Origin of the sequence: Paenibacillus tyrphae, from assembly GCF_027925525.1 — a bacterium.
Taxonomy (GTDB): domain Bacteria; phylum Bacillota; class Bacilli; order Paenibacillales; family NBRC-103111; genus Paenibacillus_G; species Paenibacillus_G tyrfis_B.
Genome location: NZ_BSDJ01000033.1, coordinates 1 through 96187, shown reverse-complemented (window position 1 = coordinate 96187; position 96187 = coordinate 1). Strand labels below are relative to the sequence as shown.

Annotated in this window: 98 protein-coding genes and 1 pseudogene; 60 read left to right on the top strand and 39 right to left on the bottom strand. The window is 51.8% G+C overall.

What is annotated here, in order from left to right; all coding sequences use genetic code 11:
* Positions 1–428: 428 nt before the first annotated feature.
* Entirely contained in the window at positions 429–905 is a 477-nt protein-coding gene (locus QMG93_RS28840) for a MarR family transcriptional regulator (protein WP_281942729.1), read from the bottom strand.
* Between the two features lie 287 nt (positions 906–1192).
* On the opposite strand from QMG93_RS28840, the gene QMG93_RS28835 reads away from it, so the two are divergent.
* Together QMG93_RS28835 and QMG93_RS28830 are read left to right on the top strand one after the other, a co-directional pair.
* Positions 1193–1594 (top strand): RidA family protein, encoded by a 402-nt coding sequence (locus tag QMG93_RS28835; protein ID WP_281942728.1) that lies wholly within the window; start codon positions 1193–1195, stop codon positions 1592–1594.
* A gap of 24 nt (positions 1595–1618) precedes the next feature.
* Complete coding sequence (locus QMG93_RS28830; RefSeq protein WP_281942727.1) at positions 1619–3115, top strand: monooxygenase; 1497 nt, start codon at positions 1619–1621, stop codon at positions 3113–3115.
* 134 nt (positions 3116–3249) lie between these two features.
* Here the strand turns inward: QMG93_RS28830 and QMG93_RS28825 are convergent, their stop codons facing one another.
* From QMG93_RS28825 to QMG93_RS28795, 7 genes are all read right to left on the bottom strand, one after another.
* Entirely contained in the window at positions 3250–3990 is a 741-nt protein-coding gene (locus QMG93_RS28825) for a stalk domain-containing protein (RefSeq protein ID WP_281942726.1), read from the bottom strand.
* A 190-nt stretch (positions 3991–4180) separates the two neighbouring features.
* Positions 4181–4633, bottom strand: a complete 453-nt coding sequence (locus QMG93_RS28820) for a hypothetical protein (protein WP_281942725.1) — start codon at positions 4631–4633, stop codon at positions 4181–4183.
* A 12-nt stretch (positions 4634–4645) separates the two neighbouring features.
* Positions 4646–5344 carry an ABC transporter ATP-binding protein gene (locus QMG93_RS28815; protein ID WP_108535059.1) on the bottom strand — a complete coding sequence of 233 codons (699 nt, stop codon included), beginning with the start codon at positions 5342–5344 and terminating at the stop codon, positions 4646–4648.
* Positions 5345–6637: an ABC transporter permease gene (locus QMG93_RS28810; RefSeq protein WP_281942724.1), complete on the bottom strand. Its 1293-nt coding sequence runs from the start codon at positions 6635–6637 to the stop codon at positions 5345–5347.
* Positions 6638–6641: 4 nt separating this feature from the next.
* On the bottom strand, positions 6642–7766 hold the full coding sequence (locus QMG93_RS28805; protein ID WP_281942723.1) for an ABC transporter permease: 1125 nt from the start codon (positions 7764–7766) through the stop codon (positions 6642–6644).
* A gap of 159 nt (positions 7767–7925) precedes the next feature.
* A complete protein-coding gene (locus QMG93_RS28800; protein ID WP_281942722.1) occupies positions 7926–8330 on the bottom strand; it encodes a hypothetical protein in 405 nt (134 codons plus the stop codon).
* A gap of 779 nt (positions 8331–9109) precedes the next feature.
* Positions 9110–9301 carry a hypothetical protein gene (locus QMG93_RS28795; RefSeq protein WP_281942721.1) on the bottom strand — a complete coding sequence of 64 codons (192 nt, stop codon included), beginning with the start codon at positions 9299–9301 and terminating at the stop codon, positions 9110–9112.
* Between the two features lie 1213 nt (positions 9302–10514).
* Here QMG93_RS28795 and QMG93_RS28790 point away from each other — a divergent pair.
* The 3 genes from QMG93_RS28790 to QMG93_RS28780 are packed head-to-tail and all read left to right on the top strand — an operon-like array spanning position 10515 to position 13286.
* Positions 10515–11711 (top strand): sensor histidine kinase, encoded by a 1197-nt coding sequence (locus QMG93_RS28790; RefSeq protein WP_281942719.1) that lies wholly within the window; start codon positions 10515–10517, stop codon positions 11709–11711.
* Positions 11708–12334 (top strand): response regulator transcription factor, encoded by a 627-nt coding sequence (locus QMG93_RS28785; RefSeq protein ID WP_063184311.1) that lies wholly within the window; start codon positions 11708–11710, stop codon positions 12332–12334. Before QMG93_RS28790 ends, QMG93_RS28785 begins: the two co-directional genes overlap by 4 nt.
* 34 nt (positions 12335–12368) lie before the next feature.
* Positions 12369–13286: a polyprenyl synthetase family protein gene (locus QMG93_RS28780; protein WP_281942717.1), complete on the top strand. Its 918-nt coding sequence runs from the start codon at positions 12369–12371 to the stop codon at positions 13284–13286.
* 175 nt (positions 13287–13461) lie between these two features.
* Here the strand turns inward: QMG93_RS28780 and QMG93_RS28775 are convergent, their stop codons facing one another.
* Entirely contained in the window at positions 13462–13917 is a 456-nt protein-coding gene (locus QMG93_RS28775) for a general stress protein (RefSeq protein WP_281942714.1), read from the bottom strand.
* A gap of 256 nt (positions 13918–14173) precedes the next feature.
* Between QMG93_RS28775 and QMG93_RS28770 the strand changes: the two genes are divergently transcribed.
* The 7 genes from QMG93_RS28770 to QMG93_RS28740 all read left to right on the top strand — a co-directional run bounded on the left by QMG93_RS28770 (position 14174) and on the right by QMG93_RS28740 (position 23755).
* A complete protein-coding gene (locus QMG93_RS28770) occupies positions 14174–15331 on the top strand; it encodes a PP2C family protein-serine/threonine phosphatase (RefSeq protein WP_281942712.1) in 1158 nt (385 codons plus the stop codon).
* Between the two features lie 64 nt (positions 15332–15395).
* Positions 15396–19046 (top strand): response regulator, encoded by a 3651-nt coding sequence (locus QMG93_RS28765; RefSeq protein WP_281942710.1) that lies wholly within the window; start codon positions 15396–15398, stop codon positions 19044–19046.
* Positions 19043–19963, top strand: a complete 921-nt coding sequence (locus QMG93_RS28760; protein WP_281942708.1) for a CheR family methyltransferase — start codon at positions 19043–19045, stop codon at positions 19961–19963. Before QMG93_RS28765 ends, QMG93_RS28760 begins: the two co-directional genes overlap by 4 nt.
* 12 nt (positions 19964–19975) lie before the next feature.
* Positions 19976–21172, top strand: coding sequence for an ATP-binding protein (locus QMG93_RS28755; RefSeq protein WP_281942706.1), 1197 nt, complete (start codon positions 19976–19978; stop codon positions 21170–21172).
* Positions 21173–21550: 378 nt separating this feature from the next.
* Positions 21551–22729, top strand: a complete 1179-nt coding sequence (locus QMG93_RS28750) for a glucose-1-phosphate adenylyltransferase (RefSeq protein WP_413789354.1) — start codon at positions 21551–21553, stop codon at positions 22727–22729.
* Positions 22730–22769: 40 nt separating this feature from the next.
* Positions 22770–23111 (top strand): general stress protein, encoded by a 342-nt coding sequence (locus QMG93_RS28745; RefSeq protein WP_108535050.1) that lies wholly within the window; start codon positions 22770–22772, stop codon positions 23109–23111.
* A 56-nt stretch (positions 23112–23167) separates the two neighbouring features.
* Positions 23168–23755 (top strand): hypothetical protein, encoded by a 588-nt coding sequence (locus QMG93_RS28740; protein WP_281942702.1) that lies wholly within the window; start codon positions 23168–23170, stop codon positions 23753–23755.
* Positions 23756–23889: 134 nt separating this feature from the next.
* Here QMG93_RS28740 and QMG93_RS28735 read toward each other — a convergent pair whose 3' ends face one another.
* Positions 23890–24051, bottom strand: a complete 162-nt coding sequence (locus tag QMG93_RS28735; RefSeq protein WP_216791449.1) for a hypothetical protein — start codon at positions 24049–24051, stop codon at positions 23890–23892.
* A 167-nt stretch (positions 24052–24218) separates the two neighbouring features.
* On the opposite strand from QMG93_RS28735, the gene QMG93_RS28730 reads away from it, so the two are divergent.
* Together QMG93_RS28730 and QMG93_RS28725 are read left to right on the top strand one after the other, a co-directional pair.
* Positions 24219–24554: an STAS domain-containing protein gene (locus tag QMG93_RS28730; RefSeq protein ID WP_281942698.1), complete on the top strand. Its 336-nt coding sequence runs from the start codon at positions 24219–24221 to the stop codon at positions 24552–24554.
* Positions 24551–25021, top strand: a complete 471-nt coding sequence (locus QMG93_RS28725) for an ATP-binding protein (protein ID WP_281942696.1) — start codon at positions 24551–24553, stop codon at positions 25019–25021. The genes QMG93_RS28730 and QMG93_RS28725 overlap by 4 nt, the downstream gene beginning before the upstream one ends.
* A 332-nt stretch (positions 25022–25353) precedes the next feature.
* Here QMG93_RS28725 and QMG93_RS28720 read toward each other — a convergent pair whose 3' ends face one another.
* From QMG93_RS28720 to QMG93_RS28700, 5 genes are all read right to left on the bottom strand, one after another.
* Entirely contained in the window at positions 25354–26316 is a 963-nt protein-coding gene (locus tag QMG93_RS28720) for an ABC transporter permease (RefSeq protein ID WP_281942695.1), read from the bottom strand.
* Positions 26317–26320: 4 nt separating this feature from the next.
* A complete protein-coding gene (locus QMG93_RS28715) occupies positions 26321–27397 on the bottom strand; it encodes an ABC transporter permease (protein WP_281942693.1) in 1077 nt (358 codons plus the stop codon).
* Entirely contained in the window at positions 27390–28949 is a 1560-nt protein-coding gene (locus QMG93_RS28710) for an ABC transporter ATP-binding protein (RefSeq protein WP_281942691.1), read from the bottom strand. The genes QMG93_RS28715 and QMG93_RS28710 overlap by 8 nt, the downstream gene beginning before the upstream one ends.
* On the bottom strand, positions 28946–29998 hold the full coding sequence (locus QMG93_RS28705) for a BMP family lipoprotein (RefSeq protein ID WP_281942689.1): 1053 nt from the start codon (positions 29996–29998) through the stop codon (positions 28946–28948). The genes QMG93_RS28710 and QMG93_RS28705 overlap by 4 nt, the downstream gene beginning before the upstream one ends.
* Before the next feature lie 134 nt (positions 29999–30132).
* Positions 30133–31026 (bottom strand): LysR family transcriptional regulator, encoded by an 894-nt coding sequence (locus tag QMG93_RS28700; RefSeq protein WP_281942687.1) that lies wholly within the window; start codon positions 31024–31026, stop codon positions 30133–30135.
* A 127-nt stretch (positions 31027–31153) separates the two neighbouring features.
* Here QMG93_RS28700 and QMG93_RS28695 point away from each other — a divergent pair, with 127 nt between their 5' ends.
* The 3 genes from QMG93_RS28695 to QMG93_RS28685 are packed head-to-tail and all read left to right on the top strand — an operon-like array spanning position 31154 to position 33955.
* Positions 31154–31861 carry an ankyrin repeat domain-containing protein gene (locus tag QMG93_RS28695; protein WP_413789353.1) on the top strand — a complete coding sequence of 236 codons (708 nt, stop codon included), beginning with the start codon at positions 31154–31156 and terminating at the stop codon, positions 31859–31861.
* A 30-nt stretch (positions 31862–31891) separates the two neighbouring features.
* Positions 31892–33214 carry a purine/pyrimidine permease gene (locus QMG93_RS28690; protein ID WP_281942686.1) on the top strand — a complete coding sequence of 441 codons (1323 nt, stop codon included), beginning with the start codon at positions 31892–31894 and terminating at the stop codon, positions 33212–33214.
* A 57-nt stretch (positions 33215–33271) separates the two neighbouring features.
* A complete protein-coding gene (locus QMG93_RS28685; RefSeq protein ID WP_281942684.1) occupies positions 33272–33955 on the top strand; it encodes a class I SAM-dependent methyltransferase in 684 nt (227 codons plus the stop codon).
* A 38-nt stretch (positions 33956–33993) separates the two neighbouring features.
* Here QMG93_RS28685 and QMG93_RS28680 read toward each other — a convergent pair whose 3' ends face one another.
* Positions 33994–34494, bottom strand: a complete 501-nt coding sequence (locus QMG93_RS28680; protein ID WP_281942682.1) for a Dps family protein — start codon at positions 34492–34494, stop codon at positions 33994–33996.
* Between the two features lie 158 nt (positions 34495–34652).
* On the opposite strand from QMG93_RS28680, the gene QMG93_RS28675 reads away from it, so the two are divergent.
* From QMG93_RS28675 to QMG93_RS28660, 4 genes are all read left to right on the top strand, one after another.
* Complete coding sequence (locus tag QMG93_RS28675; RefSeq protein WP_281942680.1) at positions 34653–35132, top strand: DUF948 domain-containing protein; 480 nt, start codon at positions 34653–34655, stop codon at positions 35130–35132.
* Positions 35133–35277: 145 nt separating this feature from the next.
* Positions 35278–35631, top strand: a complete 354-nt coding sequence (locus QMG93_RS28670; RefSeq protein ID WP_281942730.1) for an STAS domain-containing protein — start codon at positions 35278–35280, stop codon at positions 35629–35631.
* A gap of 27 nt (positions 35632–35658) precedes the next feature.
* Positions 35659–36108 carry an anti-sigma B factor RsbW gene (gene rsbW, locus QMG93_RS28665; protein WP_281942677.1) on the top strand — a complete coding sequence of 150 codons (450 nt, stop codon included), beginning with the start codon at positions 35659–35661 and terminating at the stop codon, positions 36106–36108.
* Positions 36105–36893 carry a sigma-70 family RNA polymerase sigma factor gene (locus QMG93_RS28660; RefSeq protein WP_281942675.1) on the top strand — a complete coding sequence of 263 codons (789 nt, stop codon included), beginning with the start codon at positions 36105–36107 and terminating at the stop codon, positions 36891–36893. The genes rsbW and QMG93_RS28660 overlap by 4 nt, the downstream gene beginning before the upstream one ends.
* Before the next feature lie 15 nt (positions 36894–36908).
* Here the strand turns inward: QMG93_RS28660 and QMG93_RS28655 are convergent, their stop codons facing one another.
* Positions 36909–37517: a pyridoxamine 5'-phosphate oxidase family protein gene (locus QMG93_RS28655; protein WP_281942673.1), complete on the bottom strand. Its 609-nt coding sequence runs from the start codon at positions 37515–37517 to the stop codon at positions 36909–36911.
* Positions 37518–37744: 227 nt separating this feature from the next.
* On the opposite strand from QMG93_RS28655, the gene QMG93_RS28650 reads away from it, so the two are divergent.
* On the top strand, positions 37745–38062 hold the full coding sequence (locus QMG93_RS28650; protein WP_253414169.1) for a hypothetical protein: 318 nt from the start codon (positions 37745–37747) through the stop codon (positions 38060–38062).
* A 30-nt stretch (positions 38063–38092) separates the two neighbouring features.
* Here the strand turns inward: QMG93_RS28650 and QMG93_RS28645 are convergent, their stop codons facing one another.
* Complete coding sequence (locus tag QMG93_RS28645; protein ID WP_281942669.1) at positions 38093–38776, bottom strand: CPBP family intramembrane glutamic endopeptidase; 684 nt, start codon at positions 38774–38776, stop codon at positions 38093–38095.
* A 198-nt stretch (positions 38777–38974) separates the two neighbouring features.
* Between QMG93_RS28645 and QMG93_RS28640 the strand changes: the two genes are divergently transcribed.
* Both QMG93_RS28640 and QMG93_RS28635 read left to right on the top strand, forming a co-directional pair.
* Positions 38975–39589 carry a helix-turn-helix domain-containing protein gene (locus QMG93_RS28640; RefSeq protein WP_281942667.1) on the top strand — a complete coding sequence of 205 codons (615 nt, stop codon included), beginning with the start codon at positions 38975–38977 and terminating at the stop codon, positions 39587–39589.
* 1 nt (position 39590) lies between these two features.
* A complete protein-coding gene (locus QMG93_RS28635) occupies positions 39591–40121 on the top strand; it encodes a cysteine hydrolase family protein (protein ID WP_281942665.1) in 531 nt (176 codons plus the stop codon).
* A gap of 100 nt (positions 40122–40221) precedes the next feature.
* Here the strand turns inward: QMG93_RS28635 and QMG93_RS28630 are convergent, their stop codons facing one another.
* The 5 genes from QMG93_RS28630 to QMG93_RS28610 all read right to left on the bottom strand — a co-directional run bounded on the left by QMG93_RS28630 (position 40222) and on the right by QMG93_RS28610 (position 44953).
* Positions 40222–40662 carry a YtxH domain-containing protein gene (locus QMG93_RS28630; protein ID WP_281942663.1) on the bottom strand — a complete coding sequence of 147 codons (441 nt, stop codon included), beginning with the start codon at positions 40660–40662 and terminating at the stop codon, positions 40222–40224.
* A 59-nt stretch (positions 40663–40721) separates the two neighbouring features.
* Entirely contained in the window at positions 40722–40979 is a 258-nt protein-coding gene (locus QMG93_RS28625; RefSeq protein ID WP_281942661.1) for a GlsB/YeaQ/YmgE family stress response membrane protein, read from the bottom strand.
* A gap of 115 nt (positions 40980–41094) precedes the next feature.
* On the bottom strand, positions 41095–42579 hold the full coding sequence (locus QMG93_RS28620; RefSeq protein ID WP_281942659.1) for a glycoside hydrolase family 26 protein: 1485 nt from the start codon (positions 42577–42579) through the stop codon (positions 41095–41097).
* Complete coding sequence (locus QMG93_RS28615) at positions 42576–43481, bottom strand: phosphatase PAP2 family protein (RefSeq protein ID WP_281942657.1); 906 nt, start codon at positions 43479–43481, stop codon at positions 42576–42578. Before QMG93_RS28615 ends, QMG93_RS28620 begins: the two co-directional genes overlap by 4 nt.
* Before the next feature lie 20 nt (positions 43482–43501).
* Positions 43502–44953 carry an ABC transporter substrate-binding protein gene (locus QMG93_RS28610; protein WP_108535032.1) on the bottom strand — a complete coding sequence of 484 codons (1452 nt, stop codon included), beginning with the start codon at positions 44951–44953 and terminating at the stop codon, positions 43502–43504.
* A 209-nt stretch (positions 44954–45162) separates the two neighbouring features.
* Between QMG93_RS28610 and QMG93_RS28605 the strand changes: the two genes are divergently transcribed.
* The 4 genes from QMG93_RS28605 to QMG93_RS28590 all read left to right on the top strand — a co-directional run bounded on the left by QMG93_RS28605 (position 45163) and on the right by QMG93_RS28590 (position 50626).
* Positions 45163–45708, top strand: a complete 546-nt coding sequence (locus tag QMG93_RS28605) for an RNA polymerase sigma factor (RefSeq protein WP_108535031.1) — start codon at positions 45163–45165, stop codon at positions 45706–45708.
* The gene (locus tag QMG93_RS28600) at positions 45705–47291 is read left to right on the top strand and encodes an ABC transporter substrate-binding protein (protein WP_281942653.1); all 1587 of its coding nucleotides are present in this window, start codon (positions 45705–45707) and stop codon (positions 47289–47291) included. Before QMG93_RS28605 ends, QMG93_RS28600 begins: the two co-directional genes overlap by 4 nt.
* 10 nt (positions 47292–47301) lie before the next feature.
* Positions 47302–48711 (top strand): ABC transporter substrate-binding protein, encoded by a 1410-nt coding sequence (locus QMG93_RS28595; RefSeq protein WP_281942651.1) that lies wholly within the window; start codon positions 47302–47304, stop codon positions 48709–48711.
* A 160-nt stretch (positions 48712–48871) separates the two neighbouring features.
* Positions 48872–50626 (top strand): endo-1,4-beta-xylanase, encoded by a 1755-nt coding sequence (locus tag QMG93_RS28590; RefSeq protein ID WP_281942649.1) that lies wholly within the window; start codon positions 48872–48874, stop codon positions 50624–50626.
* A 345-nt stretch (positions 50627–50971) separates the two neighbouring features.
* On the opposite strand, the gene QMG93_RS28585 is transcribed toward QMG93_RS28590, so the two are convergent.
* On the bottom strand, positions 50972–52168 hold the full coding sequence (locus QMG93_RS28585) for an alpha/beta hydrolase family protein (RefSeq protein WP_281942648.1): 1197 nt from the start codon (positions 52166–52168) through the stop codon (positions 50972–50974).
* 481 nt (positions 52169–52649) lie between these two features.
* Here QMG93_RS28585 and QMG93_RS28580 point away from each other — a divergent pair, with 481 nt between their 5' ends.
* Both QMG93_RS28580 and QMG93_RS28575 read left to right on the top strand, forming a co-directional pair.
* The gene (locus QMG93_RS28580; protein WP_010494864.1) at positions 52650–53186 is read left to right on the top strand and encodes a PadR family transcriptional regulator; all 537 of its coding nucleotides are present in this window, start codon (positions 52650–52652) and stop codon (positions 53184–53186) included.
* A gap of 37 nt (positions 53187–53223) precedes the next feature.
* Complete coding sequence (locus QMG93_RS28575) at positions 53224–54078, top strand: helix-turn-helix domain-containing protein (RefSeq protein ID WP_281942647.1); 855 nt, start codon at positions 53224–53226, stop codon at positions 54076–54078.
* Positions 54079–54143: 65 nt separating this feature from the next.
* On the opposite strand, the gene QMG93_RS28570 is transcribed toward QMG93_RS28575, so the two are convergent.
* The 3 genes from QMG93_RS28570 to QMG93_RS28560 form a co-directional block, all read right to left on the bottom strand.
* Positions 54144–54824, bottom strand: coding sequence for a DUF2238 domain-containing protein (locus tag QMG93_RS28570; protein ID WP_281942645.1), 681 nt, complete (start codon positions 54822–54824; stop codon positions 54144–54146).
* Positions 54825–54960: 136 nt separating this feature from the next.
* Positions 54961–55812, bottom strand: coding sequence for a 23S ribosomal RNA methyltransferase Erm (gene erm, locus QMG93_RS28565; RefSeq protein WP_281942643.1), 852 nt, complete (start codon positions 55810–55812; stop codon positions 54961–54963).
* Positions 55813–56076: 264 nt separating this feature from the next.
* On the bottom strand, positions 56077–56973 hold the full coding sequence (locus QMG93_RS28560; protein WP_281942641.1) for an AraC family transcriptional regulator: 897 nt from the start codon (positions 56971–56973) through the stop codon (positions 56077–56079).
* A gap of 117 nt (positions 56974–57090) precedes the next feature.
* Here QMG93_RS28560 and QMG93_RS28555 point away from each other — a divergent pair, with 117 nt between their 5' ends.
* The 3 genes from QMG93_RS28555 to QMG93_RS28545 all read left to right on the top strand — a co-directional run bounded on the left by QMG93_RS28555 (position 57091) and on the right by QMG93_RS28545 (position 61562).
* Positions 57091–59592 carry a glycoside hydrolase family 2 protein gene (locus QMG93_RS28555; RefSeq protein ID WP_281942639.1) on the top strand — a complete coding sequence of 834 codons (2502 nt, stop codon included), beginning with the start codon at positions 57091–57093 and terminating at the stop codon, positions 59590–59592.
* A gap of 22 nt (positions 59593–59614) precedes the next feature.
* Positions 59615–60766: a glycoside hydrolase family 88 protein gene (locus tag QMG93_RS28550; RefSeq protein ID WP_281942637.1), complete on the top strand. Its 1152-nt coding sequence runs from the start codon at positions 59615–59617 to the stop codon at positions 60764–60766.
* Positions 60767–60896: 130 nt separating this feature from the next.
* Positions 60897–61562 carry a DNA-binding response regulator gene (locus QMG93_RS28545; protein WP_281942634.1) on the top strand — a complete coding sequence of 222 codons (666 nt, stop codon included), beginning with the start codon at positions 60897–60899 and terminating at the stop codon, positions 61560–61562.
* A 771-nt stretch (positions 61563–62333) separates the two neighbouring features.
* Here QMG93_RS28545 and QMG93_RS28540 read toward each other — a convergent pair.
* Positions 62334–63275: a helix-turn-helix domain-containing protein gene (locus QMG93_RS28540; RefSeq protein ID WP_281942633.1), complete on the bottom strand. Its 942-nt coding sequence runs from the start codon at positions 63273–63275 to the stop codon at positions 62334–62336.
* Positions 63276–63499: 224 nt separating this feature from the next.
* Here QMG93_RS28540 and QMG93_RS28535 point away from each other — a divergent pair, with 224 nt between their 5' ends.
* The 12 genes and pseudogenes from QMG93_RS28535 to QMG93_RS28480 all read left to right on the top strand — a co-directional run bounded on the left by QMG93_RS28535 (position 63500) and on the right by QMG93_RS28480 (position 76739).
* Positions 63500–64237 carry a ThuA domain-containing protein gene (locus QMG93_RS28535; RefSeq protein WP_281942631.1) on the top strand — a complete coding sequence of 246 codons (738 nt, stop codon included), beginning with the start codon at positions 63500–63502 and terminating at the stop codon, positions 64235–64237.
* Positions 64238–64801: 564 nt separating this feature from the next.
* Positions 64802–65671 (top strand): AraC family transcriptional regulator, encoded by an 870-nt coding sequence (locus QMG93_RS28530; RefSeq protein WP_010494853.1) that lies wholly within the window; start codon positions 64802–64804, stop codon positions 65669–65671.
* A 229-nt stretch (positions 65672–65900) separates the two neighbouring features.
* Positions 65901–67202, top strand: a pseudogene (locus tag QMG93_RS28525) (ABC transporter substrate-binding protein).
* 49 nt (positions 67203–67251) lie between these two features.
* Positions 67252–68169, top strand: coding sequence for a carbohydrate ABC transporter permease (locus QMG93_RS28520; protein WP_281942628.1), 918 nt, complete (start codon positions 67252–67254; stop codon positions 68167–68169).
* Positions 68169–68984 carry a carbohydrate ABC transporter permease gene (locus QMG93_RS28515; RefSeq protein ID WP_281942626.1) on the top strand — a complete coding sequence of 272 codons (816 nt, stop codon included), beginning with the start codon at positions 68169–68171 and terminating at the stop codon, positions 68982–68984. Before QMG93_RS28520 ends, QMG93_RS28515 begins: the two co-directional genes overlap by 1 nt.
* 8 nt (positions 68985–68992) lie before the next feature.
* Complete coding sequence (locus QMG93_RS28510; protein ID WP_281942624.1) at positions 68993–71641, top strand: hypothetical protein; 2649 nt, start codon at positions 68993–68995, stop codon at positions 71639–71641.
* Positions 71632–72708: a glycoside hydrolase family 105 protein gene (locus tag QMG93_RS28505; RefSeq protein WP_108535013.1), complete on the top strand. Its 1077-nt coding sequence runs from the start codon at positions 71632–71634 to the stop codon at positions 72706–72708. The genes QMG93_RS28510 and QMG93_RS28505 overlap by 10 nt, the downstream gene beginning before the upstream one ends.
* Before the next feature lie 136 nt (positions 72709–72844).
* Positions 72845–73321 carry a PH domain-containing protein gene (locus tag QMG93_RS28500; protein ID WP_281942620.1) on the top strand — a complete coding sequence of 159 codons (477 nt, stop codon included), beginning with the start codon at positions 72845–72847 and terminating at the stop codon, positions 73319–73321.
* A complete protein-coding gene (locus tag QMG93_RS28495) occupies positions 73308–74774 on the top strand; it encodes a PH domain-containing protein (RefSeq protein ID WP_281942617.1) in 1467 nt (488 codons plus the stop codon). Before QMG93_RS28500 ends, QMG93_RS28495 begins: the two co-directional genes overlap by 14 nt.
* A gap of 94 nt (positions 74775–74868) precedes the next feature.
* Positions 74869–75309, top strand: a complete 441-nt coding sequence (locus QMG93_RS28490) for an N-acetyltransferase (protein WP_281942615.1) — start codon at positions 74869–74871, stop codon at positions 75307–75309.
* A gap of 198 nt (positions 75310–75507) precedes the next feature.
* Complete coding sequence (gap, locus tag QMG93_RS28485) at positions 75508–76554, top strand: type I glyceraldehyde-3-phosphate dehydrogenase (protein ID WP_281942613.1); 1047 nt, start codon at positions 75508–75510, stop codon at positions 76552–76554.
* The gene (locus tag QMG93_RS28480; RefSeq protein WP_281942611.1) at positions 76533–76739 is read left to right on the top strand and encodes a GapA-binding peptide SR1P; all 207 of its coding nucleotides are present in this window, start codon (positions 76533–76535) and stop codon (positions 76737–76739) included. Before gap ends, QMG93_RS28480 begins: the two co-directional genes overlap by 22 nt.
* Positions 76740–76882: 143 nt before the next feature.
* On the opposite strand, the gene namA is transcribed toward QMG93_RS28480, so the two are convergent.
* Positions 76883–77890: an NADPH dehydrogenase NamA gene (gene namA, locus QMG93_RS28475; RefSeq protein ID WP_281942610.1), complete on the bottom strand. Its 1008-nt coding sequence runs from the start codon at positions 77888–77890 to the stop codon at positions 76883–76885.
* A gap of 267 nt (positions 77891–78157) precedes the next feature.
* Positions 78158–78688 carry a hypothetical protein gene (locus tag QMG93_RS28470; RefSeq protein ID WP_281942608.1) on the bottom strand — a complete coding sequence of 177 codons (531 nt, stop codon included), beginning with the start codon at positions 78686–78688 and terminating at the stop codon, positions 78158–78160.
* A gap of 303 nt (positions 78689–78991) precedes the next feature.
* Between QMG93_RS28470 and QMG93_RS28465 the strand changes: the two genes are divergently transcribed.
* From QMG93_RS28465 to QMG93_RS28405, 13 genes are all read left to right on the top strand, one after another.
* Positions 78992–79282 carry a YerC/YecD family TrpR-related protein gene (locus tag QMG93_RS28465; protein ID WP_010494821.1) on the top strand — a complete coding sequence of 97 codons (291 nt, stop codon included), beginning with the start codon at positions 78992–78994 and terminating at the stop codon, positions 79280–79282.
* Between the two features lie 91 nt (positions 79283–79373).
* Entirely contained in the window at positions 79374–80228 is an 855-nt protein-coding gene (locus tag QMG93_RS28460) for a sirohydrochlorin chelatase (protein ID WP_281942606.1), read from the top strand.
* A 77-nt stretch (positions 80229–80305) separates the two neighbouring features.
* The gene (locus QMG93_RS28455) at positions 80306–81295 is read left to right on the top strand and encodes a diacylglycerol kinase (RefSeq protein ID WP_281942604.1); all 990 of its coding nucleotides are present in this window, start codon (positions 80306–80308) and stop codon (positions 81293–81295) included.
* Entirely contained in the window at positions 81279–82805 is a 1527-nt protein-coding gene (gene rlmD, locus QMG93_RS28450) for a 23S rRNA (uracil(1939)-C(5))-methyltransferase RlmD (RefSeq protein WP_281942602.1), read from the top strand. The genes QMG93_RS28455 and rlmD overlap by 17 nt, the downstream gene beginning before the upstream one ends.
* A gap of 469 nt (positions 82806–83274) precedes the next feature.
* Entirely contained in the window at positions 83275–83775 is a 501-nt protein-coding gene (locus QMG93_RS28445) for a YbjN domain-containing protein (RefSeq protein WP_281942601.1), read from the top strand.
* A gap of 104 nt (positions 83776–83879) precedes the next feature.
* Entirely contained in the window at positions 83880–84467 is a 588-nt protein-coding gene (locus tag QMG93_RS28440; RefSeq protein ID WP_281942599.1) for a DUF2634 domain-containing protein, read from the top strand.
* A 25-nt stretch (positions 84468–84492) separates the two neighbouring features.
* Complete coding sequence (locus QMG93_RS28435) at positions 84493–84834, top strand: low molecular weight protein tyrosine phosphatase family protein (protein ID WP_281942597.1); 342 nt, start codon at positions 84493–84495, stop codon at positions 84832–84834.
* Between the two features lie 39 nt (positions 84835–84873).
* The gene (locus QMG93_RS28430; protein ID WP_281942595.1) at positions 84874–85503 is read left to right on the top strand and encodes a hypothetical protein; all 630 of its coding nucleotides are present in this window, start codon (positions 84874–84876) and stop codon (positions 85501–85503) included.
* Positions 85504–85578: 75 nt separating this feature from the next.
* Positions 85579–86649, top strand: a complete 1071-nt coding sequence (locus QMG93_RS28425; RefSeq protein WP_281942592.1) for a DUF4238 domain-containing protein — start codon at positions 85579–85581, stop codon at positions 86647–86649.
* 58 nt (positions 86650–86707) lie between these two features.
* Entirely contained in the window at positions 86708–87427 is a 720-nt protein-coding gene (locus tag QMG93_RS28420) for a hypothetical protein (protein WP_281942590.1), read from the top strand.
* Positions 87428–87470: 43 nt separating this feature from the next.
* Positions 87471–87668 (top strand): hypothetical protein, encoded by a 198-nt coding sequence (locus QMG93_RS28415; protein WP_281942589.1) that lies wholly within the window; start codon positions 87471–87473, stop codon positions 87666–87668.
* 50 nt (positions 87669–87718) lie between these two features.
* Positions 87719–88246: a hypothetical protein gene (locus QMG93_RS28410; protein WP_281942587.1), complete on the top strand. Its 528-nt coding sequence runs from the start codon at positions 87719–87721 to the stop codon at positions 88244–88246.
* Positions 88247–88347: 101 nt separating this feature from the next.
* A complete protein-coding gene (locus QMG93_RS28405) occupies positions 88348–88533 on the top strand; it encodes a hypothetical protein (RefSeq protein ID WP_281942584.1) in 186 nt (61 codons plus the stop codon).
* A gap of 133 nt (positions 88534–88666) precedes the next feature.
* Here QMG93_RS28405 and QMG93_RS28400 read toward each other — a convergent pair whose 3' ends face one another.
* From QMG93_RS28400 to QMG93_RS28365, 8 genes are all read right to left on the bottom strand, one after another.
* A complete protein-coding gene (locus tag QMG93_RS28400; RefSeq protein WP_281942582.1) occupies positions 88667–88831 on the bottom strand; it encodes a hypothetical protein in 165 nt (54 codons plus the stop codon).
* The gene (locus tag QMG93_RS28395; RefSeq protein WP_281942580.1) at positions 88821–88955 is read right to left on the bottom strand and encodes a hypothetical protein; all 135 of its coding nucleotides are present in this window, start codon (positions 88953–88955) and stop codon (positions 88821–88823) included. Before QMG93_RS28395 ends, QMG93_RS28400 begins: the two co-directional genes overlap by 11 nt.
* A gap of 126 nt (positions 88956–89081) precedes the next feature.
* Positions 89082–89375 (bottom strand): hypothetical protein, encoded by a 294-nt coding sequence (locus tag QMG93_RS28390; protein ID WP_281942578.1) that lies wholly within the window; start codon positions 89373–89375, stop codon positions 89082–89084.
* 36 nt (positions 89376–89411) lie between these two features.
* Entirely contained in the window at positions 89412–89699 is a 288-nt protein-coding gene (locus QMG93_RS28385; RefSeq protein ID WP_281942576.1) for a helix-turn-helix domain-containing protein, read from the bottom strand.
* Between the two features lie 259 nt (positions 89700–89958).
* A complete protein-coding gene (locus QMG93_RS28380) occupies positions 89959–90423 on the bottom strand; it encodes a hypothetical protein (RefSeq protein ID WP_281942574.1) in 465 nt (154 codons plus the stop codon).
* A gap of 23 nt (positions 90424–90446) precedes the next feature.
* Positions 90447–91259: a hypothetical protein gene (locus QMG93_RS28375; protein WP_281942572.1), complete on the bottom strand. Its 813-nt coding sequence runs from the start codon at positions 91257–91259 to the stop codon at positions 90447–90449.
* A gap of 274 nt (positions 91260–91533) precedes the next feature.
* Positions 91534–91851: a nucleoside triphosphate pyrophosphohydrolase gene (locus QMG93_RS28370; RefSeq protein WP_281942570.1), complete on the bottom strand. Its 318-nt coding sequence runs from the start codon at positions 91849–91851 to the stop codon at positions 91534–91536.
* 20 nt (positions 91852–91871) lie between these two features.
* On the bottom strand, positions 91872–92999 hold the full coding sequence (locus tag QMG93_RS28365) for an HNH endonuclease (RefSeq protein ID WP_281942569.1): 1128 nt from the start codon (positions 92997–92999) through the stop codon (positions 91872–91874).
* A 201-nt stretch (positions 93000–93200) separates the two neighbouring features.
* On the opposite strand from QMG93_RS28365, the gene QMG93_RS28360 reads away from it, so the two are divergent.
* Both QMG93_RS28360 and QMG93_RS28355 read left to right on the top strand, forming a co-directional pair.
* A complete protein-coding gene (locus tag QMG93_RS28360) occupies positions 93201–93884 on the top strand; it encodes a hypothetical protein (RefSeq protein ID WP_281942567.1) in 684 nt (227 codons plus the stop codon).
* A 751-nt stretch (positions 93885–94635) separates the two neighbouring features.
* On the top strand, positions 94636–95136 hold the full coding sequence (locus tag QMG93_RS28355; protein WP_281942565.1) for a hypothetical protein: 501 nt from the start codon (positions 94636–94638) through the stop codon (positions 95134–95136).
* Between the two features lie 70 nt (positions 95137–95206).
* Here QMG93_RS28355 and QMG93_RS28350 read toward each other — a convergent pair whose 3' ends face one another.
* Positions 95207–95923, bottom strand: a complete 717-nt coding sequence (locus QMG93_RS28350) for a DUF6426 family protein (protein ID WP_251607681.1) — start codon at positions 95921–95923, stop codon at positions 95207–95209.
* Positions 95924–96187 lie beyond the last annotated feature (264 nt).

The window sequence follows — 96187 nt, the reverse complement described above, 5'->3', positions numbered from 1 at the left end:
GATGCGGACAAGGGGCGATCTTTTTTTATGGTGGGGAGGATTTTTTAATTTGGCATAGAGAGTGAAAATTCGTCATTGTATGTAGAAATATATATTTTTTTACCGTCATTTTTTTCGAAAACAAATAATGCCCCTTCGCTCTCTATTCCCGAATAGTTCCATCCTGATAGTTTGAGTCGAATGTCACCCGTTTCTTTAATTGGGGCTATTTTGGCTGCCAATGTGTTGTTTCAGGAATGCATGGCGTTGTCATGGTTGGGAAGCTTTTGGGGAATGCTTGCTGCATTAACCATTTCCACATTCGTTTTTTTGAATAGTTCTGTTGAAAAAGCAGCCACTCACTTGAACTGCACCTCCAATTGTTATTGATGTCTAACATATGTACAGTTCAACTCTGGACGGCTGCCTATTGTCTTTGTTGAGGTACGTTAGCGATAGAAGTCAACCATATCTCCAAACAGCCGTTTGATAAATTCAAGCTCGCTTTCGTTGTATCTTTCCAAAAATTCGTACATTCTTTGCTTTTCCTTCGTATGGAGCTCATCATGAGCAGCAAATAGCTTTTTGCCGACAGGCGTTAGCCGAAAGTACACTTCCTTTTTGTTATCGTTGAGTTGGGCTTTTCGCACCCAACCTGCCTTTAGTAATTTATTTGCGATCTTGGAGGTATTCCCTTTGCTTAAATTTATCCTTTCCGCGATGGAAGTGACATTGATCGGCTCCTGCTCTCCGATGCATGCAATGGTGTGCAGTTCCGTCATGTTCAATCTGAATTCCGGTTCGATATGCTTCCGGATATCCTCGAGGTATGTTGCAGTTATTCGGGTTTCATATTGCTCTTTTTGCTGAAGAAACTGAACGAAAAATTCATGAATGGCGGCTTTGTTTTTATTGGCAGTATCCATGATTATGCTGGCTCCTCGACTCATTTGTTTCATTATAGCATAGATTATTTTCTGAGAAACAAACGGGCATGCTCATATCGAGATTGACAGGATAAGGAGTGACCCAGTACAATAATATTGTTTCATATGAAACAAAAATTATATATTATTTTTGTTTTTTTCTTTATTAACAAGAATTAAAAAGAGTTCTAACGAAACAATAATTTTGATGAAGGAGGTTCTGCCGGAAACACTTATCCACTTTTCAAGAGAAGATTTATAAATATGGAAATGGAGCATGCTCGCCTATGGAAATCGTGAATCCAAAGACATTGACGGACAAGGTCACATCTGTAATTTCTCATGTCGTGGTAACTACTGCCTCTAAACTGGCCTTCATCTCAGGTCAGGTTTCTGTAGATGAAACGGGAGCATTGATCGGTTCAGGGGACTATTACGCGCAAGCGATTCAAGTGTTCACCAATCTAAAGTATGCATTGGAAGCCGCGCGAGCGGATCCATTGTACATTGCAAAAATGAATATTTTTGTGGTAAACCATAACCCGGAATTGATTTCGATTATTTTTGACGCCGGATTTCGTGTGTTTGGCCCTAACTGGCCGAAGACAGCAAGTACCTATATAGGTGTTCAAGCACTAGCTGATCCTGAATGGCTTATCGAAATAGACGCTATCGTGATCTTCCCATAATGTTTAAGAAAAGAGGTTATTTATATGAAATATGAAGTCATCCTTATCGGCGGTGGACCTGTCGGCATGATGTTGGCTGGAGAATTGGCAGTAGCCGGTGTAAAGGTCTGCGTCATTGAGCGATTAAAAGAGACAACTCCATATTCACGTGCGCTTACAGTACATCCACGAACCCTTGAAATATTAGATATGCGTGGAGTGAAATCAAAATTAATCAGTAAAGGCCGCTTACTTTCAGGAGGGCATTTTGCCGGATTAGAAACTCCTTTGGATTTCTCGGTGTTGGATTCTTCTTCCAATCACACGCTCTTTTTACCGCAGAGTGAGACGGAGAAGGTGCTGGAGGAATGGGCTCTTAGCCTTGGCGCAGAGGTCTGGAGAGAGGTTGAGGCTCTATCTGTGGATCAGGATGAGGATGGGGTCGACGTTAAGATCGCGGGACCTAATGGAGAAACAACGTTAAGATCTGCTTATGTGGTGGGTACGGACGGAGCCAGAAGTTTGGTTCGCAAACATGCAAATATATCATTTGAAGGTACAGACGCGACCTTCACGGCTATGCTGGGGGATGCCGTTCTATCTGATTTGGCTCCTATGAGTGACATATCCCGGATTACAGAAAAAGGTTTGGTCAGCATCATGCCGATCAATGATCATATGTATCGGGTCTTAATTATCGATATGGAGAGACGTAACATCCCTAAGGATGAGCCCGTTACATTTGAAGAGTTTCGTTCATCGATCATCCGTACGACCGGAAGCGACCTGGGATTGAACGATGTGAAATGGATGTCCCGTTTCGGAAATGCGACGCGGCAAGCGGGACGCTATCGGAATGGTCGATTGTTTTTGGCGGGAGATTCGGCGCACATTCATTTTCCGGCTGGTGGACAGGGAATGAACGTTGGCTTACAAGAAGCGATGAACTTAGGCTGGAAGCTTGCAGGAGCAATCAAAGGCTGGGCTCCGGACTGGCTATTGGACAGTTATCATACCGAACGTTTCCCATGGAATACGGCCTTGCTCCGGAATACCGAGGTCCAAACCCTGCTTCTGGACGTGACTCCTCCCATCACGGAACTGCGAAGGATGCTGGCTAATCTGATTCAAATACCGGAGGCTAATTATCAAATCGCCGCACAAGTTTCCGCAATTGATGTACATTATGCTCCAGACGCCGAAGCGCCTCCCCATCCATTAAACGGGAAACGTTTCAAGGATCTAAGCTTAAAGCTGAAAGACGGGCAATTGATTAACTCCTATCCGTTCCTACACAAAGGTACTTTTCTTCTGTTGCACTTCCATTTTAACGAACAGAATAGTGGTCAATGGGAAACGTATAGCAACCTTCAAGTTGTACATGCATCTTTGGCTGAGGCAGACGCGGATTGGAACGACGTCCACACGGCACTTATTCGGCCGGATGGACATATTGCCTGGGCGATTTCTCTATCAGATCCGAATCCAATGCAAACCATAAATGAAGGAATCACTCGCTGGTGCGGAAACATTACGGATTAGTAATTCGTTGATGGAATCAAGTTCTTGTCCTCAGGTTGGGATAAAACTTGATTCCTTAAATCCCCCTACGTTATGGCTATCTTAGCTTTGAAGACACGCTCTAACACATTTTCTGGATTTCGGTTGTTGTTGGTTCACTGTGGTTCGACTTGTATCGTGATTTCACTTTTCATGATTTTGTCTTTTTTATCCCCATCGATACTAAAATCCGCCGTTACCCCGATCGAATATTTTCCCGGCGACAGCAGCCAAGACCGCTCCTTCTCTAAAAATTTCTTAATTTCGGGACGTCCTTTTTTATTATAGTTATAAGATTCTATTACATTTAGAGGAAGAGTGGCTTTATACTCGTTATTTTTCTTGAGTTGATCTCTTATTAAAACGGTCTCTATATATTCATCAGAAGAAATTCCTTCCTCGTCCCGAACCGAAAAAAGGATGATAGGGTTCCCGTGGCCCACGGTTATTTCTTCCTCGCCCAAGTAAACGAGGGAACTCCACAAATGAATGATTTCATTGGATTTATAGGTTTCTTTTTCGCTGTGCAGATTTAGCATAAAGTTGTCTGCTTGCTTGGATACGCTGATTTTGGCTTTCGTCAAATTGTTGACACGATGGTCAATATAGATGTCTTTCTTGGCTTCGTCATAATGCACTCTCCCGCCCATATTTTCGGTAATGTAGCGTAGGGGAACATAAACGGAACCGTTATAGTTGAGAGTCTCAAAAGCTCCGCTCTGCTTATTGGCGAGTTGGTTATTGAAGTAGATGGACCCAGGGAATAGATGCGCTTGTATAAAATTGAAACTGCTTACTGCGGAAGCGGCTGAAATGCAGCTGCCCACGATAAACGCCAAAATCAACTTTTTCCTCAAATTTACTTCTTCTCCTAGTTTATAGGATTTCGAGAAGGCTAAACGGTTACCTGTTAGATGTTTAGGGCCATTGGTATGAAGTAAAGGTGAAAGCCAATCCGGACAGTACAAGATTGTCTGTACTGCAGGAACACTGTCAGGAAAGGCTCCATATTGTAGGAGGAATTACTGAGTGACGATTACAGACCCATCAATTACCTGCTAGCTCTTGATTGTTCCAATTTACTAAGGAGGCAGAATCACTTTGGAAAATCCCTTGATACTTACCCTCAGTTTCGGGAGTAGTAATAAGTTTTATTTTCCAAACTCCTTTCATTGGCGAGGTCTTAAAACTGTTCATATAAGTATGCTCACTGGTTACTTGATCAGAAAAAACTTTCTCTTCCTTTGGATTCCATACTTCGATAGCTAAATCACCCGAACTTAGCTCAATCAAAAACTTCGTTTGTAAATTTAAGAAAAAAGTATTGTTTACCGAAAATTCCTTTTCGATCACTTTAAATTTTTCGTTGTACTCCGCCTTACTAATTGTCCCTCCCCATTTTCTTTCTATCACATCGTCAATTAGTTTATATAACACACCACTGCCGCATAAAATCAATACAGCCACTACGGATAAAATGATAATAGATTTTTTTGTCACGATTATAATCTCCTAAGCTTCTTTTAGGGCTATCGCGGGCTCGTCAAAAGAGATGTTCCCATCTTTCATGAACAACTTTCTATTGGCATATGAGGCCACATGAGAATCATGGGTAATAACAATGATCGTTTTTCCCTCGTTATTCAGAGTGCATAGTATTTCCATAAGCTTATCTGCATTCGTTGAATCAAGAGCCCCGGTAGGCTCATCGGCGAAAATAATTTCCGCTTCTGATGCCAATGCCCTCGCAATAGCCACGCGCTGTTTTTGGCCGCCTGATAGATTCTTTACTTTTTTATGGAACAAATCCTCTATCCCCAGCTTGCTTAAATATTGCTTCGCCTTCTCCATTTTCTCATGTTTACTCATCTTGCGTTCTGCAAAAGGCAGCGTTACATTATCATAAACACTATAATTATTGAGCAATGCATAATGTTGAAAAATGAAACTCACTACGCGATTACGGATATGAATCAATTGAGAGTCTTTTAAACCGGCTGTGGATCTGTCCATTATTTTACACTCGCCACTTGTTGGCGAATCCATACATCCCATAATATTTAATAATGTCGTTTTTCCAGAACCGGATGGTCCTACAATCGCTACAAATTCCCCCTGTTCGATAGTTAGATTAATATTGTTAAGCGCTGTGAACTTATTTTTATGATTCCCGTAAACTTTTGAGACGTTAGATAGTTCAATCGCAGGCATTTAATTCTCAACTCCGCTTATTAGTTTGTAGGGAGATTCTCTGTACAGTACCCGAATAGGGTATAAAACTGATAAAAAAGTGAGCAATAAGACCAAGATTATTACTTTAGCGAATAATGCGATTCCAAAGAGATCTTTAACCGACGACATATCGGCGATGATTGACGTTGCACTATTATAATAATTCCAGAATACACCAAAGCATGCGCTTAGCAAAATGAGCAAAAATACCTCAATGATGATGGATCGAGCTATACTAATAATCGATTCTCCGAATACCCTTCTTATACCAAATTCATAAAATCGAATTCGAATAGAAGAAAGGGTGGAAGTAATAATCCCAATCGAGGTGGTAAGCAGAAAAAATACTCCGGCATAAAGGTTTAATTTAACTAATTCTATTTTGCTTTTTTTGTAGGCATCCAACTCTTCTTTTATAGAGCGTACCGTGGGTGAAGGCAGACCAAGTTGAGTCGCTGCTTGCTTTATTTTCTCCGATAATATTTTACGATCGTCTGTATCCTGGACGCTCACAAAAGTACTTTTTTGCAAGGAACTAATAACAAACGGCGAGGAGTTTTTTTGATAATCCAAGAAAGGGGTGACAATTGCTGCATTCAGATCTCTTACCCCCATTGAAATATAATCATTTTTATCGAGCCACTTGCTCTCTCTGTCCATTACGCCTACAACTCGATAATTCAGTTTTTCGCCAAACCAATAAATGGAAAACGTATCTCCGATGTCAAATATACCCTCGTAATCTTGCCCAACCAATACAGGAATCTGCTCATGGTGTTCAGCGGCAAAGTCTTGTTTAGCAAGCGACCGTCCCTTAAGTATTTTGATCTTCGAACTGCTGAATATGGACTCATCGAAATAAACCATATAAGATAGCTTTTCTTTCCCTCTCAATGGACTGTTTTTATATAAAACTTGATTCTTTGCCTCATATAAATCACTATTTTTTAGATCGGATAGAATGAAATAAGCCGTGGAAAATGAACCGTAATTGCTGACTTCATTCATGCCGCTAACTTCTTTTCTTAATTTAAGGTAGCGTTCAATAGACCATGTATTATCACTTGTTAAATCTGGAACGGAGAACGTCAAAGTTTTTTCGAGATCCAAATTGGAATATTTTTTAATGGTTTCACTTGCATAGTCAGGTATACTTAATTGAATAAAACCATTGCTTATTAAGTAAAACGAAATGACTAACTGAAGCATGATAAAGAGCGTTGCTAACTTGCGTTCCCACAATGACTTCCAGGCAATCTTTATGCTCCTCATCTGATCAAACCTTTCTCATCAACTCAACAGGTTGGATATTCCTCGAACTGATTAATGGGATAATCACGACTAACAGTGAAGTTATGAAGACGAAAGCCGCATGATTAATAATATCCGTTAACGTTATTTTATATGGGTATCCAACCCACTGTTCAATGATAGGGCTCATCCAAATCTGCACAATACAAACCAACAACGAGGAGAAGAGAAATACGACTAACATTTCGCTATAAAATGAAAAAGCAATTGTAGAATTGCTAATGCCAAATGCTTTTTTGATTGCAATTTCAACTCTTCGTTCTTTGATCCAATATACAGCGATATTGACGGCGTTGATCAAAGCCAGCACATATACAGTGATGATAAAAGTAATTTGATTCCCGAGATTACCTAAATGTGTATATGGAGAGGAACCTCTCAGGGAAGAGAAGTCTGCGTTATTGACTTTAAATATCGACACCTGATTTTTTACGGTATCGTAATCTTTTAATAAGCGTGTCTGATCTCCATATAAAACGACAGGGACACTTTTTTGGCTCAGTAACCTGGATTCCGCTCGCTCAGTCAAACTTGTAATAGGTATAACGATTTTGTGGTCGAGATAGGGCGAGTTACCTTTATCAGTTCCTATGATTCCGGTAATCTCATATTTCTCATGATCTATTTTGACGTATTGTTTCCCGTTCTCTTTAATGATATGGGGAATAAAAGCTCTTCCTACCATGCATAATTTGTCTCCGCGATCCAGGGAACTTTTCCGGATAGATTCTCCTTCTAACAAAGGAAGTTTATTGTATTCATCTGCTTTCCAATATTCAATCATAGGATTGACCATGCCTAGGTCTGTTTCTACGCTAAGTGAATTTATAAGCAGATTACTATTCACACTCATCGTGCTGAACGCTTTGATAATGGCCTTCATGTCTACTTGCTCTTCAAAGTCTAAGGAGAAGGAAATTTTATTGTTAATTTGATATTTGTCCAAGTAGCGCTCGATTTCAACTGCCTTATTGATGGAATATAAAGTAGTTGTAATTAAACCGATGGATAAGCTAAGGCTAAGCACCAATATGAAGAAAGTAAACGGGTATGCTTTAATCTGGTTAAGGACGCGATTCAGTGTGTTCACATTTCCTCCCGAAATTATCCCAAATAATATTTATACGCAATTAACTGTGATAAACAACTGAATTCCTAAGTCGCTGTAATACACAAAATATAGCACCACAATGGTTAACTATGAAAAGTTTACCATTGTGGTGCATATTTCACCCTTCTTACGACCTTATTACCATCTGCTCGTCAGGGATTCGATGGTTCGTACGGTCGCTGTATTATATCGATCAAGAATCTTGTGGTCACTTTGGAAAGCCCATACTCCCCCTTTTGATGCCGATACATGTGCCCAGTTACCATAGTCCGAGCCATGGATTTCATAGGCGGCACTAATATTTTCTGCAGATTTAAGTGTCACCCCAACGACAAGATACTGCCAAGTTTGATTATTTTGCCAATCGGTTCTTGCATTAGCCTTATCATTTTCAAAAACGGAGAAATCTGTAACTAAACTTCCAGTTGCCTTTGCATCTTGATAGGCAAGGTTTATAGCATCGTTAGCAGCATAGGCTGCGGAAGCGATGGTAAGAGTCGCTAGAATTGATAACAGCGGGATCGATTTTTTAAGAGTAAACATGAGAATATCCTCCTCAAATGATTATAATGATATGTAGAACTAAGATGAGTGCTTGATCCTTAAAGTTCTAGGGTTTGGATTTCGGCAAAGTGAAAGTTAACAGCAATAAATTTTACCTTTTGGTTACACTTTGGTTTTATGATGCCCTCCTTTCACATACTGCATTGTACGAGTTAATTAAAGTAAAATTTTTGTAATATATGGGAAATTAACTCGGTATCCATTATCCTAGCGAATAACAGAATAGATTGTCAACTATTTTTTGGAAAATGAAGAACTGTGCAAAGTAGTACCTCGGTATCTTATGGTTTAGTTAGGAACAGATTATTTGAACGAAGGAGTTGTCGTGGGTTCGATTTAAGAAACGATAGTATGGCGAAGGGAATTAAGAAGGACTTGTCTACAAGAACTGACTGAATTATTCGGGGATGTGAAGCACATTAAGCCAAACTCCTCTTCCATTCATTGTTCCCCGTGGAAGAAGGACTCAAGTAGAACATCAGCCCGCGGTAAAAGAAAGTTTGCAAACCCTGCGGTCACAAGGCACAAGCTTTACATGTGCTGGCAAATTGATGCTAATCCACCGGATGGCTTGTAGGAGCAATCCGGCACTTACGTTGCTAGCGCGAGCTATGATGTAACAAACCACATTCGTTTCTGTGCAAAAATTGTTGTATCACATCACATCGAAATAATGCACAAAATCTAAAAAGAGATTGTATACTAGGAAAGACCTAATATACAATCTCTTATTGTTTTGGTAAAATAATACTACGGGTTTATTCCCAGCCGGAAAGAGGTTGTTTTTGTTCCTTTCTCTTAGTCAGGCCAAAAGTATTATTAACGGCATGAACTTCAGGGTCGGATAAAAAGTGGTTGGCAAGGGAATCGTTTACATTTTTGCCTAAATCGACATTTTTCAACATTTGAACGACAGAATGCAACTGAGACGTAACCCGAATAGTTAGCATATAGGACATCCCCTTCGTATGTGGTGGTCTGTTAGCATCAGTATATCAAGAATTTTTTATAATAGTAAGCATATGGGGAGTGTTTATGAATAAAAAAATTATTATTTTTTCGATTTTTTTGTCAATATTTGTCGGATTGCAAGCTTGGTGTTCTTATATTACATTTAAATATCCTTATATTGGGATTTACCTCAAGGTAAATCAACAGAACGAGTGGGCGATTAACTTTTTGGATAAAGAAGGTGCCGGTGTAAACCTTGATCTAAAGGCCGGAGATGTCATAAAGCAAGTGGACGGTAAACTGCCCGAAGAGAATCAGATGATTTATAAATGGAAAGTAATAGAGCAAGCGCGGGAAATGATCGTATCAAGAGATGGAATTGAACAGAAAATTTTAATAAATACCAGAAGCATGCTATCCTACGATATTTTTCCTTTAGTAGGGGAATGCTTGAGTCTTTTTATGGCAGCTTTGCTGTTTACTAAAATGCGTTCTTCTTCGTCGGCAAAATTATTGGCGGTTGTGTTTCTAACTTTCGTAATTATCTACATGAGTCAAGGGGCTTCAATTAGGGGAGATGTTGTTGGCAAACTTTTAATTACCAGTTTTATGATGGTATTGCCCCTTGTTTTTTTTCATTTTCTAGTTGTTTTTTTTAAAGAAAAGGGAAATATACAGTTACCTTCTAAGATTTTGAAATATTTTTATGCGGTTGCTTTACTAGGGTTTGTGATAAGATTATTTCAGTTCTATCCTCCAGCAGCATATACAATCTATAGCTATAATGGAAATATTACTTTATGGTTTTTTATTATGGGATTTATATTGAACATCAGTGTCCTTACTTTCTTATACTTTAAAGTTGGAAGACAGAAGTCATATCTTTCAAGCATTATAACCATTGTTTGGTTTTCACTATTTATTTCGTTTATTCCGATTATTTGTATTTCGTTCCTGCCTCGATTAATTGAAGGTTCAGCAAAAGTTGATCCTGCTTACACAAGCTGGTTTATTTTATTTTTTCCGATTTCGTTTGCCTACTTGATTGCCTCGAACCAGCTATATGATATAGGTCTGGTGCTTCGTCGTTTTGCCTTTGCTGTGATGCTTGCCATCATACCGTCTGCCCTTTTTACAGGAAGCTACGCTTTCTTGTTTCAAGATTTAGTAGATGCAAGAGAAATTGTATTTATCTTTGCAGGCTCTATCATCATGCTATCTTCTGTCATGTACTCGGCCGAATACTTCACAACGAGACTGGAACGGTTCCTTTTCCCTAGAAAGTACGTCCTCCAGACGGCGCTCAAGAAAATTTCCAAGAGTCTCGGAGCCATCTCCAGCTTCCGCGATTTGAAAGAAATCGTCCTCGTGGACATTGTCAAGACGCTCCAGGTAAGGGGCGGTGCGATCGTGTTCCAGTACGAGAACGATACCGAGATCATCGACGAAGGCGAGATCGATACGACGGAGATCAAGGAGATGATCCGCTCATCGACTTGGCTTCACCATCCGATATACACCTGTATCGAGATTAACCGTCATGAAGAATACGCCAGCTACCTCGTCATCACGAGCAACAAAGCGAACACCTTGCTGGGCAAGGAAGAGGTTCAATGGCTTCACTTGATTACTTCCTACCTGGAGGTCAGTCTGGAGAATGTCCACTTGATCCGCAAGCTGACGGCGAAGATGCAGCTGCTGGCGGCGCAGTTGCCCGACGAGCAGTCGGCGCAGGACATTCAATGGTTCCGCAAAATCATGTTCGAGCTGCAAGAGGAAGAACGGCTCCGGATTGCCGCCGATCTTCACGATACGACGATGCAGGATTTGTTTTTCCTTAAACGGCGATTCGTGGCACTGCTGGACAAGTACGCGATGAACAAGGAAGACAAGGAGCACTTGAACAACATTATCAATTTCGTAGAAATGATCAACAACAGCCTGCGGCAAAGCTGCTTCGAATTGAATCCGTTCCTGCTGAAGGAGATCGGGCTGATCGAAACCGTGCGGACGTATCTGGACAAGGAAGCGTACCATACGCCGTTCGAGATCGAGTTCAAGGAAGAGGGTGCTTCCTCTATCGAATCGAAGGATTTGACGACGAAAAGGCATATTTTCCGCATTATCCAGGAGCTGCTTAACAATGCGAAGAAGCATTCGCAGGCTACGAAAGTATCTTTTGCCATGACAGTGAAGGATCACAGGTTTTGCCTGACTTATGAAGACGATGGCGTCGGGTTTGACAGCACGCAAGTACCTCGCATGGAGATTGGAGCATCTGGGATGGGAGTGGAGCAAATGAGAGGTCGTATCTTGCATTTGAACGGAAAGCTGGAGTGCGATTCGCGGCGAGGCGCCGGTGTGAAGTTCGTGATTACGATTCCGGTCCGGGAGGTGATGTCCGTATGAACGAAACGGTCAAAGCTCTCGTAATCGATGATCATCCTCTCGTTGCCCACGCGACGAAGGAGTTATTGGAGGACACGGACTGCATTGAAGTCGTCGGCATTGCCAAAAGCGCCGAGGAAGGCATGGAGCAGATCAAGAAGCACCAGCCGGGGCTTGTTTTTCTGGATTACCAGCTTCCCGATCTGTCGGGGACCGATGTTGCAGCGCAGATCAAGAAGGAATATCCGCACATTCATATTGTGATTTTTACCGGTCACGACTTGACGGGGGCGATGAATCGGCTCATCGAGCTGAAAGTTAGCGGCGTGCTTTCGAAGGAATCCAGCATCAGAACGATCAAGAACATGGTGAACTGCATTCTGGACAACCATACGATGCTGCCGCTGTCGCTGTATCACCAGATTCAATTGAGCGGCTCGCCTTCGTATGAAGATTTGAACGATGAAGAAGTGATGATGATGGGCATGGTCGTCAAAGGGGCTACGCACGATCAGATTGCCGATCACATCCATATGAGCAAACGTACCGTCGATAATTACCTGCGCCGAATCTACGACAAGCTGGGCGCGAAGTCGAGAATGGAAGCGATGGAGAAATTTATTAAGAGCAGGCATTATACATAGTCACTTTACATGGACAATCAGGGGGACGGGCGGATTGGATCGGGAGACAGTAGAGCATATGTACCGGATGGTAGACGATCATGTGGGCGCGGAGGATCTCAATGCTTTGCTCAAAGCATTCATCGAGGAGAAGGCGCAGGAACAAGGGTCGTGGTCGAGTATTACACGCTGCACCCATGACATGCTGGGAGGAGCTTCGCCGCATATCGACCGGTTGGCCGCGGCGACGGAATTGATTCTTCTCTGCTTCGATATCGTCGACGACCTGCAGGATCAGGATCACGAGAGCAAGCCATGGATGCAGTGTCCGCCGGCGGTGGCGTTAAACGCGGTGCTCGTCTTCCTGACGGGATTCATCGGGGAGCTGGGCCAATGCGGAGTAAACGGGCGTTCGCTTTATGAGATCAGCAAGATGCTGTCCCGATCGGTCAGCGGACAGCATAAGGACGTCACGAATCAGGTGGTATCCGAGGTTGACGATTATCTCACAATGATTCAGGAGAAATCGGGGTCCCTGTTCCGGTTCGCTTGTCTGATGGGGTACTGTCTGACGGATTGCAGCGAAGAGACGATGGAGCGGATCGACGATCTGGCGGATTGCGTCGGGATGATTCACCAAATCCAGAACGATCTGAAGGACATCGCCCAATTCGATGTGAAGAGCGATTTGCTGCTTCGCAAGCGGACGCTGCCTGTGCTGTATCTGCTTAATGTAGATAGCGAAGCGTTTCGCCCGGTGAAGGAATATTATGAAGGAAAAATCACCGCAGACGCTCTTGTACAGGATAAAGAGCAGTATATGCGGCTGATCGTGGATTCCGGCTGCATCGAATATACCAAGATCGTGCAGTCCGTATGCGTTCAAAAAGCAGAGGAGCTATGGATCGATCTCCAGGTCCCGTCCCCGTGGAAGGAAAAGTTCCGGGAGCTCACGTATGCCGCTTTTGCCTAGCGGCCGGTCCTTTCACCCAGCCCCAAAAAAGATAAAGAAGCACCTTGAGACCCGCAAAAGGATCGAGGTGCTTTTTGGTTTGGGCGGAAACGTTCAGTGCCCGTCGGCCCCGGTCAGAAACGGCTTGCCTCAAGCGGGGGGAGCTTCAGGCCTTCCGTGACAGCCAACAAGAGCTCTACACGATGCCGCCCGGGCCGCCCGGACCCGACATGTATATGCCGCCTATCGGAGGAATCGCCACGTCCTCGGGGTGCTCGCGGCGGCGGACCAGGTCTTCGTCCGTCCGCTCGAAGGTGCGGGTATCGTCCTCGTACCAGACGAGCACCATAATGCGCCCCTTGTCCAGTTCCCTCTCGTACCGCTCCGCCTCCAGTGCGGAGATGCCGAGCGATTCCATCTTCGCCCGGAGCTGATCGCCGCGGGAGCGGAACAGGTTGGCGAAGGCAGTCGCCATCCCTTCCTCCATCACGCCGATCGTATTCGTATCGGTCAAGCGGCTGAGCCCTTCGGTCCGGTCATCGTCATGCGCCAGCACATAAATTTCATTTAGGGAATGGCCTTCCTCACGAAAGCCCCGAATGGCGCGGATGGCGTACTCTTCACCTTCTACCAGCTTCACTTTTGTCCTCATGAGTCGTCCCTCCTCGAATCGGTTCAGATCATGCGTCCGGACTTCCGGGCATGTCTGCCATGGAGTTGGCCAGCCGTCCGGATCGGTCCGGCTTATGCTTCATTAACCCGGATTTTCTGGACCGAAACAATTCTCGGGCTGATTCAAACGTTCCGTTTTCGGTTAATTAAGCTTAAAAAAAAGCTATAATGGTAAGAACGGACCTTTGCCATTGAGGGCAAAGGATGTACACGGACAAGGGAGAGACGAATAAGGTATGAACATTGCCATCGTGGACGACAACCCGGTCAATCTCATTGTGATCGAAAAAATATTGAAAAGCGCAGGATACGACTCGTTCTGGAAAGCCTCTTCGGCGGTGGAAATGATGCAGCGGCTCACCGAGTATGCGGACGGAGGCAAGGTGCCGGTCGACTTGATCCTGATGGATATGATGATGCCGGAGATGGACGGGATCGAAGCGTGCCGTCGCATTCAGCAGGATGAGCGCCTCAAGGATATCCCGGTGATTATCGTGACGGCGCTTGGTGATTCCAACAAGCTGGCGGAGGCGATGGAGGCCGGGGCGATGGATTACGTGATGAAGCCGGTGAACAAAATCGAGCTGATCGCGCGGATTCGTTCGGCGCTGCGCCTCAAATACGAGAAGGATTGGCACAAGGAGAACGATGCCCGTATCCGCGAGGAGCTGGAGCTGGCCAGACAAGTGCAGGGCAGCGTGCTCAGCCCGCCCCTGAAGAAGGACCGGCTGGAAATCAGCGCCGCGTATTACCCGTCGTTCGAGCTGGCGGGTGATTTTTACGCATGGTACCGGATTGACGAGGACCGGCACGGCGTCATCATCCTGGACATTATGGGTCACGGGATTTCATCTTCGCTGGTGTGCATGTTCATTTCCTCGGTCATGCAGGACACGATCACGCGCTTCGTCTCGCCGGAGTTCGTCGTGACGGAGCTGAACCGGTACATGAACCAGCTCAATCATAAAAATCCGTCGGTCAGCTATTATTTTACGGCGATTTATTTGCTGATCGATACCCAGACGAAGACGATCGAATATGTGAATGCGGGCCATCCGCCCGGGTTTCTTTTTGAAGAGGGAAAAGCGCCGGTGGCGCTCAATCAGGGAAGCTGCGCCGTCGGCTTCTTCGATCAGATGGAGATTACGAAGAGCATCTTCACCTATGAGCAGCCGATCCGGATCGCCTTGTATACGGATGGGCTATTGGAGGCGCTGCCGCTGCCGGACGCTTACCCGGAGGACGCGGCGGAGTCGGATCTGCTGGCGCTGCGTCTGCAAAGCTGCATTCATCAGGCGCCCAGCCCCGAATGCCTGGTCGAGACCCTGCTGCCGCAGGATGTAAGGGAGGCGCAAAGCGACGATATTTGCATGGTGCTGATCACCGCTACGTAGATGGCGGCCATGAATAAAGATAATACGAAGAGAGGGAGAAAGGGACGGGAGAGGGAATGAACTGATGAAGATGAAGACGAAGCTGTTTATGGGATTCGGCATCCTGCTGGTGCTGATTTTTGCTTTGGCGGGCGTCGGCCTGAACCGGCTGACAGGCACGGATTCCAGTATTAAGGAAATTTATGAGAACCGGTATCAGAAAGTACGAATCAGTACGCAGGTGCGAAATGACGCGGCGGAGCTTGCCAAGGGCATCGTGAATTTGCTCTTGATCGACTCGGCCGACAGCGATAAGAAGAATGCCGAAGTCGTCAAGACGGTCAGCAGCAAGGTCATGCAAGGCCTTCAGCAGATTGACAACTTTTCCAAGGAAGGGAAGGAACGGGAGCTGGCCGACGAAGTTCTGCTGCACGGCAAACGCTTCTTGGACTTTAAGGACCAAGTCGTCCGTCTGAACCAAAGCGGCAAACAAGCGGAGGCCAACGCGCTTCGCACGAACGTGGGGATTGAGCTGCAGGATAATTTTACGAGCAGCATGGGCAATTTGACGAATTTCCACAATGAAGCGATGGATGCGGCTATCACGCAGGCGCTGAGTGACAACCAACAGACGTTGACGTATACCGGGCTGCTGACGCTGGTCGGCTTGCTGCTGAGCGTGGCGATTGTGCTGTGGATCGTGCTCGGGTTTAGCCGGGGGCTGAACATTCTCTCGGCGATGCTTACGAATTTTGCGAACGGGAAATGGGGGGAAGCGGCTTACCGGGTGCCCATTACGTCCAATGACGAATTCGGCCAGCTTGCGGGTGTGTTCAATCGGCTGGCGGACGATCTGGAGCAAGCAACGGCAAGCGAGCGGGCGCTGCATAGAATGAATGAAGACATGCTGTGGCTGCAAACGCAGATCGCGCATATGTATGCGATGCTGGAGGATTCGCGGAAGGTCGAGGAGATGGCGCAAACGTTCATCGGCGAGTTGGCCCGGACCGTCGGCGCGCAGAACGGGGCGCTCTATGTGCTGAAGCAGACGCCGAACGGCAACAAGCTGTTGCTTGCCGGCACATACGCCCGTTCGGAAAGCACGGCCGCTGCCGAGCTTCCGCTCGGAGAAGGGCTCGTCGGACAGTGCGCGAAGGACGGCAAGCCGATCACGGTCGAAGGCGTCGTCGGAGAATACGGCGGAATCCGTTCCGCCTTCGGCGAGCTGGAGCCGCTGACGCTAACGGTTCAGCCGGTCGAGTACGACGACGAAGTGATCGCGGTGTTCGAGCTGGTGTCGCTGAAGACGTTCTCGGAGCTGGAGCAGAAGCTAATCGAGCAGACGAGCGAGAACTTGGGCGTGACGCTGAACGCCTTAATGGGACGACTGAGGATCGAGGAGTTGCTGCGGATTCATCAGGCGCTGACCGACGAATTGCAGACCCAGTCGGAGGAGCTGCTGTCCCAGCAGGATGAGCTCAAGGCTTCCAATGAGAAGCTTGAGGAGCAGACGCGGGCGCTGCGGGCGTCGGAGGAGCAACTGCAGCGGCAGCAGGAGGAGCTGGAGCAGAGCAATGATGCCCTGGTCCGCAAGACCGCGGAGCTGGAAGAGCAAGTCCGGGAGACGGAGGAGATCAATCGTCAGATCGAGCTGGCCAAGGAGAAGCTGGAGAAGCAGACGCTTGAGCTGGCGTTGGCTTCTAGGTACAAATCGGAATTTCTGGCGAACATGTCGCACGAGCTGCGGACGCCGCTCAACAGCTTGCTGATCCTTTCCCAACTGCTGAAAGAGAACAAGGAGCGCAACTTGACGGGCAAGCAGGTGGAGTACGCCGAGACGATCTACTCGTCCGGCTGCGACTTGCTTAAGCTGATCGACGATGTGCTCGATTTGGCCAAGGTCGAATCCGGCCGGATGGAGCTGCATGAGGAGACGGTCTGCTTGCTGGAGACGGCCGAATCGATGAGAAAAGCGTTCAGACCGATTGCCCGGTCCAAAGGGCTGTCCTTCGAGGTGGATTTCGGCGGCGAGACGCCGGGACAGATTCAAACGGACAGCGGACGGCTGAAGCAAATTTTGAAAAATTTGCTGTCCAACGCCTTCAAGTTCACGCATTCCGGGAGCGTGCGCCTCGCCATTCGGCAGCTCGCGGAACCTCGGCCGATGGTTGCCTTCGAGGTCGAGGATACGGGCATCGGGATTTCTCCCGATAAGCAGCAGTTAATCTTCGAAGCGTTCCAGCAGGCGGACGGAACGACGAGTCGCAAGTACGGCGGGACGGGACTCGGCCTCTCGATCAGCAGGCAACTGGCTTCGCTGCTCGGCGGAACGATCGAGCTGGAGAGCGAGGAGGGCCGCGGCAGCCGGTTTACGCTGTACTTGCCACACGACGCGCGGCTGGCGTCCGGCGCGGCCGAAGCGGCGTCAGCCGCTATGCCGCCCTCGGCGGAGGCCCCGGATAGGTGGCCGCTGCCTTCGCCGCTGTCGCTCGCACAAGCGGCCGAAAGCGGCGCAATGCCGGTGACTGCCTTCGCGGACGACCGCGACAGCATTGCGGAAGGCGACCGGGTGCTGCTGATTATCGAGGACGATGCGCATTTTGCCGCAATCCTGCTGGACATGGCGCGGAGCCGGGGCTTCAAGGCGGTCGTCGCGCTGCAGGGGGATAAGGGACTTCAGCTCGCCAAGACCCTTCAGCCCGATGCGATTCTGCTCGATATCCAACTGCCGGTCATGGACGGCTGGTCCGTGCTCGTGCAGCTCAAGAACGACGCTTCCACCCGCCATATTCCGGTACATGTCATTTCCGTCGTAGACGAGGTGCATCAGGGGCTGTCGATGGGAGCGATCGCCTGGCTGCGCAAGCCATCCGGCAAAGAGCATTTGGAGCAGGCGTTTACACATATTTTATCGTTCCTGAACCGTGACCTGCGCAATCTGCTCATTGTAGAGCCGGACGAAGAGCAGCGCGAGAGCTTGGTGAACCTGATCGCTCATGACGACGTCCGTATTACGGCCGTCGCGGGTGGTGAGGAGGCGCTTGAGGTGCTGGCGGCGCAGCCGTTCGACTGCATGGTGCTCGATTACGGAATGACGGAGCCGTCCGTCTACGAGCTGCTCGACCGGATCAAAGCGGATGAGGGGCTGCGGCGGCTGCCGATTGTGATTTATACCGGCAAGACGCTCGATAAGAAAGAGCAGCTGCGTTTGAAGAAATATGCGGAATCGATCATCATCAAGGATGTGAAGTCGCCGGAGCGGCTGCTTGACGAGACGTCGCTGTTCCTGCACCGGGTCGAGGAGAACCTGCCGGAAGAGAAGCAGCAGGTGCTGCAGAAGCTGCACAGCATCGAAACGGTATTCAAGGGCAAAAAGGTGCTGCTCGTCGACGATGACATCCGCAACGTGTTCGCGCTATCTAATCTGCTCGAAGGCCTCGGCATGCAGGTGGCGTTCGCCGAGACCGGCAGGCAGGCGCTCGATTCGCTCGAACGGGAGCCGGACTTCGATCTCGTGCTGATGGACATCATGATGCCGGAGATGGACGGCTACGAGGCGATGCGCGTCATCCGCGGCGATGAGCGATTCGACCGGCTGCCGATTATCGCCCTGACGGCCAAGGCGATGAAGGACGACCGCGAGAAATGCATTCAAGCCGGAGCCTCCGATTATATTACCAAGCCGGTGCATACCGAGCAGCTTCTCTCGCTTATGCGGGTATGGTTATACAAATGAGCGGCGGATTGTACGATCAAAAGTCCGGGGACTTGAGGGTGCTGCGCAAGCTCGGCTCCGTCTATTCGGAGGCGGACGGAGGCCGGGGCACCCGGGAAGAAGAGGAACGGGAGCGCATCGAGATCGCTTTGCTGCTGGAGGGGCTGTACCGGCTGTACGGCTTCGACTTCCGCAATTACGCGTATCCGTCCGTCCGCCGGCGCATCTGGCACCGTGTCTACGCGGAGAAGCTGATCACCGTATCCGGCCTGCAGGAGCGGGTGCTGCACGATCGGAGCTGCGCGGAGCGTCTGGTGGACGATCTGGTCATTCACGTGACCGAGATGTACCGGGACCCGAGCTTGTTCGCGGCGTTCCGGGAGCGGGTCGTGCCGCTGCTGCGGGAGCTGCCTTCCTTCCGCATCTGGCATGCGGGCTGTTCGACGGGGGAGGAGGTATACTCCACCGCCATTTTGCTATACGAGGAAGGGCTGTACGACCGGGCGCGCATCTATGCGACCGACCTTAACGAAGAGGTGCTGCATGTGGCGGAGCGTGCCGCTTACCCGCTCAAGAAAATGCAGGAATACACCAAAAATTACATGCTGTCCGGAGGCAAGGATGCGTTCTCGGGGTATTACGGCGCATCCGGGAATGTGGCCGTGTTTCATCCTTTTTTGCGGGAGCGGATCGTTTTTGCACAGCATAACCTGGTGACGGACCGGTCGTTTAACGAGTTTCACGTCATCTTTTGCCGCAATGTCATGATTTATTTCGACTCGATCTTGCAAAATCATGCGCACGATCTGTTCTACGAAAGCTTGTGCCCGCAGGGGATTCTCGTCTTGGGGCATAAGGAGTCGATTACGTTTACGAAGCATGCGGGGCATTACGAGACGCTGGATCCGCAGGAGAAAATATTTCGCAAGATTGAATGAGGTGAGGTTTGTATGGATGTGCCGATCCGCATCTTGCTGGTGGACGATCAACCGGAGAACCTGCTTGCGCTTGAGGCGGTGCTGGAGGACCAGAACTATATTCTGGAGAAGGCGACCTCCGGGGAGGAGGCGCTGCGCTGTCTGCTCAGGCACGAATTCGCCGTCATCGTACTCGATGTGCACATGCCGGGGATGGACGGGTTCGAGACGGCCCAGTGGATCAAATCGCGCGAAAAAACGCGGGCGGTGCCGATCATCTTCATCACCGCGGCTCCGGACGAGCAGGATCAGGCGTTCACGGCATATTCCGTCGGCGCAATCGACTATATTGTGAAGCCGTTCGTGCCGCGCACGCTGAAGTCGAAGATCGAAGGCTTCGTCAGCATCTATTTGGCGCAAAAAAAACTGCAGCAGCAAACCGAGCTCCTGAACGAGCGTACCCGGGAACTGCAGCGGGCGAAGGAAGCGGCCGAGCAGGCGGCCATGGCCAAAGCGAATTTTTTGGCGATGATGAGCCACGAAATCCGGACCCCGCTGAACGGGGTCATCGCCATGGCCGATCTGCTTGTGGAGACGGACCTGAACGCCGAACAGCGCGAGTACGTCGATACGATTCGTCGCAGCGGCGCCGCGCTGCTCTATGTCATCAACGATATTTTGGACCTGTCCAAGATCGAGTCCGGCAAGATGGAGATCAAAGAGGAGCCGCTGAACCTGAGGACGAGTCTGATCGAAACGTACGAGGTGTTTCACGCCGAAAGCCGCAGCAAGTCGCTGGAGCTTACGTACGATGTCGATCCGGCGATCCCCGAGTGCATCATCGGCGACGAATCGCGGCTGCGGCAGGTGCTGATCAACCTGGTCGGCAATGCCGTCAAATTCACCGAGCAGGGCGGCGTGCACGTCTCGGTCGCGGTGCTAACCCACTCGGAAGAGCAGCTGGAGCTGGAGTTCCGTGTCTCCGATACGGGCATCGGCATCCCGGAGGAGAAGCGCGGCATGCTGTTCCAGCCGTTTACGCAGGTGGACTCGTCCTTAACCCGCAAATACGGCGGGACGGGGCTGGGGCTGGCGATCTGCAAAAATCTCGTGCAGCTCATGGGCGGCCACATCGCGCTTGCGCCGGGAAGCCGCCGGGGGGCGGAGTTCGTTTTCACCATCCGGGTTAAGGGCTGCGTCGAATACGAATGCATAAGCGTCGTCAAATAAAGGGGAATAAGGGGGAAGTTTGCTTACCCTAATCCCCCAATCCTCCAATCCTCAAAATCCGTCTGCAAAACCGCGGACATTTCCTTCGCCGATTTTCCGCTCCGCCTTCCGGTACCGATCGGACATCATCTCCTGCAATTTACATTTTCCGTCAACTTCCCCTCTCCTTGCTCTTCGTGACACCGTCGCAAAATTTATAAATTTGTTAAAAAATTATAAAACTAAAGATCAAACGATCCATTCGACTCACCTTGAAAACCGATGGCTCCTGCTATGAAAGCTGCCAGTTTATGTTTCATAGACCGGGTGCCCGGTTAATCATAGGTATCGGACGAAAGCGACGAAACACTAGACCAACAGAGAGGTGCAGGTGAAATGATGAATTCCCAAGCATGTGTAGCTTTGCTGCTTGCCGGCGGGGAAGGCCGTCGGTTGGGCGTGTTGACCGCATCCAAAGCGAAACCGGCGGTTCATTTCGGCGGTGCTTACCGGATCATCGATTTTGGCTTGAGCAATTGCAAAAATTCGGGGATTCGCTCGGTTGGTGTCGTGACTCAATATCAAGCGGCGTCCCTGCATGAACATATCGGCAGCGGGGCGGTCTGGTCGAACGCCGCGGACGGCGTAACCTTGCTGCCGCCGCAGGACAGCGAATATACGGGCACGGCGGATGCGGTGTACAAGAATCAAGCGTTCATCCAGAGGCACGAACCGGAGCACGTGTTGATCTTGTCCGGCGATCATATATATCGGATGGATTATCGGCGGATGCTGAAGCAGCACGAGGATAGCGGGGCCGATGCGACAATTGCGGTCACGCCGGTTGCATGGGAGGAAGCCCCCCGCTTCGGCATTATGCGGACGGACAGCCGAGGACGGATCGTTGAATTTGCGGAAAAGCCGGCCCAGCCGAAAAGCAATCTCGCGTCAATGGGCATCTATATATTCAAATGGTCTTATTTGAAACGGATGCTGGATAGCGACGCGCGCGATCCGCAGTCCTCCCGGGACTTCGGCAAAGACGTCATACCGGCCATGCTGCGCTCCGGAGGCAAGCTGTACGCATACTCGTACGAAGGATATTGGCGCGATGTCGGAACCGTAGAGAGCTTGTGGGAAGCGCATATGGATCTGATCGGCGAGCAGCCCCGATTCCGCTGCAGCGAAGCCGCATGGCCGATGCATACGCCCGCTTGCGTAGCCGGACATTCTTACGTCGATCCCTCGGCCCGCGTCACGTATTCGCTGATCGCCGGCAACAGCCATATTTTCGGACAAGTGGAACGCTCGGTCATCTCGCACGACGTGTACGTCGGGCGGGGCAGCGTGCTCCGCAACTGCATCGTGATGCCGAATGCGCATATTGGACGGGGCGTCTTCGCCCGCAACGCGATCATCGGAGAAGGAGCGGTCCTGATGGACGGGGCCACTGTCGGAAGCTTGTCCAAGTCGTCGATCGCCGTCGTCGGCGACGCGGAAATGGTCATGAAACCAAGCGGCAAGAAGCCGAAAGTGTACATGCCGATCGGGCAGTTTCAACTGGAGCACGTCCGGTAAGAAGCTTTGATGATACTACCGACTGGAGGAGGCGTTTCCGATGTTTCATTCGATCGTAGTAGCCAAGGGCGAGCAGGAAGTGAAGCAGGCGGTCCGCGATTTTCAATCGGCCGGCCGCGGCGTGGATCAGATTCAGATTTTGGCTCATGAGAATGTGCGTACGGAGGAGATGTTTAAGCCCAAGTACACAAGCCGGATCGGGTTCGTGGGAGAAGCGATGGCGCATACGGTTGCGCCGCTGTACAAGTGCGAGGGTATGGCGCTGCGGGAGAAGCTGCTGTCTCTCGGGTTGTCCATGTCGGCGGTCGAATTCTACGAGAAGGAGATGGCGAGCGGACGCATTGTCATTGCCGTCGATGAGAATGTCATTTTAAATCACTAAACATAAACGTCTGAACTCGATCCGTTGCCTGACACAACACGGGAGAGGTGATTCCAATGAAACGGTTAAGCAAATGGTGGTTGATCGGCGCGGCTGCAATCGGACTGACCGGAGCCTCATGGAGCTCCGCCGAAGATTCGCCTGCGGCATTGGACAAGCTTTCTTATCCGTCAGCGCTGGCGGCAACGGAACAGACGCACACCGTAAATACCGCCGTCTACGAAGAAGCCGGAACTGGAGCCGAGATTGGAGGACCTGTCAAATGGCCGCTGGAACGGGTCAACGGAGTCTCGGTTACGGACGATCTGAAAACGCTTTACGAAATGAAAGGCAAGCCGAATGCCGAGGAAACCGATCCTTTGTTCAAGGACGAGCGCATCTTCGTATACGACGATTGCCGGATTGGCCTTTACGATCAGTTCGTCCAATACGTCATGGTTCCCGTCCAGACGGGTACGATCGAGATCGACGGCAAGAAGCTGGCGATGAATGCGGATACGCTGCGGCAAACGCTCGGCCCGCCGGATTGGGTCGGCGAGGACGGGATTGTCTACAAGCGGGGCCAGCGGGCGCTCAAGCTGTTCTTGGACGAGCACACCGGGAAGCTGCTGTCCGTTCATTATTTCCATACGGCAACCGATTGACAACGGAAAATCGCATGCGGGAGAGAGGTCAGGCTTCGGTCTGGCCTTTATTTTGTTGTCAAGCCCGGAGGGGCCGCCGATAACGCAAAAAAGCGCACGCGGCGGGGCCGGTGCGCGTATCGTAACGGGGCACATTAGAACATGGGCAGGATGTAACGGACCAGGAAATAGAGAAAGCCGAAAAAGATGACGACGTAAGCCGCGTATTTGATGAAGGTGGAAGCGACCATGCCGGAATCCATCCGTTTTTCGACGCTTTTCTTCTCGATGTCCACGCTTTTCATAGGATCATCCATCTTCAATCACTCCTTGTCTGAGCTGAAGTTATCGGGCGCCTCGTTAGTGATGATTACCCCGGCTGCTTTTCAGTGAATCAGCAGCTTTCGCTGCGGAGTACCGTGAAAAACTTCCTAAAATCTGCTATTCTACAAATAATCATGGATTCAGAGGGAGGTAAAAGCGGATGGACAGAGACGCGCAGAAGTTCCATGTCAAAGTGCTGAATACGCCGGAAGCGAACGTGTTGTTCTTATCCGGCGAGCTTGATTTGAGCACGGCCGAGCAATTCCGTTCCGTCGTGGAGCCGCTGGCGGGTCAGCGGACGGTGCCGCTCAAGCTGAACTTGCGGGAGTTGACTTACATTGACAGCACGGGAATCGGGATTTTCGTCTCTGTGCTTAAGAAACGGCAGCCGGAGGATGCGTCGTTTGCCGTACAAGAAGTGCCGGCCAAAATCAGGCGGCTGTTCGACATGACCGGGTTGTCCCGTTATCTGACGATTGAAGGGGGCGGACTATGAAGGGGCAAACGGAGGCCGGAACGAAAACCGTCGTTTTGTGTGTGCCGCTCCAGGCGGACGATCTGGATACAGTCCGTTTGACGCTGTATGGCGTGGCCGTCCGGGTAGGGTTGTCGTACGAAGCGATCGAGGACTTGAAGGTAGCGGTGACCGAAGCGTGCAATTACGCGATCCTGCAAGCCGGCGATAAAGAACCGCTGCCGATACTGTGCCTGACGTTCACGCTGGAGGAGACGGAGCTCAAGATCCGGATCGGAACGGATTCGCCGGATATTACGTTCGGGGAAGCGCTGCGTCCCGTGAAGCTGCCCCAGGAGGGGGCGAAGGCCTTGGAGCGTCTTGAGGACTCGCCAATCGGCCTGTATTTGCTGCAGGCGTTGGTGGATGAGCTTCGCGTGGAGCCCGGAGGCGAAAGCGAAGGTGCGCCGGAAGCTATGGTCCTGATCAAACGGCTTGCGGCCGGGTGACTGCATGGAATGCAGTCAGGCTGTGGAAAAGAGGATTTTGACCTAAATTGAGAAGCATACAGAGGTGGGGTAACCACTGGAGAAGCGATAGCGGCCGCCTTTGTCCTCGGGAAATGTCCGCTACTAAGCGGCTTCCAATCAAATTTCCCGAGGACAACAAGCGGTCGGAAGTGGATACCCCACCCCTTCGTAACCTCTGTAATCTCCTTTGGCACTTTCTCAACAAGCTTCCTGCATGGAATGTTACCTTAATCGAAAAGCCGCATCCCGGCTGTGCTAATCGCAGCAAACGATCGCAGCACGGGGGAAGCGGCTTTTTTCGCGTGGCTCGGTTAACGCTTGCCCGGGTCGTACGGCTCGCCGAGCGACGCGGGAGGATAAGCGCGGCCGACGGCGCCCGCCAGCACCAGAATCGTAAGAATGTAGGGGAGCATGTAGATAAACTCCATCGGAATCGCTTGGGAGACCGGGAGCAGCTGCACAAAGTTTCGGATCGCTTGCGCGAAGCCGAAGAAGATCGCCGCTCCCAAGGCGCCGTACGGATGCCATTTGCCGAAAATCATCGCTGCCAGCGCAATGAAGCCCTGCCCCGAAATCGTGTTGTGCGAGAAGTTGCTCGTCGTCGTGAGGGTGATCGTCGCGCCGCCGAGCCCGCCCAGCGCGCCGCTCAGCAGCACCCCAATATATCGCATGCGGGTAACGTTCACACCGAGCGTGTCTGCGGCTCCCGGATGCTCGCCGACCGCGCGGAGGCGCAGGCCGAACGGGGTTTTGAACAGCACGTACCAGCCGAGAGCGACGGCGACCAGTGCCAAATACGTCGTCGGGTAAGCGGTGAATACGCCGTAGCCCAGCAGCGGGACGGACGCCAGTCCGGGGATGGCGACATTGTGAAACACCGCGTTCAGCGTTTCCGTTTGTCCGGAGCCTGCGAACAAAATTTTGACGAGATAGACCGTAAATCCGGCGGCCAGAAAGTTAATGACGACACCGCTGACGACTTGATCGGCTTTGAAGGTGATCGAGGCGACCGCGTGAATGAGCGAGACGAGCATGCTGACCAGGATGGCCGCCAAGAGGCCGATCCAGGGCGCGGCGTCCGCGAAGCCCGCCTGCTCGGCGTACCAGGCCGCGACTGCGGAGGCGAACGCGCCGGAGATCATCAGCCCCTCCAGGCCGATGTTGACGACGCCGGAGCGCTCGGAGAAGATGCCGCCCATAGCCGTAAAAATAAGCGCGGTCGAGAAGACGAGCGTCGTATGGATCAACTCACCGAGAATGCGAAGCGCATCCATCCGTTTAGGCCACCTCCCTCGGCTTGCGCCCGGCCCGCAGCGGCTTCAGAAGCCAGCGGATGATCCCGTGCGAGGCGACGAAGAAGATGACGGTGCCGATGATCACGCGAATGATTTCCGGCGGCACGTCCGCGCCGAAGCTCATCCCGGCCGAGCCGTACGTCAGCGTGCCGAACAAGACGGCGGCGAGCACGACGCCGAGCGGATGGTTGCCGCCGAGCAGCGCGACGGCGATGCCGTCGAAGCCGTAGCCGGGCGATGCGGCGCTGATCACTTGATAGTGGAAGACGCCGAGCACCTCAAACACTCCGGCAAGCCCGGCGAAGACCCCGCCGATAAACATCGCCCGCACAATGCCCGCGTTCACGTTCATCCCGGCGTACTCCGCCGCAGACGGGCTGTGTCCGACTGCGCGAAGCTCGTAGCCTTGGCGTGTCTTCCACAGGAGGACATAGAACGCGACGGCGGCGAGCAGCGCAATCGGAATGCCGAGATGCAGCCGGGCGTTGCCGAACATCGCGCTGAGCGCGTTCAGACTGATCGAGGCGGTGTCGTGAATCAGGTACGAGCGCTGCTGGCCGGGCTGAAGCAAATAGCGGCTGATAATGTAATTGCCGAGGTATAGCGCAATCCAGTTCAGCATGATCGTCGTAATCACCTCATTGACGCCGCGCCGCGCTTTCAGGTACCCGGCGATGCCTCCCCACAATCCCCCGAGCACAGCCCCTGTTACGATGGCAAGCGGCGCATGAAGCCAGAACGGCAGGGTCAGCTTGACGCCGATCCAAGTGGCGCCAGTCATGCCCATAATAAACTGCCCTTCGCCGCCAATATTAAACAGCCCCGTCCGGAACGCGAAGGCGACCGACAGCCCGGTCAGCAGGAGCGGGGTAATCTCGCGGACGGTCTCCCCGATGCTGTACGGATCGCCGACGACCTTCTCGATCAGCGACGCGTAGGCGGCGAGCGGATTGTACCCGCCGGCCAGCATGATCAGGGCGCCGACCAGCAATCCGAGCACGATGGCGACCAGCGGAACGAGCGCCGAATCCTTGGTCATGACACGAATGGCTTTAGCCATGCTTTTCACCTCCGGAGGTTGAAGGAGCCGCCGCTTCCGTTGCGCGTCCGGAGCCGGACATCATCAGCCCGAGCTCGCGGTCGGACGTGTGAGACGGGTCGGTTTCTCCGACGATGCGGCCTTCATAGATGACGGCGATGCGGTCGGACAGCTTCAGAATCTCGTCCAGCTCCAGCGAGAGGAGCAATACGGCTTTGCCTTTGTCCCGCTGCTCCAGCAGCCGCTTATGGATGAATTCGATCGCCCCGACATCGAGCCCGCGCGTCGGCTGCGCCGCGATCAGCAGATCCGGGTTCAGATCGATCTCGCGCGCGATGATCGCCTTCTGCTGGTTGCCGCCCGACAGCGCCCGCGCCGGAGTGCGGAGGCCTGGCGTCCGCACGTCGAATTCGGCGATCAGCCGCTGCGCCTGCCGGTCGATCGCGGCATAGTCTAGAAAGCCCCCGCGGTTGTAGGCGGAGGTATAATAAGTCTTGAGCACCATGTTCTCGCTCATCGAGAAATCCAGCACGAGCCCGCGCTTATGCCGGTCCTCGGGAATGTGCCCCAGCCCCGCCTCCGCGATGTCGCGGGGCGAGCGGTTCGCAATCTCCCGGCCGCCGAGCGCGATGCGGCCACCGTCAATCCCGCGCAGCCCGGTCAGCCCTTCGATCAGCTCGCTCTGGCCGTTGCCGTCGACGCCGGCGATGCCGAGAATTTCCCCGGCGCGTACCTCGAAGGTGACGCCGCTGAGCACGGACAGGCCGCCGGGCCCCCGGGCGGTCACGTTCTCTACGCCCAGGACCGGCGCACCGATGGCGGCAGGCTTCTTATCGAGCCGGAACGAGACTTCCCGGCCGACCATTTTGGCCGCAAGCTCGTCCGGGTTCGTGTCCTTGACGGCGAGCGTATCGATGACCTTGCCGCGGCGGATGACGGTGACACGGTCCGCGATCGCCATGATTTCCTTCAGCTTGTGCGTAATCAGAATGATCGACTTGCCCTCGGCCACGAGCTTGCGCATGATGTCCATCAGCTCGCGAATTTCCTGCGGCGTCAGCACGGCGGTCGGCTCATCGAAAATGAGGATGTCCGCCCCCCGGTACAGCGTCTTCAAGATTTCGACGCGCTGCTGCATGCCGACGGAGATGTCTCTTACCCGCGCACGCGGATTGACGCGCAGTCCGTATCGGGCGGACAGCTCGGACACTTGGCGCGCCGCTTTCCCGTAATCGACCTGAAGTCCCCGCCTTGTCTCCTGCCCGAGAATAATATTTTCCGTCACAGTGAATGGCTCCACGAGCTTGAAATGCTGGTGCACCATGCCGAGACCGAGCTGAATGGCCGTTTTCGGATTGACGATCGCCGCCGGCTCGCCGTTGATGAGGATTTCGCCTTCGTCCGGCTGATACAGTCCGAACAAAATGTTCATCAGCGTCGATTTGCCTGCGCCGTTCTCGCCGAGCAGGGCGAGAATCTCGCCTTGACGGAGTGTCAAGCTGATACCGTCGTTGGCAACGATGCCTGGAAACCGCTTGGTGATGCCGCGCATTTCCACTTTCACGCCGCTCATTTTTCGGGAACCTTGATTTCGCCTTTAATGATTTTTTGCTTGTATTCCTCGACCTTCTTGAGCACGTCCTCCGGCACGTTCTTCTTCGACGTGTCCGGCAGGCCGACGCCTTCGTCCTTGAGGCCGAGCACGATCGTTTTGCCGCCCTCGTATTTGCCGGCGATCAGATCGTTCGAGATGCGGTAGACCGCCTGATCGACGCGTTTGACCATCGAGGTCAACGTCACGTCGTCGCCGAACAGCTTCGACTGGTCCTGATCGACGCCGATGACCCATACTTTCTTGCCCGCCTTCAGCCGATCCTTGGCTTCGTTGAACACGCCGCTTCCCGTGGCGCCCGCCGCGTGAAAAATAATATCCGCGCCGTCGTTATAGAGCGTGGAAGCGGCGGCTTTGCCGAGATCGGGCTTGTCGAACGCCCCGGTATAGTTAATCGTCAGCTTGGCGTTCGGATTGACCGCGGCCACGCCGGCCTTGAAGCCGGCTTCGAAGCGCTTGATCACCGGAATGTCCATCCCGCCGATAAAGCCGATTTTGCTCGTCTTGGTCATCAGGCCCGCGACGACACCGACCAGATAGGAGCCCTCGTTCTCGGCAAACGTCACGGATTCCACGTTCGGCGCGTCCACGACGTTATCGATAATCGCCATTTTGGCGTTCGGATTTTGCGTCGCTACCGTCTTCATCGCATCGCCGATGATGAAGCCGATGCCCCACGTCAGGTTGAAGTTGCCTTTGACCATTTGGGTCAGATTCGGGATATATTCCGAATCGCTCTTGCTCTGCAAATATTTCACCTGAGCCCCGGTATCTTTCGCAAGCCGCTGCAGCCCTTCCCAAGCGCTCTGGTTAAAAGAGTTGTCGTTGACGCCGCCAAGGTCCGTGACCATGCCGATATTGAACTTCGCACCCGCCTTCGTGTCGCCGCCTGCTGCCGGAGCACCGCCGGCTCCCGCGTTGTTAGGTGGCGCAGGCTTCTGGCCGCACCCGCCCAGCGCCAGCCCGGCCGCCAGCACGCCGGCCATGCCGAGGGATATCCATCGCTTCATTGTGTATCCGTCCTTCCGTAATGGAATGCCAAAGTAGCTTAGCTTGGGGTATAGTATTCTCCAAGCTTTGCTTCCTTATGACATTGCTGGAAAACGGAAGGGTGGTCGGCACTAGGAGTTTATAGAGTTACTCGCTAGTCCTTGCCGGAAAAAGGAGCTTCGCCCGTCAGCTCGATGAAGTTCTGTGCCGCCTTGGACAAGTAATGGTCCTTGAGCCAAATCAGCACGGATGACGAGGCGATATGCGTTCCCGCCAGCTCGCACACCTGCACGTCGAAGCCGCGGTGCAGCCGGAGCACCGATTCGGGCACCAGCGTGGCGGCGAAGTCCGAGGAGACCAGCTCCAGCAGCATTGCGATGTCGGAGCATTCGGACAAGACGTTCGGCTTCACCCCGTGCCGGGCGAACTCCTCCACGATCATCTGATACACGCCCAGTCCTTCCGTGCTGGGGAGGATCAACGGCTCCTGCCCGATCTGCTCGAACGAAACCGCCTTCCCGTCCAAGGGGCTGCGACGCCGGGAGGTGACGTAATAGAACCGTTCTTCCCGCAAATGCCGGATCGAGAAATCGCCGAGGTCCAGCGGAAAGCGGACAATCGCCAGCTCGATCGCCCGTTCCTTGACCAGCTTGCAGAGCTGGGCCGATTCGTTCTGCTGAATTTTGTACGTAATTGCCGGAAACTTCTCGCGAAACCTCCGAAGCAGTTCCGGCAGCCTTCCGTCGGATAGCGTATTGACCCCGATGCTGAGCTTGCCGGTCAGTCCGTTTCCGGCTTCTTTGACTTCAATCTGCGATTCCTCGAACAGCTTCGTAATGTGCAAAGCGTGCTTGTACAGCATACGCCCCGCTTCTGTGAGCTCAAGCTGCCGTCCTTGCCGCTCCAATAGCGTTACGCCAAGCTCCCGCTCCATCAGATGAAGCTGCTGGCTGAGCGGAGGTTGGGCCATATGAAGCCTTTTGGCCGCCGCCGTAATTTGCCGTTCCTCCGCAATCGCAATGAAATAGCGCAACTGTCTGATATCCATCCGGAACCACCTGCCTAACTATATGATGATCATATGAAAAATCAATAATATTAATATTTTTCGTATAGTTAAAGCTCATGTTAGCATAAGGAAGCAGAGAACCAAAATAGGAGGCAGAAGTGGACCGATGCGATGGATATGCTTGGTAATCCACGTCATGCTGCTGACCGGCTGCCAGGAGTCTGCGAAAGCGCCTGCAACCGGAATTGTTCAAGTCCAACCTAAAGGAGATGTGAGGCAGATGAATGAAGCACTGATCGCCGCCGCGGAGCGGGGAGATACGAATGAACTCCGGAGGCTGCTCAAGGCAGGAGCCGATAAAAACGCGAAGGACCCGCAGGGCCGCACGCCGATGATGGCGGCGACTTACGCGAACAAGCCGGAGGCGGTGAAGCTGCTGATCGAAGCGGGAGCGGACGTCAATGAACGCGACAACCGGCTGAACAATCCGTTCCTGTATGCCGGCGCCGAAGGCTTGCTGGACATTTTGAAGCTGACCATCGAGGCGGGGGCCGACCCGAAGCTGACGAACCGGTATGGCGGTACTGCGCTCATTCCCGCCGCCGAACGCGCGCACCTGGACGTGATTCAGGAGTTGTTGACGCGGACCAAAGTCGATGTCAATCACATTAACAACCTGGGCTGGACGGCGTTGATGGAAGCGGTCGTGCTTGGCAGCGGAGGTGAAAAGCATCAGCAAGCCGTCCGGCTTCTCGTGGAGCATGGAGCGGATGTGAACATCCCAGATAAGGACGGCGTGACGGCGCTCGCGCATGCGAAGCAGCGCGGGTTCGGCGAGATCGAACAAATTTTACGGAAAGCGGGGGCGCGCTAGCCCCTTTCTTTACATCTGGGAGGAAACATCATGAGAAAGCTTGCCCTTGGCGGCAGCTTGAGCACCTTGCAGTGGCTTATGTTTTTGCTTGCGAATTCGATTGCTTTGCCGGTCGTCATTGGCGGTATGTTTCATTTACCCCCGGAGGAAATTTCCTCGTTGATGCAGCGGACCTTTCTGGTCGTCGGCCTCAGCTCGTTTCTGCAGGGCTGGATCGGCCATCGGTACCCGATTGCCGACGGCCCTGCGGGCTCATGGGTCAGCGTCTTCGTCATCATGGCGGACGTGGCCGTCAAGCAGGGCGAGAGCCCGCAGGACATGCTGCCGCTGCTCGAGGGAGGCATTGCCATCGCCGCTCTGCTGCTGGTCGTTCTGGGTTTGACCGGCTGGGTCCAGAAGCTGCTGTTTTTGTTCACCCCGCTTGTCACGGGAACGTTCTTGTTCCTTCTGGCTTTGCAGCTTAGCGGCGTCTTCGTGAAGGGTATGCTCGGACTGCAAGGGGCGGTCGTCCGCCCGGACCCGACAACGGCGCTGGTGTCCATCGCGATCTTCGGCCTAGTGGTCCTGCTGTCCGTCAAGGGCCGGGGCTGGGTGAAGCAGTATGCCGTGATGATCGGCATCGTCTCCGGCTGGGCCGGTTACGGCCTGCTCGGCCTTAGCGCCGGATCGCCGGTCGCTGCTGCTCCGCCGGTTCAACTGCCGGAGCTCTTCGCTTGGGGAACGCCGCAGTGGGACGCGGGGATCGCGCTCACCGCAGCGCTGTTCACGTTTATCCTGCTGTCCAACACGATCGCCGCCGTAACGGCGGTTCGCGATGCGATGCCGGAGCCCGCCCGGGACCCGAAGCGGACGCTGAACCGCGGCGCCTTCGCAGGAGGCTTGTCCCACGGCATCGCCGCGCTCTTCTCGACGATTGCCGTCGTTCCGCTGCCGGTTACGGCGGGCTTTATCCGCATCACGGAGCAGACGCGGCTGCGTCCGTTTCTTGCCGCGGCGCTGCTGTTCGCAGGGATTTCTTTCGTCCCCGCCGCGGTGCGGGCCGTCGCTATGCTTCCCGGGCCGGTAGCGAGCGCCGCGCTGCTTGCTTCCTTCGTGCAAATGATCGTCATCGCCATGCAGTCGATCTCGAAGGAATCGCTGGACCTGCGTCGGCTGACAATTTTCGGCATCACGCTGGTATGCAGCGTCGGATTGATGTTCTTGCCTGCGGAGGCTTTTCAGGGGCTGCCGCCGATGCTGGCGTACGTGTTCGGCAACGCGCTGCTGTTCGGAACGATGCTGGTGACGCTGCTTGAGCAGCTATGGAAGCCCTCGAAGGCGGGAGCCCAAGTCCCTCAGCTTCCACCGCAATAGTCTATAAAATCGCTTTGCACGTATATATGGTAAAAAGCTCAAAAGGAGCCGTTTTCCATGCCAACAAGCGATTTTCGGGAGATGCCGCAGGAGGAGCGGCTGCGCCATGTGCAGAGCATTCTGGCCCGGTACCATGCCGCGCGGGAGAGAAGCCCGTATCTGGAAGCCTACAAAGAGGCGGAAGCCGGTTATTGGTATCCGTTATTGTCCGTGATGGATGCGGCATTAAGAAGCGGGAACAAGAAGGTGTTGGACATCGGCACCGCCTATGGAACGCTGCTTCTGTACAGCGTCCTGTGGGGAAACGAAGGGTTCGGCATCGATATGACTGACGCCTATTGGTCCAAGGAGCTGGAAGCGGAGTATCCGATCTCTTGGTCGAAAACGAACATCGAAGCCGAAGCGGTGCCTTGGCCGCATTCGTTTGACGTCGTCATTTTCACGGAAGTGCTGGAGCATATGAATTACAATCCGGTCCCGGTCTTCCACAAAATCCATCAATGTCTGGCTCCCGGAGGCCTGCTGCTGATCTCGACCCCGTGGTCGAGACATTATACGCCGAACCATCGCTGGCCGGACGTGTTCGACTTGCCCTATTACCAGGAAGGCGGCGCGTTTGTCGATGCCGAATGCAAATACTATACGATTGACGAACTGGTGGCGCTGAGTCTGCATACCGGGTTCGCGATCCAATTTCTCCAGCTCTACCAAGGGCATTTGCTGGCCGGGCTTGTAAAATAAGCAAGGACGGAGGTCGTGCGCCTCCGTCCTTGTCGTCTTTATTCGTTCAAATAGGCGTTCAGCATCCAGACGTGCTTCTCCAGGCGCGTCTTCAACTCCAGCAGCATATCGTGGGTGCCCTCGTCGCCTTCCTGCTCCGCAAGCTCCATCGCTTCGCCCGTTTCTTCGATCACCATCGAGAAGTCGTCGCGCAGGCACTGCACCATGTCGCTTGCCGAGGTGAACGGCTCGTGCTCCTTGATCGTGGCCGCCGCGGCAATCTCCTTCGTCGTCGATACCGGCTGACCTCCGACCGACAGCAGCCGCTCCGCAAGCTGGTCCATCGTCAGGGACGCTTCCTCGTACAGCTCTTCGAACTTCACATGCAGCGCATAGAAATTCGGGCCTTTCACATACCAATGATGCTGGTGAATTTTGATATGAAGCACGGCCCAGTTGGCGACCTGCCTACCCAGGAGCGCGTGCAATCCGCTTTTTTTCGTATCCTTCGCGTTCCTGGTCGTTTTCGTTTCCTTTTCCTTCTCCATTACGTTAGCCATGTTGGTTACCTCCGCTTCGTCATGTATTGTCCTGCCTGTGCCTTCTTACCCCGGTGAAGCGGCAGATGAAACATGGTTTCAAGCAGGACCGCGCCGGGTAAAAACATTTCAAGCCGGGCACGAACCGCATTCACGAAAGGGTGGAGGAGATGAACGATATGATTATTGAAATCAGTGTGGCCGTCATTGCGTTGGCCTTCGCGGCGTTGGTCGTCTTTTTGATCATGACTCTGCGTTCCTTGTCAACCGTGCTGATGCAGATCAACGAGACGATCCGGGAGCTGCAGCAGCAGGTGAACGGAATCAGCAAAGAAGCGACGGAGGTGCTGCGGCATACGAACGAAGTGACCGTCGATGTCCGCAACAAGCTGCACTCGATCGATTCGGTCGTCTACTCCGTCAAAAATATCGGCGATGCGGTACAGGAAATCACCTCCTCAATCAAGCAAGCCTCGGCTTCGGTAGCGGGGAGCATTCGCACCAAGGCAGTGAAGGAACGGTCGGCAGCCGGAGGCGGGCCCGGCAAGAATAAGGTCGCGACGGTCATGCAGGCGGTGCCCGTGGCGATCGAGCTATGGCAGGCGTTCCGCAGCCGCAAGCCACAGGCAGGGCAGCGGCCTTATCCGCAGCAGACCTGAACCGAAGCCGGGTAACAGCAAGCAGGAAATTCCGCCCGCCTGTTTCAAACGTTCAGCCCCAGGGTAAATAACATACAAATTCGTAGAATGCAGCACGGCTCTTGGAGCAGACAAGCTGCGAACGGGGAGGAACTACGCGGGTATGATGAATAAAGAACAATCATTTCATGTCGACACGCAACGAACCGAACACGCCAATACCGTTTATTTGCACGGTGAGCTCGATTTGTCCAAAGTCGCGGATTTGCGCTGCGCGCTGGATACGTTCATCGCGGATACGAACCGCAAGCTCGTGCTGAACCTGAACGGCCTGCAATATATTGACAGCACCGGTATCGGTGTGATTGTATCGGTATTAAAAGCCCGAGATGTACTGAAAGCGCCGTTCGAAGTGCAGGAGATTCCGCCGAAAATCAAGCGGCTGTTCGATCTGACGGGCATCACCCCGTTTTTGCAGCCGAACGAGGCCGCCGGGAAGTCCCAAGCACGCGTCCATTAACGGATAGGAAAGGAAAGAAGAGACCGTATGAAACCCGAATCCCATGTTGTTAGTCTCACTGTGCCTGCGGAAGCGGAATTTATCGACTTGGTCCGCTTGACGCTTTACGGCATCAGTTCCAAGCTCGGTTTCTCTTACGAGGAAATCGAAGATATGAAAGTGGCCGTCGCCGAAGCGTGCAATAATGCGGTGGTTCATGCTTATGAACCGGGCAGCCCGGGCCTGATGGAGGTCCGCTTCGAGCGAATCGAGGACGGGCTCCGCATTGTGGTCAAGGACCAGGGACCAAGCTTCGATTATGCGGAGAAGGCACGGCGGGCCGGATCGCTGCATGATAAATCGCTGAACGACATCCATGTAGGAGGCCTCGGCATTTATTTGATGCAGGCGCTCATGGACGATGTCGAGGTCAAGACGGGCATCGGCACGGAGGTCATCCTGACCAAGCGGGTATGCAGGAGCGAGGAAATGGTATGAAACTTAATTCGGAGCGATTTGCCAATGCGAGTGCCGAGGAGCTCATCGTAAGGTATCAAGAAACCGGCTGCAACGATACGGCTACGGTTCTGCTGCAGCAGTACGAGCCTATGGTCAAGATGGCGGCCGGCAAAATGTCACGCAATCGCCCCGATCTGTTCGAAGACCTGTACCAAGTGGGGCAAATGTCGGTATTGAAGCTGCTGAAGCAGTTCGATCTGTCGATGGGCGTGCAGTTTGAAGCCTATATGATGAAAAGCGTCATCGGCCATATGAAAAATTATTTGCGCGACAAATCCTGGTATGTCCAGGTTCCGAGGCGAATCAAGGAAAAAGGCAATCAGATTCAGCAGGTTGTGGACATGCTCACGGTGAAGCTGGAGCGCTCGCCCAATATCGATGAAATCGCCGCGGAGATGGAACTGTCGGTCGAGGAAACGATCGAAATTCTCGCCGGACGCGATTATTATCACTACGTCTCGCTGGATACTCCATTATCCACGGAAGATAACGGATCCACGATCGGCGATGTGATCGGCAGCCCGAGCGACGCATATGTGCGGGTCGAGAACCGCCTCGCCTTGCAAGAGGCGCTCGTCCATCTGAAGCCGGAGGAGCAGCAGGTGCTGCATCTCGCCTATGTGGAGGGCCAGTCGCAGCGGACGATTGCGAATCAGCTCGGCGTTTCGCAGATGAGCGTGTCGCGCATTCAGAAGCGGGCCCTCGACAAGCTGAAAAATTATTTTACCGAGCCGGGAGCCGGCGATATCGGTTTAGGTTCGTAGACTCGCCCTTTGCAGCTAAGGGCGAGTTTTTTCGTTGGCGCCCCGTTCGTCCTCGAAGGGAGCGTTTTCGGCGATCCGCCGGCCGAGCGGCGTCGGAATGCCGTCCATACTTTCGGCGTTTTTGCTGCGCCAGTAATCGTTCAGCTCGTCGTCGCGTTTCGTCGCGGCCCACCGCTGCAGCGTATCGCGTTCTCTGTCGTACGAGTAAAAGGGAACGCTGAACCCGCAGGAGGTTTTCACGGCATGAACGTCGACGCCGATAATTTGCCGCGCTCCGGGAAGCAGCTCGAAGCGGGGCGCCCACGTCTCCCAGTCGGCGGTCCCGGGCAGGATGACGCGGCCCTTTCCGTACAGCCTCAAGATGAGAGGGGGCCCTTCGAACGCAACGAACATCAGCGTAATCCGGCCGTTTTCCTCCAAGTGCGCGCTCGTTTCATTCCCGCTGCCGGTCAAGTCCAAATAACCTACTTCGGTCGGCGAGACGATTCGAAATACATCGTACCCTTTGGGCGAGAGGTTCACATGACCTTCCGCCTGCAGCGGGGCGGACCCGACGAAGAAGAGGCGCTGCTTGCGAATAAATGCTTCATGCTCGGGAAGCAGGGCCGGAAACAGTTTTCCCATAGGCGAGATCTCCTTTTTTTCTTTTGTGTAACAGTATGCGCCCTTGGAGCTTGTTTGGGAAATACGTATTGCATATTCCGTTTATAGGGATTGCCTATCGTTGTGCTGGCAGGCGTATCAGACAGACAGGCAGCAACTGCTTGCGAACGGCCGTTTCAGGCGGACGGGCTGCGGGTAATAAAGCTTAAGCAACACTTCATATTCCCAAGATCAAGGCGGTGAAGATCATGAAGGTCAAACACACCATCAAATGTCATGGAAGCGAAGTGCTGGTTCGCGAGGAAGGTGGAAAGTACCATTTGTCCATTCAGGCTGCAGCTAATCCGTTGGGATTCGGAAACGTTTTGGAAACGTTTTCAGATAAAGAGGAAGCGATCAGGGCGGCAGAGCAATTTTGCAAAATGCTGTCGACGGCCAAAGAGCACGGCTATTACTTGGACAACGGGCATTTTGTGAAGCCGGAGCGGGAGCGTATCCCGGTTGCCTTCTGTTTAAAGGAGCATCTCACGGAAGACTTGTGGATCGAGCATCTGAACCGGGGCTGACGGCCCCGGTTTTGCTTTGTCCGCACAAGGCTAGCTCAGATAAAGAAAATAAATGCACATGATGCCTGCATCTGCGAAGCTGTGGCTCAGAACGGAGCCGGTCAGCGAGGCATGGCGGAGACGCATCCAGCCCCAAAAGAGACCGGCGGCGAAGATGGGAAGCACCAGCGCGATATTCCAAGGACGTTCGAAGATCAGCACGATCGACAGCACATGGTACAGACTGTAGAACAAGGAGGTTAGAAAGACGGCCACAGCAGGGCGTATTTTGCCGTCCGTCAGCTTCCGCAGCACATATCCTCTCCAGTACGTTTCCTCCAGCAGCGGGTTTAACACCAGCAGCACCAACACGAGCCATATCGTATGTTCCCCGGAAAAATGCCACTCCTGCAGCAGCCCTTTTAGCCGCGGAATATCCAGAAATAACGGATGAAACTGGACGGCAGCGGCAACGATCGCCCCGAAAAACGCCGCGCCCGAGCCGATGCCCAGGAGGATATCGGTCTTTTGCCATTGCTGCTTCCGACCGCTCTCAATCCTGGGCTCGGCGAGATCCGCTGTTTGGCGGTGGAGAACGTAGCTTCCTAAAGGAACCAGCAGCAGCCAGCCGTAGAACAAAGCGAACGTAAGCGGGACGCTGTGCAGACCCTGCAGCCCGGCCGCAATCATGACCGTCGGGCCAAGGAATAAAATGGCAAGCTTGAATCGGTCCATATCTGTTATTTGTCACCCTTCTGTTCCTGTCTTCCGTTCATCATAAACGGCAACGCTTGGTCATGACGAGTACTAACTTAAGCTAGTACTCCTAAACGATGTCCCGTAGGATTTCGCTTTTCACTGCCGCACTCTACGGAGCGTTTATTGAGAAGGGCAGAATTAGCCGATATTCTAGAGTTATAGGGGGTGGACAATGTGGACTGCAATAAAGTGGGAGGACTCATTTTGCGTCTTCGTAAAGAGAAAGACATGACGCAGAAGGACTTGGCTGATCTTATGAATATCAGCGATAAGACGATTTCAAAATGGGAACGCGGATTAGGGTGTCCCGATGTATCCTTGCTTGGCGAGCTATCCAAAATATTGGGAGTAAATATGGAAAAGCTTTTATCGGGGGAATTAAATCCGAATGAACAGGACAGAGGAAACATGAATCAAATCAAATTTTACGCATGTCCAAGCTGTGGCAATGTCATGACAAGTACGGGGGCCACAAGCATTTCATGCTGCGGCAGACTATTGAAGGAATTGCTTCCAATGCCGGCGGAGAACGATGAACACAAAATCGCCGTTGAGGAGATTGAAGATGATTACTATATTACCATTCAACATGAAATGAGCAGAGATCATCATATCTCCTTTGTCGCTTATATCTCTTATGACAGGCTGCTGTTCATGAAATTGTACCCGGAACAAAACGCAGAATTACGTTTCCCCCAAATGCACGGCGGAACGCTGTATACGTACTGCACCCGCCACGGATTATGGAAACATGAGAAATTGAAAAAGGGAACAAGGAGGGTTACCTGAAGTGAAAAAAGCACTGCTTATTATCGACATGCAGGTTATGCCTTTTGTATGGAAAGATTACGGCGGAAAAGCGATTTATCAAGAAGAACAACTGCTTGAAAATACAAAGCGCTTGATCGATAAAGCCAGGCAGGAAAATTCGCCCGTTTTCTATATCATGTATACCGAGCCGGAAGGTTCTTTAAGATCCGAGAATCAACCGCTATGGCAAGTACATCCACAGATCGCTCCCGCCGCACAAGATCATGTCATCATTAAACATCATGCGGACTCGTTTTTGGAGTCCGAGCTCCATGCGCAGCTGCGGGATCATGGTATCGACACGTTAGTGATGTGTGGCGTTCAAACCGAGTATTGCGTCGATACAACGGTGAAAAGCGCTTATTCGCGAGGCTATCAAGTAGAATTGGCAAAAGATTGCCATAGTACCTACGATTCCGATGAATTGACGGCAGAACAAATTATAAACCATCATCATCGTATCCTTACTCAATTTGCCGCCATGGTTCACTCAAGCGTTGTCCGGTTTTAAAATCCGGCCAGGCGCAAAAAACGAACAAACTGTCCCTTCTTCATACAAGAGACAGTTTGGTTCGCAGCAGTTTTTGAGCCCGCTTATTTAGGCAATACCGCTATTGCTTCGATGCCGTTGCACCTACCGCGCGGTCGGCCTGATCGATTGCCTTGTGGGAAGTGCTCTTCGCGTTATCGAGGGCACGGTGGCCGGCGGATTGCGCTTTCTCCACCTTATCTTGGGTCACGTCGGCCGCACGGTCAATCACTTGATGGGACGCTTCCGCGACGCGGTCCGTCATGTCGTGCGCTTTGTCTGCCAATTGGCTGCCTTGCTCCCGCACCGCTTCGACGGTTTCGGAAGCTTTCTCCTTGCAGGCGGCCATCAACTCCTGGCCTTTGCTCTGCAAGGTTTGCATGGCGTCCATCAGGTCGCTGCGCAGCTCGCGTCCGGATTTCGGCGCCAGCAAGAGGGCGATCAGCGCCCCGGCGGCGCCTCCGATCAACGTTCCGAGCAGCAGATTGCTTTTGCTTTCATTGGCTGTATTTGCCGTAGTCATGCTTCATCGCTCCTTTGCATTCGTATTGGGAATCCGCTAGAGACGGTGCGACTTGAAGCTTATGCTGTACGGTTGAGGCCTTTGGCTACGAGACCGAGCAGGAAGACGAACAACGCTGCGCCGATAATCGCAGGTACGACGGCGAAGCCGCCGATGACGGGTCCCCAGGAACCGAGCAGCAGATAGCCGAGCCAAGCGCCGACGAACCCGGCGATCATGGAACCAATGATGCCTCCCGGCATCGCTCCCGGCGCAAGGGCGGACCCGATCGCACCGATCACAACCGCCATAAGTAAGGTAATCAGCAAGCTTATCATCTTCTTCACGCTCCTTTTGGAAGGTGGACTGACGGGCTTGCCTCTTTTTACCCTTGCACGGAAGCGATGAAACAAACGGGGCAGCAAGGGATTGCCTGCTGCCTCCGCTCCGGGACTACTTATATTCCTGCAAATGCTGACGGAACCGCTCGACCAGCTCCGGCGTTTCGTCCAGCTTATATTTGCGGGCCGGCCGGTCGTCCGGATCGAAATCCGTATGGCTCCACCAGATGGCCGCTTTCAGCTTGGGATATTTTTTGATGTCCTTGAACATATGATCCACCCACTGCGCTTTATCTCCGCCGACCGAACTGGAGGCGAATTCCGTGATCATGAGCGGCTGTTCGAACCATTTGCTGTATCGGGCGTACAATGGCGCATACAGCTCGTCGAACGTGCTCCACTGCTCGCCCGGGTAATAGGTGCCGGTATTGTACGCGGTCAGCCCGACCACGTCGACGTAGTCGTCGCCCGGATAATATAGCAGCGGATGATTCCACTGGAATTCGGGCTTGGACGAGTGATTCGGGTTCCATACCCACAGGACGTTATTGACGCCCTGGCTCTGGAAGGTCCGGTAAATATATTTCCAGACCTCCGTATACAGCTCCGGGTCCTTGGAGTTGTGATAGGCGGAATAAGGCACCCAGTCTCCGTTCATCTCGTTGTTCAGCCGGAACAGCAGCGGATGGCCGAACGCCTTGATGTCCTGCGCGTATTTCGTGAAAAACTCGTCATATTTTCCGTTCAAAATGTCGTACATCACGCTGGGGTTCTGTTCGCCGAACCGCATCGTTTGCAGCGTCAATTGGACAAGGCGGTTGTCATCGTACGCGTTTTTTAAATCGTCCGCCGGAAAGCCCGTCGATAAGGACTTGTACAGGATCAACAGACCGAACTTGTAGTCCAGCTTCTGCTCCAGCGCATGAAGAAGATCCATTTTACCCGGAGCCGACCGCTCGTAAATGCCCCATTTCAGGCCGTCCGTCATAAACAGCTTGCGGTACTCTTCTGCCGTTTCCAGATTTGTTTTGAGCGGCGCCTTCTTGGTCACCGTGCCAAGCTCCGGCTTGTCCCCCTGAGGCGGAATGACCCGGAACGAATTCACGATCTTCTCGTCATTCGTGATGGGCCGGGCGGACTTGATCGCGATGGTGTAGACTTCTTTGTCGTTCTTGACAATTTCCGCGCTGGCGTAGTAGGGCTTGTCGTTCTCCACGTGCTTGAGCTTATCGCGCTCCCATTTCAGCAGATGGACGGACAGGCCGCCCACCGTCTTGGTTTCGTTCATGGTTACGCGGTGATCCTTCGTATTCTCGATAAACCGGTTGCCGTACCCGATATACGTGGCGGCGTCGGATACGGTACCGTTGAAATTATCGTAATACACGTCAATTTGGGTCGTTTCGTCACACAAGCGCGTTCGGACCCCGGGCCAGGAACGGTCGACTTTCATTTGCTTCGGATAGCTCAGCTCATACCCATAAGGCAAATCGGTATACGTCGCCATAGGCTCGGAGACCATGGATTGCGCGATAAAGACGCCGAGCAGAGCGGCGAATACGACGCCGGAAATGACGTGCGTTTTTTTGAGCTTCATCCGGCTCTTCCTTCCGCTGCCGCATAAAGCTTGTTAAACCGGGCGGGAAGGAGCTTGCATCCCCAATAGATGACGGTATCCGCAAGCTTGACGACACCGTAGGCGAACAGCATGCCTGCGATGACATCCAGCACCCAGTGGATCTGCAAATACATCGTCGAGAAGATGATGGCAGAGCAATAGGTCACCATGACGTATTTGAAAATACGGTCCCGCTCGCGCAGCGCCAGCAGCAGCATCGCGAATGAAATCGACGTATGCATGCTCGGGAAGCAGTTCATGACATTCGTCAGCAAATCATTCTCCGTGGCGAACTGGCGGCCGAGCAAATCGGGCTGTCCTTTCACCCACCACACCTCGCGCAGCAGGATCAAATGATAGAACGGCAAAATGAGCGGGAATTGCAGCAGATGGCCCGACAAGGCGTAGGACAGCATTTTTTTCACGCTGCGGGTCCAATAGCTGCGCACGATGCAGATCCAGAGCGAGAGCACGAACCCGTAGTTATAAATCCATACCATGGTTTTATCCAGCCTCGGATGGCTGATCGTCCGGGCCCATGCCGCATCATTGAACGGAATGCTATTCATCATGCTGTCCCAGTTCCAGATATGAAGGTTATTCTGAAACATCCGGTAGGCGATAGACCACCAGAGACCGTTCCCGGTGCCGTAGAAATAATAGAACACCCCGAGAAGCGGAACCCCAACCGCCAAAAATTTCATCCATTCGACGTCAACCTGGTCCTTTCGCACCCCAACCAGGCAAATCAAAAGCAGAACCCAGCACTCCAAGGTCCAGCCGCCGACGGTGCCGATGCGCCAAACCAAGTAAATCGATGCTAAAATACCGCACATCGTCCAGTCGATTCCATTTGTCCATCGTTTTGACTTCTCCGACATCGTTCGATTTCCCAACCCGGTTAGCCCTGCCCTTTCTGTTCCGTATTTTTTTGTTCCTGTTTGGCTTTGTTATAAATGTCCTGGCCTTTTTGCTGCATCGTTTTGAGGGCTTCGTCGACCGATTTTTTGCTTTCGACGACGGCTTGCACCTCCGCTTGGGCCATTTGGTCGAAGGCAGAGTAGAACGACGCCGGCACCGGCTCCGCGCCTTTCGGATAGCCGTTTCGGATCAATTTCAGCATCGTGAACGGTTCGAGGCTGCGGCCGTCCCGTTCTTTGATATAGGCCGTTCTGGAGGACAGCTCGCCCGGGCTCGAGGAGGACACCGCTTTCGCTACTTCCTCACTGTTGATATATTTGACCAATTCCCAGGCTGCCCGCTGGTTGGGCGAATCGACATGGACGGCAAAAAACTTCGAAATGGACACCGAATCCGAAGCCTCCGGGTTTCTCGGATCGACCGGAACGGTCACGATATCCCAGTTGACCGGCTTGACGTCCTTGAGCGAATCCTTGGCCCGCAGAAGCGTCTCAATATAGTACGATCCCTCGATGGCCATGGCGGCTTTACCGGTGGCGAACAAATCTTGCTTGAAGATGTCTTCCATCGTCATTCCCGGTTCGATTGGCTTGCTGTCTTTGGCATTATAGATTGCTCCTGATTTCACGGCATCTACGGCCAGGGTCAGCGCCTTTTTCCAGCCGTCGGATTGGAGGGTCACCGTTCCTTTTTCCCGGTCAAGGACGGACAAGCCCAGGGTGGACCCGATCCCCCTCATGTATTCGTATCCGACCGGCTTGCCGTCGTTAAACTGGTAGTACGAGGCCATCCCGTAGATGCGCTGCTCTCCCTGTCCGTTGGTCGGAAAACGTTTGGCAACATCGAGCACATCTTCCCACGTCATCTGGTTTTTCGGTAGCGGCACGCCGTGTTTCTCGAACAGATCCCGGTTATAAAACAGCGCTTTGCTAAAGAAGGAGGGGGCCAGCCCGTACAGCTTGCCGTCGCCCATGGACTTGATTTGTTCGATGACGGTAGGCATCATGCTCTCGACATCGAACTTGTCCTGACGAATGACATCGTCAAGCTGAAGCAGCTTGCCGTCGGAAGCCCATTGCTCGAACAATTCGGGCGTCGGAAGTAAAAGCACGTCGGGTTTTTCTTCATCAACCAATTTTTGGAATTCCTTCTTGGTGTCTTTTCCCGGATCGAAAATGTTTTGCATGGAAACCACTTGTACGTCGATGTTCGGGAATTTGGAGGAGAACAAGGTGCCATACAGCTGAGAAAAATAATTTTTGTCGAAAAAAAGCACCTTGATGCTCGCTTTCTCGTCCTTACCCAGTTCCTTTAACGTTACGGAAGGCTTGACTCCTTCGCCTCCGGCGAGCTTGTCCGAGCTGCATCCTGTCATTGTGGCGGCCAGGGACAAAGCCAGCCCCGCCGGTACCCATTTAGACCATCGTTTCATTTGCGATCCCACCCATTTCCGAAGTGTAGTGACGATGCGTTTTCGTCCCACCTTCTGTTTTTTTGTTGTCAAGCAGTAGACGGGGGATTCGCGGATTCGTTCCGTTGGACGTGAATATTTTTTTAAAGAGGCGGCGAGCTTAAAATTTTTCTTTTAGAAGGGAACCTTTCTTCCGTTGCTTCGTCCAATTCAATGTGAGGTGAACCCGGGTGGCCTTTGAATACTTAAAATCGATGTCCGGCGGCTTGGATAAAAACGCCGCTCTTTCGGACATCATGCTGACGTACGGCGAAGACGTATGGAACTATGCCTTTTTCCTGTCGAAGAACCGGACGTTGGCGGACGATGTGACGCAGGACGTGTTCGTACGGGTGTACGAGCGGTTATATACGTTTCGCGGCGAGGCCAGCCTCAAGACATGGCTGCTCGCCATTACCCGCAATCTGGTGCGCGATCATTGGCGGTCGGCGTGGATACGCCGCGTCATTCCTTTCGGCATTCTGCGTCAGGAAGGCCAGGAGCCGTCGGCGGAATCGCAAGTGATCGGCCTGCTTGCCGAGGAGGAAGTGTGGAACACGGTGCTCGGCTTGCCCCACAAGCTGCGCGAGGTGCTGCTGCTGCATGCGCACCATCAGCTGTCATACGCGGAAATCGCGAAGCTGCTGAACGTGTCCGAAGGCACGGTTAAATCTAGACTTTCCCGGGCGCGCGCCAAAGTATCGCAGCAGCTCGGCGAGGAGGGAAGAAAGGCATGACGAAACGGCTCGAACCCGAACATTGGGAGAAGCATCTGACCCGGCTGCAGCTCAGACAGGGCGGCTTTTCCAAGGAACTCATGCATAAGGTGAAGGAGCGGGTGGAGACGAAGCAGCCGCCCGTCGGAAGCAAACGCTGGCTCCGCTGGAGTCCCGCGGTGGCGTGCGTGCTTGTGCTGGCGGTCGGATGGACCCAGGCGGACCGGCTGGTCGAGGGACTATCCAAGCTGTCCAAGCCGCTGGAGAAGGCGGCCTTGGAGGCAATGGACCCGAATAAGGAGAAGACGCTGAAAGTTTCGTTTGTTCATGAAACAACGTTCATGATGCAATATGGTAAAGCGTTTACGATCCGTTACCCGAATGTCGCCGTCAAGGTAGAGAAGGGAATCGGAAACGAAACCTCTGCCGGAATCAGGACCAATCTTGAGGAGCAACTGGAAAAAGACAAACCCGACGTGCTGGCGCTGTCGCTGTCCGAATACGCGCAGCTGGCCAAGGAGGGCAAGCTGTACGCGTTGGACGACGTGATCCGGCAGGAGGGCTTCGATCTGCAAAATATACATGCCGGCGTCGTCGACAGGCTTCGTACCGAGGGCGGAGGCAAGCTGTACGGGCTCGCGCCGGAATATGACCAGCGCGCGCTCTTCTACAACAAGGAGCTGTTTGACAAATACGGGATCAGCTACCCGAAGAACGGCATGAGCTGGGAGGAGCTGCTGCAGCTCGCTTCCCGGTTTCCGGCGGCCCCGAATGCAAAGGACCGGGTCTACGGTTTGGTCACACGCGCTTATTCCGGTCCATTCGAATTGGTACAACAGGCGGGCCAGGCCAAGGGACTGGGCATCCTCGATTCTTCAGGCAAGCAGGTCACCGTCAATACGCCGGAATGGCAGAAGGCTTGGACGGCCGTGCTGGATGCGGTCCGTGGCGGATATATTTATGAGCAACCGCCGCTGGAAAAGTTGTCTACAAGAGAAGATATGTACAGGGCCAATCCGTTCATGACCGGGCAAGCGGCGATGACGCTGCAAAGTTACGGCTTCGTTAAGGATTTGAACGAGGCTTCGTCCAGATACAAGATGTCCTCTGTTCCATGGGATGTCGTGACCGAGCCGACGGACCCGTCCCGGCCGAACGAATCGTCTTCCTTCTCGGTCCGCACGATCTATGCGGTGAATGCGGCCTCCGAGAATCGGAGGGAGGCATGGGAGCTTGTCAAGTTCATCAACAGCGAGGAAATGGCCCGCAAAATGTTTACACAGAATATCGGCAGCGGTTCTTCGCCTTCGCGTTTATCAAGTCTTTCTGCGGTCAAGGGGCAAGAAAAGCTTGTCGAAGCGTTCACAAGCCTTCGTCCGCCGGCGGAGTCGCAAGTGACTCCGGGCGTGCCGGCAGAGTTTTATTCAGCCTTCGAGGAGCTTGCGACGCAGCTCTCCAAGGACGTGTTGAAAGGCAAGAAGACGGTCTCCCAGGCAGCACGGGAGCTTCAAGACAACGGACAGCAGGCGCTGATTCAGGCGAAAAACGCAGCGCAGAAGAAGCCGGTCCAAGCCAAGACGGCGGTGGACGGCAGGACACCATAGGGGGAGAGCCATGAATCGGAGCGGAACGACAAGAACTCGGAGGAACAAGCTGCTGCTCCCCCTGCTGGCGGGCACGCTGGCTTGGAGCGCGGCCGGCTGCAACGATGCGCCGGCTGCGGCCCCGCCGGAACGGACGAAGCTCAAGGTGGCTTATTTCAACCAGGAAGCGTTTGACAGTGAGTACGGCGATTATTTTACGGCCAAATTCCCTGAGCTTGAAGTGGAAGTCGTCGCAACTGATGATACGATGGCCCGCGGCAAGAATCCGCAGAAAGAAATGGACAAGCTGCTGGACGAGCAAAAACCGGATCTCATTATTACGAGGTCCGGGGAATATCAGCAGCTCGCGGCGGCGGGCGAGCTGTACGAGTTGGATTCGTTGATCAAGCGGGACAAATTCGATATCGAAAACATGCATCCGGCCGTCATCGATTATTTGCGGACCAAGGGCGGGGGCAAGCTGTACGGGCTTGCCCCTCGATTTTCGACCTCGGTGCTGTACTACAATAAAGGGCTGTTCGACGAGTACAAGGCTCCTTACCCGAAAGATGGCATGACTTGGGACGAACTGTTCGAGCTGGCAGGCAGATTCCGCGGTGCGAAGAACGGGAAGGACCCGATTTACGGGCTTCATCAACCGTTTATGAACTCAAGGTTTGGGATGATCCGGTCGGTGGGACGGAATGAGGGACTCCGTGAGACGGATGATGAGGGACGAACTGTCATGATCGATACGGAGGCTTGGCAGAAGGTATTCTCACAGATGACGGAAGCCTGGAAGAACGGCGATATGCCCATGATTGGCGGGAAAGACAACCAAGGCGGCCGGGATAAGGAGGCTGTCGATAGTACCGATTTGTTCAGTCAGGGACGGGCGGCGATGACCATAAGCGGACCGTCGCAGATCAGGCGGTTGCAGGAGAGCGGCTCCAAGATCGATTGGCAGATCGTGCAGCCGCCTTCGCTGGACGGCAGCAGCTCGTGGCAGCAGGACGTTTACCTGCATCCGATTTTTGCGATCGGCGCAGGGTCCGGGCAGGCGGACAAGGTTTGGAAGATCGTCCGCTATTTCAACAGTGCGGAAGCGGCCAAAATCGAAACGAAGACATCCATTTCGCCGCTGATGCTGACCCGCTTGGGCTTCGTCAATACGGTAGACGGCCGCAGCATGGAGCCGTTTTACCAAGTGAAGTATGACGATACGCTTGGATCGGGAATAGAAATGAAGCCGAATACCCCCGGGCGTTTTTACTGGGAATTCGATAAGAAGGCGGACGAGCAGCTTGAATGGATTATGACCGGAAAATCGACGGTGCGGCAGGCGCTGCAGCAGCTTCAAAAGGAAGGCCAGCAGGTGCTGGATGAAGCATGGCTGGCGGAGCCTCCGGAATCGGGAACGGAGGGGGGAGCAGTGAAATAGCGGTGCCTGCCGCCCGTCAGTAGCAAAGCCCAGCGACTTGTGCGCTGGGCTTTGTTTTGTGCAGATTCATCGTAAAAAAAAGACATGGGAAAACCTAGAACCTCACCTTATAATTGGGTTATTACGACCAATTCACAATAGGGGAAGGGGTTTATTGACGATGACGAGAAGCAAACGAAGCTTCAAGCTCGGCGCAGTATCTTTGCTGCTGCTGCAGCTCCAGCTTGTTTCCGTAATGCCGGGGGCCGCTTCGGCCGAAGCAGCCGAAGTGCCGTTGGCTCCTGCGACAGTCGATTTGATCCGGGGGCACGATTGGACTCGGTTTTCAGGAGCAACTGCGGCCGGCGATGAAGTGACCGTTACCGGTATAGGGCGGGCCATCATCCCTTGGGGCAACGATTTGTCGCAGCCGACGGTCAGCAATCCGCCGATCAATTTGCGCGGACCGGTTTTGAACATATCCGGAGATTTTTCGGTAAGCTTTCAAATGGCCTCTTCCCCCGGCAAAAGCGCCGGACTTCAACTGTACGGCGCACTTCCGGTCATTCAGGACGAATGGCGGCAGGAAGGCAAGGCGGTATCGGTTATGTTGAAGAACGGCAAGCTGTCGGCCGCCGTCTATAACGGCTCTTCCGCCGATCGTAAGAAAGCGACTTTCAATTATACATCGGCCGGAACGATTGATGTTCGGCTTCTGGTCAAGAGCGGCAAACTCGCATTTTACGTAAATCAGGTCAAAGTTGGGGAAATGGCGGACCCCGGAGTGTTCGCGGATGGCAAAGTGTATTTCGGCGCCGATGCGGACGTCGGCAGCTCGTTTACGCTCAAGTCGCTGACGGCTCAAGCGGAAGGCAGTGACTCGGCGGTAACGGTAAGCGATCTGGGCATCGCTGCCGTGCCGCAGAGTGCGGACTCGCTGCGGGCACTGGCGCGGACGAATGCGCCGCACCTGAACATCGGCACGGCTGCGGCCGTCATCCCGACCATGACGGATTCCGCTTACCGCAACATTCTGGGACGGGAGTTCAGTATCCTGACTCCGGAAAATGACATGAAGTTTCAGTTCATTCATCCGCAGCGGAACGTTTACGCTTTCGCGGAAGGGGACAGCTTGGTGGAATTCGCGGAACGCAACGACATGGCCGTACATGGTCATGCGTTGGTCTGGAGCGAGGCGAATCCCCGTTGGCTAGCGCAAGGCAACTACAGCGCCGCCGAGCTGCAGGCCATCATGGAGGAGCACGTGAAAACGGTGGTCGGACGGTACAAGGGCAGAATCAAGGAGTGGGACGTCATCAACGAACCGCTCAAGGACGAGAAGTTTAACGTCAATCTCGGCTTGCGGGATTCGATCTGGTTCAAGGCGATGGGTGAAAAGTTTCTGGACATCGCGCTGCGCGCCGCTCACGAAGCCGACCCGGATGCCAAGCTGTACATCAATGAATACGGCTGCGAGGCGGAGGACGACAAAGCGGACGCGCTGTATAAGCTCGTCCAGCGGCTCCAGTCGCGCGGGGTGCCATTGCACGGCATCGGCTTCCAGGTTCACGAAGATATCGGCAAAGACAGCGACGGGACGTACGATCCCGTATCGGCTAGCGAGTTCAAGCGCACGGCCAAACGGTTTACCGATCTTGGCCTGGAGGTGCGGGTATCGGAGCTGGACGTAAATATGCACGGCAAGGTCACGGACACGCTGCGCAGCAAGCAGGCGGAATATTTCAAATCGATCCTGGCGCTGACCCAAGCGAATAACCGGTTTACGTCCTACGCCATGTGGGGATTTACCGACCGCTATTCGTCGCTTCAACCTGCGGACGAATATGACGTATTCGGCAACGGGCTCATCTACGACGAGCATTATGCGCCGAAGCTCCCGTACCACAAAATAAGTGAAGCGCTGCAAAGCTCTTAAAGCGCGGGCTTGTTGAGAAAGTGGTCGGAGAGCAGTACAGGTAATACGAAGGGGTGGGGTATCCACTTCCGGTCGCTGCTCCACCCCACAAAGTGAAGTTAAATCAGAGAAGTTCAGTCCGAGTACTTTGCGGGGACCCCGGGTCCGCAGGAAATTTTGATTTGAAGCCGCTTCGCAGCGGATATTTCCCGCGGACAAAGGCGAACGCTATCGCTCCTCCAGTGCATACCCCACCTCCGTATGTTTCACCGTATTAGTGAAGACCACTTTCTCAACACTCTGAACGCTCCGGAATGTTTCCGGAGCGATTTTTTTTGCGGGCAGACGCGAGGCCGGCTTCCCGACTCATTGCTTCGGGCTACTGAGACCGTCCATCACATCATCCAGCCACTCGAAGACGCGTTGATTAAACAGGAGCAGCGCCCCGAATTGGCAGTGCTCTTCGCCGCCGTCTTCCGCTGTGAAGATCATGAACGTTTTGGGGCAGGTAAGCGCCTCGTAAAGCTTCATCGGCTGGCCGGCGAAGAAATGGTCGGCCTCGGCTTCGCAGACGAGCACGGGACATTTAATTTTATCGGCAACACCCTTTAGCGTGAACGGCTGCGTTTTCTTAATCAGCTCCAGAAACGTTTTCGCTTGGAACGTAAACCGGCCGTTATCGACAGCCCAGCGGATGCCGGTGTTGTTGGCCATCAGCTCCTGGATAAAGCTCTCCAGCGTGGCCGGTTCATTAAAGTCCAAGTTTGCTCCCCTGGGGGCCATTTCGCCGATTTGGAAGGTGAACAAGCCGTCGTTCGCAATACAAGCGGCAAGGCGGTGCTCATAGGCTGCAGCCCGCGGCGCCAGTAATCCTCCAAGACTGATGCCCATCAGAGCGATCCGCTGCTTATCCACTTCGGGCCGGGTATGCAAATAATCGACGACCGGCGTGAGCACGTTCTCCCAATCGTGGCGGAACGGAATGCGCTGCAGCCGAATTGTGGCGCCTTGTCCCGGCCCTTCGAACGTCAGGCAGTTGTAGCCCCGCTGAAGCGCCGCCACCGCTCCGCCGAAATAAAGCTCCTCTCCTGTGGAATCGTAGCCGCCGTGAATAATTAAGGTCGGGCGGGGCGCGTCATCCACACGGTAAAAATATCCCGACAAGCTTGTCCCTTCATAAGGAATCTCCACCTGCTCCACCGGCCAATCCATCAGTGGGATCGCTTGGCGGAACGTGCTCCGGCTTTTTTCCCACGTTTCGAGCATGCGCGGGTCATCCGGGTTGCCATGCAGGAAAAACTCCGCGGTACGGTAATAATTGGACGCCCGCAAGAACGACTCCCGCGCGCTGATCCGCTTGCCCCGCGCCAAGCTGTCGACAGCTTGGGCATGAACGCGCTCCGCCGTTTTGTACCATTCCGCATACCAGCTTTCAAAATCGCCCTCCTTGATCCGGTAGCCGGTCACCAGACATTCGCCGATATCCGCGCCGCCATAAGGGGCATAGCTCAACGTACGCAGCAGCTCGAAGGAAAAGGTAGGATCTTGAAAAATAAGTTTCATCACAAATTTCTCCTTTGTCACTTTTTGATTAAGGTTGGTCATTTTATAAGTCAAAATTAACTTAGGTCAAATATAACCCAATAGCTTTTCTTTGTAAATAAAAAAAATAGGTTATTTTTAACCTATTCGAGCTTGTTGAAAAAGTGGACTTTAACAAAAATAGAGATGCAAACGGAGGTGGGGTATCCACTGGAGAAGCGATAGCGGCCGCCTTTGTCTTCGGGAAATGTCCGCTACTAAGCGGCTTCCAATCAAATTTCCCGAGGCCCCGGGGTCCCCGCAAAGTACTCGGACTAAGCTTCCCTGATTCAACTTCACTTTGTGGGGTGGAGCAGCGGTCGGAAGTGGATACCCCGCCCCTCGTACACCTCTATTACTTCAGTTGACCAATTTCTCAACCAACTCCAATAGGTTATTTTTAACCTATTCCGCATTGTGGTAATATGGAGAAATCAAGGCCAAATGCAGAGGAGTTGTCTTCATGTCCATTCGTTATGCTTTGCTTTCCTTATTGGCGCGTGAGCCTTTAAGCGGTTACGATATCAAGCAGCAAATGAACGACCGGTTCGGTCCCTTCTGGAAAGTGGGCAGCAATCAGGTGTATCCCGAATTGTCCAAAATGGAAGGAGAAGGCCTGGTCAAGCTGCAAGGCATCGAGCAGCAGGCCAACCGCCCCGCCCGTAAATTGTACGAAATCACGGAAGCCGGACGGGACGCCCTTATCCAGTGGACGCTCGAATCGGGGGAGCTGGAGAGAATCCGCGACGATTTTTTGTTGAAGGCCTACAATATTTGGCTTGTCGATCCTGAGCGGATGATCGGACGACTCGAGGAAACCAAGAGGCAGCATGAAGAAAGACTGGCGGCGTATGAAAAAAAGGTCGCCGAACTGGAGACCATGCTTACCACGTCTGACAGCAGGGACCCGATTGCCGCCACCATCTCCGTCGTCGAATTCGGCATTCGATATGAGCGCCTCTATATGGACTGGTGCGATCGATTAATCAAAAAAATGTAGCGCCAAGCAGCATTCCGGCGCGGGGAGCGGTTCTGCGATGGACTCTAATCAGCTTCAACGAATGCGCAGCTATTTGGACAATACGCAAATGACGGTGACGACGGCCTATTATTCCAAAGTGGGGCCGAATTGGCGGAGCATCAACGAGCTTCCGGATGTGAACCGGCTTTATTTTATACGCGAAGGGGAAGGATGGATTCGGCTGCGCGATCGCCTCTACCACCCGAAGCCGGGGCAATTGCTGCTGCTGCCGGCAGGGATGCGGCTGTCGTTCGGCCGGCTCGGCGACAATGGCTTCGGGAAATATTGGTGCCATTTTACGGCAACGGTGGGAGACGTGAACCTGTTTCAAATGCTGGAGCTGCCCCACTGCATTGATGTCCGGGACGAAGCGGGGCTTGAGAAGCAGTTCGAGGATTTGATCGGACTGTACAACAATCCGTCGCTGACGGCTCCGCTGCGCATCAAATCGGTGCTGCTGGAGATCGTATCCGGGTATATGGAAGAAGTGCTGGAGCGGGAGCGGGGGCTGCGGCTTGCGCCGATGTCCGAAACGGGAAAAATCAACACGGTGCTCCATTACGTAGACGAGCACCTGCAGGAACGGATCACGGTTGAAGAGCTGGCGCGGCTCGTGCATTTTCACCCCAATTACTTCATGCAATATTTCAAAACGATGCTGGGGCTTTCCCCGATCGCCTACATTAACCGCAAGCGGATGGATAAAGCGAAGGAGCTGCTGTCCGCAACCGAATGGACCGTGACGGATATAGCCGAGAAGATCGGACTTGAGCTGTACTATTTCTCCCGCGTCTTCAAGAAGCAGACAGGTCTGTCCCCGAGCGAATACCGCAAGCAATTCGCAAGGCGCGGTCCGGCGGCAGAGGAGTAGACGTCGGGGCATCCCTGCAAGCGGGGCGGAAGCCGAAGAAGCCGGACCCGCTGCAGAACGCCGAATCAGGAATGGGAGGGCGCCGTGTGCTTCGTTTTTCTCAGGATGATGGTGAGCGAACCCATCGATATCAAGGCGCCGATGAATCCCATTAACATATCTTTCTGGGTATCGAATACATCGCCCTGCAATCCGAGATAGTCGACTCCGGCTTGTCCGGCCGTGGAAGCGGCCCCCATCTCCACAATTTCGAATAACGCGCTGAACCCGAGCATCGTCATGACTGGAATTCCGTAAGACCAGAAATTGCGCAAGTCTGCGGCCCGGATGAGCAGCTCCCGAAGGCAGTAGGTAAGCCACAGGCCGAACAAAAAGTGAACGACCCGGTCGAAGTAGCTTCTTTGGAGATGAAACGAAGCTTTCAGCCATTGGTCGACCGGCGTATTCTGGTACGTATAATGAGCCGCGAAGACATGTACGCAGAGGAATAGAAAGATCAGCAAATAAGATAGATTCGAGAAGCGGAATGCTTTGTACGTAAACAGCAGGGTGAAAAAAGCCGCGACAACAAGCACGTTTTCCATCAGCCATTGGGTCCGGTCGGTCGGCGAGATCGCCATGACGATCCAATAGACAACAAAAACCGCGAGCAGCAGCTGCAGGATGATGTTACGGGAAAAAGGTATATCCGGGTCCATCAGCCAATGGGTCCCCGTTCCGCCACGAAATGCGGTTTGTCGAGCCATCGTAGCTTCTCCCTTCGGTGATTCAAGATGACCGGCTGTTTCCAGCCGGTTTGGACAATGTTCGTAGTATTGGCAAAATTGTCAATGTCATACCTTGGTGGGCTCACTTATTCGGCAATTCCGGAAGGGCCGATGCTCATCGCTTGGACAAGCCGCCTGCCTTGGGCCAGCGGTAAGGCTCGACATAGCGGATCATCGTCTCGAAGACGGCGGCCCACTGCCGCTCGTTCAAGCTGCCGACCGGCACGCTCCGGTCCACCAGCAGCAGCTTGACGAGATGCTTGAGCTGAGCCGGGGTGAACCATGGCCCGAGCGCGGCGTGCAGCGGGGCGCCGGGCACCCGGAGCGCATGCGTGACGAGCCCCATGAAGCGGGCGTGGTCGCTCGGACGCACGAGCGGCTCCTTTTTGCGGCGTATGGTCAGGATCGCACATTGTACCCGGGGCGGGGGCGAGAAGCGGTCGGGCGATACCGGCTCGGCGAGCTTCAGATCGAACTGCATGCGCCATACCAGGATGCGCGCCTGCGTGACTGGATCAGCCGTAAACCGGCGGGCCGCCCCAAGCTCGACAATCAGCACGCCATGCCGGAACGGGACGGCGGGATGATCCATCAGCCTGCCGAGTACCGCCGTCGTGATGGCAAAAGGGATGTTGGCTACGACGCCAAAAGGCTTGCGGGGGAGCGGCATCTCCAGGAAGTCGGCCTCAATGAGCCGGATGCCTTCCGCTTCTCCGATCTTGCCGCGGAGCTTCTCGGCGAAACGGGGGTCGTTTTCGATGGCAAGCACCTGCCAGCCTTCTTGGGCGAGCGGAATCGTCAACGCTCCGGCTCCCGCCCCGATGTCCAGCACAAGCGGCTGAGGCGAGAGTCGGGCAAGCTCGATCATGCGGCGGACAAGCGATTTATCGCGGATCAGGTGTTGGCCTGAAAAGTTGGAAGGGGTAAAACGCCCCGCTTGACGGGACTGACGTTTGTTTTTTGGCATGACAAATATGCACCTCATTCATTCGTTTTGTGGGAATGAAAAAGGTACAGCACAAATAAACCCGGGCTAATAACTTTTTTTAGCCGGGATTATGTGTTCTGTACCTCACATTACCGTAAACGCATGAATTGAACGCACATTTGGATGCACATGAAAAAATACCTCGTAATTCATTAAAGTCAAAAGGCTCGTGAGCCTTTTTAAAGTATAGCATGGCAGGAAAAGGGACGCCATCCCTAAGGCATGGCACGTTCCATCCCAAGATCAAGGTTTACGCTTGCTGTCCGCTTCGTACGGTTCCCGTTTGAACCGGTTCGGCGTGAGGCCGACCTGCTTTTTAAACAGCTGGCAAAAATACGAGAAGTTGCCAAGCCCGACCGCACGGCCGATGTCCTGCACCGGTTTGTCGGTGGTACGCAGCAGCCAACACGCTTGCCGGATGCGGCGCGCCGTCAAATATTCGGTGATGCTGCTGCCTACCGATTGCCGGAAGACGGCGGATACGTGATTCGGGGACAAATGAATCTCCTGCGCGAGCCGTTCCAGCTCGAAGGGCTCCATGTAATGCTTTTCGATCCAAGCCATAATTTTCTCGGCGGTAGCCGATGCTTTAGGCAGTGCGGGTCGCTCCGTCAGCGGCGAGCCGGCCGGTTCTGCTGCTGATTTCAAGTGATGCACGAATGCTGTCAGGAACAGCAACTGCTCTTCCAGCAGCAGCTCGGCGTCTTCCTTGGGCGCAAGGCGGGGAAGATGGGAACGGAGCAGCGCGTCCATGGCGGCGGGGTCCGTCGTCCGGTACACCTGGGGGGCCAGCGGGTCTTTCCACAGCGATTGGAAAAAAGCCCGAAGTCCGGGAAACGGAGCGAGCGTCTCGTCGAGCACGGAGGGTTCGAAGACGAACAAGGAGCGCACATACGGCTGCTTGGGTAGCTCGCCGATCCGGATGCGATGCAGCTGAAACGGCTTGAAGCAAAAGACGGTGCCGGGCGACATCTGGAAGATTTGTTGTTCTACAACGGCCGTTCCTTGCCCTTCATGAACATATAAAAGCTCCATTCCCTGATGCGCGTGGTAGATTTCGACGAACTCGTTCGTCCGGTCTTTGTAAAACGATAGCTGCACGGGATGACGATTCAGGTTCAAGTAGTTCATCTGTTTCATGCCGGGGACCTCCACCGTAATATAGCAACATTTTATCATAAGAGCGCCAAACTATGCGGGCGTTTTTTTTGTTATGCTGAAAGCATACTTTATTGGCGCGAAAGGAATGGCCTCACAATGATCAAACAGCGGTTAATCGAAGCATGGGAGCATTACCGGGGCAGCCTCGGCGGTCCGTGGGAAGTATGGCGGGCTGACAAGCTCCAGAATCACTACAATGTACCGTGGCACAAAGTGGAGCTGCCGCATACGTACAATGCACTCGACGTCATGGACCCGGACGGCACATATTATCAGGGGCAGGGCTGGTACCGGACGAAGCTCGCGGTGAACAATCCGTATCCGAACGGGCGGACGCTGCTGCATTTTGAAGGCGCCGGACAGCGTACCGATGTCTATGTGTACACGAGCAAGGTCGGCTCGCATCTCGGAGGCTATGACGAGTTCACGGTCGACATTACCGAGGCAGCGGCCGAAGCGGCGGGCATCGAGCGGTATCAAGGGCTGGTCCCGGTAGCGATTGCGTGCGACAACAGCCGAGAGCTGGAGACGATTCCGTCGGATGCGAGCGATTTTAACTTGTATGGGGGCATTTACCGGTATTTGAATCTGGTGTATGTGCCTGCCGTATCTCTTGCCCGGGTTCATGTGGAAGCGGATACGAGCCGCTTGGCGGCGGGGGATGGGAAGCAGAGCTGTACCGTGAAAGTCAGAGCCAAGCTGTACAATCCGAACGCGCAGCGGGAGAGCCTCAAGCTGACGATCCGGCTGACGGACCGCGCAGGAGCTGTGCTTGCGGAATCGAGCGTGAGCTGCCTGCCTTGGGAGGGCGAGAAGGAGCTGGCGGTCTACGAACTGGCCGATCCGCACCTGTGGAGCACGGACGATCCGTATCTGTACGGCTGCACCGTCCGGGCGGAAAGCGTGCATGGCGAGACGGAGCTTGCGGAACGGTTCGGCGTCCGGTATTTCGAGTTCGTCGATCACGGCCCGTTCAAGCTGAACGGCGAGCGGCTTCTGCTTCGCGGCACGCATCGGCACGAGGATCATGCGGGCGTCGGACCGGCGATGACCGAGGAGATGATCCGCTGCGAGATGCAGCTCATCAAAGAGATGGGTGCAAACTTCATCCGTCTCGGCCATTACCAGCAGTCGCGTATCGTGCTGGAACTGTGCGATGAACTGGGTATTCTCGTCTGGGAAGAAATCCCATGGTGCCGCGGCGGCCTTGGCGGCGAAAGCTACCGGCAGCAGTGCCGGGACATGCTGACGGCGATGATCGAGCAGCATTACAACCATCCGTCGGTCATTCTTTGGGGCCTTGGCAACGAGAACGATTGGGAGTGCGATTTCGACTATTTCGATCAGGAAGACATCCGCCGCTTCATGAAGGAGCTCCACGACCTGTCGCATAAGCTTGACCCGAGCCGGTTGACCTCGATCCGCCGCTGCGAGTTTTGCAAAGACATCGTTGACGTGTACTCGCCTTCCATCTGGGCGGGCTGGTACCGCGGCATTTACACCGATTACGAAGCGAGCTGCCGCTCGGCGTTCGACAATGTGCGCTCATTCTTCCATATGGAATGGGGCGCGGACAATTTGCCGACCCGTCATGTGGAGAAGACGTACACGGGCTTCGAATTTATTCCCCGCGGCGACGGCACGACGGACGAGCGCGACGGCGACTACCTGCTGACCGGCGGCGAGCCGCGCGTCTCCCGGGACGGCGATTGGTCGGAGACGTATTTTTGCGAAATGATCGACTGGTACTTGAAGTCGCAGGAGCATATGGATTGGCTGACCGGGGCGGCGCAGTGGTCGTTTAAAGATTTTGCGACGCCGGTGCGTCCGGATTCGCCGATTCCGTATTTGAACATGAAGGGGATCGTCGAGCGCGATTTTACGAAAAAAGAAGCTTATTACGTCTTCCAATCGTATTGGGCAACAAAGCCGATGGTCCACATCTACGGGCATTCCATGCCGGTACGCTGGGGCGCTCCGGGCGAGCGGAAGACGATCAAGGTGTATTCCAACTGCGTGGAGGCGGAGCTGTTCCTGAATGGGCGGAGCCTCGGCATGAAGAAGCGCGATTCGCAAAATTTCCCCGCGGCAGGCTTGCGCTGGGAGACGGCGCTGGAAGCGGGTATGAACCATGTGAAGGTCGTTGCGGTCAAAGACGGCGTCACTGTGGAAGACGAGCTGACCTTCGAATACCAGACGGAGGTCTGGGGCGCTCCTGCGGAGCTGCGGCTGACGGCCGAGCCGCAAGAGGACGGGCGGGTTTATGTGGAAGCACGGGCCTACGATGCCCATGGCGTGTTCTGCCCCGACGTGGCGAGCTTCGTCCGCTTCGGTCTTGCGGGAGACGGCCGGCTGCTGGACGGTTTCGGCACGATCCGCGGTTCGCGGCTAGTTCAGCTCGCAACGGGGCTGGCCGGGATTTACGTCGATCCGCAGGGCGGCTTGCCGGCGGGCATCTCGGTCACGGACTTCGTTACGGCCGGAGGTCCGGCAGCGTCGCTGGTTGGTGGCGGCGGAAAGCCCGGGGCAGAGCATTCACGGGTGTCGGTGGTCAGCGCGGCGTGTGAAGGGATGGCTACGGCATTTATTACGATTTGATTCCGGAGGAGGAGTTTCACGCATGACAGTGATCGATACGAGTAAATGGGCGCAAGCGTCCGATCTGAAGGTGGCGCTCCCGGCGATTTGGGACGCTTTGCAGGTGAAGGTGGACCGGATGATCGGGCAGCTGGGCGAGAAATCGCCGCACGTGGCCAAAGCCGACGGTCTGTACGATGATATGCGGCTGGATTGGTGGACGGCCGGATTCTGGCCGGGCATTCTGTGGATCATGTACGACATGACCGGAAAAGAGCACTACCGGGAAGCCGCATGGCCTTGGGATGAAAAGTTCGAGCAAAAGACGATTCAAGACAACAATTTTCACCACGACGTGGGGTTCCAGTTTCTTCCTACCTCCGTCATCAAATACAAGCTGACCGGCGACAAGGACGCCAAGCGCCGCGGCTTGCAGGCTGCGAACTTCCTCGCGGGACGGTTCAATCTTGCGGGCAGCTTCCTGCGCGCGTGGAATCAAGATAAGATCGGCTGGTCGATCGTCGATTCGTCGATGAATCTGTCCATCTTGTTCTGGGCAGCGCAGGAGATCGGCGATCCCCGTTTTGATCATATCGCCAGAGCGCATGCCGATACGGTCGTGGATAAGTTCATCCGCCCGGACGGCTCGGTGAACCATATTCTCAGCTTCGACCCGCAGACGGGCGAGCTAATCGAGCCGCTCGGCGGCCAAGGCCACGGGCCGGACTCGTCCTGGAGCCGCGGCGCCTCGTGGGCGCTGCACGGTATGGCGAACACGTACCGCTACACGGGCGACAAACGGTATTTGCATGCGGCGCAGCAGGTGGCGCATTACTTCCTGGCCTGCCTGCCGGACGACCACGTGCCGCATTGGGATTTCCGTGCCGCCGACCCGCTCGACGGCGAGCCGCGCGATACGTCTGCGGCGACGTGCGCCGTTTCCGGGCTTATTGAGCTGGGCGCGGCGCTCCCGGGGGCAGAGGGCGCGGTGTACCGCCGTGCAGCGGAGCGCATTCTGCTTTCGCTGACGCAGCATTACGCGACGTGGGACCGTCCCGAGCACGAAGGCATTCTGCTCGAAGGTACGGGCAACAAGCCGGCCGGGCAAAATATCGACGTCTCGTTGATCTACGGCGATTATTATTACGTAGAGGCTATCGCGAAGCTGCTCGGCTGGCGGAATCGGATTTTTTAAGGCTGCGCGCCTTGCTTGTTAATGCTTGATTCGTTATGATAAGGGATACGAATTGGTTGTGAAGCACACACCGTCCATCTCCGTAATGGAGATTGGGCGGTTTTTTATTTTCCGGAGGTGAGCCTGAGGGATGAGATTTCAAGATGCTTACGAAGCTTTTTTGCATGCGCATGTGCAGTTGGCAGCGGGTGAGAGGCTGCGGCGTTTGAAGGAGGGGCTTGGGCATGCCGAGAAGCTTTTTCTGCAAGAAGTGTGGTGGCCAGCTGTCGGACGTTTTGAACACTTGTATCCGGAGTTTGAGGTTCATGACTTCAAGGATGGAACCCGCTACTTGGATTTTGCCTATTTGCGCCCGCCGTTCAAAGTATGCTTCGAAATCGACGGCTATGGTCCGCATAGCCGGGATGCGAACCGATGGCAATTCGCCGATCAGCTTGTCCGACAGAACCATCTGGTGATTGACGATTGGAAGGTGTTTCGCTTTGCTTACGACGATATAAAAGAGAAGCCGAGGCGCTGCCAGCAAATGATCCAGCAACTGATGGGCAGATGGTTCGGGGACGAGAGTGTGCCGATCGCGTTGACCCTGAAGGAAAAAGAAATTGTGCGCTTGCTCGTTCATAAGCAGCGGCGGGTGACCCCTGCGGAAGTGAGCCAACACTTAGGGATAAGCGTGCGGTATGCGCGGGAGCTGCTGCAGAGCCTCTTAAAGCGACAGGTGCTTGTGCCAGCTTCTGGGACCTTGCGCGTTCGGGCTTACCTGCTGAATCCGCATGGGAAGCCGATGTTTTTGTAGCAGGAGTAGGTTTCTAGCAGGTGCTGGAGAAATAGAGCACGTGAGATGCTCTATTTGTTTCTTTTGGCGGGGTGCCGAAATGTAGCGGAACTGAGATGCTTTATACGTGTCGAAAAATATGCATGTGGCGCGGATGGAGGCTGATAGAGGAAATGTACTTCCTCTATTTTCGCAGACACCCCTGGTTCGGAGGGAATAAGTTACTTGAGTTCCTCTATTTTGTACGGGTACTCTTTCGCCGCTTGTCCCTGTCCGAGTATTGGAACCCCTTGCCCCATGCTCTAGCTTTTGGTACGCTAGCCAGCCGTTCGTGGCACGAAAAATGTACCGAAGGAACGTAGAGTGTGGGGGAGAAATTGGGGAGATGCCAAAATACTGCGGGCGGTGCGCAGAGGGCGTGGGTTGTTTTCGCTCATTCGTGCAGCAACGACGGGTCTGTACTCACTGATCATCCGTTATCATAGGGGCTGCTCGTTACGTCGTCTGCATCTACGCACGGTTACGTCTGCCGCAGATTATCTCGTCACGACGCTGGCTACGAGTTGCAACGTCACGTCACCTTACGCTACCATTTGTCCCGCCGTCTGGACCCACGTGCGATCACGTTACCTGCGCCTGTGTACGTTCCGATCGCGACGGCTGCGAGCTGCAGTGTCACGTCGATTGTGTCCACCACCCGTCACGCAGTCTGCACCCATGCACGGTTACGTCTGCCGCCTGCGGTCCCATCTCCCCACTGTCCCTGGCCCGTCTGCGTCCCCCACCCGCTGGCTACGCTTGCGGCGCGGCTACGCTCACGCCGACGCCGGCTTCGCCGCGCATCCGCTGCTTGAACTCCTTCGGCGAGCAGTGATTGTGCCGCTTGAACAGCTTGTAAAACTGGGCCATGTTGGGGATGCCGACCTCGAAGCCGACTTCGACGATGCTCAGATCGCGTGTCAGCAGCAGGCGCTCGGCTTTTTTTACGCGTTTGTAGTTGACGTAATCGACGAAGGAGAGGCCCATGACCTTCTTGAAATACTTGATGAAATAGTGGTAGCTCAGGTTCAGCAGCCCGCACATGTCCTCCACGGCGATTTTCTCGCTCAGGTGCCGGTCGACGTAATCAAGCGCCGGGCGGAGCCGGGTCAGCTCGGTGTCCTCTGCGCCGCCGAGCACGCCCTCCGTGTCGCTGCGCATGAGCAGCAGCATCAGCCGCTTGATCGAAGCGCTGATGGCCAGCTCGTAGCCGCGCATCCGGCTTTGGGATTCTGCGAAGATATCCATGATGAGCGCGTACGCTTCCTGCCGTGCTGCATCATGGTCGTGAAAAATATAATTCAGCTTCCACAGCGGCTGCGTTAGCTCCGAGAAGCAGTGCAGGTAAGGCATCGTGCTCTGGTCGAAATGCTGGGACAAATCGACCTGGAACACGATATAGCGAAGCCTCCCCGGATCGAGCTTGGCCGTTCGGTGCAGCTGCGAGGACCCGAGCACGATCAGATCGCCGGGACCGATGACGGTATACTCATGCTTCGTCTGGATGCCGAGCCGCCCCTCGATGATGGCTAGAAATTCCACTTCCTTGTGGTAATGCCACCGGCATTTCTCCGAAAGTCCGTGGTAGGGCGAATCCGAGAGAATTTCCCATATTTTTAAGAACAACAGCGGGTTCTGGTAAATAACCTCCTCCTCGCTGGCCGTTTCCATTGGCATTTCGACGACGGTTTTCATCGGTTCGCAGACGCACCTCGCTTCGGTGTATACAGTAGCGGCAAGCCATTTTTGAATAGATCCGCTTATAGCCTCTCTAGGCACATTATGCAATTCAGTATATCACGAAACGGACTTCGATGGCAGTTTTGCATACAGACGAAACAGGATTGGGAATATCTTTTTGAAAAGGGATTCACTATACTGTAAGAAACGCTTCAATTCCAATCTGGAGGGACACTCTCATGAGCCAAAAACTGCGCGTAACCGTCTGGAACGAATTCCGTCATGAAAAAGAAAGCGAGATCGTGCGTTCCGTATATCCAAACGGCATTCACACGGCAATCGGCGAAGGGTTGGGCGCGGACTTCGAAGTCGCCTACGCGACGCTGGACGAGCCGGAGCATGGACTGACCGAAGAAAAGCTGAACAACACCGACGTGCTGATCTGGTGGGGCCATAAAGCCCACGGCGACGTTCAGGACGAGATCGTAGACCGCGTGCATCAGCGCGTCCTGCACGGCATGGGGCTGATTGTGCTGCATTCGGGGCATTTTTCGAAAATTTTCAAGAAGCTCATGGGTACCGGCTGCGACCTCAAATGGCGCGAAGCCGACGAGAAAGAGCGCATCTGGGTCGTATCCCCGGGCCACTCGATCGTCGAAGGCATCGGCGAATATATCGAGCTGCCGGCCGAGGAAATGTACGGCGAGCATTTTGACATCCCGCAACCGGACGAGCTGATTTTGGTCAGCTGGTTCGAGGGCGGCGAGGTATTCCGCAGCGGCTGCACGTTCCATCGCGGCCAAGGCAAAATCTTCTACTTCCGTCCGGGTCACGAAACGTACCCGACCTATTACAACGAGCAGGTGCGCCGCGTCATCCGCAACGCCGCCCAATGGGCCGCGCCGACGACGCGCGAGTACCCGAAATACGGTAACCACAAGCCGCTCGAAGCGATTAAAGGGAAAGCGAACGCTTAATCTCCCATCGCCTAGCCACAAGAAAAGACCGCCGCGAAAGTACTGGTTTCCAGCCGTCGCAGCGGTCTTTTCATCGTATTCTCATGGTGCGAGGCGAAGACAGGCATACCCCTTTTTCGAGGACGGCAATAATTTTTGGTAAAGGTTTGCACGGCACGTAAGTCGTAGCGTCCCTGTCGGTCCTTTCCCGACGGCGAAACCGACCGCAAGCTGGCCGGTCTGCTCCACGAAGAGGCGGCGAAGGAACGTCCCGGTACAACTGAAACGGTATGACCAGCCCGTGGCGGCCTTGGCTGGTACGCACCCGACGATTCACCCAAGCCATTCGACTAAAGCCCGAGACGGCATGCGAAAGCATGAACCGCACCGGGCTTTTTGAATATCCGCCTCCCCAACAGCAATCCCCATCATAATTAAGCAAGATATATTAAATAATCAGCAAGATTCGCCCTATGTGGGACAAATTGTGTATGGTAATATGGAAAATAAAGCGCATACATTTAAAATTTTTGAATGAGATACCGATGCAATGAACAAATCTTGCGGTACGGGAGGGATGTTGATTTGACCGATTATACGCATATTCCCACCAATACGGCATTGAACAGCGAACGGATCTACATCCGCTACCGAATGGACGACTGGCAGGAAAGCTGGCCGCTGCACTCGCATGACGGGTACGAGATGTATTTCTTTATTCAGGGCATTGCCAATCTTATTATCGGCGACGACATCTACCAGCTGCAGCCGGGCGATATGCTGCTGTTCAGAGGGGAAGTGCTGCACCGGGTGAATCCGTCGATGGAGGTCCCGTATGTGCGCAGCTACGTCAACTTCACGTCCGATTATTTGCAGGATTTGCTGTCCGGGGACATGCTGCACAAGCTGCTGCAGCTGTTCGAAAAGCCGAGCGGACTGCTGATCCGCTGGAACGAAACGGAGCTGGCCGAGGTGGATGCCGCGTTCAAGGCGGTGTATCTGGAACGCGAGAAGGAGACGTTCGGGTACGATTTCATGATGCGCAGCTTGCTAGGGCAGCTACTTCTCCGGGCGTACCGCAAATCGAAGGAGATGTACGGAGCGTTTCCCGCGCCGGTGATGTCGCAAAAGGAAGCAAACGTCAGGCGTATCCTGCTTTATTTGAACCAAAACTTTAAGGAAGAAGTGAAGCTGGGACGGCTTTCGGCCGTCATGCATCTCAACAAATATTACATGTGCCACTGCTTCAAGGAAATTACCGGCTTTACAATCAACAGCTACTTGGCGCGCAAACGGATCGACGAAGCGAAGAAGCTGCTTCATACCGGCGACGTGCCGGTCGGACATCTGGCCGAGCAATTGGGGTTCAGAGGCGCGGTTCATTTCAGCCGATTATTCAAGCAGCATGTCGGCGTATCGCCGCAAATGTACCGCAAGATGAATCAGGAAAGTTGATGGGGCACGAATGAAAGCGCTCTATTTTTTCGGTGACCGGAACATGCGTCACAGAAAGCTTGAGGCTCCCGGTGTGTAGTGTCGCAAGGCGCGCAGGAGAGAATCGCGCAATGGCTCCTCCGCATTCCGCTTATGATCTTTCATATGGCTGTCTTGTCATCCTGAAGGCGGCGATATCGATAGATAGCAAAATTCGTTAGACGATAACATCAAAAGGGAGTTGTCCGCAATGCAGCGTACTTTGAAACCGGCTTCACTGCTTTTTCTCAGTTTGATCCTCGGCGCCACCGTCACCGCGTGCGGCGGGTCGGGCGGTAAAGAGGCCGGAGGAGCCCCGGCCGGAGGCGAGACGAAGAAAAACGTCACCCTTGATTTCGTATGGTTCACCGACGGGATTGAAGGCGATGTCATGAAGGGGCTGATCAAGGAATACCAAGAGAAAAACCCGCACATCAAAATCAATCTGGTCGAAGTCGCTTTCAAAGATTTGAACACGAAGCTGAAGACAATGATTACCGGCGGGCAGCCTCCCGCTTTCGCCCGGATGACGGATACCGGAGCTTACGCGAAGCAGGCGCTCGATCTCACGCCGTAAGTCGGTTCGGCCGACCAGTTCACGGGGCAGTTCATCGATTCCATCAAGCCGTATTACGTCGTCGATAAAAAGATCATCGCCGCGCCCATGGACTTGACCGCCAACGGCATCCTGTACAACAAGACACTGTTCGACAAAGCCGGTGTCAAGGTGCCGACCGATCCGAACAACGTCTGGACGTGGGACGAGTTCGCGGCTGCGCTCAAGCAGGTCATGGACAAGGGCGGCGCCAAATACGGCCTCGTCTGGGACTCCACGCCTCACCGCTGGTCGACGCTGCTGTACCAATTCGGCGGGAGCATGATCAGCGCCGACGGGACGAAAGCGGCGATCAACAGCCCGGAGGGCGTGCAGGCGCTCGATTACTTCAAGAAGCTGCACAAGGACGGCATCATTCCCGAATCCGTCTGGCTCGGCAGCGAGAATCCGAACAATCTGTTCCGCTCCGGCACCGTCGCCGCCCATCTGGCGGGCAACTGGATGGTCAGCAGCTACAAGGACATTACGAACTTCGAGTGGGGCGTCGCGTACATGCCGAAGGCGAAGCAGCGTTCCTCCGTTCCGGGCGGCAAATACTTGATGGCGTTCCAAGGCAGCAAGGTCGAGAAGGAAGCGGCTGCGTTTATCCAATGGGCGACCTCCAAGGAGATCAACTCGAAATACAACAAAGACTCGCTGTTCATCAGCCCGCGCAAAGACAGCGCGAAGCTTGATTATGCGTTCGGCAAAGAGATGTTCGAGGTGTTCGCGAACGAGCTGAGCGCCACGACGCCGCTTGCGGCAAACGACTGGTCGCGCCAAACGATCGTGCCGAAGTTCTCCAACGACTTGAAAAACAACATCGTCAAAGTGTTGGCCGGCAAAAGCACGTCCAAAGACGCCCTCGACGAAACGGCGAAGCTGATCGACAAGGCGATTCAGGAAGAGAGCAAATAAGACATCGGCGCCGGACGCATCCTCCGGAGGGAGAAAGGGGAGAAGCAGCATGTCACCATCCGTGGCGCGCAAAGGAAAAAGCAGCGGTTCGGTCTGGGGAAGCGGCAAGTGGAAGCGGATCGTCGCGCCTTATTTGTTCGTTTTGCCGAATTTCGCCATCTTCACGACCTTCATCGTCATTCCCGCCATCGTGGGCTTCGTCTACTCATTTCATAAGTACGACGGGCTGAACGACATGGAATTCACCGGTTTTCAAAATTACATGGACATTTTCGCCAACAACGAGTTCTGGGAGACGCTCGGCCGTACGGCCGTCTATGTGGCGATCGCCGTGCCGCTGCTGTATGCCGCCTCGCTTGGCATCGCCATGCTGCTGATTCGGGAGGTGCGGGCCAAAGGCTTTTTCCGCGCCGTCTTTTATTGGCCGACGATGATCGCCTTCATTATCGTCGGTCTGACGTGGAAATGGATATTCGGCGACAGCTTCGGCATCTTGAACTATGTTCTGGTGCTTGCAGGAGCGCAGCCGGTAAAGTGGCTGACCGATCCGTTCTACGCCAATTTGTCGGTCATAGTCGCCACGGTCTGGTCGCGGACCGGCTTTTATATGGTCATCTTCATCGCGGGGCTGCAGGCCATTCCGGCCGATATGTACGAAGCCGCCAGGCTGGACGGCGCATCGCGCTTGCGCACGTTCCTCAGCATCACGCTGCCCCTGCTCAAGCCGACAAGCGTGCTGGTGCTGATGCTTTCGGTCATCGAAACGGTCAAAATGTTCCCGCTCCTGTATTCCCTCACCGGCGGCGGTCCGGGGAAAGATACGACGTTTATCGTCCAATACATTTACGAAACCGGCTTCAGCAAGCAGGAGCTCGGGCTGGCGAGCGCGATGTCGGTTATTCTGTTCGTCATTATCGCAGCTTTTACGGCGCTGCAGTTCCGGCTGACGAAAGGAGGAGCGGTCTGATGCGGGCCATGAAATGGGGCATTTACGCCCTGCTTGTTCTCCTTGCGGTCATCTGGCTGTTTCCGGTCGTCTGGGTTGTTCTCTCGTCGTTCAAAAACAAAGCCGAGCTGTACAGCTTTCCGCCGACGTTCTGGCCGTCGGAATTTACGCTGGAGCATTTCCGCACGGCGTTCGACAAGGGCCGGTTCGGCACGTATTTCTGGAACAGCACGCTGGTCACCGTCAGCTCCACGCTGCTGCTCATCGTCGTGAATACGATGGCGGGCTTCGCTTTGGCGAAGTACCGGTTCAAGGGCGATACGATTCTGCTCGTCGGGTTCATCTCGACGCTCATGATTCCGCTGGAAGTGATCATGACGCCGATTTTCCGGGTCATCGCATCGCTCGGTTTATACAACAATTTGCTCGGGATCATCATTCCGCCGGCGGCGACGCCGACCGGGGTGTTTCTTGTCCGGCAATATTTGCTGACCGTGCCCGACGAGCTGCTGGAAGCGGCGCGGATGGATGGCGCAGGGGAATGGAGGCTATTCACGCGCATCATCCTGCCGATCTGCAAGCCGATTATCGCCGTGCTGGCTATTTTCTCGTTCATGTGGCGCTGGGACGACTTCCTGTGGCCGCTGATCGTCATCAGCGATCCGGGCAAGTATACGATTCAACTCGCGCTGTCCAATTTTATCGGCGAATACAATGTGGATTGGGGCAGCCTGCTTGCGATGTCCACGATCACCATGCTTCCGGTGCTGCTGGTCTTTCTGGCGTTCCAGCGCTACTTCGTGCAGGGCATGGTTACTTCCGGGATGAAAGGATGACATTCAGAATGCAAAAGGGTAACGGGACGATGCTGCGCTATAAGCCGCAGCGGCTGACACATTCGGCCATCAACCGGTGGATGACGACCGGACTGTTCACGAAGGCGATGCGCTTCGAGCCGATGACGATGGAAGGCGATGTGAACGACTGGTTGATCCGCGGATTCGCAATCCATGAGAATCCGTGCCGCAAGGAATTCGTAGAGCGGAGACGTCAGGTGGGTCCGGGAGCGGCTCCGCTTGCCGATTGGCTGCCGGACGGACTGCCGCTGCCGGGGGAACGGTTCGCGGCCCCGCGGCTGTATGCGGATGAAGCAGAGGCAGACGAGGGCTTGTATGCTCCGTTTCAAGGCAGGGAACAGGAAGACAGCCGCTTGCTGTCATGGAACGTCTACTTTCCGTGGGGGAATCCGCGGGTGGAGGCGTCGGGCTTTTATTATGTGCCGACACATATGCTTCGGTACGCTTACACGGTCGTTGTTAGCCCGGCGGCGCACCGCGCCGTGTTCCGGCTCAAGACGTGCGGCTCTGTTGCCTTATGGGCGAACGGCAAGCTGGCGGCGGACTTTACGCCTTTTACTCGCAACCATGAACAGACAACGGAGGTCGAACTGGAGCTTGCCGCGGGGGAGAACGTGTTGACCGTGTGCCACGAGGATTTGGCGGAGCGCGATACGCTGTACCATTTTGCGCTGGAATATACGGGCGGGGAGGCGTTGGAGCTTTGTCTGCCTGCGGGCAGCGCGGCGGAGGCGGAAGCGGTCCGGCGGCTGGAACACGTGCTTGCGGCGGCTTATTTGCCAAGCGATACGGTGACGGACGGTCCGGTGCTGCTGCAACTGCCGGAACCGCCGGCCGAAGAGGTGCGCATAAACGTCGCTTGCAGCAGCTTCTTCGGCGGCGTACGCCGGACGGAGCAGGTGTTGGCGGCGGGACAGCGGCAGCTGAAGCTCGGGGACGCGACGGAGATCGGGACGGAGCATAAATATTTTGACGTAACCGCAGTCATTGGCGGCGTACGGATGACCAAGCCGTTCGGGGTGCAGACGCATACGTGGAAGTATGAACCCGAAGAGGCGGCGTCGCTGACTGAGGCGGAGCGCAAGCGGCTTGCGCTGCGCTGCATCGCCGAAAGCGGCGCCGGAAATATTCACAAGGCGCTGGCGATTCTTGCCGCAGGAGACGCGCCGGAAGCCGCCCGCGAGCTGATCGAGGACGGGCTGGCGGGCATCCGCGACCGGCGCGACTGCGCGGACTTTTATCTCAATGCGCTGTTCCGCTTCTGGCGGGATTACCATGACTGCGGCCAATCCGGGGCAGGGGCTGTGTTCGACACAGCCTTCTGGGAGGAGGTCCGGCAGACGATGCTCGGCTTCCGCTATTGGATCGACGAGCCCGGCGACGATGTAATGTGGTTTTTCAGCGAAAACCACGCGCTGCTGTTCCATACGTGCGAGCTGCTGGCCGGGCAACTGTTCCCGGAGGCCGTGTTTGCGAACAGCGGCGAAAGCGGAGCGGTACATCGGGCGAAGGCAGAGGCGCGGCTGACCGCTTGGTTCGAGCGGTTTTTCGCCGAAGGGCTCGCGGAATGGAATTCGAGCGCCTATATTCCTATCGACATTGTCGGCCTTGTGCAGCTGCACGATTTGGCCGAGTCGTCCGGCTTGCGGGGGCAGGCGAAGCGGGCGCTCGATCTGCTGTTCCGCTATATGACAATAACGGCCCATGACGGCGTGCTCGCCTGCACCTACGGCCGCAGTTACGAGAAGGAGCTGCTCGGCCACTACGCCGCAGGGACGACGTCGCTGCTCTGGGCCGCCTACGGCGTCGGGCATCCGAATGCGTATACGTTCAACGCTTCGTTTTATTTGTCCGGCTACGAGCCGCCGGCTGAATATGCGTTCTGGCAGTCCCTGGATGAAGGGGAAGAGCTGGCGTACCGCTTTGAGCAGGGCAAGGACGGCTATGCGAAGCTTGCCCACTACCGGACGCAGGCGTTCTCGCTGTCCAGCATCGCCGATTTCCGCCCGGGCGCGCGAGGGTATCAGGAGCATGTGGTGCACGGGGCGATGACGCCCGAAGCGCAGGTGTGGGTCAATCACCCGGGCGAGGTGTACCCGTTCGGCTCGGGCAGGCCTTGCTTCTGGGCGGGCAACGGCTATTTGCCGAAGGTCGGCCAGCATCGGGCGCTTGCGCTGCTGCTGTTCGACATCGGAGCGGAGTACGACGCGGATTACACTCACGCGTATTTTCCGACCTTTGCTTTTACGAGCGAGGCCGAAGGTGACGGCTGGCGGTTCGCCGCTTGCGGAGACGCTTATGTTGCTCTGTATGCCGCCGGCGGGATGACGCTGACCGAATCGGGCCCGAACCGCGGGCGCGAGCTTGTCTCCCCGGGACGCCGCAATGCGTGGATCGTCCGCTTGTCGGACCGGTTCGAAAGCGGATCGTTCGGGCAATTCGCGGAGCGCATGCGGGCAAGCGGGGCACAGGCTTCGCTGCGCGAGCTGAGCTTGACGCTGACCGACCCGGCCTACGGTGAGGTGACGTTCGCATGGAACGCCCCGCTGCGCGTTCAAGGTCAGCCGATTCCGGCTGGCGGCTGCGGGGTGGAAGGCTGTCTGGAGCGAAAAAGGAGGTCTGCCCTATGCCCGTGACGGAACAGACGCTGCTGGATGCGATCTCCCGCGTCTCCAAGGCGATGAAATCGATGAAGAACGAGGGCTTGAACGAAAAGTACCCGATCGGTCTGATCGATATGAATTTGTGGGAGTGGCCGCAGGGCGTCGGCTTGTACGGCATGTATCAATATTTCGAGGAAACGAAAGACCCGGAGGCGCTCCGTTTTCTGCTCGGCTGGTACGACGACCGGCTTCGCGAAGGTCTGCCGGAGAAGAACGTCAATACGTGCGCGCCGCTGCTCACGCTTGTCAAGCTGTGCGAGCTGACGGGCCGTCAGGACTATATCCGCGTCTGCGACGAGTGGAGCCGCTGGGTGATGGACGGGCTGATCCGCACCGGCGACGGCGCGTTCCAGCATATGATTACCGGCGATCCGAACGACGGTCAGATGCTGATCGATACGCTGTTCATGACCGTGCTGTTTCTGGCGAAAGCCGGGCTCTATTTCGGGCGGTCCGAATACGTGGAGGAAGCAAAGCGGCAAATGCTCGTGCATATCAAGTATTTGTACGACGTGAAAAGCGGGCTGTTTTTCCACGGTTGGGACTTCAACGGCCGGCACCATTACGGCGCGGTGCATTGGGGCCGGGGCAACGGCTGGTACGCATGCGGCATCGTTGATTTTCTCGATATGGTGCCGCTTGAGGAAGGACTGAAACGGTATTTGCTTGATACGCTGCGGGCCCAGGCGGAGGCGCTTGCCACACTGCAGCACCGGGACGGGCTGTGGCATACGGTGCTGGACGATCCGTCGTCGTACGTGGAGGCGTCCTGCGCGGCTGCGTTCGGCTACGGCATGCTGAAGGGCGTGCGCCAAGGGTACTTGAGCCCGTCGTATGCGGAAGCCGGCGGCAAAGCGCTGCGCGCGGTGCTGGCGCAGATCGACGAATACGGGATCGTACGGCAGGTCTCGTACGGCACGCCGGTCGGCGGCGACGCGCAGTTCTACAAGGACATCCCGCTCTCGCCGATGACCTATGGGCAAGCTCTCGCCTTGCTGCTGCTGATGGAAGGTTTGCGGCACGCAAGGCGTACCAGTTAAGCGGGATGCCGCTTCCTTTGGCACCTGTCGGTTCCGTCCGGCAGGTGTTTTTGTGTCCGGAATTCCTTGCAGAGCGGACCCGTTTGTTCGATAATAAAACGATAGAGCTTTTTGCCACGTATTGGAGTGAAATCGAATGATCGAGCCGCAGGAACAAATTGACCGCAAAGCCATCATCGTCTGGAGATGGAGCGGATTCATCGCTTCGACGGTTTCCGCTCTGCTGGCCGCCGCCGTATTTTATCTCGCGCATCGCTTTCATTGGCCGGGGTGGATTCCCGTTGTGCTCGTGGCGGGCGTGCTGGCGGAAATCGTCCTGACGGTTCTTGTCATGCCCGAGCTGCGCTGGAAACGGTGGCGTTACGAGGTGCGGGAAGACGAAATTATGCTGCAGCAAGGGGTCATGTTCGTCAAGCGGACGCTCATTCCGATGGTGCGCATCCAGCATGTCGATACGCATCAAGGTCCGCTGCTGCGGGCCTACGGGCTGGCGGGCATTACGTTCTCCACGGCGGCAGGCAGCCATCAGATTCCCGCGCTGACCAGCGAGACGGCGGAAGTGCTGCGCGTGCGGATTGCGGAGCTGGCGAAGGTGTCCCATGAAGACCTCTGAGGGAAGGCTTCACCCGTTTGCCGCCGTATTCGTCTCGCTGCAGATCGTCAAAGGACTCATCGTTCCGCTCATCGTGATTTTTCTTTCCAAGCATTCGCGTTCCGGGTCAGGTACCCCGCTTTATTTTCAAGTCGGTTGGAGTTTGGCTGCGTTGGTAGGCTCCATCGTATGGGGATTTTTGTCCTGGCGCCGGTTCCGGTACGAGGTGTCGGACGAGCAGCTTAAGGTGACGCAGGGCGTATTCGTGCAAAAAAAGACGTTCATCCCGCTGGAGCGTATCCAGTCCGTCGATGTGACGGAGGGAGTGCTGCACCGCTTGCTCGGACTCGTCCGCGTCGAGGTACAGACCGCCGGGGGCCAGAAGCCGGAGGCGGTATTCTCGGCGCTCGCCCGCGGGGATGCCGCGCGGCTGCGGAACATGCTGGAGCCGGGGAAAGCGCCTCATGGTCAAGGTAAAGATCAAGGGCAGCCCGAGCCCGGGGTCTTATCTGCCGGGAGCGAGCCTTCCAAGCTGCGGTTGACCTACAAGCTTCCGGCCGGAAGCTTGTTCATCGCCGCGCTGACCACGGGTGGATTCGGGGTGTCCGTTTCTTTGCTGGCGGCGGCCATGGGCAAGCTTGACGAGCTGTTTCCGGATTTCCATGTGTATCGTTACTTGTGGAATGCGCTCGATGCGGCGATGATCCCTTTGTTCGCACTGGGTATTTTGCTGGTGGCTTGGATGATTGCGGCGATCGCGTCCGTCTTGAAGTTCGCAAACTTTACAATTACGCGCAAAGAAAACAAGCTGCTTCTGACCCGAGGCTTGCTGGAACGCCGGCAAGTGACTGTACCGCTCCGCCGGATTCAGGCGATCCGCATCGTGGAGGAGCCGCTGTGGCAGCTTTTCGGCTATTCGGCACTTTATGCCGAAACCGTCGGCTATGGCGCACAAAAAGGGGAGAACGCGCATTTGTTCCCACTGCTCCGCAATCGCGAGATCGGCGAATTCGTGAGGCGGATGACGCCTCAATTTGAGGTTCCGGCTTCGCTGAAGCATCATCCGCTGCCGCGGCGGGCGCTGTGGTGCTATGCGCTGCCTGCTCCGCTCGTGCTGGCGCTGGCTGCGGCAGCCGCCGGTTTGATCGCCCCATGGGCCTATGCCGGGCTGCTGCTGTGCCCGCTCGTCATGATCTGGCAAGGGTGGAGGTACCGGAGCGCAGGCTGGAGTCGGGAAGGCCGGATGCTCGTCTTGCGTTTCCGCCGGTTGGCGAAGACGACGGCGGTTATCCCGCTGTCGCGGGTGCAGTCCGTCAGTGTGGAGATCGGGCCGCTTCAGCGCAGGCTCGGCTTGTCCACCTTGCAAATTGCTGTAGCGTCGGGCGGACGAGGCGCATTTTTCCGTCTGGCGGGCTTGCCGGAGCAAGAGGCGCGGGAGCTGGCGCGCTGGTATATGGACCGGAATAAACGATAGCCGCTTAGCCGATAGGCTTTCTCCCGGAAATCGAGCGCGCATTGTCGCGATGAGAACGATTCGAAAAACGAACAAGCAGGAGTGAACTGTCCAAATGAGCAGCATCCGACCGAGCGGTCCCCAAGATCTTGATATTTTAGTTGAGCTGTGGCTGCAGGAATCCTTGACCGCCCATCCGTTTATCGATGCGGAATATTGGCGGACGAATGCGGAAGAGATGAAGACGAAGTATTTGCCGATGGCAGACACGGCTGTGATCGAGGAAGACGGACACGTCGCAGGGTTTGTATCCATGGTGGACGACTACCTGGCCGCCTTGTTTATCGATAGCAGGCATCACAAGAAAGGGCTGGGCAAGCAACTGCTCGACCATGTCAAACAAGACCGGACCGCGATCCGGCTGCAGGTGTACCGCGAGAACGAGCGTGCTGTCCGCTTCTATGAGAAGCAAGGCTTTCACATCGAAGAGGAAATGATCGACGAAGCGACGTCGACGGAAGAGTACCGGATGGTATGGATGAGGAATGATAAATAGATTGCTATGAATCGGAAAAGGCTGCCGCGGGCAGCTTTTTTCTTTTTGTCGGCTTGTGGTTGGATTAGGCTTTCCGTGTCGGATTATATGTCGTCACAAAAATGTAATGAAAATATTTATTGTGTACTATTTGAATATATGTTATACATTATATATAGACGTTGCAAAACCAACAGCAAGCTTGGGAGGGGTACCGGAATGACAGGAACAATTGGCGTAAGCGGGATGGGAAGGATCGGCAGATTGCTGGTTCGCCGCGCTTTTGATACGGATGAGAACGGGATGGGCCTGCAAGCGATTAACTCACTATACCCAGCGGGCACGATTGCCCATTTGCTCAAATATGACACCATACATGGAACATGGAAGGCCGATATCCGCGAGGAAGGAAACGATCTTATCATTAACGGTAAGCGCATCCGCATCGTGTTCGAGCGCGACCCGGCAGCCATTTCGTGGAAAGACCTCGGCGTGGAACTGGCCATCGACGCGACAGGCAAGTTCAACGACCGGGAAGGCGCTTCGCGGCACCTGACGGCTGGCGCGAGCAAGGTGCTGATTACGGCGCCGGGCAAGCACATGGACTTGACTGTCGTTATGGGCGTCAACGACGACCGTTACAACGCCAAGGAGCACACGCTACTGTCGGCCGCGTCCTGCACGACGAACTGCGTCGCTCCGGTGCTGCATGTGCTGGATCAGGCGTTCCAAGTGAAGAACGGCTGGATGACGACCGTTCATTCGTACACGAACGACCAGAAGCACATGGACAACCCGCATTCCGATTTGCGCCGCGCGCGCGCCTGCACGCAGTCGATCATTCCGACGAGCACGGGCGTAGGTAAAGCGCTGATCGACGTGCTGCCGCACCTTGCGCCGCACGTGAACGGCATCTCGGTCCGCGTTCCGACGCCGGACGTATCGCTGGTCGACCTCACCGTACAGGTGAAGCGGCCGGTTCAGCTGGAGGAAGTGCAGGCGGCGTTCCGCCAAGCGGCGGAAGGCCCGATGGCCCGCTATTTGGGCTACAGCAACGAGCCGCTCGTGTCTTCGGATTTTATCGGCTGCGATCAATCGGCGGTCATTGACGGCCAGTCGCTGATGGTGGCTGGGGATCAGATCAAAGTGCTGGCTTGGTACGATAACGAATGGGCGTATGCGAGCCGGGTAATGGATTTGGCGAAAGTTGTTTCCGAAACCATGAAAAAGGAGAGCGATGAAGCGTGGAAAGAAGCCCTCGTGTAGTGGAGAAGGAAGTGCACCTCGGGACGATTCTGTGCAAGCATTGCCATCAAGTCATCGGTACGCAGGATACGCGAAAAGTTACGGTGTATTACAGCGAATGCAGTCATGATCACTGCTTGGACGGCCGGGGACGTTCCCTGGTAGCGGACGGGTCAGCCGGATCACACACCGTCTTCGAAGCTTGACGCGCCTGTTCGATATAAACAGCCAGATCAATATAGCAGCATAAGAAAAAAGCCGGACCGGCCCTGCGACGAGCTTATAGCGTCGCGGGAGCCTGCCGGCTTTTTGCGGTTTGGGTTCATGCTGTGACGCGCTGGACTAAGGCTTACCAGCCGCGCGTATATTGCTTGGGCGGGGCGAGCTCCGCACGCAGCTGTTTGGCGGCGGTGCGGGCCCAGAACGGATCGCGCAGCAGCTCGCGGCCGAGGAAGATCAGGTCGGCGCGGCCGTTCTGCAAAATCTCCTCCGCCTGCTCGGCCTGCGTAATCAAGCCGACAGCTCCGGTAGGCACGTCCGCACTGCGGCGGATCTGCTCAGCGAACGGAACCTGATAGCCCGGATATACCTTCGGCGGACCGCTGACGACGGCACCGGAGCTGACGTCGATCAAGTCGACGCCTTGCGCCTTCATCAAGCGGGCGTAGTAGACGTAATCTTCCGGCGTGAGGCCATCCGGATGGTAATCGTGCGCAGAGATGCGGACCAGCAGTGGTCCGTCCCATACGGTCTTGACGCTGTCGATGATCTCGCGCAGGAACCGGTAGCGGCCGTCGCGGTCTCCGCCGTATTCGTCCTCGCGGCGGTTCGACAGCGGCGACAGGAACTCGTTGATCAGGTAGCCGTGCGCGGCATGGATCTCGACGACGTCGAAGTCCGCTTCCTTCGCCCGAGCGGCGGCCGCCTTGAACGCTTCGACGGTCTCGGCGATCTGCTGCGCGGTCATCGCTTCCGGCGTCTTCGACTTGTCGTCGAACGGAATCGCCGACGGCGCGATAATGGGCCCGTCCAGCACGGCTTTGCGCCCGGCATGGGCCAACTGGATGCCGATATGGGAGCCTTGTCCGTGCACAAGCCCGGTCAGCTCGCGCAGGCCCGGCACCTGATCGTCGCTCCAAATGCCGAGGTCGTAAGGCGAGATGCGCCCCTGAGGCGTGACGGCCGACGCTTCCACGATGATGAGTCCGACTTGGCCGACGGCGCGGGCCGGGTAATGGATCTTGTGCCAATCCGTGACGCGGCCCGTTTCATCGAGGCAGGAGTACATACACATCGGCGACATCACAATCCGGTTTTTGAGCGTCAACTTTTGCAGCGGGTAAGAAGTGAACAGCATGCTTTTTCCACATCCTTTGCTATTGTTATCTATACTATGATTAGCTGGTTACATGATGTATACTACTTATCTTAGTTTAGCAGTAATTCGGCGTGATGGCAAAAGGTTGTGCGCAAGGTTCGAGCAAGATATGGTGGCAGGCTGCAAAGCTTGCGCATAGCGCAGGCCAAGCAGCAAACCGGCTGCGCCCGAACCGTATTCATACGGGAGCACAGCCGGTTTTGGTCGTTTCAAGCCTAGCGGCCAGCGGACGACGTGACCGGGCGGCTATTTGCGCGCCCGTCTGCGGCCTTGCGCCGTTCCCCGCCGTCTGCGCCGTCTTCTGCCTGACCTGTTGCCCCCGCTCTTGGAGGCGGCCGTATCTTTTTTGCCGAAGGAACCGAGCAGCACCTTCAGCATCGGGGCAAATTGCTGGACGCTCTGCACCATTTTTTGCACTTTGTTGAAGGTCTCTACGATGCCTTCCACTCCGCCGAGCTTGTCGATGAGGCCTTTGACCTGCTCGACATTAAAGCCTCCGCCGCCCCCTGCCGTGCCCGTTGCACCGCCTCCTCCTCCGAACAGCGAGGAGAGAAGACCGCCGCCCTCCGGTTCGGCCCCCGGCTGCAAAGCCATCGGGCCGCCGCCGCCGAATTCTCCGAAATTCCCGTACGGATTGCCTGCACCCATACCTGCGGCAGGCGTAAGACTGCGCGTAAATACCTGCTGCTGGCCCGGAGCGTACACCTGGGGCGAGGCATGCGGATGCGCGTACGTGACGGCACGCGGATAGGGCGTCATGCCTCGGTTGCCAATCATTTGTCTTGGATATCTCATCGTTTCACAACCCTTTTATTCATAGTAATGTCGCAAAGTTCACCTTGTCGCACTTTCCTCTATAGGCGGTTTCCTAGTATACTGTATGTGATGGGCAAATGATTGGATTGGACTCCTGTCACGATTTTTATGATTTTTGCCCAGTTTCGGTTTAGTTCGTCACCGCATAAAAATAGCAACGTTTTGCTAACTTAAAGGGAGGAATTCACTCCCAGATGTCGAAATAGGTTATGGAATTGGAAATTCATCGATCTTAGCAGACCATCAAGGGGTTGAAAATTCGTAATGCAGCTGAAAAAGTTGAATGATAAAGCGATCGACCAATTATTCGAGGCGATCCTGACACTTAAGGATATAGAAGAATGCTATGTGTTTTTTGACGATTTGTGCACGGTGAACGAAATCCAGTCGCTGTCGCAGCGGCTCGAGGTCGCCCGCATGCTGCGCAAGGGCAATACCTATAACCAGATTGAAGCGGAAACCGGCGCCAGCACGGCGACAATCTCGCGTGTCAAGCGCTGCTTGAACTACGGCAACGACGGCTACAAAATGACGCTGGAGCGCCTGGGAAGGTAAAACGAACGTTACCTCTTACCGCGTCCGGACTCGATTACAACGGAGCACTCGAACAAATCCTTCTCGCCGGGCCGGTGGAGTGGGATTTTTCGTGTTCGTGCGGCTGGAAGCCATGCTGCGGGACACGATCTTTTTCACCCGGGAGGGATACGGTGTGGTAAAATACGGTATATTAGTGATAAGTCACGGGTCCCGGAGCGAGTCGTGGGTTCGCCTGGTGGACGAAGCGGTTGGCGCCGTGCGGCTCCCTACGGAAATACCGGTCTTTTCCTCCTTTCTGGAAATTGTGGAAGGACGCCTGATCCAGGACGGCATCACGCACCTGGAGTCGCTCGGCGTTACGAATATCGTCGTCGTCCCGCTCTTCGTCTCGTCCGGCAGCACGCACATCGACGAGATCGCTTATGCGCTGGGCGCCAAGAAAGCGCCGCAGCTGCCGACGGACATGAAGCCGTTCGCTATTCGGGCACGCATTCACTTGACGACGCCGATCGACGACGACCCGGTGATTGCCGAGATCGTCTATGCGAAAATCAAAGCGCTGTCAACGGACCCGGAACGCGAAACGGTGCTGCTCGTCGGCCACGGGAGCATCGAGAACGGCTTCCATCAGCGATGGCGGCGGGGACTGGAGCGGCTGGCGGAGCGCTTGAAGCGGCTCGGCGGCTTCGATGAAGCGGCTTCGGCGATGCTGCTGCCGAACCAGATTCCGGACCGGATGGAGCATTGGCGAAAGCGCAAGCCGGAGCATACGGTCATTGTGGCGCCGCTGTTCCTGAGCGAGGGGTATTTTACCGAAGAGGTCATCCCGGAGCGTTTGCAGGGTTATTCATATCGGTACAATGGAGAAGCGCTGCTGCCGCATCCCGGCATTTCCCGGTGGATTGAGCGGCAGATCAAGCCTTTTGTCGATAAGATGCAGGATGGAACGCGAATGCGGATTTAGCAGTTTTTTTGCGGTCAAACGACCCATGGTCAAAAATGCTTTCATACGATTTCTTATGTGAACGGGTGAGAGAGAGAATGGCACAGCCAGTCAAACGGGCAAGGCTCATATACAATCCGACCTCCGGCCGGGAGGAAATGAGGAAGCGGCTGCCGGAAATATTGCAGCGGCTGGAACGCGGCGGGCTGGAGACGAGCACGCATGCGACGATTGGGGAAGGCGATGCGACGCTCGCGGCGGCAGAGGCGGTGGAACGGGGATTCGACATCGTCATCGCGGCTGGAGGCGACGGCACGCTGTACGAGGTAATCAACGGCTTGGCGGAGAAGCCGAACCGGCCGCCGCTCGGGATATTGCCGCTCGGGACGACGAACGATTTTGCCCGGGCGCTGAACATTCCGCGGAACTGGGAAGGCGCGGTGGACGTCATTGTGCGCCAGCACTCGCGCGTGATCGACGTCGGGAAGGTGAACCAGCGCTACTTCATCAACATCGCCGGTGGCGGATCGCTGACCGAGCTGACCTATGAGGTGCCGAGCAAGCTCAAGACGATGATCGGCCAGATGGCCTACTATATGAAAGGGCTGGAGAAGCTGCCGCGGCTCCGCCCGATCGAGCTGTATATCAAGACGGCGGAGGTGGAGATGCACGAGGAAGTGATGCTCTTCCTCATCTCGAACAGTAACTCCGTCGGCGGTTTCGAGCGTCTGGCGCCGGACGCGTCGCTCAGCGACGGTCTGTTCGACGTGCTGATCCTGCGCAAATGCAACCTCGCGGAATTTATCCGCGTCGTCTCGCTGGCGCTGCGCGGCGAGCATTTGTCCGACCCGAACCTGATCTACCTGCAAACGAAGCAAATTCAAGTGACGTCCCCCGATTACGTGCAGGTGAACCTGGACGGGGAGCTGGGCGGCACGCTGCCGTGCATTTTCACGAACCTGCCGCAGCATCTGCACATCTTCATCGATGAGACGGGTCAGTCGACATATAAGTCGCCCCCGATCAACCTGATGAAGCTGCCATGGAAAACGAGACCCGGAGTGGACGAACATGAACAGGAAGAATAAACGACGCCCGGGCGCGCCCGCTGCCGATCTCAGCGGCCTGCCCGTCGCGAAGAACGAAGAATATATCGCCGACATTGTCGGCTTGGGGCATGACGGAGAAGGGGTAGGCCGTGTGAACGGCTTTACCCTTTTTATTCAGGGCGCCCTGCCCGGCGAAAAAGTACGGGCGAAGGTGCTCAAGGTGAAGAAGCAGTACGGCTACGCCAAGCTGCTGGAGATAATTGAAGCGAGCCCGGACCGCATCGACGCGCCCTGTCCGATCTACAAGCAGTGTGGCGGCTGCCAGCTCCAGCACCTGAGCTACGACGCGCAGCTTCGCTGGAAGCGCCAGCTTGTCGTCGACAATCTGGAGCGGATCGGGAAGCTGCGGGTGGCCGGAGCCAAGGCGGAGAGCGGCGTAGCCGAGATACGCGTAGATGTGGCGGATGCGGGCGAGGGGGCCGGGAGTGGTGGTGCGACGGTTGCGGGCATCGTGGTGCATCCGACGCTCGGCATGAGCGAACCGTGGCGGTACCGCAATAAGGCGCAGGTGCCGATCGGCCTCGCCGCGGGCGAAGAGGGCGGCTTAATCGGCGGCTTCTATGCGCAGGGTAGCCACCGGATTATCGACATGGAGGCGTGCCTGATCCAGCACGAGAACAACGATGCCGTCGTCGCGGCGGTCAAACGGATCGCCGGCGAGCTCGGCATCCGGCCGTACAACGAGGAGACGGGCAAAGGGCTGCTGCGCCACGTCATCGCCCGCTACGGCTTCAATACGGGCGAGATTATGGTCGTGCTCGTGACGAACGGCCGCGACATTCCGCACCGCGATGAGCTGGTCGGGCTGATCCGCGAGGCGATTCCGGACGTACGGAGCATCTGCCAGAACGTCAACCGGCAGCAGACGAATGTGATCTTCGGCGACGAGACGCGGGTGCTCTGGGGCAGCGAGGTCATCTACGATACGATCGGAGATGTCCGCTTCGCGATCTCGGCGCGCTCGTTCTACCAGGTCAATCCGGTTCAGACCGAGGTGCTGTACCGGAAGGCGCTGGATTACGCCGGGCTGAGCGGCGAAGAGACCGTAATCGATGCCTACTGCGGCATCGGCACGATCTCGCTCTTCCTCGCGCAGAAGGCCCGCGAGGTGTACGGCGTCGAGATCGTCCCGGAGGCGATCGAGGACGCGAAGCGCAACGCGCTGGTGAACGACATCCGTAACGTGCGGTTCGAGGTCGGCGGCGCGGAGGTCGTCATCCCCGAGTGGAAGCGTCAGGGCATCGCGCCTGACGTGATCGTCGTCGACCCGCCGCGCAAAGGCTGCGACGCCGCGCTGCTGGAGACGATCCTCGCGATGCGGCCGGAGCGCGTGGTGTACGTCTCGTGCAACCCGTCGACGCTGACGCGCGACCTGCGCGTGCTGGAGGATGGCGGGTACCGCACGGTGGAGGTGCAGCCGGTGGATATGTTCCCGCATACGGTGCATGTGGAGTGCGTGGTAAGGATATATCGGGAGGAAAAACATTGATACAGATCGGATGGAGATCAATGACAGTATGTTCCTGCATACAATAAATTAAGCAGGGGTCGAGTGCGGGAATATATATTCCTTTCATGCACAAGGCATGTGGAGTGCGTGGTAAGGATATATCGGGAGGATTGAAGTTAACAAACTGAAATATTTATATGAAGAACTTCCTAAAAAAGGAGGTTCTTTTTTTGCATAACTAATACGAACATTAACGGCTGCTATTATACTCTCACCTAACAATTTGTAATAAAACGGAATTCTTAATCAAGAATCAAGTTGGTGTTGAAATAATCAAGATCCTATAAAAGTAATCGATAATCAGTTCTCCACAAATGATTGCTCTATAAAGTTAAAAAAGGAAGCGCGAAGGATAATCTCGGTAATGAGTATGCTTTGGATTAGTAGCGACTATTATTATGGTTTGTTATGATATAGTTAAAATTCACCAAGGATTCTACATTATTGTGTGATTGATCATAAAAATGGATTCATATGGGAGATGATTGTATTGTCAGTTTTAAGCGATGAATTAAAAAAATACTTAAACATTGATAACTGGAATTACACCGAGCATAGAGATGGGAAACTTCTAGTTGCTCAGCCGATTAAATGTGAACATGGAACATATGAAGGATTTTTCGACATTCGACACCCACAGCGGATTGATTTTTATTTCAAAGTACCAATTACGATACCTGAAGAAAAGAAAGAAGCAATAAGTCAATTTCTCCATCTGGCTAACTATGGGTTGTCTGCTGTCACATTTGAATTGCATTGGGAAAGAGGAGAGGTGCGAAGCAGGACTTCACTCATCTGGGTTGAAGAATCTGCTCCTTCAGAGGATACAATTAAGCACCATTTGATTAGAAACTATCTCTGTTTAGATGAGTATTTTCAAGGAATCGCGGCCATTGTATATGCTGGAGCTTCTCCACAAGAAGCACTTGAAAAGTCGGAGAGAAAGTAATAAGAAACTAAATTTTATCGATGATGGGGAGATGACATTTTTAAATCAGCTCCTTATTAACTTGCGTGCAAAATAAAACAACAATTTCATAGGAGTACTATTAAATGAACATAGATGCTGAATTTCTAAATAAGGTCATTCTTAGTGTAATATCTATAGTTTTAGGTATTGTAATAAAAGGTATATGGGATTATCTAAAAAACAAGTTTCTAGAAAGACGAGCGAAGTATGAATATCAATGGATACCAGAAGCACCATTGAGAAACCAAAATGAGGATTTGAGAAGGATCGATGATTACGGAAAAGATATATTTTTTGATTTTGAAGGCACTAAGGATTTTGTGATGGAAAATGGTAATTTTAAAATGGTGAGTGGGTTTGACTGTTTTAAAATGCATTTGCAAAAGTTTGTTAATACTGAAAAGGATAAGTACGAGATTTACTCTGATAAATATGGAATTACTTACTTATTTACTGATGTCAAATCAGATGAAGAATTTCAAGGTTTTTCTCAAACTAACGCAAGTGATATTATTACTAATTTTAAGGATAGCATCAGAGAAATTCATTATATTAAAAAGCATAGGAACAAAAATTATATTCAATTAGGATTAGGTCTAAAAGGGAGAAATAATATTGTTGACATTGATGTGGTTCTCCTTGATTTAAAAAAGATGAATGATTGCAAATGAAACAAATATTTCATAAGAAGTATGGATGGTGAAGAAGATTAAGTTACTTTTTGTTTGTAGCAGAAACAAGTGGCGTAGTTTGACAGCAGAAAAGATATTTCATGGAATCAACGGTTATGTTGTTAGATCTGCTGGAACAGAAGATAGTGCACGAATTAAAGTTACAAGCGGTCATGTTGGTTGGGCAGATATTATCTTTGTAATGGAGAAGAAGCATGTGCGCAGGTTGAGGGATAAATTTAATAATGAACTCTTGAATAAGAAATTAATCTGTTTAGATGTTCCTGATGATTATCAGTATATGGATGAAGATCTTATTGAAATTCTTCAATCTAGAGTGTCGGAGTACATTGATGTTCCTGAGTGAATACAGATGAAATAATACTTTCATGGAGGATCAACTGAAATGTTTAATCACGCAATATATATTTCTCCTAGATATCAAGTTAGCGATTATATTGATTTAAATCTCCGGTTAGACAGTAATGATGAAACTTGGAGACAAGCTATTGACATACTTAAAGATCGAATCGAAAATCGGTTCTTACTAATAATCCAAGATCAGCTCGATAAATTGAGAGCTAATTTTGGAATAATTGATTATAGTTTTAGTGTAATGGCGCTGAATTGTTTACTTATTGAGACCATGAGACAATTTAAAAAAGGTATCGATACAACAGAAAGCAACTATAGAGGAGCGAATCAAGCAGCATTCGTTGAATTCTTTAAACAAAGTTATTTTTTTAGAGATCATTTTTCGCAAGATACTGCAAAGACATTTTATAAACATATACGCTGTGGTATCTTACACCAAGCTCAAACACAGTCTAATTCACAGTTGACTATTGATCAAGATAGTATGGTGGAAAGGATTGAGAATAATTGTATTCGCGTTGATGTTGAAAAATTTACATATGCTTTATTTGAGGACTATGAAGATTATGTTTCAATTTTAAATCAAAGGGATAAAGATACGGTTTATCGAAGAAATTTCATTAAGAAAATGAATCATATTGTTCAGGGAAATCGACGATAAAACAATTCTTTTATGGTGAAGTTGTTATACAAAACTGATTGCTTTTATAGATGAATTAGTGAGGAAGATGAACATATGTCTGTAAAGAAAAATCAGCATTTTGTACCGAGGTTTTATTTGAAATATTTTTCTAATAGTTTCTTAGGGAAAACACTAGGGATTTATAATATTCCTAGTGATAAATACATTGATAGAGGTAATCTTCAAAAACAGGCTTCAAAAGAGTACTTTTATGGCGAAGATCTTGCAGTCGAAGACACTTTGGCAGCAATAGAAGCTGAAACTGCTAAACTTTTTAGAAATATTTGCGAAACAGGTGTGCTTCCTCCTCGGTTTTCTGAAGAGCATATAGTTATGCTTATATTTATAATGATTTTGTCAGCTAGAACAGAGCAATCTGCTGATACTCAGAACGAAACAGCCGATAAAATTTTTAAAGAAATTTTTAAATATGACTCGCGAGTTAAAGATTTTCTTGATCAGGTGGTAGTCGGATGGGGAGATAATGCACCGTTGGTGTCAATACGATTTGCAGTGGAATCAATCCCCGTATTGTTTGATTTAGAATTTAAACTTCTAGTAAATAGAACAGATGTTCCTTTCATTACTTCTGATCAACCTGTGGTATTATATAATCAATTTTTAGAGAGAAGAAAAGCATTTGGTGGCATTACTGGCTACGCTGTCAAGGGACTGCAAATATTCTTTCCTTTGAATCCTTGGCTGTCTTTTGTTTTTTATGATACAAATGTTTATGGTGTAGGGAATAAAAAAGATTGTTATATTAACATTACCAACACGAAAGATGTGATGTCTTTAAATCTGTTACAGTATGCAAATGCTTACAAAAATTTATATTTCAATGAATTTTTTACTGAGATCCTTATTCAGGAATTGAAAGATAAAGGTTCGAGCTTCAGAAAAGAATCCTTATCAAATGTATTCGAATATGGGTCAGTAGAAATGAAAGGAAGCTCTCTAATACACACATTTATTAGCGATACGAGGATAAGATTAAATTTATCCTTTATTAGAGAGTTGAAAAAAGCAAAAAGATATGAACTTGGAAATAAAATGACACACATTAGGAATCAAGAACTACTTGACATGACGGAAAGAGAATTGTTTTTAAACACTGATGACTAGGATTTAGCATAAAACGAGTCTTTCATTTGGACATGAACACTAAATCGGGGGAAGTTTTATGAGTTATTACAAAGAGGCTGTTGAGAGAATAAAGAGTATCGACCCCAATCTATACATTGGGATTTCAAAAAAAAGATATGAAGAGGTAAGATCTGAAGGAGAATATGAAGCAGACTCTATATTAATTGCTGAGTATTATCGAAGAGTTGGTGTTTTTTTGCAGTTTCTATCAAAGGAAGCCACAAGTATTTATGTAGGAATGGATATGTTGATTGGTTATAAAATGGATGAAAATGAATGGGACAATTTCATAATAACATTTCCTCACTTTAAAGAAATTGATATTATGCTTATGAAATTATTTAGCATCCACTATTTAAGATGGTGTTCTCTGCTTGATAACAGTAACTTGATTGCATTACAGTTCCCCGATATTTATGATCCGATGATCAAGTTGTTTGAAAGAGGCGGTGGGCTGATCAGCACTCATCACCACGAACTTGTTGGCGGATTTGGAGCTTTCTCTCGTACAATTGATGCAAGAAGAGGTGACATGAAACCTTTCAACATAAGTGATCAGGATCTTAAGTTTATAATTAATGAGGTAGAGCATGCAGAGACATGTCTGGCAGAGTATAAAAGAGGAAGTCGAAACGAATTTGCTTGTATTCGCTGTGGCAATAGATTATTGATTCAATCAAATATAACTGAATATGGTTATCAATGGTACAAAATTAAATGTGAATCCGATGATTGTTTTAATAAAAATTTCTCATGATATTTCAAAATGATATGAATCTTTTATTGGGAGTGAATGAGTAATGAAAAGGTATAATGTTTACTTTAATATTGATTCAGAGATTGAAATTGGTGTCATTGTAACAACCGATAAAGATTGTGAAACTGAAAGAGAAAAGATTGTTTATGAAGCCAGAAAGAAATTAGAAGATAGAGGATATAACGAATTTACCAATTTAGAGTGTTCAAAAGTTAGTTTTCTTGAGGAAGTTCAATCTTAATAAAATCGTTTTGTCAGAATACATAATAATAAACTTGGAGGATCAAAAACATGAATCAATCAGAACTAGCACACAAAGCATTCTTAGAATTAGTGAAGAACTTTGACATTGAACATGCAAAAATAGGCTCAACAAATACAAGAAATTCCTTGAAATACTTACTAGAGAATAACCTTGTTGATAATAAGAAACAAAAACTCTATTTGAGATGGCTGCTCAAGATGTCAGGAAAAGAATTCTACTTATTCCAAAGGGCAGATGGTGTTTTTATGTTGCTTAATCAGGATTTAAAGAGCGCGGCTACTTGTAGGTATTGTACCTCTATAAAAAAAGCAACTAAGAGTATTTTAAAGAATTACAATGAGTTAATTGAAATTGTAGACTTGCATTCTATTGAAAAAGGTCATGGTTCCAAAATTATGGATGAATTTATCACTTTGTCCAGAGAAATTGAACTTCCTCTTTCTCTCTATTCTGAAACTAAGCAGCTGGTAGAATATTATCAGCAGTTCGACTTTGTAAATTACGGGAAACACGGAGTTAATAAAGAATTTCTAATGCTAAGAATTCCTGTATAACTCGTTTATCTATTCTTTGTCATTGAGCATATATTCGTTTTAAATAAAATTGAGATTTTATCTTTTTTAAAATTATTTTAGAATGGTGAGGTAAAACAACAATGAATCCTTTTGACGGTGTTGAATTAGGGATATCTGCTCGTCCTTTGTTTTTACTTTTTGGATTTGCGTTTGGGGCAGGTATTATTGGTTGGCTACTTTCAGCGGTTATACCGAGGAGTGTGGCTAAGTATATTTCCATTGGTTTATTTTTAGTTTCTTTTTATTCTTGGATTAAATTTATATGATAAAACTGATATTTCATCGGTTATACTCTTGTCTTCTTTCGAGTTCTGGATCATCTTCGTCAACAATAGCATTGCCGCAAGCACAGTCCCAAGTGATTCGAATCTCCGATTGATAGACGAGACAAGTTGGGTCCTAATGTATATTTTGATATTCAGGTAAATCCTTATATAATGAATACACACGTTCGAACCATTCTTTTACTTCTCTATCTGTTAAAGCATACATAGACATTACATAATCAATGCCTTTTCTATATTTAATCCATTCAAGTCGTTCTTTTCTTGTATTAGGTTTCATGAGATTTACCTTCTGACATAGCAATCAAATCATCAATATCCACCCACCATAGGCCATACTCTGGAAAATCCTCTGGTTTGCGTTCACAAACAACAAAAGCTCCATAAATTCTTATCGACTTCATTGCCCACTATTCCTGACCTCTAAGCATTTTCTAACTTCTTCGCCTTCAGGTTCAGGATGTGCGTAACCATCGATTTTAGGTCTCAATGAGTGTAATTGATACTTTTTCATAGACCTTACCCCCTCCCTATAAAATTGACCTTTCATACAGACATATTCCTGCTGCGATTAATTTTCTACCTATTTCATGCGAAGTAGAAATGGTTATCTTTTCTTTCGATACTTCCAAAAGCTCAACATCTTCATCAAACCCATCTACCACGAAACGAACAGTTTTGCCGATATCAATTTCTTTGTAGGCAGTAAAGTCTCCACAAATACTAAAGATCATTGGTAGTTTGGATTTTTCCTTATTTCCCCCAACAGCATATATACCATTTGCATCAACGGTATTGTACGTTCGCAATTCAAATGCATCCATATTTACAACCCTCCATTTTTGTATGAAAGTGTACTTTCATTTAGATAACCTGCTTGCAAGCTGCCTAATTAGTGTTAGATCTTCATCACTTAATATATATTCATCAATAACTTGATCAAGTTTATCTTCATAACTAAGTAACCAGTCAATGGACACATCCAACTCTTTTGAAATCGAAACTAACTGATCTAAATTCGGCTCATAATTACCGGATTCCCACTTTGAAATAGTTGCATTATTTACACGAAGACGTTCTGCAAGTTGAATTTGAGTCAATCCCTTCCTAGTCCTAACTTTTCTTAAATTCTTAGCAAACGTCTTCATGTTAATTCCTCATTTCATGATGAAAGTCAGTTTTTATCTTGTTATTTACTGAATATGACACCACCAACTGAGTACAAAACAACAACAAAAAATAGAGTATAAAAAAGATATGCTGATCGCATTGACATTTTTCCTTTTCTTGCAATTTTATTTACCATGGTAGCAAGATAAAGAGTAAATATTATAAGGATAATATAAAAGAACATTTGTTTATCATCTCTCCCTCATAAAACTAGTATTTTATCTTGAAACGGTTTTATTATCTTAAATTATCCACTTTCTTCACGATTCTAAAATCATATTTTCTCAGTTTTTCATTAAAATTAGCTTCAACACTGAGAATATAGTCTTTATATTCCTCGGTGATATATGATTTGAATATCGTTGTATACCTTCTTTCAGGATAATGATTGTAGCATATATCAAAATACCATCTAGTATCAGTATCTTCTATGCCCTTTACAAAATCTAATATTTGATACCAACACGGACAATTATCTTTAAACTCTTCCTTGGTCTTATAAGCCTCCCACATAATCACATCTCTCCTTAAAGGGAATGAAACCAATCTTTTATTCGGTATCAAAGCACTAATAAGATCTTCATTAAAAGTAGTTTTGACCATACTATCTTCGTATAATAGCATCATAAATTGGCCATCCAATTCGTCGTAAATAACTGATTTTAAAAACGCTATCGAGTTACTACTCAAAATAGTAGTCATTATATCTTTCCTCTATGGCTTCGTTATTTTATTTTCTTTCCTTGTCGAATACTTATAAGTTTCAAAACTTTATCAGAAAATAATGTAACAATTATCGCTGCAATAATAGTCCCATCCACTATCTTAACAGTTAGAACATGTAGACCACTTACTAAACCGTATGCAAAGTTATGTTGAATCTTATCTTGTATATTCATGTAATAGTCATTCATTGGAACTTGATGATGAAGCATAAATGCAAAATAAAACATCTGAAGATAACCATGCTTATCACCAGTTAGTGTCATTGTCGCGGAATAAATTATTGAATAGAGGAAATCTGGAATAATCAAGAACGAAGCTATAATACATAAATAAGCAATTACAGTTTTGAAAATATCACTTTGACCTCCATTTATTACCAGAGTTGATTTAACTAAATATACAGATATTGAAACAAGCAACCAAAAAATAAAAAATGAAATAATAAATATAAAATACATGCTAAAAAGTGCATCTATAATCGACGAAAGGTTTCCATAATAATACATATTGATGATTGGGATTAATACTTCTATAGTAGTTACTAAATAAACAAAAAACGTTATAAAAAGATAAAAGTTCTTGTTAATTCCTTCTTCAAAAGTGTTATATTTTGCCGAACAGACAATTTCTTCAAATATTGAATCATAATTTCTTAGTAAATAAAACAAGCCCCAAACAAAAACAAAACTTACTTTTATAATTGAAGGCATCAATAAAATAAATATAATAAATATATTTTTTAATTTCTCTTTCTTTACATTTTTTCCAAGCAACTTTTCGTTAGACTTTGCAATCAAATAGATAACATACATCAAAAGGCTTAGATATAAAATCAATTCGGATTTTAATGAAATAAATATCCAATACAGATAGCAAAGTGGTAAGACCCATGGATTATAGAGTATTTCTCTGAATTTTTTTAATAAATGGTCAACTAATCTTTCTCCTGTCTAATATAATAATTAGTACGACGATTAAAGCTAGCTATTTTATACATAATAGTTGACATACCACTTTTATAGCCCAAGATAACCCAATACCACTGCAATAGAAAAATGATCCTCTTTCCATGTAAAACCTTAATGGCTACTCAACTTTAACAAGCAGTATCCTGTCCCCAAATCCGCCGCGCTTCTCTTTCTTCTCCTGCCTTATTCGTTCAAACTCCTCGTTACTGATTCCCTTATACTCCAATATTGCACAAACAACCTCAACCAAATCAGCCAATTCCGTTATTTTCTCAGCTTCCTCAGCCTTGATAAATTCATCAAGCTCCTCTTGAAGCTTAGTATTCAACATTTTAATGTATTCCGCGTCATCCAAAAATCTAATTTCAGCTTGTTTCCCTGACGCTTCAATTATCCGTGGTATCTTGTCACGTACCAGCTTGTTATAAACGATCATCCTACGTTCTCCTTCCGGGATTAACCTTGACATGAGATCCAAAATTTTCTGACTAACCCGTTATTAATAGCCATTTCAAGTTCTGAAATATGTTTATTGTTTTGTCCCTGGATCATAAGAATGGCGAGCAACCTTGAATTTCTTTCTTCCAATCTCTGTATCGTTCCTTCGCTTGGAATGACATTTGATTTGCTCGAGTTACAGGCTTGGTGAGAATAAACCAAATTCCATAAATCATCGCTATATAAATACGACCAAGGAATTACATGGTCAATAGCGGGAGTCTCATCGATGATTTTCTTCCCACAATGAAAACAAATATGGTCTGGATTTTCTGCAGCAATAAGCTGAAAAAATTTAGTCAACGGTTTGCGTCTGACTTTATCTTCATCAATAATCTTTACCTTCTTGCATATGCGCGGCGAATGATTGAAATTTTCAAGCATTTGCGACCATCTGTAATTGATCGCGTCAAATACGATTAAACTATTCTCTTTCAGTTCCCTCATATTATCAGCAGCTATATATAAGAAATCCGCGTTCCGTTCATAATTGTAAACATCGTCAACCAATTTTCCTTCAACAGTCAGAAAGCGGTAACTTACGTCAGCCTTTAAAGCGGTTTTCACTTGCTTTACCGTCTTTTCGTACTGTATTTTACAAATTACCTCAATGTTAGACCGAAACCATTTAACCGGTTGAGCGCTTTGAGTTACTGTCTGGTACTCAGCAATTAACTCCTTTACTAAGGATACGATCTTCGGCGGTTTATTAGGGTTGGGGCTTTGCTTTAAATCAAAAAAGATCGTTTGCTCGAAGTAGTATCTAATCACCTTCTTAGCAATGTCTTCAAGCCCGATTTTCATTGTGCTTCCAATTGGCTCGTGAAAATCATATTCAACTGCAATTTCGGTGATTGCCTTGGCCCACGCTGCTTTATAACTGTTATCAAACGAACAGTTGCGGATGATATAAAGCCATTTCTCAAGGAATGTCATATCTTTCCCTCTATAGTCTTGGTTTTCGAATTGTCTTAATAGTAAAATTATACCACATCTTTCATAAGACAGAAGTCGAAAAAGGTAGAAAAAAACAGAAAATAGAACCCAAACGTCTAAAGAGGGGTTCAAATTTTTAGCACATTGCATGCAATTATCCTCCGATAGCATTACTTAGGACACTTTTTTAATGTGTCCTTTTATTATCCAACCATAGTACTCTACAGATTCTTTCCCTTCTATTTAATATGAAATGCGGATTTTATTTTTTAAAATATTATTCTCCGTAATGTTCAATTATGGTAATATAACTATGCTTACATGGTTATATGTTTTGTCATGGAGGATATTATGAAAACATCAAAAACGAAAGATTTTAGAAATACATTTTTATTAAATGAAAGAAAGTTAAGGGAATTGGAGACGATTTTAAACAAAGTTTCCGATGAGATCACATATGAGATTGATTGTATTGAAGGTACTCAAATAAAATTTTCGAATTTGGAGGATTTGTTAAAATACCCTAATAGAAAAGAGAAGCAATATAAAACTATTGAAGTGCGCACTCCATATCATAATGATATTCATGTATCTGTTAGATTTTCATCTGAGGGTGTACGTTCTCTCAATTATAGGGTTAGCGGAGAGGAAAGGGACGTTGATCATTTTTCAGCACAAATTGAAGGTTTTTTAATGAGCCTAGGACGATGGTATGATTTTATAGGAAAAACTAATTTCTTAATTAATATGTCCAGCGCTTTACTATTCTACTTATTGGTTAGTTTACCTTTTATACAATATCTTGACACTTCGACTGTATGGGCAATATTCCCTTCTATGTTTTTGGTAATTATGGGTTTTGATAAATTTAGAGAATACTTATTTCCAGTCGCTTCATTTGAGTTTGGTGACGGTATTGAACGGAATAAGATAAGATCGAATATAAGAGCATATATATTAGGTGGAGTTATTTTAGCTGCCGTAGTTGGCTATTTTGTAAATCAGCTGCCATCCATCACGTCTTTAAGTAAATAGTGATTCATGTAAAGATAGACATAGTAGCCTTAATAATTGGCTCAATGTCTATCTTTTTTTATCTTCTTCTATCCGAAAAAGGTACTCAAAGTGCACTCATCTTATAAAGCTAACTAGGCTTGGTTGAAATTTAAAGATTTAAATTACTATATTCAGAGTAATCATATCCTTCACCTAAAACATTTTGACAGTGCATTCTTATCCTATCTTTAGATGAGTCATACTTTTTTCTCCTCCAAATCTGTGAATTAGTATTCATTACATCTAGTAATTTTAATGTCTGTTCTTTGTTAAAATCATTTAAACATATTTTTACCATGTCATCATAACGATAATCTGCCGAATCATAATCTTCACTTTTACCAAATAATTAATCATCAGTTCAATTAAATCATCTCTGTATGTCTCCCCAACTAATCGGTATAATTTGGTAAAATTTTCTTCACTAAATTAATTTGAATCCCAATTTTTCTTCGATTTCGTACACTTTTTCAATATGCTCATTAATATCACTAGATAAATATAAAGCAATAATCATATCCTTATCATTTAAACTAGTCTTAATTAAAATATGCAATTTATGTTTTGTATGCCGTAATCTAATTGAGTTTGGGGATATAATAAAGAAGAATATTTGACAAAGAGACATCAAAAAAGTTATATTCTTCAATAATGAGAATAAATAACAATTAGTGAGTGAATGTTAATGCTAGAACTTTCCTATTATATCAAATAAAGGAGAGAACATTGAATGAAAAAATATCTCAGTCAAAGTTTACTTATTCTGTTGGTTATCACTAATGTTATCACCCTATTTATGTATTTTAACAAAGATGTTCAAAATGGTTATGCTCAAGGACAACCAACTTTAAAAGTTTCTTTTTTGAGTGGGCGAGGAGAACATTGGAAGTTGGACAATTATGCCATAGTTAAGACCGATACATCCATCCAACGTGGAAGCGGAATGTTAACGTATTTGGGTAATTTAAATGAAATTAAAGATTCAAATTATTTTAAATACTCATTTTATGAAAAGCGTGGGGAGAAGAATGAGAAACTAGTTTTAGAAGGGTTAAAAACATCAAACAATGGAAATATTAATTTACTTGAAAACCTTAAGATTGGATCTATTGAGGGACCTATTCAAGAAACGGATAAGAATCAAGAACCTGTAAGTTATTATCTAGAAATTGAATGGGTTAACAACGAAGGGGTTAGTAAGAAAGAAGAAATCCCATTAGATTTATCATGAAATGTTTGGTTAACTCATAAAAAAGAAGCCTTTCATTATCAGGCTTCTTTTTTTATTGAATCAAGATAAATTAAGAGTAAACAATATTAAAACAAACGCCTACTGGCTTGGATACAGCACCATAGCCTTCGTAACTATCCGAGAACCACCCCTTTTTATAAATATCATATTGCCAAATATCTAGGTTAGCGTAAGCAGTAACCTCGGCACGAGAATAAGCGGGGGGTATCGTAACGTTTTGTTCATCGGTCACAGTAAATGTTTGCGTTACATTGAAACCGACAGCAGCACTTACTATTTCTGCGCTTACTGTGACAGTTCCAGTAATAGATGTTGCCACAGATTCAGTGAAAGACATCTTGCCCCCAGGATAAACTAAGTTATCACGTCTTAAAGGATGTATGCCACAACCTCTACGCGGCCCCTGAACGTTTTTAAGATAGTAATCCCCTATCCCCTGAGTTGAAATCTTATCAGCGTTTGCACTGTTTAAATTAGTTTTTTCACTATCAGAAACAGTTCTGACATGGACAATTTTTGCGTTTGGAGATGGTAAATCAAGATTGTAAGCTTTAGCATACTCCTGAGTGTTACTTATCTCAGTAATCTCCTTGGTGATGCCATTAGCATCAGTTTCGTAGGATACTTTGCCTTCGGCTTTTATGCATGGGACAGTGGCTGAGTTTGCTGCAACTATCTGTGTTGATTCAGTAGCATTTGCGGAAGCTGGGATCACTGAAACGATAACTGTAAGAGCTAAAACTGATTTCAAGAACAATTTTTTCATTTTTCTACCTCCTAAATTTCGTAGATTTTGAGTGAAACTAAAATTCCAATTCCTAGTTTAGAACATATATCACCCCAAATCTTTTGATATGGAAATATAATACAATAAATCTCATATAAAGTAAAATAAAGTTTTCTTTACCTGATAAAAGGATGAATCGTAATATGTTGGCTCTTCGCTCTACTGGGTGGGTACATTGCAAAATGTTAGTTTCATAACCCCTTCCGCCTTTAAGAGATTTTCAGATGTTGAAACAGCCGTCAA

What these genes read in the sequence shown, in the direction of transcription:
- QMG93_RS28840 (WP_281942729.1), bottom strand. Translation starts at nt 905, where the DNA reads ATGGATACTGCCAATAAAAACAAAGCCGCCATTCATGAATTTTTCGTT.
- QMG93_RS28835 (WP_281942728.1), top strand. Translation starts at nt 1,193, where the DNA reads ATGGAAATCGTGAATCCAAAGACATTGACGGACAAGGTCACATCTGTA.
- QMG93_RS28830 (WP_281942727.1), top strand. Translation starts at nt 1,619, where the DNA reads ATGAAATATGAAGTCATCCTTATCGGCGGTGGACCTGTCGGCATGATG.
- QMG93_RS28815 (WP_108535059.1), bottom strand. Translation starts at nt 5,344, where the DNA reads ATGCCTGCGATTGAACTATCTAACGTCTCAAAAGTTTACGGGAATCAT.
- QMG93_RS28810 (WP_281942724.1), bottom strand. Translation starts at nt 6,637, where the DNA reads ATGAGGAGCATAAAGATTGCCTGGAAGTCATTGTGGGAACGCAAGTTA.
- QMG93_RS28800 (WP_281942722.1), bottom strand. Translation starts at nt 8,330, where the DNA reads ATGTTTACTCTTAAAAAATCGATCCCGCTGTTATCAATTCTAGCGACT.
- QMG93_RS28795 (WP_281942721.1), bottom strand. Translation starts at nt 9,301, where the DNA reads ATGCTAACTATTCGGGTTACGTCTCAGTTGCATTCTGTCGTTCAAATG.
- QMG93_RS28790 (WP_281942719.1), top strand. Translation starts at nt 10,515, where the DNA reads ATGCTATCTTCTGTCATGTACTCGGCCGAATACTTCACAACGAGACTG.
- QMG93_RS28785 (WP_063184311.1), top strand. Translation starts at nt 11,708, where the DNA reads ATGAACGAAACGGTCAAAGCTCTCGTAATCGATGATCATCCTCTCGTT.
- QMG93_RS28775 (WP_281942714.1), bottom strand. Translation starts at nt 13,917, where the DNA reads ATGAGGACAAAAGTGAAGCTGGTAGAAGGTGAAGAGTACGCCATCCGC.
- QMG93_RS28770 (WP_281942712.1), top strand. Translation starts at nt 14,174, where the DNA reads ATGAACATTGCCATCGTGGACGACAACCCGGTCAATCTCATTGTGATC.
- QMG93_RS28765 (WP_281942710.1), top strand. Translation starts at nt 15,396, where the DNA reads ATGAAGATGAAGACGAAGCTGTTTATGGGATTCGGCATCCTGCTGGTG.
- QMG93_RS28760 (WP_281942708.1), top strand. Translation starts at nt 19,043, where the DNA reads ATGAGCGGCGGATTGTACGATCAAAAGTCCGGGGACTTGAGGGTGCTG.
- QMG93_RS28755 (WP_281942706.1), top strand. Translation starts at nt 19,976, where the DNA reads ATGGATGTGCCGATCCGCATCTTGCTGGTGGACGATCAACCGGAGAAC.
- QMG93_RS28750 (WP_413789354.1), top strand. Translation starts at nt 21,551, where the DNA reads ATGAATTCCCAAGCATGTGTAGCTTTGCTGCTTGCCGGCGGGGAAGGC.
- QMG93_RS28745 (WP_108535050.1), top strand. Translation starts at nt 22,770, where the DNA reads ATGTTTCATTCGATCGTAGTAGCCAAGGGCGAGCAGGAAGTGAAGCAG.
- QMG93_RS28740 (WP_281942702.1), top strand. Translation starts at nt 23,168, where the DNA reads ATGAAACGGTTAAGCAAATGGTGGTTGATCGGCGCGGCTGCAATCGGA.
- QMG93_RS28735 (WP_216791449.1), bottom strand. Translation starts at nt 24,051, where the DNA reads ATGGATGATCCTATGAAAAGCGTGGACATCGAGAAGAAAAGCGTCGAA.
- QMG93_RS28730 (WP_281942698.1), top strand. Translation starts at nt 24,219, where the DNA reads ATGGACAGAGACGCGCAGAAGTTCCATGTCAAAGTGCTGAATACGCCG.
- QMG93_RS28725 (WP_281942696.1), top strand. Translation starts at nt 24,551, where the DNA reads ATGAAGGGGCAAACGGAGGCCGGAACGAAAACCGTCGTTTTGTGTGTG.
- QMG93_RS28720 (WP_281942695.1), bottom strand. Translation starts at nt 26,316, where the DNA reads ATGGATGCGCTTCGCATTCTCGGTGAGTTGATCCATACGACGCTCGTC.
- QMG93_RS28715 (WP_281942693.1), bottom strand. Translation starts at nt 27,397, where the DNA reads ATGGCTAAAGCCATTCGTGTCATGACCAAGGATTCGGCGCTCGTTCCG.
- QMG93_RS28710 (WP_281942691.1), bottom strand. Translation starts at nt 28,949, where the DNA reads ATGAGCGGCGTGAAAGTGGAAATGCGCGGCATCACCAAGCGGTTTCCA.
- QMG93_RS28705 (WP_281942689.1), bottom strand. Translation starts at nt 29,998, where the DNA reads ATGAAGCGATGGATATCCCTCGGCATGGCCGGCGTGCTGGCGGCCGGG.
- QMG93_RS28700 (WP_281942687.1), bottom strand. Translation starts at nt 31,026, where the DNA reads ATGGATATCAGACAGTTGCGCTATTTCATTGCGATTGCGGAGGAACGG.
- QMG93_RS28695 (WP_413789353.1), top strand. Translation starts at nt 31,154, where the DNA reads ATGCGATGGATATGCTTGGTAATCCACGTCATGCTGCTGACCGGCTGC.
- QMG93_RS28690 (WP_281942686.1), top strand. Translation starts at nt 31,892, where the DNA reads ATGAGAAAGCTTGCCCTTGGCGGCAGCTTGAGCACCTTGCAGTGGCTT.
- QMG93_RS28685 (WP_281942684.1), top strand. Translation starts at nt 33,272, where the DNA reads ATGCCAACAAGCGATTTTCGGGAGATGCCGCAGGAGGAGCGGCTGCGC.
- QMG93_RS28680 (WP_281942682.1), bottom strand. Translation starts at nt 34,494, where the DNA reads ATGGCTAACGTAATGGAGAAGGAAAAGGAAACGAAAACGACCAGGAAC.
- QMG93_RS28675 (WP_281942680.1), top strand. Translation starts at nt 34,653, where the DNA reads ATGATTATTGAAATCAGTGTGGCCGTCATTGCGTTGGCCTTCGCGGCG.
- QMG93_RS28670 (WP_281942730.1), top strand. Translation starts at nt 35,278, where the DNA reads ATGAATAAAGAACAATCATTTCATGTCGACACGCAACGAACCGAACAC.
- rsbW (WP_281942677.1), top strand. Translation starts at nt 35,659, where the DNA reads ATGAAACCCGAATCCCATGTTGTTAGTCTCACTGTGCCTGCGGAAGCG.
- QMG93_RS28660 (WP_281942675.1), top strand. Translation starts at nt 36,105, where the DNA reads ATGAAACTTAATTCGGAGCGATTTGCCAATGCGAGTGCCGAGGAGCTC.
- QMG93_RS28655 (WP_281942673.1), bottom strand. Translation starts at nt 37,517, where the DNA reads ATGGGAAAACTGTTTCCGGCCCTGCTTCCCGAGCATGAAGCATTTATT.
- QMG93_RS28650 (WP_253414169.1), top strand. Translation starts at nt 37,745, where the DNA reads ATGAAGGTCAAACACACCATCAAATGTCATGGAAGCGAAGTGCTGGTT.
- QMG93_RS28645 (WP_281942669.1), bottom strand. Translation starts at nt 38,776, where the DNA reads ATGGACCGATTCAAGCTTGCCATTTTATTCCTTGGCCCGACGGTCATG.
- QMG93_RS28630 (WP_281942663.1), bottom strand. Translation starts at nt 40,662, where the DNA reads ATGACTACGGCAAATACAGCCAATGAAAGCAAAAGCAATCTGCTGCTC.
- QMG93_RS28625 (WP_281942661.1), bottom strand. Translation starts at nt 40,979, where the DNA reads ATGATAAGCTTGCTGATTACCTTACTTATGGCGGTTGTGATCGGTGCG.
- QMG93_RS28620 (WP_281942659.1), bottom strand. Translation starts at nt 42,579, where the DNA reads ATGAAGCTCAAAAAAACGCACGTCATTTCCGGCGTCGTATTCGCCGCT.
- QMG93_RS28615 (WP_281942657.1), bottom strand. Translation starts at nt 43,481, where the DNA reads ATGTCGGAGAAGTCAAAACGATGGACAAATGGAATCGACTGGACGATG.
- QMG93_RS28610 (WP_108535032.1), bottom strand. Translation starts at nt 44,953, where the DNA reads ATGAAACGATGGTCTAAATGGGTACCGGCGGGGCTGGCTTTGTCCCTG.
- QMG93_RS28600 (WP_281942653.1), top strand. Translation starts at nt 45,705, where the DNA reads ATGACGAAACGGCTCGAACCCGAACATTGGGAGAAGCATCTGACCCGG.
- QMG93_RS28595 (WP_281942651.1), top strand. Translation starts at nt 47,302, where the DNA reads ATGAATCGGAGCGGAACGACAAGAACTCGGAGGAACAAGCTGCTGCTC.
- QMG93_RS28590 (WP_281942649.1), top strand. Translation starts at nt 48,872, where the DNA reads ATGACGAGAAGCAAACGAAGCTTCAAGCTCGGCGCAGTATCTTTGCTG.
- QMG93_RS28585 (WP_281942648.1), bottom strand. Translation starts at nt 52,168, where the DNA reads ATGAAACTTATTTTTCAAGATCCTACCTTTTCCTTCGAGCTGCTGCGT.
- QMG93_RS28580 (WP_010494864.1), top strand. Translation starts at nt 52,650, where the DNA reads ATGTCCATTCGTTATGCTTTGCTTTCCTTATTGGCGCGTGAGCCTTTA.
- QMG93_RS28575 (WP_281942647.1), top strand. Translation starts at nt 53,224, where the DNA reads ATGGACTCTAATCAGCTTCAACGAATGCGCAGCTATTTGGACAATACG.
- QMG93_RS28570 (WP_281942645.1), bottom strand. Translation starts at nt 54,824, where the DNA reads ATGGCTCGACAAACCGCATTTCGTGGCGGAACGGGGACCCATTGGCTG.
- erm (WP_281942643.1), bottom strand. Translation starts at nt 55,812, where the DNA reads ATGCCAAAAAACAAACGTCAGTCCCGTCAAGCGGGGCGTTTTACCCCT.
- QMG93_RS28560 (WP_281942641.1), bottom strand. Translation starts at nt 56,973, where the DNA reads ATGAAACAGATGAACTACTTGAACCTGAATCGTCATCCCGTGCAGCTA.
- QMG93_RS28555 (WP_281942639.1), top strand. Translation starts at nt 57,091, where the DNA reads ATGATCAAACAGCGGTTAATCGAAGCATGGGAGCATTACCGGGGCAGC.
- QMG93_RS28550 (WP_281942637.1), top strand. Translation starts at nt 59,615, where the DNA reads ATGACAGTGATCGATACGAGTAAATGGGCGCAAGCGTCCGATCTGAAG.
- QMG93_RS28545 (WP_281942634.1), top strand. Translation starts at nt 60,897, where the DNA reads ATGAGATTTCAAGATGCTTACGAAGCTTTTTTGCATGCGCATGTGCAG.
- QMG93_RS28540 (WP_281942633.1), bottom strand. Translation starts at nt 63,275, where the DNA reads ATGAAAACCGTCGTCGAAATGCCAATGGAAACGGCCAGCGAGGAGGAG.
- QMG93_RS28535 (WP_281942631.1), top strand. Translation starts at nt 63,500, where the DNA reads ATGAGCCAAAAACTGCGCGTAACCGTCTGGAACGAATTCCGTCATGAA.
- QMG93_RS28520 (WP_281942628.1), top strand. Translation starts at nt 67,252, where the DNA reads ATGTCACCATCCGTGGCGCGCAAAGGAAAAAGCAGCGGTTCGGTCTGG.
- QMG93_RS28515 (WP_281942626.1), top strand. Translation starts at nt 68,169, where the DNA reads ATGCGGGCCATGAAATGGGGCATTTACGCCCTGCTTGTTCTCCTTGCG.
- QMG93_RS28510 (WP_281942624.1), top strand. Translation starts at nt 68,993, where the DNA reads ATGCAAAAGGGTAACGGGACGATGCTGCGCTATAAGCCGCAGCGGCTG.
- QMG93_RS28505 (WP_108535013.1), top strand. Translation starts at nt 71,632, where the DNA reads ATGCCCGTGACGGAACAGACGCTGCTGGATGCGATCTCCCGCGTCTCC.
- QMG93_RS28500 (WP_281942620.1), top strand. Translation starts at nt 72,845, where the DNA reads ATGATCGAGCCGCAGGAACAAATTGACCGCAAAGCCATCATCGTCTGG.
- QMG93_RS28495 (WP_281942617.1), top strand. Translation starts at nt 73,308, where the DNA reads ATGAAGACCTCTGAGGGAAGGCTTCACCCGTTTGCCGCCGTATTCGTC.
- QMG93_RS28490 (WP_281942615.1), top strand. Translation starts at nt 74,869, where the DNA reads ATGAGCAGCATCCGACCGAGCGGTCCCCAAGATCTTGATATTTTAGTT.
- gap (WP_281942613.1), top strand. Translation starts at nt 75,508, where the DNA reads ATGACAGGAACAATTGGCGTAAGCGGGATGGGAAGGATCGGCAGATTG.
- namA (WP_281942610.1), bottom strand. Translation starts at nt 77,890, where the DNA reads ATGCTGTTCACTTCTTACCCGCTGCAAAAGTTGACGCTCAAAAACCGG.
- QMG93_RS28470 (WP_281942608.1), bottom strand. Translation starts at nt 78,688, where the DNA reads ATGATTGGCAACCGAGGCATGACGCCCTATCCGCGTGCCGTCACGTAC.
- QMG93_RS28465 (WP_010494821.1), top strand. Translation starts at nt 78,992, where the DNA reads ATGCAGCTGAAAAAGTTGAATGATAAAGCGATCGACCAATTATTCGAG.
- QMG93_RS28455 (WP_281942604.1), top strand. Translation starts at nt 80,306, where the DNA reads ATGGCACAGCCAGTCAAACGGGCAAGGCTCATATACAATCCGACCTCC.
- rlmD (WP_281942602.1), top strand. Translation starts at nt 81,279, where the DNA reads ATGAACAGGAAGAATAAACGACGCCCGGGCGCGCCCGCTGCCGATCTC.
- QMG93_RS28440 (WP_281942599.1), top strand. Translation starts at nt 83,880, where the DNA reads ATGAACATAGATGCTGAATTTCTAAATAAGGTCATTCTTAGTGTAATA.
- QMG93_RS28435 (WP_281942597.1), top strand. Translation starts at nt 84,493, where the DNA reads ATGGTGAAGAAGATTAAGTTACTTTTTGTTTGTAGCAGAAACAAGTGG.
- QMG93_RS28430 (WP_281942595.1), top strand. Translation starts at nt 84,874, where the DNA reads ATGTTTAATCACGCAATATATATTTCTCCTAGATATCAAGTTAGCGAT.
- QMG93_RS28425 (WP_281942592.1), top strand. Translation starts at nt 85,579, where the DNA reads ATGTCTGTAAAGAAAAATCAGCATTTTGTACCGAGGTTTTATTTGAAA.
- QMG93_RS28420 (WP_281942590.1), top strand. Translation starts at nt 86,708, where the DNA reads ATGAGTTATTACAAAGAGGCTGTTGAGAGAATAAAGAGTATCGACCCC.
- QMG93_RS28415 (WP_281942589.1), top strand. Translation starts at nt 87,471, where the DNA reads ATGAAAAGGTATAATGTTTACTTTAATATTGATTCAGAGATTGAAATT.
- QMG93_RS28410 (WP_281942587.1), top strand. Translation starts at nt 87,719, where the DNA reads ATGAATCAATCAGAACTAGCACACAAAGCATTCTTAGAATTAGTGAAG.
- QMG93_RS28405 (WP_281942584.1), top strand. Translation starts at nt 88,348, where the DNA reads ATGAATCCTTTTGACGGTGTTGAATTAGGGATATCTGCTCGTCCTTTG.
- QMG93_RS28400 (WP_281942582.1), bottom strand. Translation starts at nt 88,831, where the DNA reads ATGAAACCTAATACAAGAAAAGAACGACTTGAATGGATTAAATATAGA.
- QMG93_RS28395 (WP_281942580.1), bottom strand. Translation starts at nt 88,955, where the DNA reads ATGAAGTCGATAAGAATTTATGGAGCTTTTGTTGTTTGTGAACGCAAA.
- QMG93_RS28390 (WP_281942578.1), bottom strand. Translation starts at nt 89,375, where the DNA reads ATGGATGCATTTGAATTGCGAACGTACAATACCGTTGATGCAAATGGT.
- QMG93_RS28385 (WP_281942576.1), bottom strand. Translation starts at nt 89,699, where the DNA reads ATGAAGACGTTTGCTAAGAATTTAAGAAAAGTTAGGACTAGGAAGGGA.
- QMG93_RS28380 (WP_281942574.1), bottom strand. Translation starts at nt 90,423, where the DNA reads ATGACTACTATTTTGAGTAGTAACTCGATAGCGTTTTTAAAATCAGTT.
- QMG93_RS28375 (WP_281942572.1), bottom strand. Translation starts at nt 91,259, where the DNA reads ATGTATGTTATCTATTTGATTGCAAAGTCTAACGAAAAGTTGCTTGGA.
- QMG93_RS28370 (WP_281942570.1), bottom strand. Translation starts at nt 91,851, where the DNA reads ATGATCGTTTATAACAAGCTGGTACGTGACAAGATACCACGGATAATT.
- QMG93_RS28365 (WP_281942569.1), bottom strand. Translation starts at nt 92,999, where the DNA reads ATGCAATGTGCTAAAAATTTGAACCCCTCTTTAGACGTTTGGGTTCTA.
- QMG93_RS28360 (WP_281942567.1), top strand. Translation starts at nt 93,201, where the DNA reads ATGAAAACATCAAAAACGAAAGATTTTAGAAATACATTTTTATTAAAT.
- QMG93_RS28355 (WP_281942565.1), top strand. Translation starts at nt 94,636, where the DNA reads ATGAAAAAATATCTCAGTCAAAGTTTACTTATTCTGTTGGTTATCACT.
- QMG93_RS28350 (WP_251607681.1), bottom strand. Translation starts at nt 95,923, where the DNA reads ATGAAAAAATTGTTCTTGAAATCAGTTTTAGCTCTTACAGTTATCGTT.